This is a genomic window from Modestobacter sp. SYSU DS0875 (assembly GCF_054050915.1).
Genome location: NZ_JBJHAH010000003.1, coordinates 1 through 115343, shown reverse-complemented (window position 1 = coordinate 115343; position 115343 = coordinate 1). Strand labels below are relative to the sequence as shown.

The 115343-nt window shown below is 74.6% G+C and carries 99 protein-coding genes, 4 tRNA genes and 1 pseudogene (1 of these 104 running past the window's edge); 72 read left to right on the top strand and 32 right to left on the bottom strand.

Going from position 1 to position 115343, the window contains the following annotated elements; all coding sequences use genetic code 11:
• Both ACI79Y_RS02520 and ACI79Y_RS02515 read left to right on the top strand, forming a co-directional pair.
• A protein-coding gene (locus ACI79Y_RS02520) for a TrmH family RNA methyltransferase (RefSeq protein ID WP_457156978.1) crosses the window boundary here: on the top strand, positions 1 to 209 show its end. It extends 601 nt beyond the left edge of the window; 209 of the gene's 810 nt are visible here — the last part of the coding sequence; the start codon falls outside the window, past its left edge; the stop codon is at positions 207 to 209.
• 52 nt (positions 210 to 261) lie between these two features.
• Positions 262 to 471, top strand: coding sequence for a hypothetical protein (locus tag ACI79Y_RS02515; protein WP_457156977.1), 210 nt, complete (start codon positions 262 to 264; stop codon positions 469 to 471).
• A gap of 71 nt (positions 472 to 542) precedes the next feature.
• On the opposite strand, the gene ACI79Y_RS02510 is transcribed toward ACI79Y_RS02515, so the two are convergent.
• The 4 genes from ACI79Y_RS02510 to sepH form a co-directional block, all read right to left on the bottom strand.
• Positions 543 to 1016 (bottom strand): general stress protein, encoded by a 474-nt coding sequence (locus tag ACI79Y_RS02510; protein WP_457156976.1) that lies wholly within the window; start codon positions 1014 to 1016, stop codon positions 543 to 545.
• Between the two features lie 122 nt (positions 1017 to 1138).
• On the bottom strand, positions 1139 to 3007 hold the full coding sequence (locus tag ACI79Y_RS02505) for an ABC transporter ATP-binding protein (protein ID WP_457156975.1): 1869 nt from the start codon (positions 3005 to 3007) through the stop codon (positions 1139 to 1141).
• Positions 3004 to 4797 carry an ABC transporter ATP-binding protein gene (locus tag ACI79Y_RS02500; protein WP_457156974.1) on the bottom strand — a complete coding sequence of 598 codons (1794 nt, stop codon included), beginning with the start codon at positions 4795 to 4797 and terminating at the stop codon, positions 3004 to 3006. The genes ACI79Y_RS02505 and ACI79Y_RS02500 overlap by 4 nt, the downstream gene beginning before the upstream one ends.
• Positions 4798 to 4958: 161 nt before the next feature.
• Complete coding sequence (sepH, locus tag ACI79Y_RS02495) at positions 4959 to 5927, bottom strand: septation protein SepH (RefSeq protein ID WP_457156973.1); 969 nt, start codon at positions 5925 to 5927, stop codon at positions 4959 to 4961.
• Between the two features lie 304 nt (positions 5928 to 6231).
• On the opposite strand from sepH, the gene ACI79Y_RS02490 reads away from it, so the two are divergent.
• The 3 genes from ACI79Y_RS02490 (at position 6232) to ACI79Y_RS02480 (ending at position 11529) form a co-directional block, all read left to right on the top strand.
• Positions 6232 to 8016 carry an N-acetylglutaminylglutamine amidotransferase gene (locus ACI79Y_RS02490; protein ID WP_457156972.1) on the top strand — a complete coding sequence of 595 codons (1785 nt, stop codon included), beginning with the start codon at positions 6232 to 6234 and terminating at the stop codon, positions 8014 to 8016.
• A gap of 119 nt (positions 8017 to 8135) precedes the next feature.
• The gene (locus ACI79Y_RS02485) at positions 8136 to 10001 is read left to right on the top strand and encodes a S9 family peptidase (protein ID WP_457156971.1); all 1866 of its coding nucleotides are present in this window, start codon (positions 8136 to 8138) and stop codon (positions 9999 to 10001) included.
• Positions 10002 to 10050: 49 nt separating this feature from the next.
• Positions 10051 to 11529: a circularly permuted type 2 ATP-grasp protein gene (locus tag ACI79Y_RS02480; protein ID WP_457156970.1), complete on the top strand. Its 1479-nt coding sequence runs from the start codon at positions 10051 to 10053 to the stop codon at positions 11527 to 11529.
• Between the two features lie 55 nt (positions 11530 to 11584).
• Here ACI79Y_RS02480 and serC read toward each other — a convergent pair whose 3' ends face one another.
• Complete coding sequence (gene serC, locus ACI79Y_RS02475; RefSeq protein WP_457156969.1) at positions 11585 to 12700, bottom strand: phosphoserine transaminase; 1116 nt, start codon at positions 12698 to 12700, stop codon at positions 11585 to 11587.
• A gap of 67 nt (positions 12701 to 12767) precedes the next feature.
• A complete protein-coding gene (locus tag ACI79Y_RS02470) occupies positions 12768 to 13886 on the bottom strand; it encodes a citrate synthase 2 (RefSeq protein WP_457156968.1) in 1119 nt (372 codons plus the stop codon).
• Positions 13887 to 14027: 141 nt separating this feature from the next.
• Between ACI79Y_RS02470 and pdxH the strand changes: the two genes are divergently transcribed.
• From pdxH to ACI79Y_RS02455, 3 genes are all read left to right on the top strand, one after another.
• Positions 14028 to 14675 carry a pyridoxamine 5'-phosphate oxidase gene (gene pdxH, locus ACI79Y_RS02465; RefSeq protein ID WP_457156967.1) on the top strand — a complete coding sequence of 216 codons (648 nt, stop codon included), beginning with the start codon at positions 14028 to 14030 and terminating at the stop codon, positions 14673 to 14675.
• A 131-nt stretch (positions 14676 to 14806) separates the two neighbouring features.
• Positions 14807 to 16105 carry an MFS transporter gene (locus ACI79Y_RS02460; RefSeq protein ID WP_457156966.1) on the top strand — a complete coding sequence of 433 codons (1299 nt, stop codon included), beginning with the start codon at positions 14807 to 14809 and terminating at the stop codon, positions 16103 to 16105.
• 46 nt (positions 16106 to 16151) lie between these two features.
• On the top strand, positions 16152 to 17333 hold the full coding sequence (locus ACI79Y_RS02455; protein ID WP_457156965.1) for a glucose-1-phosphate adenylyltransferase family protein: 1182 nt from the start codon (positions 16152 to 16154) through the stop codon (positions 17331 to 17333).
• A gap of 55 nt (positions 17334 to 17388) precedes the next feature.
• Here the strand turns inward: ACI79Y_RS02455 and ACI79Y_RS02450 are convergent, their stop codons facing one another.
• On the bottom strand, positions 17389 to 18135 hold the full coding sequence (locus tag ACI79Y_RS02450) for a UdgX family uracil-DNA binding protein (RefSeq protein ID WP_457156964.1): 747 nt from the start codon (positions 18133 to 18135) through the stop codon (positions 17389 to 17391).
• Between the two features lie 106 nt (positions 18136 to 18241).
• On the opposite strand from ACI79Y_RS02450, the gene ACI79Y_RS02445 reads away from it, so the two are divergent.
• Together ACI79Y_RS02445 and ACI79Y_RS02440 are read left to right on the top strand one after the other, a co-directional pair.
• The gene (locus ACI79Y_RS02445; protein WP_457156963.1) at positions 18242 to 19159 is read left to right on the top strand and encodes an ABC transporter ATP-binding protein; all 918 of its coding nucleotides are present in this window, start codon (positions 18242 to 18244) and stop codon (positions 19157 to 19159) included.
• Positions 19156 to 20358 (top strand): ABC transporter permease, encoded by a 1203-nt coding sequence (locus tag ACI79Y_RS02440; RefSeq protein ID WP_457156962.1) that lies wholly within the window; start codon positions 19156 to 19158, stop codon positions 20356 to 20358. Before ACI79Y_RS02445 ends, ACI79Y_RS02440 begins: the two co-directional genes overlap by 4 nt.
• A 105-nt stretch (positions 20359 to 20463) precedes the next feature.
• Here the strand turns inward: ACI79Y_RS02440 and ACI79Y_RS02435 are convergent, their stop codons facing one another.
• On the bottom strand, positions 20464 to 21387 hold the full coding sequence (locus ACI79Y_RS02435; protein WP_457156961.1) for an SMP-30/gluconolactonase/LRE family protein: 924 nt from the start codon (positions 21385 to 21387) through the stop codon (positions 20464 to 20466).
• A gap of 54 nt (positions 21388 to 21441) precedes the next feature.
• Here ACI79Y_RS02435 and ppc point away from each other — a divergent pair, with 54 nt between their 5' ends.
• A complete protein-coding gene (gene ppc / locus ACI79Y_RS02430) occupies positions 21442 to 24261 on the top strand; it encodes a phosphoenolpyruvate carboxylase (RefSeq protein ID WP_457156960.1) in 2820 nt (939 codons plus the stop codon).
• A 76-nt stretch (positions 24262 to 24337) separates the two neighbouring features.
• Here the strand turns inward: ppc and ACI79Y_RS02425 are convergent, their stop codons facing one another.
• The 5 genes from ACI79Y_RS02425 to ACI79Y_RS02405 all read right to left on the bottom strand — a co-directional run bounded on the left by ACI79Y_RS02425 (position 24338) and on the right by ACI79Y_RS02405 (position 29916).
• Positions 24338 to 25402, bottom strand: coding sequence for an MBL fold metallo-hydrolase (locus ACI79Y_RS02425; protein ID WP_457156959.1), 1065 nt, complete (start codon positions 25400 to 25402; stop codon positions 24338 to 24340).
• A 531-nt stretch (positions 25403 to 25933) separates the two neighbouring features.
• Entirely contained in the window at positions 25934 to 26596 is a 663-nt protein-coding gene (locus tag ACI79Y_RS02420) for a hypothetical protein (protein ID WP_457156958.1), read from the bottom strand.
• Between the two features lie 259 nt (positions 26597 to 26855).
• Positions 26856 to 28013, bottom strand: a complete 1158-nt coding sequence (locus tag ACI79Y_RS02415; RefSeq protein ID WP_457156957.1) for an aminotransferase-like domain-containing protein — start codon at positions 28011 to 28013, stop codon at positions 26856 to 26858.
• A 24-nt stretch (positions 28014 to 28037) separates the two neighbouring features.
• Positions 28038 to 28529: a DUF1648 domain-containing protein gene (locus ACI79Y_RS02410; protein ID WP_457156956.1), complete on the bottom strand. Its 492-nt coding sequence runs from the start codon at positions 28527 to 28529 to the stop codon at positions 28038 to 28040.
• A gap of 4 nt (positions 28530 to 28533) precedes the next feature.
• Entirely contained in the window at positions 28534 to 29916 is a 1383-nt protein-coding gene (locus tag ACI79Y_RS02405) for an FAD-dependent oxidoreductase (RefSeq protein WP_457156955.1), read from the bottom strand.
• 78 nt (positions 29917 to 29994) lie between these two features.
• On the opposite strand from ACI79Y_RS02405, the gene ACI79Y_RS02400 reads away from it, so the two are divergent.
• Both ACI79Y_RS02400 and ACI79Y_RS02395 read left to right on the top strand, forming a co-directional pair.
• The gene (locus tag ACI79Y_RS02400) at positions 29995 to 30303 is read left to right on the top strand and encodes a putative quinol monooxygenase (protein ID WP_457081478.1); all 309 of its coding nucleotides are present in this window, start codon (positions 29995 to 29997) and stop codon (positions 30301 to 30303) included.
• Between the two features lie 215 nt (positions 30304 to 30518).
• A complete protein-coding gene (locus ACI79Y_RS02395; protein WP_457156954.1) occupies positions 30519 to 30608 on the top strand; it encodes a hypothetical protein in 90 nt (29 codons plus the stop codon).
• Positions 30609 to 30611: 3 nt separating this feature from the next.
• Here ACI79Y_RS02395 and ACI79Y_RS02390 read toward each other — a convergent pair whose 3' ends face one another.
• From ACI79Y_RS02390 to ACI79Y_RS02380, 3 genes are all read right to left on the bottom strand, one after another.
• On the bottom strand, positions 30612 to 31421 hold the full coding sequence (locus ACI79Y_RS02390) for an Fpg/Nei family DNA glycosylase (RefSeq protein ID WP_457156953.1): 810 nt from the start codon (positions 31419 to 31421) through the stop codon (positions 30612 to 30614).
• A gap of 83 nt (positions 31422 to 31504) precedes the next feature.
• Entirely contained in the window at positions 31505 to 32881 is a 1377-nt protein-coding gene (locus tag ACI79Y_RS02385) for a cryptochrome/photolyase family protein (protein WP_457156952.1), read from the bottom strand.
• A 56-nt stretch (positions 32882 to 32937) separates the two neighbouring features.
• Positions 32938 to 33258, bottom strand: coding sequence for a GNAT family N-acetyltransferase (locus ACI79Y_RS02380; protein WP_457156951.1), 321 nt, complete (start codon positions 33256 to 33258; stop codon positions 32938 to 32940).
• A 745-nt stretch (positions 33259 to 34003) separates the two neighbouring features.
• Between ACI79Y_RS02380 and ACI79Y_RS02375 the strand changes: the two genes are divergently transcribed.
• The 13 genes from ACI79Y_RS02375 (at position 34004) to ACI79Y_RS02315 (ending at position 45849) form a co-directional block, all read left to right on the top strand.
• A complete protein-coding gene (locus tag ACI79Y_RS02375) occupies positions 34004 to 35275 on the top strand; it encodes a quaternary amine ABC transporter ATP-binding protein (protein WP_457156950.1) in 1272 nt (423 codons plus the stop codon).
• Positions 35268 to 36266, top strand: a complete 999-nt coding sequence (locus ACI79Y_RS02370) for an ABC transporter permease (protein WP_457156949.1) — start codon at positions 35268 to 35270, stop codon at positions 36264 to 36266. The genes ACI79Y_RS02375 and ACI79Y_RS02370 overlap by 8 nt, the downstream gene beginning before the upstream one ends.
• 103 nt (positions 36267 to 36369) lie before the next feature.
• Complete coding sequence (locus ACI79Y_RS02365; RefSeq protein ID WP_457156948.1) at positions 36370 to 37296, top strand: glycine betaine ABC transporter substrate-binding protein; 927 nt, start codon at positions 36370 to 36372, stop codon at positions 37294 to 37296.
• 124 nt (positions 37297 to 37420) lie between these two features.
• A tRNA-Arg gene (locus ACI79Y_RS02360) sits at positions 37421 to 37493 on the top strand.
• An 85-nt stretch (positions 37494 to 37578) separates the two neighbouring features.
• Complete coding sequence (locus tag ACI79Y_RS02355) at positions 37579 to 38394, top strand: sulfotransferase family protein (RefSeq protein ID WP_457156947.1); 816 nt, start codon at positions 37579 to 37581, stop codon at positions 38392 to 38394.
• A 39-nt stretch (positions 38395 to 38433) separates the two neighbouring features.
• The gene (locus ACI79Y_RS02350; RefSeq protein WP_457156946.1) at positions 38434 to 38802 is read left to right on the top strand and encodes a hypothetical protein; all 369 of its coding nucleotides are present in this window, start codon (positions 38434 to 38436) and stop codon (positions 38800 to 38802) included.
• A 24-nt stretch (positions 38803 to 38826) separates the two neighbouring features.
• The gene (locus ACI79Y_RS02345) at positions 38827 to 39273 is read left to right on the top strand and encodes an SRPBCC family protein (protein ID WP_457156945.1); all 447 of its coding nucleotides are present in this window, start codon (positions 38827 to 38829) and stop codon (positions 39271 to 39273) included.
• Positions 39274 to 39337: 64 nt separating this feature from the next.
• The gene (locus tag ACI79Y_RS02340) at positions 39338 to 40501 is read left to right on the top strand and encodes an FIST signal transduction protein (protein ID WP_457156944.1); all 1164 of its coding nucleotides are present in this window, start codon (positions 39338 to 39340) and stop codon (positions 40499 to 40501) included.
• On the top strand, positions 40498 to 43236 hold the full coding sequence (locus ACI79Y_RS02335) for a putative bifunctional diguanylate cyclase/phosphodiesterase (RefSeq protein WP_457156943.1): 2739 nt from the start codon (positions 40498 to 40500) through the stop codon (positions 43234 to 43236). The genes ACI79Y_RS02340 and ACI79Y_RS02335 overlap by 4 nt, the downstream gene beginning before the upstream one ends.
• A 94-nt stretch (positions 43237 to 43330) precedes the next feature.
• Positions 43331 to 44176 (top strand): NAD-dependent protein deacetylase, encoded by an 846-nt coding sequence (locus ACI79Y_RS02330; protein WP_457156942.1) that lies wholly within the window; start codon positions 43331 to 43333, stop codon positions 44174 to 44176.
• Between the two features lie 39 nt (positions 44177 to 44215).
• On the top strand, positions 44216 to 45142 hold the full coding sequence (locus ACI79Y_RS02325) for an MSMEG_6728 family protein (RefSeq protein WP_457156941.1): 927 nt from the start codon (positions 44216 to 44218) through the stop codon (positions 45140 to 45142).
• 33 nt (positions 45143 to 45175) lie between these two features.
• Positions 45176 to 45463: an ArsR/SmtB family transcription factor gene (locus tag ACI79Y_RS02320; RefSeq protein WP_457156940.1), complete on the top strand. Its 288-nt coding sequence runs from the start codon at positions 45176 to 45178 to the stop codon at positions 45461 to 45463.
• Positions 45460 to 45849, top strand: a complete 390-nt coding sequence (locus ACI79Y_RS02315; protein WP_457156939.1) for a VOC family protein — start codon at positions 45460 to 45462, stop codon at positions 45847 to 45849. Before ACI79Y_RS02320 ends, ACI79Y_RS02315 begins: the two co-directional genes overlap by 4 nt.
• Before the next feature lie 9 nt (positions 45850 to 45858).
• On the opposite strand, the gene ACI79Y_RS02310 is transcribed toward ACI79Y_RS02315, so the two are convergent.
• Entirely contained in the window at positions 45859 to 46731 is an 873-nt protein-coding gene (locus ACI79Y_RS02310) for a phosphotransferase (protein WP_457156938.1), read from the bottom strand.
• A gap of 79 nt (positions 46732 to 46810) precedes the next feature.
• Positions 46811 to 47170, bottom strand: coding sequence for a VOC family protein (locus ACI79Y_RS02305; RefSeq protein ID WP_457156937.1), 360 nt, complete (start codon positions 47168 to 47170; stop codon positions 46811 to 46813).
• 149 nt (positions 47171 to 47319) lie between these two features.
• On the opposite strand from ACI79Y_RS02305, the gene ACI79Y_RS02300 reads away from it, so the two are divergent.
• The 3 genes from ACI79Y_RS02300 to ACI79Y_RS02290 all read left to right on the top strand — a co-directional run bounded on the left by ACI79Y_RS02300 (position 47320) and on the right by ACI79Y_RS02290 (position 49782).
• Positions 47320 to 48918, top strand: coding sequence for a methyl-accepting chemotaxis protein (locus tag ACI79Y_RS02300; RefSeq protein ID WP_457156936.1), 1599 nt, complete (start codon positions 47320 to 47322; stop codon positions 48916 to 48918).
• Between the two features lie 109 nt (positions 48919 to 49027).
• Positions 49028 to 49579: a YbaK/EbsC family protein gene (locus ACI79Y_RS02295; protein WP_457156935.1), complete on the top strand. Its 552-nt coding sequence runs from the start codon at positions 49028 to 49030 to the stop codon at positions 49577 to 49579.
• 23 nt (positions 49580 to 49602) lie between these two features.
• Complete coding sequence (locus ACI79Y_RS02290) at positions 49603 to 49782, top strand: hypothetical protein (protein WP_457156934.1); 180 nt, start codon at positions 49603 to 49605, stop codon at positions 49780 to 49782.
• Here ACI79Y_RS02290 and ACI79Y_RS02285 read toward each other — a convergent pair.
• From ACI79Y_RS02285 to ACI79Y_RS02255, 7 genes and pseudogenes are all read right to left on the bottom strand, one after another.
• Positions 49743 to 49904: pseudogene (locus ACI79Y_RS02285) on the bottom strand (MscL family protein); the annotation flags it as partial. The gene ACI79Y_RS02290 and the pseudogene ACI79Y_RS02285 overlap by 40 nt on opposite strands.
• A 66-nt stretch (positions 49905 to 49970) precedes the next feature.
• On the bottom strand, positions 49971 to 50603 hold the full coding sequence (gene cpaB / locus ACI79Y_RS02280) for a Flp pilus assembly protein CpaB (RefSeq protein ID WP_457156933.1): 633 nt from the start codon (positions 50601 to 50603) through the stop codon (positions 49971 to 49973).
• A 105-nt stretch (positions 50604 to 50708) separates the two neighbouring features.
• Entirely contained in the window at positions 50709 to 51068 is a 360-nt protein-coding gene (locus ACI79Y_RS02275; RefSeq protein ID WP_457156932.1) for an FmdB family zinc ribbon protein, read from the bottom strand.
• Between the two features lie 143 nt (positions 51069 to 51211).
• Positions 51212 to 51925 (bottom strand): AAA family ATPase, encoded by a 714-nt coding sequence (locus tag ACI79Y_RS02270; RefSeq protein WP_457156931.1) that lies wholly within the window; start codon positions 51923 to 51925, stop codon positions 51212 to 51214.
• A gap of 128 nt (positions 51926 to 52053) precedes the next feature.
• Positions 52054 to 53568 (bottom strand): carboxyl transferase domain-containing protein, encoded by a 1515-nt coding sequence (locus tag ACI79Y_RS02265; RefSeq protein WP_457156930.1) that lies wholly within the window; start codon positions 53566 to 53568, stop codon positions 52054 to 52056.
• Complete coding sequence (locus tag ACI79Y_RS02260) at positions 53565 to 54746, bottom strand: CaiB/BaiF CoA transferase family protein (RefSeq protein ID WP_457156929.1); 1182 nt, start codon at positions 54744 to 54746, stop codon at positions 53565 to 53567. The genes ACI79Y_RS02265 and ACI79Y_RS02260 overlap by 4 nt, the downstream gene beginning before the upstream one ends.
• 95 nt (positions 54747 to 54841) lie before the next feature.
• Complete coding sequence (locus ACI79Y_RS02255; RefSeq protein WP_457156928.1) at positions 54842 to 56179, bottom strand: SLC13 family permease; 1338 nt, start codon at positions 56177 to 56179, stop codon at positions 54842 to 54844.
• A 243-nt stretch (positions 56180 to 56422) separates the two neighbouring features.
• On the opposite strand from ACI79Y_RS02255, the gene ACI79Y_RS02250 reads away from it, so the two are divergent.
• The 5 genes from ACI79Y_RS02250 (at position 56423) to ACI79Y_RS02230 (ending at position 60672) form a co-directional block, all read left to right on the top strand.
• A complete protein-coding gene (locus ACI79Y_RS02250; RefSeq protein WP_457156927.1) occupies positions 56423 to 57364 on the top strand; it encodes a UTP--glucose-1-phosphate uridylyltransferase in 942 nt (313 codons plus the stop codon).
• 76 nt (positions 57365 to 57440) lie between these two features.
• Positions 57441 to 58964 carry a molybdotransferase-like divisome protein Glp gene (gene glp / locus ACI79Y_RS02245; protein ID WP_457156926.1) on the top strand — a complete coding sequence of 508 codons (1524 nt, stop codon included), beginning with the start codon at positions 57441 to 57443 and terminating at the stop codon, positions 58962 to 58964.
• A gap of 58 nt (positions 58965 to 59022) precedes the next feature.
• Positions 59023 to 59592, top strand: coding sequence for a GNAT family N-acetyltransferase (locus ACI79Y_RS02240; RefSeq protein WP_457156925.1), 570 nt, complete (start codon positions 59023 to 59025; stop codon positions 59590 to 59592).
• 209 nt (positions 59593 to 59801) lie between these two features.
• Positions 59802 to 60524, top strand: a complete 723-nt coding sequence (sepX, locus tag ACI79Y_RS02235; RefSeq protein ID WP_457156924.1) for a divisome protein SepX/GlpR — start codon at positions 59802 to 59804, stop codon at positions 60522 to 60524.
• A gap of 71 nt (positions 60525 to 60595) precedes the next feature.
• Positions 60596 to 60672: transfer RNA gene (locus tag ACI79Y_RS02230), tRNA-Ala, on the top strand.
• A 268-nt stretch (positions 60673 to 60940) separates the two neighbouring features.
• Here the strand turns inward: ACI79Y_RS02230 and ACI79Y_RS02225 are convergent.
• Positions 60941 to 62467 carry a dolichyl-phosphate-mannose--protein mannosyltransferase gene (locus tag ACI79Y_RS02225; protein ID WP_457156923.1) on the bottom strand — a complete coding sequence of 509 codons (1527 nt, stop codon included), beginning with the start codon at positions 62465 to 62467 and terminating at the stop codon, positions 60941 to 60943.
• A 54-nt stretch (positions 62468 to 62521) separates the two neighbouring features.
• Between ACI79Y_RS02225 and rsmI the strand changes: the two genes are divergently transcribed.
• Positions 62522 to 63361, top strand: a complete 840-nt coding sequence (gene rsmI / locus ACI79Y_RS02220) for a 16S rRNA (cytidine(1402)-2'-O)-methyltransferase (protein ID WP_457156922.1) — start codon at positions 62522 to 62524, stop codon at positions 63359 to 63361.
• A 52-nt stretch (positions 63362 to 63413) separates the two neighbouring features.
• On the opposite strand, the gene ACI79Y_RS02215 is transcribed toward rsmI, so the two are convergent.
• Both ACI79Y_RS02215 and corA read right to left on the bottom strand, forming a co-directional pair.
• Complete coding sequence (locus ACI79Y_RS02215) at positions 63414 to 64331, bottom strand: endonuclease domain-containing protein (RefSeq protein ID WP_457156921.1); 918 nt, start codon at positions 64329 to 64331, stop codon at positions 63414 to 63416.
• Positions 64332 to 64420: 89 nt separating this feature from the next.
• On the bottom strand, positions 64421 to 65536 hold the full coding sequence (gene corA / locus ACI79Y_RS02210) for a magnesium/cobalt transporter CorA (protein ID WP_457156920.1): 1116 nt from the start codon (positions 65534 to 65536) through the stop codon (positions 64421 to 64423).
• A 203-nt stretch (positions 65537 to 65739) separates the two neighbouring features.
• Between corA and ACI79Y_RS02205 the strand changes: the two genes are divergently transcribed.
• The 7 genes from ACI79Y_RS02205 (at position 65740) to ACI79Y_RS02175 (ending at position 73564) form a co-directional block, all read left to right on the top strand.
• On the top strand, positions 65740 to 66384 hold the full coding sequence (locus ACI79Y_RS02205) for a hypothetical protein (RefSeq protein WP_457156919.1): 645 nt from the start codon (positions 65740 to 65742) through the stop codon (positions 66382 to 66384).
• 20 nt (positions 66385 to 66404) lie between these two features.
• Complete coding sequence (metG, locus tag ACI79Y_RS02200; RefSeq protein WP_457156918.1) at positions 66405 to 68228, top strand: methionine--tRNA ligase; 1824 nt, start codon at positions 66405 to 66407, stop codon at positions 68226 to 68228.
• Positions 68225 to 69097, top strand: a complete 873-nt coding sequence (locus ACI79Y_RS02195; RefSeq protein ID WP_457156917.1) for a TatD family hydrolase — start codon at positions 68225 to 68227, stop codon at positions 69095 to 69097. The genes metG and ACI79Y_RS02195 overlap by 4 nt, the downstream gene beginning before the upstream one ends.
• Positions 69098 to 69299: 202 nt before the next feature.
• Positions 69300 to 70142 (top strand): hypothetical protein, encoded by an 843-nt coding sequence (locus ACI79Y_RS02190; RefSeq protein ID WP_457156916.1) that lies wholly within the window; start codon positions 69300 to 69302, stop codon positions 70140 to 70142.
• Positions 70143 to 70483: 341 nt separating this feature from the next.
• Positions 70484 to 71581 carry a ubiquitin-like domain-containing protein gene (locus ACI79Y_RS02185; protein WP_457156915.1) on the top strand — a complete coding sequence of 366 codons (1098 nt, stop codon included), beginning with the start codon at positions 70484 to 70486 and terminating at the stop codon, positions 71579 to 71581.
• Between the two features lie 115 nt (positions 71582 to 71696).
• On the top strand, positions 71697 to 72563 hold the full coding sequence (gene rsmA, locus ACI79Y_RS02180) for a 16S rRNA (adenine(1518)-N(6)/adenine(1519)-N(6))-dimethyltransferase RsmA (RefSeq protein ID WP_457157047.1): 867 nt from the start codon (positions 71697 to 71699) through the stop codon (positions 72561 to 72563).
• Positions 72564 to 72595: 32 nt separating this feature from the next.
• Positions 72596 to 73564 carry a 4-(cytidine 5'-diphospho)-2-C-methyl-D-erythritol kinase gene (locus tag ACI79Y_RS02175; RefSeq protein WP_457156914.1) on the top strand — a complete coding sequence of 323 codons (969 nt, stop codon included), beginning with the start codon at positions 72596 to 72598 and terminating at the stop codon, positions 73562 to 73564.
• A 58-nt stretch (positions 73565 to 73622) separates the two neighbouring features.
• On the opposite strand, the gene ACI79Y_RS02170 is transcribed toward ACI79Y_RS02175, so the two are convergent.
• A complete protein-coding gene (locus ACI79Y_RS02170; protein ID WP_457156913.1) occupies positions 73623 to 74291 on the bottom strand; it encodes a TetR/AcrR family transcriptional regulator in 669 nt (222 codons plus the stop codon).
• Between the two features lie 155 nt (positions 74292 to 74446).
• Here ACI79Y_RS02170 and ACI79Y_RS02165 point away from each other — a divergent pair.
• The 13 genes from ACI79Y_RS02165 (at position 74447) to ACI79Y_RS02105 (ending at position 92987) form a co-directional block, all read left to right on the top strand.
• Positions 74447 to 74522: transfer RNA gene (locus ACI79Y_RS02165), tRNA-Gln, on the top strand.
• Positions 74523 to 74555: 33 nt separating this feature from the next.
• The gene (glmU, locus tag ACI79Y_RS02160) at positions 74556 to 76085 is read left to right on the top strand and encodes a bifunctional UDP-N-acetylglucosamine diphosphorylase/glucosamine-1-phosphate N-acetyltransferase GlmU (protein WP_457156912.1); all 1530 of its coding nucleotides are present in this window, start codon (positions 74556 to 74558) and stop codon (positions 76083 to 76085) included.
• 10 nt (positions 76086 to 76095) lie between these two features.
• The gene (locus ACI79Y_RS02155; protein ID WP_457156911.1) at positions 76096 to 77076 is read left to right on the top strand and encodes a ribose-phosphate diphosphokinase; all 981 of its coding nucleotides are present in this window, start codon (positions 76096 to 76098) and stop codon (positions 77074 to 77076) included.
• 390 nt (positions 77077 to 77466) lie between these two features.
• Complete coding sequence (locus tag ACI79Y_RS02150) at positions 77467 to 78138, top strand: 50S ribosomal protein L25/general stress protein Ctc (RefSeq protein ID WP_457156910.1); 672 nt, start codon at positions 77467 to 77469, stop codon at positions 78136 to 78138.
• 93 nt (positions 78139 to 78231) lie between these two features.
• Positions 78232 to 78795: an aminoacyl-tRNA hydrolase gene (gene pth, locus ACI79Y_RS02145; protein ID WP_457156909.1), complete on the top strand. Its 564-nt coding sequence runs from the start codon at positions 78232 to 78234 to the stop codon at positions 78793 to 78795.
• Between the two features lie 183 nt (positions 78796 to 78978).
• A complete protein-coding gene (locus tag ACI79Y_RS02140; RefSeq protein WP_457156908.1) occupies positions 78979 to 80514 on the top strand; it encodes a sugar transferase in 1536 nt (511 codons plus the stop codon).
• A 233-nt stretch (positions 80515 to 80747) separates the two neighbouring features.
• On the top strand, positions 80748 to 82055 hold the full coding sequence (locus tag ACI79Y_RS02135; protein WP_457156907.1) for a DUF1972 domain-containing protein: 1308 nt from the start codon (positions 80748 to 80750) through the stop codon (positions 82053 to 82055).
• Entirely contained in the window at positions 82052 to 82834 is a 783-nt protein-coding gene (locus ACI79Y_RS02130) for a CDP-alcohol phosphatidyltransferase family protein (protein WP_457156906.1), read from the top strand. Before ACI79Y_RS02135 ends, ACI79Y_RS02130 begins: the two co-directional genes overlap by 4 nt.
• Positions 82831 to 83526 carry a hypothetical protein gene (locus ACI79Y_RS02125; protein WP_457156905.1) on the top strand — a complete coding sequence of 232 codons (696 nt, stop codon included), beginning with the start codon at positions 82831 to 82833 and terminating at the stop codon, positions 83524 to 83526. The genes ACI79Y_RS02130 and ACI79Y_RS02125 overlap by 4 nt, the downstream gene beginning before the upstream one ends.
• Positions 83527 to 83789: 263 nt before the next feature.
• Complete coding sequence (locus ACI79Y_RS02120) at positions 83790 to 88349, top strand: PKD domain-containing protein (protein WP_457156904.1); 4560 nt, start codon at positions 83790 to 83792, stop codon at positions 88347 to 88349.
• 258 nt (positions 88350 to 88607) lie between these two features.
• Positions 88608 to 89861, top strand: a complete 1254-nt coding sequence (locus ACI79Y_RS02115) for a Coenzyme F420 hydrogenase/dehydrogenase, beta subunit C-terminal domain (RefSeq protein WP_457156903.1) — start codon at positions 88608 to 88610, stop codon at positions 89859 to 89861.
• Entirely contained in the window at positions 89848 to 91938 is a 2091-nt protein-coding gene (locus tag ACI79Y_RS02110; protein ID WP_457156902.1) for a glycosyltransferase, read from the top strand. The genes ACI79Y_RS02115 and ACI79Y_RS02110 overlap by 14 nt, the downstream gene beginning before the upstream one ends.
• Positions 91935 to 92987: a glycosyltransferase family 2 protein gene (locus tag ACI79Y_RS02105; RefSeq protein ID WP_457156901.1), complete on the top strand. Its 1053-nt coding sequence runs from the start codon at positions 91935 to 91937 to the stop codon at positions 92985 to 92987. Before ACI79Y_RS02110 ends, ACI79Y_RS02105 begins: the two co-directional genes overlap by 4 nt.
• Here ACI79Y_RS02105 and ACI79Y_RS02100 read toward each other — a convergent pair.
• Entirely contained in the window at positions 92954 to 93988 is a 1035-nt protein-coding gene (locus tag ACI79Y_RS02100; protein ID WP_457156900.1) for a glycosyltransferase, read from the bottom strand. The two genes, ACI79Y_RS02105 and ACI79Y_RS02100, sit on opposite strands and share 34 nt — an antisense overlap.
• Before the next feature lie 260 nt (positions 93989 to 94248).
• On the opposite strand from ACI79Y_RS02100, the gene ACI79Y_RS02095 reads away from it, so the two are divergent.
• The 10 genes from ACI79Y_RS02095 to ACI79Y_RS02050 all read left to right on the top strand — a co-directional run bounded on the left by ACI79Y_RS02095 (position 94249) and on the right by ACI79Y_RS02050 (position 108334).
• Positions 94249 to 95325 carry a polysaccharide pyruvyl transferase family protein gene (locus ACI79Y_RS02095; RefSeq protein WP_457156899.1) on the top strand — a complete coding sequence of 359 codons (1077 nt, stop codon included), beginning with the start codon at positions 94249 to 94251 and terminating at the stop codon, positions 95323 to 95325.
• On the top strand, positions 95322 to 96959 hold the full coding sequence (locus ACI79Y_RS02090) for a lipopolysaccharide biosynthesis protein (RefSeq protein WP_457156898.1): 1638 nt from the start codon (positions 95322 to 95324) through the stop codon (positions 96957 to 96959). Before ACI79Y_RS02095 ends, ACI79Y_RS02090 begins: the two co-directional genes overlap by 4 nt.
• Entirely contained in the window at positions 96956 to 98359 is a 1404-nt protein-coding gene (locus tag ACI79Y_RS02085; protein ID WP_457156897.1) for a hypothetical protein, read from the top strand. Before ACI79Y_RS02090 ends, ACI79Y_RS02085 begins: the two co-directional genes overlap by 4 nt.
• Positions 98359 to 99954, top strand: a complete 1596-nt coding sequence (locus ACI79Y_RS02080) for a polysaccharide biosynthesis tyrosine autokinase (protein ID WP_457156896.1) — start codon at positions 98359 to 98361, stop codon at positions 99952 to 99954. Before ACI79Y_RS02085 ends, ACI79Y_RS02080 begins: the two co-directional genes overlap by 1 nt.
• A 37-nt stretch (positions 99955 to 99991) precedes the next feature.
• On the top strand, positions 99992 to 100582 hold the full coding sequence (locus ACI79Y_RS02075; RefSeq protein WP_457156895.1) for an arsenate reductase/protein-tyrosine-phosphatase family protein: 591 nt from the start codon (positions 99992 to 99994) through the stop codon (positions 100580 to 100582).
• A 151-nt stretch (positions 100583 to 100733) separates the two neighbouring features.
• Positions 100734 to 101192 (top strand): adenylyltransferase/cytidyltransferase family protein, encoded by a 459-nt coding sequence (locus ACI79Y_RS02070; protein WP_457156894.1) that lies wholly within the window; start codon positions 100734 to 100736, stop codon positions 101190 to 101192.
• Positions 101193 to 101282: 90 nt separating this feature from the next.
• Entirely contained in the window at positions 101283 to 104840 is a 3558-nt protein-coding gene (mfd, locus tag ACI79Y_RS02065) for a transcription-repair coupling factor (RefSeq protein WP_457156893.1), read from the top strand.
• A 159-nt stretch (positions 104841 to 104999) separates the two neighbouring features.
• The gene (locus ACI79Y_RS02060; RefSeq protein ID WP_457156892.1) at positions 105000 to 105983 is read left to right on the top strand and encodes a SurA N-terminal domain-containing protein; all 984 of its coding nucleotides are present in this window, start codon (positions 105000 to 105002) and stop codon (positions 105981 to 105983) included.
• A gap of 4 nt (positions 105984 to 105987) precedes the next feature.
• The gene (locus tag ACI79Y_RS02055; protein WP_457156891.1) at positions 105988 to 106929 is read left to right on the top strand and encodes a MazG family protein; all 942 of its coding nucleotides are present in this window, start codon (positions 105988 to 105990) and stop codon (positions 106927 to 106929) included.
• Positions 106930 to 107008: 79 nt separating this feature from the next.
• A complete protein-coding gene (locus ACI79Y_RS02050) occupies positions 107009 to 108334 on the top strand; it encodes a mechanosensitive ion channel family protein (RefSeq protein ID WP_457156890.1) in 1326 nt (441 codons plus the stop codon).
• Positions 108335 to 108359: 25 nt separating this feature from the next.
• Here ACI79Y_RS02050 and ACI79Y_RS02045 read toward each other — a convergent pair whose 3' ends face one another.
• The gene (locus ACI79Y_RS02045) at positions 108360 to 109325 is read right to left on the bottom strand and encodes a hypothetical protein (protein WP_457156889.1); all 966 of its coding nucleotides are present in this window, start codon (positions 109323 to 109325) and stop codon (positions 108360 to 108362) included.
• A gap of 113 nt (positions 109326 to 109438) precedes the next feature.
• Between ACI79Y_RS02045 and eno the strand changes: the two genes are divergently transcribed.
• The 4 genes from eno to ACI79Y_RS02025 all read left to right on the top strand — a co-directional run bounded on the left by eno (position 109439) and on the right by ACI79Y_RS02025 (position 112870).
• Positions 109439 to 110719 carry a phosphopyruvate hydratase gene (eno, locus tag ACI79Y_RS02040; RefSeq protein ID WP_457156888.1) on the top strand — a complete coding sequence of 427 codons (1281 nt, stop codon included), beginning with the start codon at positions 109439 to 109441 and terminating at the stop codon, positions 110717 to 110719.
• Between the two features lie 73 nt (positions 110720 to 110792).
• Positions 110793 to 111275: an FtsB family cell division protein gene (locus ACI79Y_RS02035; RefSeq protein WP_457156887.1), complete on the top strand. Its 483-nt coding sequence runs from the start codon at positions 110793 to 110795 to the stop codon at positions 111273 to 111275.
• A 108-nt stretch (positions 111276 to 111383) separates the two neighbouring features.
• Positions 111384 to 111923, top strand: coding sequence for a DUF501 domain-containing protein (locus tag ACI79Y_RS02030; protein ID WP_457156886.1), 540 nt, complete (start codon positions 111384 to 111386; stop codon positions 111921 to 111923).
• Complete coding sequence (locus tag ACI79Y_RS02025; protein WP_457156885.1) at positions 111920 to 112870, top strand: Ppx/GppA phosphatase family protein; 951 nt, start codon at positions 111920 to 111922, stop codon at positions 112868 to 112870. The genes ACI79Y_RS02030 and ACI79Y_RS02025 overlap by 4 nt, the downstream gene beginning before the upstream one ends.
• Before the next feature lie 87 nt (positions 112871 to 112957).
• Here the strand turns inward: ACI79Y_RS02025 and ACI79Y_RS02020 are convergent, their stop codons facing one another.
• The gene (locus ACI79Y_RS02020; RefSeq protein ID WP_457156884.1) at positions 112958 to 113272 is read right to left on the bottom strand and encodes a DUF4235 domain-containing protein; all 315 of its coding nucleotides are present in this window, start codon (positions 113270 to 113272) and stop codon (positions 112958 to 112960) included.
• 63 nt (positions 113273 to 113335) lie between these two features.
• Here ACI79Y_RS02020 and ACI79Y_RS02015 point away from each other — a divergent pair, with 63 nt between their 5' ends.
• The 3 genes from ACI79Y_RS02015 (at position 113336) to ACI79Y_RS02005 (ending at position 115136) form a co-directional block, all read left to right on the top strand.
• Positions 113336 to 114097, top strand: a complete 762-nt coding sequence (locus ACI79Y_RS02015) for a uracil-DNA glycosylase (RefSeq protein ID WP_457156883.1) — start codon at positions 113336 to 113338, stop codon at positions 114095 to 114097.
• A 45-nt stretch (positions 114098 to 114142) separates the two neighbouring features.
• A tRNA-Leu gene (locus ACI79Y_RS02010) sits at positions 114143 to 114216 on the top strand.
• A 107-nt stretch (positions 114217 to 114323) separates the two neighbouring features.
• Positions 114324 to 115136, top strand: coding sequence for a Bax inhibitor-1/YccA family protein (locus tag ACI79Y_RS02005; RefSeq protein ID WP_457156882.1), 813 nt, complete (start codon positions 114324 to 114326; stop codon positions 115134 to 115136).
• Positions 115137 to 115343: the final 207 nt, after the last annotated feature.

Here is a 115343-nt window from a genome sequence, read left to right as displayed (position 1 = left end):
TCACGCCCGCGCCGGATGCGGTGGACCTGGCCGAGGTCGACCCGGTCGCGCACCCGCGCACCGCGGTGCTGCTCGGCGCGGAGGGGCCCGGCCTCACCGCGGAGGCCCAGGCGGCGGCGCAGGTGCGCGCCCGGATCCCGATGCGCAGCGGCGTGGACTCCCTGGGCGTGGCCGCCGCAGCGGCGATCGCCTTCGCCACGCTGCGCTGATCCGTCGGCTGGGGCACTGGCGCTCGGCGTTCCGGGCCCCTACCGTTCCGCCATGACGTTCTGGGTGGTCGCCGGGCTGGTGCTCGTCGTGCTGCTGGGTGGCGCGTGGTGGATGGACCGGCGCGCCCGGGCCCGCGGCGCCCAGGTGAACGGCGACATCTCCGGCCGCGTGGGCCGCAGCGCAGTCCGCGGGAACGTCGACGCCCACCGCGGTGCCGACGCCCAGGGCCAGCGCGGCGGCATCGGCCTGGGCGGGAGCTGAGCCACCGCCGAGGTGGGCCCCCTGCCGGGTCCTGCCGCGAGCGTGCGGCGGTGGGGGCAGGGGGTCCTCCCTCAGCCGCGCAGGGACAGCCGCGCCAGCTCGGCGCGGGCCTCCTCGGCGAACTGCGGGTGGCACATCACGTCGTAGCGGGCGGCGACCGTCTGGCTGGTGCTGGTGAAGTCGCGCCGGCCGCCGGTGGCCGCGTAGCCCACCGCGGCGAACACCGCGCCGAACACCAGACCGATCAGCAGGCCGGTGAGCACCGAGCCGATCCAGCTGCTGCCGTCGGGCGCGAAGATGCCCAGCAGCAGGCCGACGAACAGACCGAACCAGGCACCGCTGGCCGCGCCCGCGCCGATCGCCCGCCCCCAGGTGAGCCGGCCGGTCACCTTCTCCACCAGTCGCAGGTCGCTGCCGATGATCGTCACGTTCTCCACCGGGAACTTCTGGTCGGAGAGGTGGTCCACCGCACGCTGGGCCTGCTGGTAGTCGTCGTAGGACCCCACCTGCACACCGCCGAGGGGCATCGAGACCGAAGCTGACACGTCTTCCTCCGTTCCGGTCGGTCCAGTGGCGGCGGCGACCGGAGGATCCGGCCACCCGTGCGTCCACCGCGGACGACGAACCGTTCAGTACCCGAACGATCTTCGCCGGACACGCGTGTTCCTCAGGCGAGGCTGTCGGCCCAGGCGCGGTGCAGCCCGGCGAACCGGCCGGTGCCGCCGATCAGCTCGGCCGGCCTGCCGTCCTCGACCACCCGGCCGGCCTCCATCACCAGCACCCGGTCGGCGATCTCCACGGTGGACAGCCGGTGGGCGATGATCAGCGCGGTCCGGTCGGCCAGCAGCGTCTGCAGAGCGCGCTGCACCAGCCGCTCGCTGGGCACGTCGAGGGAGCTGGTGGCCTCGTCGAGCACCAGCACCGCCGGGTCGGCGAGGAAGGCGCGGGCGAAGCTGACCAGCTGCCGCTGCCCGGCCGACAGCCGGCCGCCGCGCTTGCGCACGTCGGTGTCGTACCCCTCCGGCAGCGACCGGATGAAGGAGTCGGCGCCGATGGCCCGGGCGGCCTCCTCGACCTCGGCGCGGGTGGCGTCGGGGCGGCCGAACGCGATGTTGTCGGCGATCGAGCCGGAGAACAGGAAGCTCTCCTGGGTCACCATGACCACCGCACGGCGCAGGTCGGCGTCGGACAGCCGGTCCAGCGGCACCCCGTCCAGCCGCACCTGCCCGGCCAGCGGGTCGTAGAACCGGGCGGCCAGCCGGGCCAGCGTCGACTTCCCCGCGCCGGTGGCGCCGACCAGGGCCACCGTCTGCCCGGCCGGGATGGTCAGGTCCAGCTCCGGGAGCACCGTGGCCGCGCCGTAGCCGAAGCGGACCCCGTCGAACACCAGCTCGCCGGCGGGGTGCGGCAGCGGGGTGGGGTCGGCCGGATCGGGCACCGTGGAGCGCTCCTCCAGCACCCCGGAGAGCTTCTCCAGCGCGGCGCTGGCCGACTGGTAGCTGTTGTAGAACATCGCGATGTCCTGCAGCGGGTCGAAGAACCGGCGCAGGTAGAGCAGGAAGGACAGCAGCACGCCGACCGCGAGGTCGCCGTCCATCACCCGGAGCGCGCCGAAACCGAGCACGGCGACGGTGACCAGGTTGGCCACCGTGGTGACCGCCGGGACGAAGACGGCGATCAGCCAGAAGGCGTGGTGGTGGGCCCGCCGGTTGGCCTCGTTCAGCTCGGAGTGCAGCTCGTCGTTGCGGGGCTCGCGGCGGAACGCCTGGACCGCGCGGATGCCACCGAAGGTCTCGGTGAACTGCACGATCAGCGCGGCGACGGTCTCCCGTGTGCGCCGGTAGGCGATGGTCGAGTTGCGCTGGAACCAGCGGCCGATGAGGAACAGCGCGGGGAAGCCGAGCAGCGCGACCAGCCCGAGGGGCAGGTCGAGCACCAGCAGGACGACGCCGATGCCGACGATGCTGAACAGCGCGGTGAGCAGCCCGTCCAGGCCCTCGTCGAGCAGCTCCGCCAGCGCCTCCACGTCGCTGGTCAGCCGGCTGATCGTCTTGCCCGAGGTGTAGCGCTCGTGGAACGACAGCGGCAGCTGCTGTACGTGGGTGAACACCCGACGGCGCAGGGTGAGCAGCACCTCCTGGCCGACCCGGCCGGAACCGGTGAGGAACAGGTAGCGCAGCCCGGCGTCGGCGCCGGCCGCGCCGACCATCGCGGCGGTGGTCCAGACCAGCGGCCAGGGATCCCCGTCCTGCAGCGCCGGTACCGCGACGTCGATGCCGATGCCGATGAGCAGCGGCCCGGCCAGCCAGGCGAGGTTCTGCGCCACGATGACCACCAGCAGTGCCCACAGCGCCCGCCGGTGCGGCCGCAGCAGCTCACCCAGCAGCCGCCGGGAACGGCCGCGCAGGAAGGTGCTGGCCGTGCTGCTCAGCTCGCCGGCGTCCTCGGCGGCGACGCCGCGCCAGTCGGCGTGCGCGTCGGCCGGCGCCCCGCCGGGGGAGGTCGCGGCGGCCGCGCCCGTGCCCGGGGTGGTCACCGCGCACCTCCCTCGCCGGCCCCGGCCAGCTCCGGCGCCGAGGAGAGCAGGTCGCGGTAGGCCGGCACCGTGGCCAGCAGCTCGCCGTGCCGGCCCACCGCGGTGATCCGCCCGTCCTGCAGCAGCGCCACCCGGTCGGCCAGCAGCACGGTGGAGGCCCGGTGGGCGACCACCAGCGCCGTCGTCTCGGCGAGCACCTCGCGCAGCGCCCGCTCGACCAGCGCCTCGGTGTGCACGTCGAGCGCGGACAGCGGGTCGTCGAGCACCAGCACCGGCGGCCGGCCGAGCACCGCGCGAGCCAGCGCCAGCCGCTGGCGCTGCCCGCCGGACAGCGACAGGCCCTGCTCGCCGATCCGGGTGTCCAGCCCCCACGGCAGGTCGTGCACGAACCCGGCCTGCGCGACCCGCAGCGCCTCCTCGACCGCGGCGTCCCCGGCGCCGGGCCGGCCGAGCGTGACGTTCTCCCGCACGCTCATCGAGAAGAGCGTCGCCTCCTCGAACGCGGTCGCCACCACGCTGCGCAGCTGGTCCAGCGGCAGGTCGCGGACGTCGTGGCCGTCGAGGGTCACCCGGCCGCCGGTGACGTCGTACAGCCGGGCGACGAGCGCGGTCGCCGTCGTCTTGCCCGACCCGGTGGCGCCCACCAGCGCGACCGTCTCCCCGGGGGCGACGTCGAGGTCGACGTCGCGCAGCACCGGGTCGTCGCTGCCGGGGAAGCGGAAGGAGACGTGCTCGAAGCGCAGCCGGGCCGGCGTGCCCACCGGCTGGGGGCGCACCCCGGGGCGGTCGGTGACCGTGAGCGGCGCGTCGAGCAGCTCGCCGATGCGGTCGCAGGCGCTGGCCGTCTCCTGGGCCTGGGCCAGCAGGAAGCCGAGGGAGAGGATCGGCCACAGCAGCACGGTGAACAGGGCGACGAAGCCGATCAGCGCGCCGGCGGTCATCGCACCGCTGCTCACCGCCAGGGCGCCGCCGACCAGGATCAGCGCGAGCGTCACCTGGGGGTGGAACTCGAACAGGCACCAGATCAGGGCGAGCGTGCGGACCTTGCCCAGCTGCAGGTCGCGCAGCCGGACCGCCTTGCGGTCGTAGCGCCCGAAGACCAGCCCGCTGCGCCCCAGCGACCGGACCACCCGGATGCCCTGCACCGCCTCCTCGACGTCGGTGGCCAGCTCGCCCTGCTCGTCCTGCACCAGGCGCGACTGGGTGTTGTAGCGCTTCTCCCAGCGCATCCCGAGCACGACCAGCGGTGCGCTGGTGGCCAGCACGGCCAGGCCCAGCGGCCAGTGGATGGCCACCAGGACGCCGCCGACCACGACGCACGTGATCAGGTTGACCAGCAGGAAGACCGCGCCGAACCCGACGAACCGCCGGATGGTGGCGACGTCGGAGGTGGCGCGGGAGAGCAGCTGCCCGGAGGACCAGCCCTCGTGGAAGGCGACCGGCAGCCGCTGCAACCGCCGGTACAGCGTGTCGCGCAGGTCGCGCTCGATCTGCAGGCTGCTGACGTTCATCGCCCAGCGGCGGAGGAAGAACAGCGCGGCCTCGGCCAGCCCGAACAGCAGCGCCAGCGCCAGCAGCGGCACCAGCGCCCCGCGGTCGCCGTCGGCGATGGGGCCCTCGACGATGCCGCGGACGACCAGCGGGACCACCAGCTGGGTCAGGCTGGCCAGCAGCGCCGCCACGAAGGTCAGCGCGATCAGGCGTCGGTAGGGGCGCGCGAAGGGCCACAGCCGGGTGAGCGCGGTGAGGCGCCCCCGGTCGGGCTCGGTGGGGGCGGCGGTCTCGGTCATGGCCAGCGCAGGCTATGCCCGGAGACGGACAGTTCCGACTGGTTTACGGCCTCCCTGCAGGGGCCCACCGCGAGCATGCGAGTGGTGGGGGGCAGGTGGCCCCGTCCAGAGGCTCGCCCCGAGCGTGCGAGGGGTGAGGAGGACGGGGTCCTTCGACTTCTTCAGCGGCGTCGGCGGACCCCGAAGACGATGTCCTCCCAGGCGGGGATCCGGGCCCGGGGGTCGTCCTCGTCCTCGAACTCGAAGCCGTGGTCGCCGCCGTCCGGCTCGGCGAGGCGGCCGAGCACCACCGTGTCCTGGGTGTCGGGGTCGGTCTCGTCGACCGGGGCCGCCGGGGCGGCCGCGGGCACGGGGGCCGCGGTGGCGGGCTCGGCGTCCAGCGACGCCTGGTCGGGGTCGGCCTCGTCGACGTCAGCAGCGGGCTCGTCGCCGGCCGCATCGTCGGCGCCCTCGGGACGCACCACGGAGATGCCGCGGCGGCCGGCCGGCGCGGCCGGCAAGCCGGCGGGGACGTCCGGGACGACCCGGACCAGCCGGGTGCCCTCGGCGAAGTCCGTGGTGGCGGCGTCGACCGGTGTCACCGACTTGGCGGGGATCTCGTAGCGCCAGCGGGTGCTGCCGGACTTCTCGCCGGCGTCCCAGTCGGCGCGCACCTGCCAGGCGCCGTCCTCGGTGCGGTGGGCGTCCCAGCGGATCGCGTCGACGTCGGTGCCCAGCAGTCGCAGCCGCTCGGACATGAACTCCTCGAGCGGGATGCCGGGCGTGCCGTCGGACAGCCGGACGCGCGCCTCCCGGGCCTGCTCGGCGACCCGCGCCCGCTCCTGGAGCACCGGGTACGCGAACCGCATGATCCGCTCGACCCGGGTGCCGGAGGCGTGCGCGACCTCCTCCGGGGACTCCCCGGCCCGGATGCGGGCCTGGATCACCCGCGGCGGCAGCTGGTCGCCGGAGGTCTGCCCGGGGCGCCGGGAGTGCTCGGCCAGCGCGTCCCGCAGGCGGTCGTCGACGGGCAGCTGGAACTGTTCGCCGTCCTCGGACGGGGCCGACCCGTCGGCGGCGGGCACCGCGTCGGCGGCGAGCACCAGGTGCTTGCCGTCGTCGGAGAGAGCCACGAGGCGCAGGGCGCGCATGAGGGGCGACCTCCAGCAGGATCCGGTGCGAGCCCGGGGGAACGGACCGGGGCAACGCTATCGGCCGCCCGGGCGACGCGCGCCACGGACACGCCCGGTCCGGCGCGTCGGCTCGACAACGGAGCCGGCCGTACCCCCGCCCCTGGGCGACGGTGCGGTCGCAGGCTGCCCACGGCTCGACCAGAATGGGACCTTCGGCGTGCGCCGAGCCCCGCCCGGGTCATGTGCTGGAAACACCCGCGGGGGATGGTGGTCAGACGGACGGCGCAGCGCGGCGCCTCCGCGACGAGCGGAAGGGGAGCACGTGTGCGGCATCTCCGGTGAGGTCCGGTTCGACGGCGGCGTGGCCGACATGGCGGCGGTGGCCGCGATGTGCGACCAGCTGCAGCGGCGGGGGCCGGACGGCTCCGGCGGCTGGCAGGCCGGGCCGGTCGCGCTGGGCCACCGGCGGCTGAAGATCATCGACCTGACCGACGCCGGGGCGCAGCCGATGGTGGACGCCGAGCTCGGGCTGACGATGGTCTTCAACGGGATCATCTACAACTACAAGGAGCTGCGCGCCGAGCTGCAGGCCGCCGGCTACCGCTTCTTCTCCACCTCCGACACCGAGGTGGTGCTCAAGGCCTACCACCGCTGGGGCCGCAGCTGCGTCGAGCGCTTCCTGGGCATGTTCGCCTTCGTCGTCGTCGAGCGGGACACCGGGCGCGTGGTCATGGCCCGCGACCGCTTCGGCATCAAGCCGCTCTACCTGAGCCGCGGGCCGGGTCGGCTGCGGTTCGCCTCCTCGCTGCCCGCGCTGGTCCGCGCCGGCGGGGTCGACACCACCATCGACCCGGTGGCGCTGCACCACTACATGTCCTTCCACGCCGTCGTCCCCGCGCCGCGGACGATCCTGGCCGGGGTCGGGAAGCTGCCGCCGGCGACCGTGCGCACCTACGAGCCCGACGGCACCGAGACCGACTGGGAGTACTGGCGCCCGGTGCACCAGCGGCGTCCGGAGCTCGCCGGCCTGCACCCGGCCGAGTGGCAGGAGCGGGTGCTCGAGTCGCTGCGGGTCGCCGTCCGCCGGCGGATGGTCGCCGACGTCCCGGTCGGGGTGCTGCTGTCCGGCGGCATCGACTCCAGCCTGGTCGTCGGCCTGCTCGCCGAGGAGGGGCAGAAGGGGCTGGCCACCTTCTCCATCGGCTTCGAGGCGGTGGGCGAGCGCTCGGGCGACGAGTTCGTCTACTCCGACGTCGTCGCGAAGACCTTCGAGACCGACCACCACCGGCTGATGATCCCCAGCGCCGACGTGCACGCCGGGCTCGACGGGGCGATCGGGGCGATGGCCGAGCCGCAGGTCAGCCACGACGCCGTCGCCTTCTACCTGCTCTCGCAGCAGGTGAGCCAGCACGTGAAGGTGGTGCAGAGCGGCCAGGGCGCCGACGAGGTGATGGCCGGCTACGACTGGTACCCGCCGCTGGCCGGCGTCCCGGCGGACCAGGCTGTCGACGCCTACACCCGGCACTTCGTCGACCAGCCGCACAGCCGGCTGGCCCAGGCGCTCTCCCCGCAGTGGCTGACCGCGGACGACGTCAGCCGGCAGCTGGTCGCCGAGCACTTCGCCCGGCCGGGTGCGGAGACGACGCTGGACAAGGCGCTGCGCCTGGACTCCACGGTCATGCTGGTCGACGACCCGGTGAAGCGCGTGGACAACATGACGATGGCCTGGGGCCTGGAGGCCCGGGTGCCGTTCCTGGACCACGAGTTCGCCGAGCTCGCCGCCGCCGTCCCGCCCGAGCTGAAGCTCGCCCACGGTGGCAAGGGCGTGCTCAAGGACGCCGCCCGGAAGGTGATCCCGGCCGACGTCATCGACCGGCCCAAGGGCTACTTCCCGGTGCCGGCGATCATCGACCTGCACGGTGACTACCTGGAGACGGTGCGCGCGGCGCTGCACGCGCCGGAGGCGCGGGAGCGGGGCCTGTTCCGCCCCGAGCACGTCGACCGGCTGCTGGCCGACCCGAACGCCCACCGCACCACGCTGGGCGCCAACCAGCTGTGGCAGGTGGGGCTGCTGGAGCTGTGGCTGCAGCGGCACGGGATCCGCTGACCGGCGTGTGACGGACCTCGCGGCGTGGTGCGGAAGGGTGCGCCGCCGGCGTCTGCTCCACTCTGCCGGTGCCCTCCGACCGGCACCGGACCCCCGAACGACGCTGACGAGGAGATGCCATGACCGACGTGCTGCGCCGGGCTGGCCTCTCCACCGCCGTGCGGCTGGCGATCGCCGAGATCGCCGGCGCCTCCGGCGCCTGGACCCCTGCGCTCGCGCCGACGGGTGACCGGGTCGCCTACGTCAGCGACCGCTCCGGGGTGCCCCGGCTCGAGGTGGCCGCCCTCGACCAGCACACCCCGCCGGCGGTGCTGTCCGGCGCCGCCGAGGAGGTCGTCTCGGTCGCCTGGTCGCCGGACGGCGAGTGGCTGGCCTACCTGGTCAGCCCCGGCGGCTCGATCTGCGCCGAGCTGTGGGCGGTGCGCCCGGACGGCACCGACCGGCACCTCGTCGCCGGGCAGGACCCGCGCGCCACGGTGTTCGCCGGCGGCTGGACGCTGCAGCCGGGCCACTACGTCTGCTCGATCGCCCCGGGCGACGGCCCGGACGCCGACGTGGTGCTGGTCGACGTCGTCAGCGGGGCGCACCGCACGCTGGCCCGCGGCGGGTTCCTCGCGGTCACCGCCGTCGCCGCCGACGAACGCACCGTGCTGGCCCGGCGCGGTCCGCGCGGGCACCGGCACGTGGTCACCGTCGACGTCGCCACCGGCGTGCAGCGGCGGGTCATCCCGCTGGGGGCGCCTGGCGGCGCGGCCAGTGAGGACGGCCGGTTCGCCCTCGACGGCGCGGCGGTCTTCCTGCGCGCCGCGCTGCCGCCCCGGCCGGGGGTGCCCCGCAGCGACCGGACCGCGCTGCTGCGGGTCCCGCTGCACGGCGAGGACCGCGTCCCCGGGGAGGCGGAGGTGCTCGTCTCCCGGCCCGACGCCGACCTGGCCGCCTACGCGGTCCGCCTCGACGGCACGGTGATCTGCGTGTGGAACGTCGACGGCGTCACCCAGCTGGAGATCCGGCGGGTCGCCGACGGCGGGCTGGTGCGGTCGGTGCCGCTGCCGCAGCCGGTCATGCCCGGCTGGTCGCTGTCGGCCGACGGGCGGACCCTGCTGGCCGAGCTGACCGGGCCGACGGCGCCCCGCGCGCTGTACCGGGTCGCCCTGGACGGGGACGGGGACGAGCCGGCCCCGCTGCCCTCCACGCCCCGCCGGCCCGACCCGCGGCTGCTGGTCACCCCGGTGCGCTGCGAGTACCGGTCCGCCGACGGCACCGAGCTCGACGGCTGGCTGTACACCCCGCCGGGTGTGCAGGGCCCCAACCGCACCGTGGTCAGCTTCCACGGCGGCCCGGAGGGGCAGGAGCGCCCGTCGTACTCCCCGCTCGCCCAGTCGCTGGTCGCGGCCGGGCTCACCGTCTTCGCGCCGAACGTGCGCGGCTCGGGCGGTCGCGGGCACGCCTTCATGGCCGCCGACGACCTGTACGCCCGGGAGGCGTCCTTCGCCGACGTCCCCGCCACCGTCGACCACCTGGTCACCAGCGGCATCGCGCTCCCCGGCCACCTCGGCGCCTACGGGTGGTCCTACGGCGGCTTCCTGACCCTGGTGGCGCTGACCCGCTGGCCGGAGCTCTTCGCCACCGGCGTGACGCTGGCCGGGATGAGCGACCTGCGCACCTTCTTCGCCGGCACAGAGCCGTGGATGGCGGCGGCGTCGGTCACCGAGTACGGCGACCCGGTCACCGACCGGGACATGCTCGCCGCGATCTCACCGATGACGATGCTCGACCGGCTCCGCGCCCCGGTGCTGCTCACCCACGGCGACCGGGACACCAACGTGCCGGTGCTGGAGTCGGTGCAGGCGCACCAGGCGCTCGCGGCGCGCGACGCCCCCGCCGAGCTGCTCCTCTTCCGGGGGGAAGGCCACACGATCGTGGGGCGGGAGAACGTGCTGCACCTGTCGGAGCGGGTCACGGAGTGGTTCGATCGCTGGCTGTGAGCCAGCCGTCGGTCAGCCCCCCGGCCGATCCCGCACGAGACGCCCGGCGATGAGCGAGACGGCCGGCGTCTTCGCGCGCTACCCCGGCTCCGCCACCGACGAGGCGGTCGACGCCTCCGGCCGGGTGCGCGCGGACTGGTTCCCGGTGGCGCGCGTGCTGGACGAGCTCGGTGGCGAGGGGATCGCCGCCACCGCTCTCGCGGTCGGCCGGGAACGCGGGATGCGCGGCGTCGTCCTGGGCAGCTGGCTCGACGGGCGGTTCACCGAACGCCCGCTGCCGCTGTGCCCCGTGCCGCGGCTGCTCCCGGCCGCCGACTGGGCGCACCTGGCGCGCGGGGTCGAGCAGCGGGCCCGCGCCCTGAACGCCTACCTCGCCGACGTCTACCGCCCCGCCGGCCGGCGCCGCAGCGACCCGGACGGCGGCCCGGAGGTGGTGCGCGCCGGGGTGGTGCCCGCCCGGCTGGTCACCGCGAGCCCCGGTCACCGCCCCGAGGCCGTGGACCTGGGCACCCCGACCCGGGCCCGGGCCACCGTGGTGGCGTGCGACCTCGTGCAGGGGCCCCACGGCTGGGTGGTGCTCGCCGACGACCTGCGGATGCCGGTCGGCATCGGCTACGCCCTGGCCAACCGGGACAGCGGCCGGGCCGCGCTGCCCGGCCTGTACGCCGATGCCCAGGCGCGTGGGCTGGCCGACCCGGCCGGGGCGGTCACCCTGCTGCGGGCGGCCCTGGCCGAGGCGGCCCCACCGGCGTGCAGCGGCACGCCCCGGCTGGCGGTGCTCAGCGACGGGCCGGGCAGCACCAGCTGGTTCGAGCACCGGCTGCTCGCCGAGGCGATGGGCGTGCCGCTGGCCACCCCGGACACCCTGTGGGCGACGCCGGCCGGCGGGGTCGCCGTCCAGGTGCGTGGGGAGCGGGTGCCAGTCGACGTCCTGTACCGGCGGGTCGACGAGAGCGAGCTGGCCGGCCGCCTCACCGTCGGTGGTCCGCCGCTGGGCGTGTTGACCGGGCAGGCGGTGCGGGCGGGCCGGCTGACCCTGGCCAACGTGCCGGGCAACGGCGTCGCCGACGACCCGGCGCTGCACCGGTACGTGCCCGAGCTCATCCGCTTCTACCTGGCCGAGGAGCCGGTGCTGGCCGGCGTGCCCAGCTGGTCGCTGGCCGAGGACGCGCACCTGGCCGAGGTCCGCGACCGGCTGCACGAGCTGGTCGTCGTGCCGGTCGACGGCTACGCCGGGCAGGGCGTGGTGCACGGGCCGCGGTGCTCGGCCGCCGAGCTGGCCGAGCTGCACGCCGAGGTGGTGGCCGCGCCGCACCGCTTCGTCGTCCGCGAGCCCGTCGAGCCCTCCACGGTGCCCACCGTCGTCGACGGGGTGGTCCGGCCGCGGCGCGCGGGCCTGCGGGTGTTCGCCGTCGCCGGCAGCAGCACCCGGGTGCTGCCCGCCCCGCTCAGCCGGGTCGCGACCGACGAGGACGGCCTGCTCGCCGACGAGGACGCCGGCAGCAAGGACACCTGGCTGCTCGGGTGACGAGAAGGACCTCCCGTCCCCCTCGCAGGCTCGCGGCGAGCCTCCGGACGGGGCCTTACAGCCGGCCGACGACGTGGTCGATGCAGGCGGTCAGCGCGCTGACGTCGTCGGGGTCGACCGCCGGGAACATGCCCACGCGGAGCTGGTTGCGGCCCAGCTTCCGGTAAGGCTCGACGTCGACCACGCCGTGCGCCCGCAGTGTCTTCGCGACCAGCGCCGCGTCGACCGACTCGTCGAAGTCGACCGTGCCGACCACCAGCGAGCGGTGCTCGGGGTCGGTGACGAACGGCGTGGTGTAGGTCGTCTCCTCCGCCCAGCCGTAGAGCCGGCTCGAGGACTCCTGGCTGCGCGCCACCGCGCCGGACAGCCCGCCGAGGCCGAGCATCCAGTCGATCTGGTCGGCCAGCAGGAACAGCGTGGCAACGGCCGGGGTGTTGTAGGTCTGGTCCTTGCCGGAGTTGTCCACCGCGATGGACAGGTCCAGGAAGCCGGGGATCCAGCGGCCCGAGGCCTTGATCTCCGCGACCCGTTCCAGCGCCGCCGCCGACATCAGCGCGATCCACAGCCCGCCGTCGCTGGCGAAGGACTTCTGCGGGGCGAAGTAGTAGACGTCGCACTGCTGGACGTCGACCGGCAGCCCGCCGGCGCCGGAGGTGGCGTCGACGAGCACCAGGGCGTCGTCGTCGGCCCCGGCCGGGCGGAGCACCGGCGCCATCACGCCGGTGGAGGTCTCGTTGTGCGCCCAGCCGTAGACGTCGACGCCGGCCTCGGCGGCGGGCAGCGCCAGCGAGCCCGGTTCGGCCTTGACGATGGTGGGGGCGTCGAGGAAGGGCGCCTCGGCGACCCCGGAGGCGAACTTCGCGGAGAACTCGCCGTAGCTGCCGTGCGCGCTCTTCCGGCGGACCAGCCCGATGGTCGCGGCGTCCCAGAACGCCGTCGTCCCGCCGTTGCCCAGCACCACCTGGTAGCCCTCGGGCAGGTCGAACAGCTGGGTCAGCCCCTCGCGCACCCGCTTGACCAGGCCCTTGACCGGCGCCTGCCGGTGGGAGGTGCCCATCAGCCCGGCGCCGGCGGTCGCCAGCGCCTGCAGCGCCTCTGGCCGGACCTTCGACGGACCGCACCCGAACCGTCCGTCCTTCGGCAGCAGCTCGGTCGGGATGGTGATGCTCATGCTCGTCGTCCTCAACGTCCGGGGGCGGGGTGCACTTTCGGTGCCGAAAGTGGGGCGGTGCAGTCCTTCAGGCGCGGGTGGTGAGGGGCTCGATGGTGTCCCAGCCCTCGACGTCCTGCGGCTTGCGCGGGTCCGGGCCGACGTAGCGGGCCGAGGGGCGCACCAGCCGGCCGGTGTTCTTCTGCTCCAGGATGTGCGCGCACCAGCCCGCGGTGCGCGCGCAGGTGAACATCGAGGTGAACATGGAGCTGGGCACCTCGGCGAAGTCGAGCACGATCGCCGCCCAGAACTCCACGTTGGTCTCGATCGGCCGGTCCGGACGCCGCTCGCGCAGCTCCTTGAGCGCGGCCTGCTCCAGGGCGAGGGCGGCCTCGAAGCGCGGGGCGCCCAGCTGCTCGGCGGTGCGGCGCAGCACCCGGGCCCGCGGGTCCTCGGCCCGGTAGACCCGGTGGCCGAACCCCATCAGCCGTTCCTTGCGGTCGAGCAGGTCCTTGACGTAGGCCTCCGCGTTCCCCGACTGCTCGACCCCGTCGAGCATGTGCAGCACCCGCGAGGGGGCGCCGCCGTGCAGCGGGCCGGACATCGCACCGATCGCGCCGGACAGCGAGGCGGCGACGTCGGCGCCGGTGGAGGCGATGACCCGGGCGGTGAAGGTGGAGGCGTTCATGCCGTGCTCGGCCGCGGAGGTCCAGTACGCGTCGACGGCGGCGACGTGGCGCGGGTCGGGCTCGCCGCGCCAGCGGACCATGAACCGCTCGACGATCGTCGAGGCCTCGTCGACCCGCTTCTGCGGCACGGCGGGAACGCCGATGCCGCGGGCGGACTGGGCGACGTAGGACAGCGCCATGACCGCGGCGCGGGCCAGCTCGTCGCGGGCCTCCTCGGCGGAGATGTCCAGCAACGGGCGGTAGCCCCAGATCGGGGTGAGCATCGCCAGCGCGGCCTGCACGTCGACCCGGACGTCGCCGGTGTGCACCGGGATCGGGAACGGCTCGGCCGGCGGCAGGCCGGGGCCGAACTGGCCGTCGACCAGCAGGGCCCACACGTGGCCGAAGGTGACCTGACCGACCAGGTCCTCGATGTCCACGCCGCGGTAGCGCAGCGCGCCGCCGTCCTTGTCCGGCTCGGCGATCGTGGTCTCGAAGGCGGTGACGCCCTCCAGGCCGGGGACGAAGTCGTCAGCCATCTCGCATGCTCCCTTGCGCGCGGGTGGGGGGTGGACGCCGGTGCAGGTCGGTCCACAACTTAGGCCGTGCTGGGTGCCCGCCGTGCAGCCGGGCACCCGGTCGCCCAGCGGTGCGCGGTGCAACGGTGACAGCATGGCGGCGTGCCCGACCTGATCCGCATGCGCAGGGACTACGACGCCCAGGGCCTCTCCGAGGAGACCGTGGCCCCCACCTGGGTCGAGCAGTTCGACCGCTGGTTCGCCGACGCGGTCGCCGCCGAGCTGCCCGAGCCCAACGCGATGGTGGTCGCCACCGCCGACGCCGACGGCGCGCCCGACGCGCGGATCGTGCTGATGAAGGGCTACGACGCCGGCGGCTTCGTCTTCGGCACCAACTACGCCTCGGCCAAGGGGGCGCAGCTGGCGGTCAACCCGCGCGCCGCCGTCGTCTTCCCGTGGCACGTCCAGCAGCGGCAGGTGCGGGTCACCGGCACCGTGGAGCGCGTCGGGGAGGCCGCCTCCGACGCGCTCTGGGACCCCCGCCCGCGCGGGGCGCAGCTGGCCGCCGTCGCCTCGGTGCAGTCGACCGTCGTCGACTCCCGGGACGAGCTGGTCGAGCGGATGCGCCTGCTGGACGCCGAGACCGCGGACGGGCCGGTGCCGCGGCCGCCGAGCTGGGGGGGCTACCGGGTGGTGCCCACGCGGGTGGAGTTCTGGCAGGGCGGCCACGACCGGCTGCACGACCGGCTGGTCTTCGTGCGGGACGACGAGGAAGGCGGCGGCTGGGTCCTGCAGCGCCTCGCCCCGTGACGGGCCCGCACGACCAGGGCGGAGATGGCCATGAACGCCCCGAAGCCGTGGGCGGAGATGGCCATGAACGCCCCGAACTGACGCCGGTCGACCCGGTCGAGGGTGGGCTGGGGGTCGAGGAGCCGACGCCGGTGCCGCGCCGCCGGGGCTGGGCGATCGACACCACCCCGCTGCGCAACCGCGCCTACCGCCGGGTCTTCGGCGGGGTCGCGGTCACCATGCTCGGCCAGCAGATGACGCTGGTCGCCGTCCCGTACCAGGTCTACAGCCTCACCGGCTCGTCGCTGATGGTCGGGCTGACGTCGGTGGTCGCGCTGGTGCCGCTGGTGGTGTTCGGCCTGCTGGGCGGGGCGATCGCCGACGCGATGGACCGCCGCCGGCTGATGGTGATCAGCTCGGTCGGCGCCGCGGTGACCAGCGCGCTGCTGGCGGTGCAGGCGCTGCTGCCCGGCCGCGGCCACCTGTGGGTGCTGTGGGTGCTCGCCGCCGCGGTGTCGGCGTTCGCCGCGGTCAACCAGCCGGCCCGCAGCGCCGTCATCCCGGCCCTGGTCGGCGCGGACGGCGTCGCCGCGGCCAACGCGCTGGCGATGACGGTCCGGCAGGCCGGGGTGGTCGTCGGCCCGCTGCTGGCCGGGCTGCTGATCGGCCTGGGCGACCTGTCGATCGTCTACACGGTCGACGCGGTGGGCTTCGTCGCCGCCGTCCTCCTGCTGCGCGGGCTGCCACCGCTGCCGCCCGAGGGGGTGTCCGGCCCGCTGCGGCTGGGCGCCGCGGTGCGCGGGGTGGGGGAGGGCTTCGCCTTCCTGCGCACCCAGCCGGTGCTGCTGATGACCTTCGTCGTCGACGTGATCGCGATGCTGTTCGCCTGGCCGCAGGCGGTCTTCCCGGAGCTGTCCGAGACGACCTACGCCGGCGACGCGAACAGCCTGGGCTGGCTGTTCGCCGGGGTGTCGATCGGCTCGCTGCTGATGGGGCTGACGTCGGGCTGGGTGAGCCGGGTCGACCGGCAGGGCGCCGTGGTGCTCGCGGCGATCGCGGTCTGGGGCGTGGCGATCATCGGGTTCGGGCTGGCTTCCACGCTGTGGCTGGCGGTGCTCTGCCTGGCCGTCGCGGGCGCCGGGGACATGGTCAGCGCGGTGCTGCGCTCCTCGATGCTGCAGACGGCGGCGCCGGACGAGATGCGCGGGCGGATGCAGGGCGTGTTCATCGTGGTCGTCGCCGGCGGCCCGCGGCTGGGCGACCTGCGCGCCGGCGTCATGGCCAGCAGCCTCGGGGTGACCGCGGCGATGGTCTCCGGCGGCGTGGTCATCGTCGTCGCGATGGCCGTGGTCGCCGTCGCCGTCCCGTCGTTCTGGTTCTTCCGGGCCTCCCGCGCGGACGAGGTCGCGGCGCGGGCCCGGGCCCGGATGGCCGGGCGCGCCGACCGCTGACACCTCCGGCGGGCTTGCGCGGGGCCGCAGCGGGTACCGACGCCGCATGGCGCTCCCGAAGGTCCTCGTCCTCGTGCTCGCCGGCGGCCAGGGGGGCCGGCTGGAGCTGCTCACCGAGACCCGGGCCAAGCCCGCCGTCCCGTTCGCCGGGGTCTACCGGCTGATCGACTTCCCGCTGTCCAACTGCGAGCACTCGCAGATCCCCGACGTGTGGGTGTCGGTGCAGTACCAGCCGACGTCGCTGTCCAAGCACCTGGCCGGCGGCCGCCCCTGGGACCTGGACCGGACCACCGGCGGGCTGCTGGTGCTGCCGCCGTTCCAGGCCACCAGCGAACGGGCCGGCTTCACCGAGGGCACCGCCGACGGGCTCTGGCGGCAGGCCGAGCTCATCCGCGAGTTCGGCGCCGATGCGCTGGTCGTCGTCAGCTCCGACGCCGTCTACAAGCTCGACTACCGCGCCGTCGCCGACGCGCACCTGGAGTCCGGCGCCGAGGTGACCATGGTGACCACCGAGGTCGCCGCCGACGACGCGGCCCGCTACGGGATCGTGCAGACCGACGGCGACCGGGTGACCGACTACGCCTACAAGCCCGACGAGCCGGCGACGACCACCGCCACCAACGAGGTGTTCGTCTTCAGCCCGAACCCGACGCTGGACCGGCTCGAGGCGCTCGACGACGAGGTCGGCGAGGAGGGGCTGGAGGACCTCGGCACCCACCTGCTGCCCGCGCAGACCCGCGACGGCGCCGCCCGGGCGTACCCGCTGGGCGGCTACTGGCGCGACGTCGGCACGGTGGAGTCCTACTGGCAGGCCCACCGGGACTTCCTGTCCTCGGAGCCGCCCATCGACCTGGACGAGGAGGCGTGGCCGGTGCACACCCGGGGCGGCCGGCACAGCGCCGCCCGGGTGCTCGACGGCGCGGCGGTGGAGGGCAGCCTCGTCTCCGGCGGCACCCGGGTCGCCGGGCAGGTCCGCGGTTCGGTGCTGTCGCCGGGGGTGGTCGTGGAGCCGGGCGCCACCGTCATCGACTCGGTGCTGCTGCCCGGCGCCCGGGTGCGCGCGGGCGCCACCGTGACCCGGGCGGTGCTGGACGACGACGTCGTGGTGGGGCAGGGGGCGACGGTCGGCGGCGACGGCGAGATCGCCCTCGTCGGCCGGCGGGCCCGGGTCGAGGACGGCGCGGAGCTGGCCGCCGGGGCGCGGTTCCCCGAGCCCGAGCGCGGCTGACGGCTCGCGCGCGGGTTCCGCCAGAATGGCCGTTCTGGCGGAACCCGCCGCCGGATCAGGCGAGGGCGGCGGCGACCAGCTCCAGGTCGGCGACGAGCGCGTCGTAGGCGGCCTGGCGGCCCTCGTCCGGGGTGCGCAGCACGGCGGAGGGGTGCGTGGTCGCGATGATCCAGGTCTGGTGCGGGGCGTCCTCGTCCTGGTCGGCCTCGGGCACCGGCTCCGCGCCCGGCGGGGTCCACGGCATCAGGTGCCCGTGCTCGCGGGTGATCCGGAACGACGGGGAGATCAGCGCCTTGGCGGCCACCGCGCCCAGGCAGACGACGACCTCCGGCTGCAGCACGGCGAACTCCGCCTCCAGCCACGGCCGGCACGCGGCGAGGTGCTCGGCGCCCGGTGACTGGTGGATGCGGCGCTTCGGGGTGGGCGTGAACCGGAAGTGCTTGACGCTGTTGGTCACGTAGGCGTCGCGGCGGTCGATGCCCGCCTCGACCAGCGCCTTGTCCAGCAGCCGCCCGGCCGGACCGACGAACGGCTCACCCGTGCGGTCCTCCTGGTCGCCGGGCTGCTCGCCGACGAACACCACGCGGGCGGTCTCCGGCCCCTCGCCGAACACGGTCTGGGTGGCCGGCTCCCACAGCTCGCAGGCGCGGCAGCCCGCCGCGGCCTCCCGCAGCCCGGCCAGCCCGACGCCCTCCGGTGGTCGGGCCGGGGAGTTCTCCGTCGTCATGGCCCGATGACACCGGAAACGGTGCTGTCCCGCAGCATGGGACGCCGCTACCGTCGCGGCCGTTGGGCGACACACCCAGCTGTTCACTTGACGGGACGGAAAGTCGTCCGCCACTCTTTCCGCGACGGAAAGTCAGTCTGGGCGGATCACTGCCCGGCGCCGCGACGACGACGGAGGGTCAGTGCTCGAGATCGACGGCCTGGTCAAGGCCTATGGCGAGAACCAGGTGCTGAAGGGGGTGAGCTTCACCGTCGCACCCGGCCAGATGTTCGGCTTCTGCGGCTCCAACGGCGCCGGCAAGACCACCACCATGCGCATCGCCATGGGCCTGGCCCGCGCCGACGCCGGCGAGGTCCGCTGGAACGGCTCCCCGGTCGACGAGGCGGTGCGCCGCCGGATCGGCTACATGCCCGAGGAGCGCGGCCTCTACCCGAAGATGAAGGTGCGCGAGCAGCTCGCCTACTTCGCCCGGCTGCACGGCATGGACGCCGGCCCGGCCGGCCGCGCTGCCGGCGAGTGGGCCGAGCGCCTCGGTCTGGGGGAGCGGCTGGGTGACCCGGTGGAGAAGCTGTCACTGGGCAACCAGCAGCGGGTGCAGCTGGCCGCCGCGCTGGTCAGCGAGCCGGACGTGCTGATCCTCGACGAGCCGTTCTCCGGCCTGGACCCGGTCGGCGTCGACTCGCTCGCCGAGGCGCTGCTCGACCAGTGCCGCCGCGGCGTGCCCGTCGTCTTCTCCAGCCACCAGCTGGACCTGGTCGAGCGGCTCTGCGACGCCGTCGGCATCCTCGCCCGCGGCTCGATGGTCGCCACCGGCACCGTCGCCGAGCTGCGCGTCTCGGCCCAGGGCCGACAGCTCCGTGTCGTCGTCCCCGACGCCCCGGCCGGCTGGGCCGCCGGCCTGCCCGGCGTGCGCGTCGTCTCGGAGAGCCGCGGTGACACGGTGCTGGAGCTGGCGCCCGGCGCCGACGACCAGCAGGTGCTGCACGCCGCCGTCGCCACCGGGCGGGTGAACCACTTCGCCTGGCGCGAACCCACCCTGGTCGAGCTGTTCCGCGACGCGGTCAGCGCCGCTCCGGCCGCCGAGGCGGTGGCGGCATGAGCGCCCCGGCACGGCACGAGACCCGCCCGCAGAGCCCGGCGACGCTGGTCCGCCTGGTCGCCGCCCGCGAGGTCTCCACCCGGATCCGGGACAAGAACTTCCTCATCGGCTCCGCCGTCCTGATCGTGCTGATCGTCGGCATGCTGGTCTTCCAGGTGCTGATCAACAGCGGCGGCGACGAGTCGCGCATCGGCGTCGTCGGCGGCGACGCCGCGGTGGAGCAGGCGCTCGTCGCCCAGGGTGAGGTGCTGGGCACCGACGTCACCGTCGTCGAGTTCGCCGACGAGGCCGCCGCCCGGGCGGCGGTCGAGAACGAGGACGTCGACGGGGCGCTGCTGAGTCCGTCGGGGTCGCAGCCCGAGCTGCTGGTCGACAGCGGGGGCCAGGACACCAGGAACCTGGTCCAAGGCGCCCTGACCAACCTGGCGATGGCCACCCAGCTCGACCAGGCCGGGGTGCAGCTGCAGCCGGGGCCGGAGGTCGAGCTGGTCGCCCTCGACGCCGACGCCGACGACCGGCTGGCCTCGACGATCGTCGCGCTGGTGGGCGTGGTCGTCCTGTACAGCCTGATCATCCTGTTCGGGCAGTTCGTGGCCCAGGGCGTGGTCGAGGAGAAGTCCAGCCGGGTGGTCGAGCTGCTGCTGGCGACCATGCGCCCCTGGCAGCTGCTCGCCGGGAAGGTGATCGGGCTGGGCCTGCTGGGTCTGGCGCAGATCCTGCTGGTCGCGGTCATCGGCGTCGTCGGGGCGCTGGCCTTCGACGTCGTGGAGCTGCCCGGGGACGTCATCGGGCCGGTGGTCACCGTGATCGCCTGGTTCGTGCTCGGCTACGCCTTCTACGCCTCGGTGTTCGCCGCGGCCGCCTCGCTGGTCAGCCGGCAGGAGGACCTGGGCACGGTGATCACGCCGACCACGATCCTGCTGGTCGCCGGCTTCGTCATCGCCATCCAGGCCGCGCAGGACCCGGCCAGCACGCTGGCCACCGTCACCTCGTTCGTGCCCGGTCTCTCGCCGATGGTGATGCCGGTGCGGATGGCCGCCGGGGAGGCCGCGGTGTGGGAGGTCGCGGTCGCCGTCGTCCTGATGCTGCTGGCGATCGCCGCGGTGGTGCGGATCGGCGGTCGGATCTATTCCGGCGCGCTGCTGCGCACCAGCGGCAAGGTCAGCATGCGCGAGGCGCTCAAGGCCGAGCGCGTCTGAGCCCGGGATCAGGTGACCTGATCGTGCGTGCTCCTGGCTCACCACAGGCGGTGAGCCAGGAGCACGTGGGGTGAGCCAGGACGCCGCGCGGCTGGCCCGGGCCGCTCAGGCCTCGCGTAGACCGGTCAGCGGGCCGCGGTAGGGGTACGCCGCGGGACCGGTCACCCCGGGCCGGGCGGTGAACAGCCGCCCGGCCCCCGGCTGCGCAGTGCGGGCGGCGTAGTCCAGCCCGTGCGCGGAGGTGCTGATCACCAGCAGGTCGCGGTCGGCCCCGGCGAAGCAGCAGCTCGTGGCGTTCTCGGTGGGGACGTCGACCACGGTCAGCAGCTGGCCGTCGGGGGACCAGCGGCGCACCGCGCGCCCGCCCCACATCGCCGTCCACACGCAGCCCTCGTCGTCGACGACCAGCCCGTCGGCGACCCCGGTCGACCCGTCGAACCGCAGGAACTCCCGGCGCCCCGACAGCTCGCCGGTGTCCAGGTCGTAGTCGAAGGCCCACACCACCGAGTCGCCGGAGTCCGACAGGTAGGCGGTGCGGTCGTCGGGCGACCAGCCCAGGCCGTTGGAGATCGTCAGCCCCGGCAGGGCCACGGTGACCGTGCCGTCGAGGTCGACCCGGTAGAGCCGGCCGGCGCCCTTCGACTCGTCGAAGGCCATGGTGCCGGCGAAGAACCGCCCGGCCCGGTCGCAGGCGCCGTCGTTCATCCGGGTGCCGGTCTCCGTGGTGCCACCCTCGCGGCGCAGCTCCAGCAGCACCCGCGCCTCGCCGTCGGGGGAGAGGTGGGTGAAGCCGCCGCCGGCGCCCAGCAGCCACCCGCCGTCGGCGGCCGGGACGACGACGCCGACGGTGTCCCCGCCGCGGTGCGCGGCCAGCTCGGTGACCGTCCCGGCGCCGTCCACCCGGCCGCGGCGGACCAGCCCGGCGGTGATGTCGACCCAGAGCAGCTCCCCGCGTGCGCCGTCCCAGACCGGGCCCTCCCCGTGCTCGGCGGGGGACGGGTCGGTGGGCGCGGCGAGCAGCTCGGACATGCGCTGATCCTGCCCCGTGACCAGCCGGACACACCCGGCCCGGATACTCGTCCCGTGTCCGAAGCCACTGTCGACGTCGCCGACCTCCGCGTTCCCGGGGGCCAGTCCCTGCCCGACGACCGCACAGACGACCTCCAGCTCCGCGAGGACATCCGGCTCCTGGGCCGGGTGCTCGGCGAGGTGATCGCCGAGCAGGCGGGCCCGGAGGTGCTCGAGCTGGTCGAGTCCACCCGCGTCCAGGCGTTCGAGATCCGCCGCGACGAGCGGGACCGGTCCCAGCTCGCCGAGCGCCTCGCCGCCCTCGACCCGCGCAGCGCCAACCACGTCGTCCGGGCGTTCAGCCACTTCTCGTTGCTGGCCAACATCGCCGAGGACGTCCACCACGAGCGGCGCCGCAGGCACCACCGGCGCGAGGGCTCCCCGCCGCAGAAGGGGAGCCTGGCCGCGTCGCTGGAGCTGCTCGACGAGGCCGGGTTGGACGGCGGCACGGTGGCGCGGGAGCTGGCCGGCGCCCTCGTCGTCCCGGTGGTCACCGCGCACCCGACCGAGACCCGGCGGCGCACCATCTCCCAGGTCCAGCGCCAGGTCAGCGAGCTGATCCGGCAGCGCGGCCGGGAGCAGGGGGAGGCCGAGGACCCGGCGTGGTCGGCCCGGCTCTCCCGCGAGGTGCTCACCCTCTGGCAGACGGCGCTGCTGCGGCTGAGCCGGCTCCGGCTGGCCGACGAGATCGACGAGGCGCTGCGCTACTACGAGCTGTCGCTGTTCGACGTGGTCCCGGCGATCAACACCGAGCTGCGCCGCGCGCTGCGGGAGCGGTGGCCGGACGCCGACCTGCTGCGCGAGCCGATGCTGCAGCCGGGTTCCTGGATCGGCGGGGACCGCGACGGCAACCCGTTCGTCACCGCCGACGCCGTCCGCCGGGCCACCACGCGGCAGGCGGCCACCGCGCTGGAGCACCACCTGGCCGAGCTGCTCGCGCTGGGCGCGGAGCTGTCCATGTCCGACCGGCTGGTCCGCCCCACGCCCGAGGTCTACGCGCTGGCCGACGCCGCCCGGGACGACTCCCCGTTCCGCGCCGACGAGCCCTACCGGCGGGCGCTGCGCGGGATGCACGCGCGCCTGGCGGCGACCGCCCGGCGGGTGCTCGGCTCGGTGCCGGGGCAGCAGCCGGAGATCGACCTGCCGCCCTACGGCCTGCCCGAGGAGCTGCTGGCCGACCTGGACACCCTGGACACCTCGCTGCGCAGCCACGGCGCGGGCGCGCTGGCCGACGACCGGCTGGCCCGGCTGCGCGACGCGGTGGAGGTCTTCGGCTTCCACCTGTGCGGGCTGGACATGCGGCAGAACTCCTCGGTGCACGAGGAGGTGCTCGCCGAGCTGCTGGCCTGGGCGGGGGTCTGCGAGGACTACACCGCCCTGGACGAGGAGCAGCGGGTCGAGCTGCTCACCGGGGAGCTGCGGATGCGCCGGCCGCTGGTGCGCCGGGACGCCGAGCTGTCCGAGCTGGCGCGCGGTGAGCTGGACCTGCTGGTCGCGGCTGCCGAGCAGGTCGCGCTGCTGGGCCCACGCACCATCCCGAACTACGTGATCAGCATGTGCGAGTCGGTCAGCGACGTGCTGGAGGTCGCCGTCCTGCTCAAGGAGGTCGGCCTGCTCGACCCCGACGGTGCCGACGGCCCGCGCTGCTCGGTGGGCATCTCGCCGCTGTTCGAGACGATCGACGACCTGCAGGCCGCCGGCGCCACGCTGACCGCGATGCTCGACCAGCCGCTGTACCGGGCGCTGGTCGCCAACCGCGGCGACCAGCAGGAGGTCATGCTCGGCTACTCCGACAGCAACAAGGACGGCGGCTACCTGGCCGCCAACTGGGCGCTGTACCGGGCGGAGCTGGCCCTGGTCGAGGTGGCCCGGGCCAACGGGATCCGGCTGCGGCTGTTCCACGGCCGCGGCGGCACCGTGGGCCGCGGCGGTGGCCCCAGCTACGAGGCGATCAAGGCGCAGCCGCCCGGCTCGGTCGCCGGCCAGCTGCGGATCACCGAGCAGGGTGAGGTGATCGCCGCCAAGTACTCCACCCCGGACCTGGCCCGCCGGAACCTGGAGGCGCTGGTCGCGGCGACGCTGGAGTCGACGCTGCTGGACACCGAGGGCCTGGACGACGACGCCGAGGAGACCTACGCGCTCCTGGACGACCTCGCGGAGCGGGCACGCCGGGCCTACAGCGCGCTGGTGCACGAGACACCCGGCTTCGTCGAGTGGTTCCGCGCGGCCACCCCGATCCGGGAGCTGGCGGAGCTGAACATCGGCAGCCGGCCGCCGTCCCGCAAGGCCGGCGACAAGATCACCGACCTGCGGGCCATCCCGTGGGTGTTCAGCTGGTCGCAGACCCGGATCATGCTGCCCGGCTGGTACGGCACCGGCTCGGCGCTGGAGTCCTGGGTGGACGGCGACGGTCCGGACGGGCGCGAGGCGCGCCTCGCCCGACTGCAGGACCTGCACCGGCGCTGGCCGTTCTTCCGCACCGTGCTGTCCAACATGGGCATGGTGCTGGCCAAGACCGACCTGGAGCTCGCCGCCCGGTACGCCGCGCTGGTGCCCGACGCGGACCTGCGCGACCTGGTGTTCGGGCAGATCACCGCGGAGCACGAGCGGACCGTGCGGATGCTGCTGGCGATCACCGGCGACGACCGGCTGCTGGCCGACAACCCGGCGCTGGCCCGGTCGATCCGCAACCGGTTCCCCTACCTGGAGCCGCTGCACCACCTGCAGGTGGAGATGCTGCGCCGCCGCCGGGCCGGGGACGACGACGAGCTGGTGCGCCGCTGCATCCAGCTGGCCATCAACGGCGTCGCCACCGCGCTGCGCAACTCCGGCTGAGTAGCGGAGGGGCCGCCCCTAACTAGGGGCGGCCCCTCAAGATTTATAGTCACGAGTACGCGAATCTGTGCCGTGCTCACAACTTGCTAGCGGCCCCATCGGCTGTTATCTGCGGCATCGAGCCGCTTCGCCAGCGGACATGGCCAGGCACTAGTGGTTGCTCTGAGAAATAGCGAGTCGACGTCTCGATCGTTCGGAGTGATGTTCTATCGCGCCGCGGGGCTGGTGCGCGTCGCTCGCTGGTCACCCACGCCTCTGCGCTGTGCCGCTTAATGCGTGCCTTATCCTTTGCGGTAGGGATCGTAACCGACCCGTTCTGGTATGGGCTAATGACGGATATTGGTCGCGATCCAGCAAGGTGATCCCACACCTCGTCGCAATGGGCGCCTTCAGAGCCGTGATGGGGAATCTTGAAGAGGTTGAAATCTATTGGCGGCCGGTTGGTGTCGTCAACGATGGCGTGCCAACCGCGTGTGCGGCTACTGGGCCGATGTTCGAGGTCTCCACCCAGGAGAACCGAGCCCGCCGACGTGAGGAGTAGGAGAACGACCGTAGTGTCATTGGGATCTAGTGCAGGAAGCCGCCTTGCTTTGCCGGCTACAGAAGCGAGCATGCCGGCAAGGTGCTGTCGGCCAATGTCGTCGTCCTCGGCCGAGGGCGACAGTGACCAGACCTCCGAAACGACCGCACTGGGAACGTTATAAATCCGCTGTGTTGCGCCTATCAACTTTATATGGTCGCCACGTGCGCGCAGCACTCGCTGGGCGCCAGACAATTCTTGAACACCGCTGGTGAACTTGGATGGAACTGGAGGCAGGTCCATGAGTGCTTGGAATTCTGGAATTCCTACACTACGGCTGGCGAACACTCCTGCCGAGGGGCAGGCCTGCAGGATCTGGCTTAATCCCCGCACGTGGTCGTCGTGCCAATGTGATACGACGACTGCCTGAACGCATTCGGCCGGTTCGTAACCTAGGCGAGTCAGGTAAGATAAGGCAGCCGGGGTAGTACCTCGCGAGGAGCTGCAGGAGTCGACAAGCAACCACTTGTCGTTGCCCAGGTGAATTGCGAGAGCTTCGCCGTAGCCAGGGCCGAAGATGCTGACTTCGACTTGGTCGGCTTCTGGGCGCGTGTACTCCATCGTTCCCCCGTGTTCACAAGCGGTTCTTGCTGAAGTTCTTAGCTGGCGCGCCCTAGTCGGCGGAACGTGATGACTGAGGCCCGTTGCCTTTGCCCGCTGCCTTTTGTTTCGTAGCCGATGGACCAGTAAAAAAGAGCTCCAGGTTCGCACAATGCCCGATCGGCCGACGACAGTTCTCGGAAGTCAAACTCAGCGTGCGCGTCATTGTTTCCGCTCAGGCTGATCAGGTCGGCAGTGAAGTAGGTGCTATAGACCTCTCGGACCGCTCCCTCCCATCGGTCGGTCGCAAGGAAATGCTCGATGCGCGACTTGGTGGGAGGAGCGATGACTGGTCGTGTTATGTGGCGAACAGGTGTTGTCGTGGGAAGAAGATTGGTGGGCCGAGATGTCAGTGTCCGCGCCTCGTTTAGGTCCTCGACCTCGATCACTCGACCGTTGACGAGTACGGGGCTAGGGCCCTCTTCGGAGGGGGAGTAAGAGCTGAGAGACTCGTCGAAGCGATGGGTCCGAGTGCTAGTTGCTGCGCCCATATTAGTCGGCCTTTCGTACGAGGTCCGAGAGTTGAGTGCGAGTTTCGAGCGCGCGAGACATGGAGAGTTCCCAGTCGTTCAGTAGTACTTCGACTGCCCACTGGGCTGACGGAGTGTCGCTATCAGCACGAAACTCGTCGTTACTCTCGACGAAGATGGCCTGATTGAAGCGCCTCGACGGCTCAACCTTCACGTTGAATGATCCTCGGTGCTGATCCGTTCGCTCACTCCGAATAGCAACGGTAAGCATGCCAGGTGATTCGAGGAAGTCCCAGATGCCTTCTTTCGGCGCGAGTGTATGGCCGAACTTGTGCCAGGCCGCTTCACTGGATACTGAAATGTGAGCATGCATGTTGATGCCTACGGCGAAGACTGGTGTATGCGACAAAATCCGCATCGCGCCTGCGAGGAGATCCCGAAGGGACTCGAATGAGGGGGTCGCGCTGGACGTGAGGGTGAGTCGATCACTCAGCACCTCTAGGTCGCACCAACCTAGCGAGAAAATGCTGACCTCGTTGGTTATCAGCTCGATCGAGGCGCCCTCAAGTGCGTCTTCGGAGATGAGATCGTGCATGGCTAGCCAGCTTGGCTGGAAGATCTTCGGGTTAAAGGATCCCAGCAAGATGACCGAAACACCCTCACGCTCTAGCTGCGCCTCCGCCATGACCTCTCTCGCCTTTTCCAGTTGGATGCTTTGCTCGGCCTGTGCTGGTTAGCGAAGCCCAGTTGGATGATCCTTCGCTTGGATCGCCCAACGTGGGCGTTGAAGCGATGTCAACTTAGCAGCGAGGGGCGAGGCATGTGCCTGATCCCGGGAGCTTCCCCCTGACGGGTTGCCTACGGGGAGTCCTAGGTGCCCTGTTGACGAGTGGCTGACTAGACCTTTGTGCATACGGGTGCGTCGGCACCGGGTTAGACCGTATTCAGGCCTTGGCGGCCTCGACGGCCTCGGCGAGGCGTCGGACGCCCTCGTCGACGTCGCCGGGCTGCACCGCGGAGAAGGCCAGCCGGAAGGCGTTCTCCCCGCCCTCGAGCAGGAAGTCGGTGCCCGGCACGATCGCCACCCCGCGCGCCGCGGCCTCGGCCGAGATCCGGGCGACGTCGTGGCCCTCGCCGGCCGGCAGCGACACCCACAGGAAGTAGCCGCCGTCGGGACGCCGGAAGGTGGCCTGCGGCAGGTGCGTGCGCAGCGCCTGGTCCAGCAGCCCGACCCGCTCGGCCAGCGCGCTCTTCACCGTCTCCAGCGCGCCCTCGTAACGCGGCCCGGTGACGAACTGGAACACCGTTCCCTGGGCGACCATGTTCGGCGCGATGTAGGTGTTGGTGGCCCGCACCCGGATCCGGTCGATCAGCGCCGGCGGCCCGACCAGGTAGCCCACCCGGATGCCCGGGCAGACGGTCTTGGAGAACGAGCAGGCGTAGACCACGTGGGTGCTGTCGGCGCCGCCGTCGAGCTCCAGCATCCGCGGCAGCGGCTCGCCGCTGAACCGGATGTCGACGTACGGGTCGTCCTCGAACACCAGGAAGTCGTGCTCGTGCGCCAGGTCGAGCAGCCGGCGCCGCTTCGCCAGCGACAGCGTGTAGCCGGCCGGGTTCTGGAAGTTCGGGATGACGTGCGCGAACGCCGGCCGGACGCCGCCGCGCAGCAGCTCCTCGATCTCGTCGACGGCGACGCCGTCCTCCTCCAGCGTGACCAGGTGCAGGTCGCCGCCCCGGTTCTTCAACCCCAGCAGGGTGCGGTCGTAGGTGGGCCGCTCGGTGACCACCGCCGCGCCCGGGGTGACCAGCTCGTCGAAGAGGAACGCGTCGGCCTGCATCGACCCGTTGGTGACCAGCACGTGGCTCTCGGGCACGCCGTGCTTCTCGGCGATCCACCGGCGCAGCGGCACGTAGCCGATCGCCGTCCCGTAGCCGGTCATCCCGGCCGGGTCGGCGTCGAACGCGGCGACGGCGGCCTGCTTGAGGCCCTCGACGTCGACGATGTCGGTCGACGGCGCGCCACGCGCGAAGGAGATCGTGGCCGCGGCCGGCTTGGTCGCCGGGTCGGTCTCGGGCGTCTGGTCGGTGGTGGGACCGGTCACGCCGTCGAGTGTGCCGTACCCCGGCTACTCGTGACCCGGGGGTCGGTACCGCCGGAGCCACAGCCAGACGCACCAGACGGCCGTGCCGGCGACGAAGAGCGCGAGCAGGAGGGCGGACCAGCCGTCCAACCCGGTGCCGGCGACGGCGGCCCGCCCGACCAGGGTGAACGCCGCGGAGAGGAAGACCATCGTGGCCGCGCCGAACCAGCAGGTGTCGCTCGCGATCCGGCGGCGCAACTCGGGTTCGTGCTCGGGGCTCTTCCAGTACTCGGCGTGCGGCACGTTGACCAGCTCCAGCGGCAGCCGCCGGGTCCACCGGGCGACCCCACCGCAGACCCCGGCGATCAGCGCGCCGACCAGGACGGCGACGACCAGGAGCTCCGCACGCGAACCCGTGCGGTCCACCTGACCGCTCGCGCCGAAGTGCAGCGGCACCACGTCGGGCAGGGTCAGCGCCAGCACGCCGACGACGACGGCGTGGACCAGGCACGAGACGGCGAAGGCGCGGGCGGCCACCCGGTCATGGTGCCGCAGCGGCGGCCCGGACCGCGGCCAGCAGCGCCTCGCGCTCGTGCAGTGTCGTCCGGTCCCGCCCGCGGGTGGCGCCCAGCGCGATCTCGGCGGCGTCGATCGCCCGCCAGTCGGGCAGCAGCACCGGCTCGGCGCCGCGGGTCTGCAGCGTGGAGACCAGGTCGTCGGGGTCGCCGCCGGAGTGCAGCCGGCCGGCCGCGGCGTCGGTGAGCAGGCTCGCCACCGTCTCCCGGGCGTCGTGCTTGTTGGTGCCCACCACCCCGGTGGGCCCGCGCTTGATCCAGCCGGCCACGTACTCGCCGGGGCTGACCGCACCGTCGCGCAGCACCCGGCCGGCCTCGTGCGGGACCGTGCCTCCGTCCAGCGGCAGCCCGGGCAGCGGGTGCCCGCGGTAGCCCACCGAGCGGACCACCAGGTCGGCGGGGACGACGTCCAGCTCGCCGGTGCCGGTGGCCCGTCCGTCGGCGTCCACCGTCGTCCGCTCGACCTCGACCCCGGTGACCCGGTCGGTGCCCAGCAACCGCACCGGGCGGGCGTGGAAGCGCAGCCGGACGGCGGGGCGGCCGGGTCCGGCGGTGTGCCCGGCGTACTCGTGCAGCACCGCGAGGTTGCGGGCCACGTGCCGGTCGACGGCGGCCAGCGCGTCGTCGCCGGGGTCGGTGAGGTCGGCCGGGTCGACGAGCACCGTGGCGGCGGCGAGGTGCCCCAGCTCGCGCAGCTCCTGGGTGGTGAAGGTGGCCTGCGCGGGGCCGCGGCGGCCCAGCACGGTCACCCGTTCGACGGGTGCGGCGGCCAGCGCGTCGAGGACGTGCTGCGGCATCTCGGTCGGGTCGAGCTCGGCGGGCGAGCGGACCAGCACCCGGGCGACGTCGAGCGCCACGTTGCCCACGCCGACCACCACGACGTCGCGGGCGCGGGCCACCGCCTGCTCCACCCGGGCCCGGTCGGCGTCGGGGTGCCCGCAGTACCAGGCGACGACGTCGGTGGCGGCGAGGCTGCCGGGCAGCTCCTCCCCGGGCACGCCCAGCCCCCGGTCGCCGGCTGCGCCGTAGGTGTAGACGACGGCGTCGACGTGCCGGCGCAGCTCGGCGACCGACAGGTCGGCGCCGATCTCCACGTTGCCGACGAAGCGGACCCGTTCGTGGTCGAGGGTGGCGTGCAGCGTCTCGCGCAGCGCGCGCATCTTCCGGTGGTCGGGGGCGATGCCGTGGCGGACCAGCCCGAACGGCGTGGGCAGCCGGTCGATCAGGTCCACGGCGACCGGGACGTCGTCCTGCGCGGCCAGCGCCTCGGCGGCGTAGATGCCCGCGGGGCCGGCGCCGATCACGGCCACCCGCAGCGGGCGCGGTCCGGTCCCGGTCGGCTCCGCCACGTCTGGCATCGTCGTCCTTCCGACGGCCGTGCGCCAGGTCACTCCTGCCGCCGTCCCCGATGACCTCAGGAGGTCTGCGTGTCGTTCGTCATCGTCGCCACCGTGATGCCCAAGCCCGAGAGCCGCGACGCGGTCCGGCAGGCCCTGCTGGCCGCCGTCCCGCAGGTGCACGCCGAGCCCGGTTGCGAGCTGTACTCGGTGCAGGAGGACGAGCAGGGCTTCGTCTTCGTCGAGCGCTGGGCCAGCGAGGAGGCGATGGCCGCGCACGGTCAGGGCGAGGCGCTGCGCACCATGATGGCGACCGTCTCCGAGCACCTGGCCGAGCCGCTGGCCGTGCGGGTGCTGCGCCCGCTGCCGGCCGGTGACCCGGACAAGGGCGCCGTCTGACCTCCCGATCGTCGGCGCCCGGGTGCAGGGTGTCGGCATGACCGACGCCCCGCCCTGGGAGCCACCGCTGGCCGGCACCGAGGCCGAGCACCTGCTCGGCTCGCTGGACCGGCTGCGGACCACGTTCCGCTGGAAGGCCGACGGCCTGGACGCCGCCGGGCTGAGCACCCGGATCGGCGCCTCCGTGCTGACCCTCGGGGGACGGGCGCTGGATCGTGCCGGTCAAGGACGCCGTCCGCCGGGCCGTGCAGGTCGACCTCGGTGACACGCTGACCCTCCGGCTCGGCGTCGTCAGCCGGGGCTGACCCCTATGCCGCCTGGCAGGTCGGGCACCAGTAGAGGTTGCGGCCGACCATCTCCTGCGTGCGGATCTCGGTGTCGTCGATCCGGCAGGGCAGCCCGGTGCGCCGGTAGACGTAGTGGGCGTCGGCGAGCTCGGCCGGGCCGCGCTTGCGCTGCCGGTCCGCGCGCTCGGTGGTGACGATCCGTCCCTCGCGGACGCCGGCCCTCAGCAGCTTCACCAGGTCCGCCCACATCGCCGCCCAGGTGGCCTCGTCGACGTCCTTGCCGAGCCGGAACGGGTTCACCCGGTGCCGGAACAGGATCTCCGCGCGGTAGACGTTGCCGACGCCGGCGAGCACCTCCTGGTCCATCAGCAGCGCGCCGATCGGCGTCTTCGACCGGCTGATCCGGGCGAATGCCTTCCCCGGGTCCGACCGGCGGCGCAGCGGGTCGGGGCCGAGCCGGCCGAGGATCGCGGTGACCTCCGGTTCGGTGATCACCTCGCACACGGTTGCGCCGCGCAGGTCGGTCCACACCCCTGCGCCGTCCGGGCCGTCGCCCTCCCAGCGCATCCGCAGCGCGCCCTTCGCCGGCGGCGGCGTGCCGGTGCCGGTCGTGTACTTCCCGTACAGACCCAGGTGCACGTGCACGGTGTCCGGCCCGAAGCGGGCGAACAGGTGCTTGCCGTAGGAGGTCACCTCGTCGAGCACCCGGCCGTCGAGCAGCTCGGCGCCGGCGGTGAAGCGGCCCTGCGGGCTGGTGACGTGCACCGGGCGGCCGGCGAACAGCTCGTCCTGCTCCTTCGCCAGCCGGAACAGGGTGTGGCCCTCAGGCACGGGCACCTCGCGCGATCACGCCGTCCAGCTTCACCCGAGCCGCAGGTGTCTGCCACGGCGGGTGCCGGCGAGGGAACGGTCGTTCAGCGGCGGGTGGCGCGGGTGTAGCGGTCCAGGGCGACCAGACGTTCGTGGGCGTGGTCGACGACCGGCTCGGGGTAGCCCGCCGGGACGCCGCCGGGCGCCGTCCACGGCTCGTGCACGTGCTTCGCATCCAGACCGCGCAGCTCGGGCACCCAGCGCTGCACGTAGGCGCCGTCGGGGTCGAACTTCCTGCCCTGGGTGGTCGGGTTGAACACCCGGTAGTACGGCGAGGCGTCGGTGCCGGTGCCGGCGACCCACTGCCAGCCGTGCTGGTTGCTGGCCAGGTCGCCGTCGACCAGGTGCTGCATGAACCAGCGGGCGCCGAGCGTCCACTCCTGGTGCAGGTCCTTGACCAGGAAGGAGGCGACGATCATCCGCACCCGGTTGTGCACGTGGGCCTCGCCGAGCAGCTGCCGCATGCCGGCGTCGACGATCGGGAACCCGGTGCGCCCGGTCTGCCAGGCCCGCACCAGCGCCTCGGCGTCCGGACCGGAGTCGTAGCCCATCGCCTGCAGCTCGGGCTTGAGGTACTCCCGGGCCGACTCCGGCCGGTGCCAGAGGACGTCGGCGTAGAAGTCGCGCCAGGCGAGCTCGTTCGCGTAGCTCCGCGCCGACTCGGAGTCCTCGGCGGCAGCGGGACCGGCCAGGTCGGCCAGCAAGGTGCGCGGGTGGATGCAGCCGTACTTCAGGTGGGCCGACAGCCGGCTGGTGCCGTTCGTGCCGGGGGTGTTGCGGCCCTCGGCGTAGCCGGGCAGCCGCTCGTCGCGGAACCGGTGCCAGGCCGCGGTCGCCGCGGCCTCCCCGGCCGGGGGCAGGGTGGCGCCGCCGAGGTCCGGGGGCGGGGGTGGCTCGTCGGACCGGACGCCGCTGGCCCAGCGGACGCCGTCCGGGCGGACGGCGGGGGAGTGCCAGCCGTGCTCCCGCCAGGCACGGGCGAACGGGGAGAAGACCTGGAACGGCGTCCCGTCGCGCTTGACCACCCGACCGGGGGCGACGGCGTACGGAGAGCCGGTGCGCACCAGCGGGACCTCGCCCAGCGCCCGTTCGACGGCGTCGTCGCGGCGGCGGCCGTAGGGGCCGGCGTCGGCGGTGACGTGCACGCTCGACGCCCCGACCTCGGCGGCCAGCGCGGGCAGCACCCGCACCGGGTCACCGGACCGGAACACCAGGGCGCCACCGGTCTGCTCGCGCAGGTCGGCCAGGCAGTCGAGCAGGAACCGCCGCCGCGGTGCTCCCGACGGGCCCCACAGCCGGTCGTCGAAGACGAAGACGGGCGCGACGTCACCGCCCGGCCCGGCCGCGTCGAGCGCCGCGAGCAGTGCCGGGTGGTCGGCCAACCGGAGGTCGCGGCGGAACCAGAGCAGCGCGGTGGGCACCCGGCCGAGCCTAGGGACGCCCCCGGCTCACCGCTGGGTCACGGCGGGGGGTGCGCTCAGTGGTCGGCGGTGGCCAGGCCGAACGTCGGCCTGTCGTCATCGGCGACCAGGTCGAGCTCGTCGGGGTGCTCGACCAGGTACTTGCGGACGAACGAGCAGTAGGGGAGCACGGTCAGCCGGCGGTCGCGGGCGGCGACGAGGACGTCGTGCACCAGGCGGGTGCCCAGGCCGCGGCCGCCCATCGCCGGATCGATCTCGGTGTGCGGCAGGGTCATCGAGCCGCCGTCGACGTGGTAACTGGCCAGGCCGACGACGCGGTCGCCGTCGCGGATCTCGAACCGCCCCTTCTCGGGGACGTCCACCACCGTGATGTCCATCTGCTCTCCACCTCCCGCGCCACCGGCGCCGTTGCCGGGGGCTCGTTGCGCGCTGAGACAAGGTAACGGTCACAACACGTCGTCGCCTGCATCTCGTCCGACGAGTCCGGCTCCATCTCCTCCGACGAGTCCGGCCCCGGTGGCGTTCCCCTCGCCGCGCGCCGGGCGTGGCGGGTCCACGCCGCTCAGGCGCGGGAGGTGCCCGGCCCGGGCATCCCGGTGTCTCACCGGGTCACCCGGAGAAATGGTGACGAGCGCAATTCTTTGCGATCTCATGACATTTGCAAACACATCGCAACCTGTGCGTGAGCGAGAGTGCCGCACAGGTCGATGGCCTGGCGGTCCGCCCATCAGTGCTGGTCGCAGGTCTGCGGTTCGACTGCCAGCGGGTGTCCCGGGGGTCGGCTCGCCCGTCGGTGCCGTGTCGTACGCCACATCGGCCGGGCGTCACGGGCCGATAACAGAATGGCTCGATCGGGCCATTCGTACATTTTCCGACCACCTCCGCTGTTAACGTCCTCCACTGAGATGGCGGGTCCTCCCGCCCCCGGCTCGTCGGCCGGCGTCGCGTGAGGTGGGTGGAAGCGCTCGCGGCGTCCCCCGATGCGCTGGAGCCGCGTCGCCAGGCGCTGCTCGCCCGACCAGGGCGGCGCGCCCGGCGGGATGACAAGGCGTCGACGTCGCTCCCGGAGCGGCGCGCCCAGCTGCGTCCCGCCCGGCGGCCGGGTTCGCCCGACGACGAGAGGTGACCGTGCCCGCGATACATGCCGAGGGGTTGTTCAAGGTCTTCGGTCGGCGTCCCGCAGAAGCGGTGCGCCGGCTCCAGGAGGGCGCCTCCGTCGCCGAGGTCAGGGAGCGGGGCGCGACACCGGCCGTCATCGACGCCGGCTTCACCGTCGAGCCCGGCGAGATCTTCGTCGTCATGGGGCTGTCGGGTTCGGGCAAGTCGACGCTGCTGCGGATGCTCAACGGCCTGCTGGAGGTCACCGCCGGCACCGTGCACATCGGGGGCGCCGAGCTGACCGGGCTGGACGCCACGGCCCTGCGCCGGCTCCGGCAGGAGCAGATGAGCATGGTGTTCCAGCACTTCGCGCTGTTCCCGCACCGCAGCGTGCTGGACAACGCGGCCTACGCCCTCGAGGTGCGCGGGGTCGACCGCGCCACCCGCCGGGCCAAGGCGCGCGAGGCCCTCGCGCTCGTTGGCCTGGACCAGTGGGCCGACCAGAAGCCCGGCCAGCTCTCCGGTGGCATGAAGCAGCGGGTCGGCCTGGCCCGCGCGCTCGCCGCCGAGACCGATCTGCTGCTGATGGACGAGGCGTTCAGTGCGCTGGACCCGCTGATCCGCCGGGAGATGCAGGACCAGTTGCTGGAGCTCCAGGCATCCCTGGGCAAGACGATCGTCTTCATCACCCACGACCTCAACGAGGCCATGCGGCTGGGTGACCGGATCGCCGTCATGCGGGACGGCCGCATCGTGCAGATCGGCACCCCGGAGCAGATCCTCCAGCAGCCGGCCGACGAGTACGTCCGGTCGTTCCTGGCCGACGTCGACCGCGGTCGCGTGTTCACCGCCCGGCACGTCATGGCCGAGCCGCCGACGCCGGTCGACCTGGCGTCCGCACCGGAGCGGGTGCTCGCGCTCATGCGGGAGCAGCGGACCGGCACGGTCCTGGTGGACGACGGTGGCGGCCGGGTCGCGGGCGTGGCGACCGAGGCCGCCGTGCGGGCCGCCGTCGCGGCGGGCGACGCATCCCTGGCCGGGGTGGCGCTGCTGCCCCCGGTCGAGGTGTCGGCGACGACCCTGCTGGCGGACCTGCTCGCCCCGGCCGCGCAGGAGGAGGTGCCGGTGACGGTCGTCGACGACGACCGGCGCCTGCTCGGGGTGGTCCCCCGCAGCGCCGTCCTGGCCGCGCTGGGTGGCGTGTCCCGCCCGGTGGCTGCTGCGGCCCATGAGCCGGACTCCCTGCACCGGGCCGGCGCGACCGCCCTGACCACGAAGGAGGCCGTCCGTGGCTGAGACCGCGATCCGGGCCGCCGAGGACGGCGCCCTGCCGCAGATCCCGGTGGGCGACTGGATCGACACCGGCTTTGACTGGGTGACCGACAACTTCTCCCCGGTCTTCGACGTGATCAGCGATGTGACCGAGGCCGGCGTGGAGGCCCTGCGCGATGCGCTGCTGTTCCCCCCGCCGATCCTGCTGGCCGTGCTGCTGGCCGTGCTCGGCGGCGTGGTGCGGTCGGTGCGTTTCGCCGTCGTCTCGCTGCTGGGCCTGCTGCTGCTGATCAGCATGCGGATGTGGGAGCCAGCCATGGCCACCCTCGCCCTGGTCCTGGTGTCTGCGGTCATCGCAGTGGCGATCGGCATCCCGATCGGGATCGCGGCGGCCAAGAGCGACCGGGTCAGCGGCGCACTCCGGCCGGTGCTCGACTTCATGCAGACGATGCCCGCCTTCGTCTACCTCGTGCCCGCGGTGACGTTCTTCGGGATCGGCCTCGTCCCCGGGGTCGTCACCACGATCATCTTCGCCATGCCGCCCGGCGTCCGGCTCACCGAGCTGGGCATCCGGCAGGTCGACCCGGAGCTGGTGGAGGCCGGGCACGCGTTCGGCAGCCCGCCGGGGAAGATCCTGCGGGGGGTCCAGCTCCCGCTCGCCCTGCCGACGATCATGGCCGGGGTCAACCAGGTGATCATGCTGGCGCTGTCCATGGCGGTCATCGCCGGGCTGATCGGCGCGGCAGGGCTGGGTGGCGTCGTCGTCACCAGCATCTCCCGGCTCGACGTCGGACTGGGCTTCGAGGGCGGCCTCTCGGTGGTCATCCTCGCCATCTACCTGGACCGGTTGACCAGCGCGTTCGGCCAGCGGCGGGGGCGGTTGTCCGGGATCCCCTCCTTCTTGAGCCGCGGCGGCACGGTCGCCAAGGGCGGCCTGGCCGCCAGCAGCCGATCGGCCAGTGCGGTCCTGCCCGTCGAGACCGACCAGAACTCACCGAACCGACCTGCCCGGTAGCCGATCGGGACGGCCCGACCGGGTCGTCCGTCGGCACACCGGAGCACCAACGGTGCGCGGGGCAGTCGCCCGCCACCAGAAGTAGGGAGAGGAACCACAGAAGATGAACAAGAACCTGACCACCCGGGGCGCCCGCCTCGCCGCCGGCCTCGCCGCCGTCGCGCTCACCGCCACCGCCTGCGGGGGCGACAGCGACGAGGACACCACCGCCAGCGGCGGGTCGACGTCCGGCAGTGGCTGCGAGAGCGTCAACCTGGGCTTCATCCCGTCCTGGACCGACGGCCTGAGCATGGCCTGGCTGTGGGACGGCATCCTCAGCGAGCAGGGCATCGAGGTCGAGATGACCGAGATCTCCGACGCCGCGCCGCTGTACGCCGGCCTGGCCGGCGGCGACGTCGACGTCTACCCCTCCGCGTGGTCGGAGGTGACGCACGCGGCCTACATGGAGGAGTACGGCGACCAGGTCGAGGACCTCGGCGCCTGGTACGACGGGGCGGTGCTGACCTTCGCCGTGCCGGAGTACACCGACATCGACTCCATCGCCGACCTGGCCGGCAACGCCGACCGCTTCGACGGCCGGATCGTCGGGATCGAGCCGGGCGCCGGGCTGACGGCCACCACCAAGGACAGCGTCATGCCGACCTACGGCCTGGAGGACGAGTACACGCTGGTCGAGTCCTCGACCACCGCGATGCTCGCCGAGCTGCAGGCGGCGACCGACGCCAACGAGGACATCGTCGTCACGCTGTGGCGGCCGTTCTGGGCCAACAGCGAGTTCCCGGTCAAGGACCTCGAGGACCCCGAGGGTGCGCTGGGTGAGGCCGAGGGGCTGCACACGCTGGCCCGTGAGGGCTTCTCCGAGGACTGCGCCGACGTCGCGTCGATGATGGAGAACCTGACGCTGACCGACGAGCAGTACGGCTCGCTGGAGAACATGGTCGTCAACGAGTACGGCGAGGGTCGGTACGACGAGGCCGTCCAGGCCTGGCTCGAGGAGAACCCGGACTTCGTGGACTCCCTGCAGAGCTGATCGTCCGCCGCGCTCGGCGCGGCAGCAGCGAGGGGCCCGACGGTGACGCCGTCGGGCCCCTCGCCCGTCCGGGCCCCGCTCCTCGCCGGCCGCCGCGGGGCCGCATGCCAGGATGGACGGCGCCGCCCCCGTAGCTCAGGGGATAGAGCATCGGTTTCCTAAACCGTGTGCCGCAGGTTCGAATCCTGCCGGGGGCACTCCCGTGGTCGGCCGCTGTCCACTGCCGAGGGCGGGCTCCCTTCGCGTGGCGGCGTGGGCAGCGGGCCGGGAGCATCACCGTCCGTGTCCACCGTGCGTCCGGAACCCCTGCCGCGGCTGTTCGTCGTCGGCTGCCCGCGCTCGGGGACGACGCTGCTGCAGTCCTTCCTCGCCGCACACCCGGACGTGCAGGCGTTCCCGGAGACGCACTTCTTCTACCGGCTGCCGACCGATCTCGACGCACCGATCGCACCGGACCTGGTGCGGGACCTGCCGGGGATCGCCGGTTTCCTCAGCCGGCCGGCGATGCGCTGGCCGGAGCCCGCGACCGGGCGGTCGGTGGCGGCGGCGTTCCTGGCCACGGCGGAGGAGGTCACCCGCGCACACGGCCGGCGCACCTGGGTGGAGAAGACCCCGGCCAACCTCTACGCGATCGAGCGGGTCGAGCGGCTGGTGCCCGGGGCGCGTTTCCTGCACATCCTGCGCGACGGCGCGGACGTCGTGGCGAGCCTGCACTCGGTCTCCGCGGGCTGGGGGAGCAGCTACACCCCCGACCAGGCGGTGGACCTGTGGGCCGAGTGCGTGGCGATCACCGCGGAGCACCGCGGTCGGCCCGGGCACACGGTGCTGTCCTACGCGCAGCTGGCCCAGCACCCCGAGTGGGTGCTCCGGGCGGTCTGCGCGGCCGTCGGGCTGCCCTACGACCCGGCGATGGTGGCCGGGCGGGCCGGCGCGGCCCAGGCGCTGATCAAGGACTTCGAGGCCTGGAAGGGCGACAACACCGGTCCGCTGGTGCACCGCCCCCGGGAGAAGTTCGCCCGGGTCTTCGACGCCGAGACCCAGCGCCATGTGGAGAAGCGGGTCGGCGAGGTCGTCGTTCCCGAGCTCACCGCCGACTGAGCAGGAGCACGGGCCGCCGGGGCTGGCTACCGTGCAGGGATGGGTGCGGTGATCGCGGTCGTCGTGGTGCTGGCCCTGCTCGGCGTCATCGCGGCGTGGGGCTGGGCGGTGGCGCGCGGCCCGGCCGGACCGCCGGCGCTCTCCGAACGTGACCGGGCGCTGCGCGCCCAGGCGATCGCCACGGCCCGCTGGACCACCGCCCACGACGAGGTCGACGGGGTCACCCGGGTGCTGCTCCGCCGCGCCTGCACCGGTCCGGACGGGCGACCCGAGGTGCTGGAGGAACGGGTCTTCGAGACCTTCCCGGCCCGCGACCCGCTGTGGGAGGCGCGGTTCACCGAGGCGATGGCCGGTGCCCGGTTCCGCTGCCAGTACCTCAACACCGAGGAGGGGCTCGGCGGGACCTGACCCGGGCAGGGGAGGATGGCCGGCATGGGTCAGGTCGTCGCCACCACCGAACGGATCGTCCGCGCGCCCGCCGAGCAGGTGCGCGCTGCGCTCGCGGACTATGCCGTCACCCGCCCGCGGATCCTCCCCGAGCAGTACAGCGAGTACCGGGTGGACGCCGGGGGGAACGGCGCCGGCACCCGCGCGCACTGGCGGCTGCAGGCCACGTCCAAGCGGGTGCGGGTGCAGGACGTCACCGTCAGCGAGGCGCCCGACGGCTCACTCGTGGAGACCGACGCCAACTCGAGCATGATCACCACCTGGAGCGTCCGGCCCGCCGACGAGGGCGTGAGCACGGTGCGGGTGAGCAGCACCTGGACCGGCGCCGGTGGCATCGGTGGCTTCTTCGAGCGCACCTTCGCGCCGAAGGGGCTCGGCCGCATCCACACCGCGGTGCTCGACCGGCTGGAGCAGACCGTCACCACCGGCTGAGCCGCCTCCCTCCTGGGGATGAGGTGCCGTCAGGGAGCCGCCGCGAGCTGTCGACAACACTCCGGTGAGCGATCTCCAGCACGGCACCGGGCTCAGCTCGGACCCGAGCGCGGCCGTGGCCGGCCGCAGCGCCGCCGCCGCGGCGGTCGCCGGCCTGCCGTCGGGCAGTCCCGCGCTCGTGCTGGTGTACGCCTCGGTCCGCTACGACCTCACCGAGCTGCTCTCCGGGATCCGCTCGGTGACCGGTGACGCGCCGCTCGTCGGCGCCACCAGCTGCGGCCACTTCGCCGGCGCGCAGGTCGCGGGCCCGGGCACCGGCGTCGCCGTCCTGGTCCTCGCCGGCGGCGACTACCGCTTCGGTGTCGGCTGGGCCGAGGGCATGAGCACCCGGCCCACCGAGGTCGGCGCCGAGGTGGTGCGCGCCGCGCGCGCCGCCACCGGCGACCACGACCTGCCGCACGCGGCACTGTTGCTGCTCACCGACGGGCTGGTCGGCGGCCAGCAGTCCGTCGTCGCCGGGGCGCACCGGGCGGCCGGGGCCAGCGTGCCGATCGTCGGCGGGGTCGCCGGGGACGACTGGCAACTGACCAGCACCAGCGTGCTGATCGGCGACACCGCCCGCACCGACGTCGCCGTCGGTGTGTGGATCGCCTCCCCGCGCCCGCTGCGCGTGGCCACCGCGCACGGCTGGACACCGGTCGGGCCGCCGCAGCTGGTCACCCACGCCGAGCGGGCCGTCATCCACGAGATCGGCGGTCGCCCGGGCGCCACCGTCTACGCCGAGGCGATCGACCTCGACGAGGCGCGGCAGCAGGGACGGTCCGAGGCGGTCGTGCAGAGCTCCTACGCCCTCGGCGTGCTCGAGCCCGACGGGTCGCACCTGGTGCGGGCGGTCTTCCTCGCCGACTCCGGTGACCTCAGCTGCTTGGAGCCGGTGCCCACCTTCGCCGCCGTCCAGGTGATGAGCGCCGAGCAGCCCACCCTGCTCTCGGTCGTGGACGACGTCGCCGCCGGCGCGCTGGGCACCGGGGGAGAGCAGGTGCTGCTCACCTTCGACTGCGCGGCACGGCAGACGATCCTCGGGGACGCCATCGGCGAGGAGATCTCCCGGCTGCAGCGCGCAGCGGGCGAGGCCACCGCGTTCGGGCTCTACACCTACGGCGAGTTCTCCCGTTCCCGCGGCGCCGGTGGCGTGCACAACGCCACCCTGACCGCGCTGGCGTTGTGACCGCCGACCCCGCTGCGCTGCCCCGGCTGCGGTGGCGCGGCAGCTCGGGAGCGGCGGAGCCGGGCACCGGCGAGCTGTGGGCGATGGTCGCCCAGGCGCAGTCCGCCGCCCAGGACGCCTACCGGCACTCCGCCGGGCTGGTCCGCATGCTCGACGTCATCGGGCAGGGCGGGCCCCCCGAGCAGCTGGCCGCCCGTGCGGTCGAGGCCCTGTCGGAGGTGTTCTCCGCCGACCTCGTGCTGTGGGGGCGCACCGGGCCCGACGGGATGGACGTCGCCGCCGCCTGCGGCTTCGGCGACCAGCACGCCGTCGCCCTGCCGGAGCTGCCCGGCGCCGCCGACCTGTTCACCGCCCGCACCCCGGCGGCGTGGTCCGTCCCGGCCGGCACCCGCCCGCCGGTCGTCGCCGGGGTGGCCGTGCAGCAGGTGGTGCACGTCCCGGTGGCGACCGGTGACCAGCCCGGCCCTGCCCTGCTCCTGCTCTTCTCCACCCCGTCGGGCCTCGGCCCGGCCGACCTGCTCATGCTGCGCGCGGTCGCCCAGCGGCTGTGCTCCTCCCTGGAGGACGCCGACCGGCGGCGCACCGTGGAGCGGCTGGCCACCACCGGCTCACGGCTGACCCGTCAGCTCCAGCGCCAGCCGCTGCTGGAGGAGGCAGCCCGGATCCTGGCGGCCATCAGCGGCGCCCCCTGGACCAGTGCGGTCACCGTCGAGGACGGCATGGCGGCGATGACCGCCAAGGCCGAGTGGGTCGAGGACGACCCCACGCAGTGGCCCCGCCCGGTGCAGGAGCTGCGGGCCTGGCCCGCGGCCTGCCGCGGCGAGCCGCACGTCATCCACGACATGGCCACCGGCCCCGGTGCCCTGCCCGGGCACCTGCGCGGTGACGGCCGGGCGCTGCTGTGCATCCCGGTGATCGTCGACGCCGAGCCGGTGGCGCTGCTGTACGCGGTCGACCCCCGGCCCGGGGCGTTCACCTCCGCCGCGGTCGACGCCGCCTGCCTGCTGGCCGGCTACGTCGCCGCCGCGCTGGTCAACGCCCGGCTGTACTCCGCGTTGGCCGAGAGCGAGTCCCGGCTGCGGGTGCTCACCGACGCGATCAGCGACCTCGTGGCCGTCGTCGAGCGGGCCGGCACGGTGCGCTGGGCGTCCCCGTCCTACGCCCGCGGGCTGGGTGCCGGGCCGTCGGAGCTGGTCGGCACCGACTGGCTGGACCGGGTGCACCCCGACGACCGCACCGCCGTCCGGGAGGCGCTGGCCGCCTGCCCGGACGTGAACAGCGTCGAGCACCGGCTGCGCCAGGGCACCGACGGCTGGGCCTGGGTGGAGACCCGGCTGGCGGTCGCCCCCGGCGACGCCGGCGACACCGTGCTCTCCTCCCGGTTCGTCGGGGAACGCCGCCGGCTGGAGGACGAGCTGCGGCTGCAGGCCACCTCCGACCCGCTCACCGGGCTGGCCAACCGGGCGCTGGTGCGCCAGGTCCTGGCCGACCGGCTGACCGGCCCGCGGACGGGGCCGGTGGGCGTGCTCTTCTGCGACCTCGACGAGTTCAAGGCGGTCAACGACCGACTCGGCCACGAGGCCGGCGACGACCTGCTGTGCCAGGTCGCCGACCGGCTGCGCGAGTGCCTCCGCCCCGGCGACCTGCTGGCCCGCCTCGGCGGTGACGAGTTCGTCGTGGTGCTGGACGACGACGCCGACCGGACCGCGCTGGCCACCGTCGGCGACCGCATGCTGAGCGTGCTGCGCCGCCCGTTCTCCCTCGACGACGAGCTGGTCCGGATCGGCGCCAGCATCGGCGGCGCGCTCGGCGACCGGGCCGGGGCGGCGGCCGTCAGCGACCTGCTGCGCGACGCCGACGCCGCGATGTACGAGGCCAAGCGCGCCGGGCGCGGGCGGGTGCAGGTGTTCGACGCCGCCGCTGCCGAGCGGTCGGTGCAGCGGCTCTCGCTGCGCCAGGAGGTGCAGGGCGCGCTGGCCCGCGCCGAGCTGCGGGTGGTCTTCCAGCCGATGGTCGCCCTGGCCAACGGGCGGCTCGAGGGTGTCGAGGCGCTGCTGCGCTGGCGGCACCCCGGCTTCGGCGACGTCCCCCCGGACGTCTTCGTGCCCCTGGCCGAGGAGACCGGGGCCATCGGCCCGATCGGCGACTGGGTGGTGGAGCAGACCTGCCGCGAGCTGGCCCGCTGGCGCGGCCTGCCCGACGCCGACCACGTGCGGGCGTCGGTGAACCTCTCGGCGGTCCAGCTGGAGGACCCGTCGTTCGTGGACCGGGTGCTGACCACCGTGCAGCGGCACGGCGTGCCCGCCGGCTCGCTGCGGCTGGAGGTGACCGAGAGCCTGGAGAAGACCGCCGGGCAGCTCGCCCAGCTGCATCGGCTGCGCGCCGCGGGTGTGGGCCTGGTCCTCGACGACTTCGGTGTCTCCTACTCCAACCTGGCGCACCTGCGCGACCTGCCGGTCGACACCCTGAAGATCGACCGGTCCTTCGTCGCCGGGCTCGGCACCGACGGGGACGACGCCCGGCTGAGCACCGGGATCGTCCGCGCGGTGCTGGCGCTGTCGGAGGCCGCCGGCATGGCGGTGATCGCGGAGGGCGTGGAGACCGAGCAGCAGCGCGACGCACTGCTGCGGCTGGGCTGCCGCACCGCGCAGGGCTGGCTGTTCGCCCCGGCGGTCGACGCCGCCGCCGTCACCGCACTGCTGGTCGACGGTGGCGTGCTGGCCACCACGGGCTGAACGGCACGGGCGCGCGGCACGGGCTGGACGGCACGGGCTGGACGGCACGGGCGCGGCACGGGCGCGCGGGCCGTCCGCCGGGGACGATGGTGCGGTGACCGCTGCACCTCCCGCCGTCGACGGCCTCGACGAGCTCACCGGCCTGCTCACCGACGGCGGTGCGCTGGTGCTCTCCGGCGCCGGGCTGTCCACCGACTCCGGCATCCCCGACTACCGCGGCGTCACCGGCTCGCTGCGGCGGCACACGCCGATGACCTGGCAGACCTTCACCGGCGACCCACGGGGCCGGCACCGCTACTGGGCGCGCAGCTACGTCGGCTGGCGGCAGATCGCCGGGGCGCGGCCGAACGCGGGGCACGTCGCCGTCGCCGGTCTGCAGACCGCCGGTGCGCTGGGCCCGGTGATCACCCAGAACGTCGACGGGCTGCACCAGGCCGGCGGCGCCCGGGACGTCGTGGAACTGCACGGCGGGCTGGACCGCACCGTCTGCCTGGCCTGCCGGGACGTCGCCGACCGGGCGGCCCTCGACGCCCGGTTGCGGGCGGTGAACCCCGGGTTCCGGCCCGAGGTGACCGATGAGGTGAACCCCGACGGCGACGTCGAGCTGCCCGAGGAGGCGCTGGACGGGTTCGTGATGGTCGACTGCCTGGCCTGCGGCGGTGGCCCCCTCAAGCCCGACGTCGTCTTCTTCGGCGAGACCGTGCCGCGCGACCGGGTGGACACCTGCTTCGCGCTGGTCGAGGAGGCCAGCTCGCTGCTGGTGCTCGGCTCGTCGTTGACCGTGATGAGCGGCTACCGGTTCGTCATCGCCGCGGCCAAACGCGGCATCCCCGTCGCGATCGTCAACTCCGGCCCGACCCGCGGCGACGCCAAGGCCACCGTCCGGGTCGACGCGCGCCTCGGCGCGGTCCTCCCCGAGCTGGCCCGCCGGCTGCGCTGAACCGGCGGGGCGCGGCCGGCTGGCCGAGGATGGACGGCGATGCAGACCTTCCTGCCGGTCGCCGACTTCACCGAGTCCGCCCGGCTCCTGGACAACCCCCGGCTCGGCAAGCAGCGGGTGGAGTGCCTGCAGGTGCTGCGCGCCCTGGAGCTGCCCGACTACGGCTGGGCCAACCACCCGGTGGTCACCATGTGGCGGGGGCACACGGCGGGGTTGGTCGTCTACGCGCTGGCGATGGTGCGGGTCTGGCGCGAGCGCGGTTTCGCCGACAGCACCGAGGCACTGATCAGCGAGTTCGCGCCGGACGCGGCGCAGATGAGCCAGGACGAGGCGGCCGCGGCCGGGCTGCTGCCCAGCTGGGTGGGCGACGAGGAGCTGCACCTGTCGCACCGGTCGAACCTGCTGGCCAAGGACCCGGGTTTCTACCGCGCGCGCTTCCCCGCCGACCCCGACGACCTCCCCTACAAGTGGCCCGGCGCGGACGACGTGCCGCCGGCCCCCGCACCCGAGGGCGTGCCGGTGTGGGTGGTGCGACCGCGGGCGCACAACGAGCTGGGCGCCGCGCTGGCCACCGGCGTGGTCGGGCTGGGCACCCAGTCCGGCATCGACGTCGACGCGACCGGGATGTCACCGGCCGAGCTGCGGGCGCTGTCCAAGGAGCTGTCCGGCCGGCGCCCCGCGAAGGACCTGCGGCAGCTGTCGGCGTTCCTCGACGAGGTGCGCCCCGGTGACCTGGTCGGGCTGCCCGTCGAGCACGGCGCCGGCCTGCTGCTGGGGGAGGTGGTCGGCGGCTACGCCTTCGCCGGCCGGGAGCTGCTGCCGCACCGGCGGGCGGCCCGGTTCGACCGGGTGGTGCCGCGCGCGGCGGCCCGGCCGCCGGCGACCCTGCAGGACCCGCGGGCGCTGTTCCAGGTGGTGCTCGACCCGGACGCCGTCCCCACGGGGCTCCGGACTGCGACCCGTTGACAGGCAAGCGGATGCTTGCCTAATGTTCGCCCCGTGGGTGACGTGTTCAAGGCGCTCGCCGATCCCACGCGCAGGACGATCCTCGACGAGCTCACGGACCGGGACGGGCAGACGCTGTTCGAGCTCTGCGCCCGCCTCGCCACGAAGCACGGCCTGGGGTCGAGCAGGCAGGCGATCTCCCAGCACCTCGACGTCCTCGAGTCCGCCGGTCTCGTCCGGACCCGCCGGGAGGGTCGCTACAAGTTCCACCACCTCGACACCGCGCCACTGGGTGAGATCGCGCGCCGGTGGTCGGTCCCTGACCCGGAGGAGCAGCCATGAGGATCAACGTGACGAGCGTGCTGGTCGACGACCAGGCGAAGGCACTGCGCTTCTACACCGAGGTGCTGGGCTTCGTGAGGAAGCGGGAGATCCCGCTGGGGGAGCACTCCTGGCTCACCGTCGTCTCGCCCGAGGACCCCGACGGCACCGAGCTCTCGATCGAACCCGACGAGCACCCGGCGGCGCGGCCGTTCAAGGAGGCGCTCGTCGCCGACGGCATCCCGTTCACGTCCTTCCTCGTCGCCGACGTGGCCGCGGAGCACGACCGGCTGACCGCGCTGGGCGTGCGGTTCACCCAGCCGCCCACCGACATGGGCGTCGTCACGACGGCGGTGCTCGACGACACCTGCGGCAACCTGATCCAGATCGCGGCGACGAAGGACTGACCCCGGGCGTCACCGCAGGCCGGCGCCGACCTCCGTGACCGCGGCGGCCAGTCGCTGCCGCGCCTCGGGCAGGTCGGCCGGTTCGCGCGCCGCGTGCACGAACCACCAGGCGGCCGAGTACAGCTGGCGCAGCCAGAGGAACGGCACCAGCTCGGCGTCGCTCACCGGGTCGGGCATGGCGTCCAGTGCTGCGCGGCCGTCGAGTCGGGCGGTGTTGCGCAGGCTGGCCAGGTCCCAGGCGCGGGGGCCGCGGGAGGTGTCCTCCAGGTCGGTCCAGCGCAGCCCCTCCGCAGTGACCAGCAGGTTCCCGGGGTGGGTGTCGCCGTGCAGGGTCATCTCCTCGCCGCTCAGCCGCGGCCGCAGCTCGGCCAGCAGGTCGCCGGCCTGCCGCAACGCCGCGGGGTCGGCGCCCAGCTCGGCACCGCGGTCGAGGAAGACCGCGAGGTCGGCCAGCGGCCGGTCCGGCGGCGAGCCGGTCCACAACGGCGGCAGGCCGGCCAGCACCTCGTGCAGCTCGGCCAGTGACCGGCCGGCCTGCTCGGCGGTGGGTCGCTCCGGCGACACGTCGACATGTCGCCAGAACGACACGGTGAGCCCGTCGTGCTCGTGCGGACCCGGCGACAGCAGGTCCGACGGCGGGACCACCGCCGCCCCCGCCCCGGCCAGCGCCGTCGCGAGCGCCACCTCCCGGGCGAAGGGCTCGCGGATCCGGGGGCGCAGCAGTGGGGTGTACACCGCCACCCGGGCCACCAGCGGCGCCGGCGGCAGGTGCACCACCGCGTTGACGCCCCAGGACAGCAGCCTGGGGTCCTCGACCCGGAAGCCGTGCCGCTGGGCGACGGCGACCGCAGTGGCGACCGCCTGGTCCGCGGAGGCGGTCACTCCGTCGGCAGCGGCACGTTCTGCAGCCGCACCTGCCCCCGGGCGACGACGAAGGCGCTCGTGCTCGTCAGGTCCGGCGTCACGGGGCGTCCCAGACCAGGCAGAACGGGTGGCCCACCGGGTCGGCGTAGACGCGGAAGTCCCCGCCACCGCCCGGCAGCCGTCGCGCGCCCAGCTCGAGCACCTGCGGCTCCGCCGCATCGATGTCGGCGACCCGGATGTCGAGGTGGAACTGCTGGGGTCGGGTCGGGTCCGGCCAGTCTGGCGGCACCAGGTCGGGGGCCTGCTGGAAGGAGATGCGGTAACCGGCGCCGGTGATGGTCACCCAGTCGTCGCCGGGGGAGCCGTGCACCTCCATGCCGAGCAGCCCGGCGTAGAAGGTCGCCAGGGCGTGGGCGTCGGGCGCGTCGATGACCACCGAGTGCAGCTGACCGATCATGACCGCATCCTCTCCCGGGCGACCGGGCGAGAACAGCGGTGGTCCGGGGATCCGGGGCCCTAGGTCACTGTTGGGCGGTCGGATGCCGATCAAGACGGTTGTGCGCGGCGGACCAGGAGGGTCCTTCCCCACCCGACCATCGGAGTCCCGTGTCCCTCGCCCGTCTGAGCGTGGCCCACCGCATCGCGGCCGGCTTCGCCATCGTCATCGTCGCGATGATCGCCGTGTCCGGGCTCGGCGTCAGCCGGGTCGAGCAGATCAACGACCGGCTGACCGTCATCAACGACGTCAACAGCGCCAAGCTGCGGTACGCCATCAACTTCCGCGGCAGCGTGCACGACCGGGCGATCAGCCTGCGGGACGTCGTCCTGGCCGACAGCCCGCTCACCGCCCAGGCAGCCGTGGACGACATCACGGCGCTGGCCGCCGCCTACGAGGAGTCCGCGACGGCGATGGCGGGGCTGTTCGCCGACCCGGCGGCGACCAGCGACGAGGAGAAGGCCGACCTGGCCGAGATCCAGCGGGTGGAGGCCGTCGGGCTGCCGCTGATCCAGCAGGTGATCGACCTGCGGCTGTCCGGGCAGGTGGCGCAGGCCCAGGCGCTGCTGATGAGCCAGGCCGCGCCGGTCTTCACCGAGTGGCTCGCGTCGATCAACGCCTTCATCGACCTCGAGGAGTCGATGAACCGGACGGAGGCCGACGCCGCCCGCGACGTGGGCGAGGGGTTCCTCGTGGTGATGCTGACCCTCACCGTGGTGGCCGGCATCCTGGCCGCACTCGTCGCCTGGCGGGTGGCGCGCAGCATCACCCGCCCGATGGCCGAGGCGGTGGCGGTGTTCGCAGCCGTCGCCGACGGCGACCTGACCCGGCGGCTGGACAGCGCGTCGAAGGACGGCCTCGGCGAGATGGGGCCCTACGTCAACCGGGCACTGGAGCGGGTGGGCGGGGTGCTCACCGCGGTCACCGAGGGGGCGGCCGGGCTCGCTGCGGCGAGCCGCCGGATCGACACGGTGTCCGCGGCCGTCGCGGGGCGGGTGGCGGAGTCCACCGCGCAGACCTCCGTGGTGGCCTCGGCGGCCGAGGAGATCTCCCGGAACGTGCAGACCGTCGCCACGGGCACCGAGCAGATGGGGGCCAGCATCCGGGAGATCGCCAGCAACGCCAACGAGGCGGCCGGGGTCGCCACCCAGGCGGTGGGGGCCGCGGGATCGGCGAACGTCAGCATCTCCCGGCTCGGCGACTCCTCCCGGGAGATCGGTGACGTGGTCAAGGTGATCACGTCGATCGCCGAGCAGACGAACCTGCTCGCGCTCAACGCCACCATCGAGGCCGCCCGGGCCGGCGAGGCCGGCAAGGGCTTCGCGGTCGTCGCCAACGAGGTCAAGGAGCTGGCGCAGGAGACCGCCAAGGCGACCGGGGACATCGCCCAGCGGGTGGAGACGATCCAGGCCGACACCGCCGGTGCGGTCGCCGCGATCGAGGAGGTGTCCGCGATCATCACCGCGATCAGCGACTTCCAGACGACGATCGCCTCGGCGGTGGAGGAGCAGACCGCCACCACCGCGGAGATGTCGCGCTCGGTGACCGAGGTGGCCGGGGGGTCGGGTGACATCGCGGCGAACATCAAGGGTGTGGCCGCCTCGGCGCAGGCCATGACCGAGTCGGTGTCGGAGTCCCGGGCGGCTGCCGCGCAGCTGGCCGAGATCTCCGGTCGGCTGGAGCTCCTGACCGGGGAGTTCCGGGTCTGACCGGAGGCGGCGAGGAGCTGCTGCCCCGGTGTGCGCTGCCGGGGCAGCAGCTGCTCGGCCACGCACCCCGGCGGGCGGGGAGGGCGGGCCGTGCCGCACGATCGGGGGCATGGCCGACGCCGCACCGTCCCTGGGCACGCTGAGCTGGCTGCCCGCCGCCGAGCACCCCGAGCTGCTGGCCGCCCCGGTGGCTGCCGCCCTCCCGTCGCTGCGCGGCCCCGTGTGGGTCGCCGCCATCGACGACGGCGCCGCCGACACCGCCGACTTCACCGACACGTACCAGGTGCCGTTGGCCGCCTCGGCCAACTGCGTGGTGGTCGCCGCCCGGCGCGCGGGGGAGACCACGCTGGCCGCCTGCCTGGTGCTGGCCACCACGCGCGCCGACGTCAACGGGCTGGTCCGCCGGCACCTGGGGGCGCGCAAGGTCTCCTTCGCCCCGCAGGACGTCGCCGTCGCCGAGAGCGGGATGGCCTTCGGGGGCATCACGCCGGTGGGGCTGCCGGCCGGGTGGCCGGTGCTGGTCGACGCCGCGGTGGCCGCCAGCGACCTGGTGGTCATCGGCTCGGGCACCCGGGGCAGCAAGCTCGCGGTGGCCGGGTCGGTGCTGGCCGGGCTGCCCGGCGCCGAGGTGCTGGCCGACCTGGGCCGGCCGGTGGGCTGAGCGGGCCGACCTACCCTCGGGGCGTGACCGCCCCCGACGAGCGCGCCGCTGCCCAGCCGCCCCAGCCCGCCCCGCAACCGGCCCGGCGACCCGAACGGGCGCCGGACGACAGCGACGTCGGCTGGGGTGAGCGGCTGACCGACCCCGACGACACCGACCGTCGCTACCTGGAGGACCGGCCGCCGCACTGGGGCAGCGACTGAGCCTCAGCGACCGTCGGTGGGTGTCGCAACGCCCCCGGGCTGAACGAGGTGACGACCGCGGTGAACGCCGCACCGATCACCACCGCGACGGCCAGGTCGACGACGTTCCCGCGCAGCAGGAAGTCCTCGAACCCCCTTCAGCATCGGTGCACCCCTCAGTCGGGGGGGCGCCCGCGGCGGCCCCGCGGTCACGGCCGGCCGAGGGTGACGGTGAGCGTGCCGGTGGCCGCGGCAGCGGCGAGCCGCCCGGCCGCGTCGGGATCGACGGCGAGCACCAGCAGCCCCGCGTCGCTCGGGGGTGGCCCGTCGCCGGCCGGTGCCGGGGTGGTGACGACGAGCGCGTCGGTGGTCACCACGTCGACCGACGGCCCGGCTGCCTCGGCGGCCGTGGCCAGCACGTCGACCCGGTCACCCGGGCGCAGCAGGGTGGCGACCGCGAGGTCGGCCAGCCGCACCGGTGCGGCGACCTGGCCGTCGGGGACGGCCGACCACAGTCCGGGCCCGACCAGCCGGACGTCGGTGACCGGCTCCCCGGCGCGCACCGGGGACGCCAGCACCTGCCCGGCGAGCGCGGCCGGGTCGGCAGCCACCCCCGCGGGTGCGGCGGCGCCGGGCAGCCGGGCGACCGTGAGCGCGTCGGCGGTCAGCGCCGTGCCGGCCGGCAGGTCGGCGGCCGCGACCACGACGGGCACGGTCACTGGCCCGGCCGGGGGCGCCGGTGCCGGCCGGAGGGCCAGTACGAGCGCCAGCCCGGCGAGCGCGGCGGCGGCCGCCTGACGGAGCAGGTGGGCGGGGGGGCGCGGGCGGCGGAGGCGGATCACCGACCCAGCGTCGCCCCGGTACGAGCGGCTGTCGCCGTCCGGCAGGGACCTGGGGACGGAGAGGCCGGCTGTGGACGACGGGCGGCTCGGGCTGGCCCGGTCAGCTCAGCTGGCGGCCTTGCTGCCCGATCCGGAAGTGCTGGTGCTCGGACCCGAGGAGCTGCTGCTCGAGCCGGAGCCGCTCGTGGAGCTGGAGCTGCTGGAGTCGCCGCTCTTCGCCGTGGAGGTGCTCGAGGAGCTGCTGCCGCCGTCCTTGCTGCCGCCGTCCTTGCTGCCGTTGCCGTTGCGGCTGTCGGTGCGGTAGAAGCCCGAGCCCTTGAAGACGACGCCGACCGAGCCGTAGACCTTGCGCACCGGTGCCTCGCACTCCGGGCAGGTGGTGACCGCCGGGTCGCTGAAGGACTGCACGCGCTCGAACTCGTGCTTGACCTCGGGGTTGGTGCAGACGTACTGGTAGGTGGGCACGGTGCTCTGAGCTCCTCGTCTCGTGGCCGGGCTGGCACTCGGCCCCGGCGACTGCCAATGATGCGCTGTGGGAGCCCGCGCCGTCCACGCCGGACACCCGTGCCAGGGCAGTGCCCCGCGTCACATGTCGGGGCGTCGGCGGATCAGCGCAGGTGGCGAAGGAAGGACTCGGGGGCGGCCAGGAACTGCCGCCAGCTCTCGGTGAGCTCCAGTTCCGACCACACCGCCGGCCGCAGGCCCCACTCGCCGACCTCCAGCAGCGTCGCGCCGGGGAGCGCGGCCACGATGGGGGAGTGGGTGGCGACGACCACCTGTGCGCCCCGGTCGACGAGCGCGAGCAGGTGCGAGACGAGGGCGAGGCTGCCGCCGAAGGACAGCGCGGCGTCCGGCTCGTCGAGCAGGTAGGTGCCCTCGCCGCCGGCCCGGCTGGTGAGCACCTCGAGGAAGGCCTCGCCGTGGGAGAGCTCGTGGAAGGCGGGCCCGCCGCCGACCGACTCCAGGTAGCTGTAGAGACCGTGCAGCGTCTCGTCGCGCAGGAAGTAGCCCCAGCGGGAGGCGCCCGGGCTGCGCTCGACCAGCAGCCCCAGCGACTCCGGTTCGCTGGGCCGAGTGCGGTGCCGGACGCTCGCCGAGCCACCCTCCGGGTTGAGCCCCAGCGTGACCGCCAGCAGCTCCATCACCGTCGACTTCCCCGAGCCGTTCTCCCCGACCAGCACCAGCGCCCCGGCGGGCAGCTCCAGCCCCTCGTCGACCAGCTGGGCGACCGCAGGGACGGTCAGTGGCCAATGGGCCCGCTGCTCGACGGTGGGCGGCGCGGTGCGGTCGGGCTTGATCCGGCGGATCGGTCGCTGGTCCACGCGGTGATCGTGCCCGGCAGGTACGACGTCCGGGGCGCCGTCCCCCTGGCCAATGACCGTCCTCCCGCACCAATGCTGGTGCGGGAGGACGGGGTTGGATCAGGTGACCTGATCGAACCTGGGAACGGTCAGCGGCCGAGGTGGCGGTACCGGCGGGTGCGGCTGCGCATCCGCTCCACGTCGTCGCGGCCCAGCAGCCCGGCCAGCTCCTCGGCGAGCACCCGGCCCAGCCGGTGGCAGAACTCCACCGGCTCGTCGGCGGCGTCGGGCCGCTCGGGCACGACCCGGTCCACGATCCCGGCCCGCCACAGGTCGGTGGCCCGCACGCCCTGGGAGGCGGCCAGCTCGTCGGCCCGGTCGACGGTGCGGTGCACGATCGCCGAGGCGCCCTCCGGCGGCAGCGGACCCAGCCAGCCGTTGGCCGTCGCCAGCACCCGGTCAGCCGGTACCAGGGCCAGCGCGCCGCCCCCGGTGCCCTGGCCCAGCAGCACGGTGAGCGTGGGCGCGGAGAGCATCACCAGGTCCTGCAGGCACCGGGCGATCTCCCCGGCCAGCCCGCCCTCCTCGGCTGCGGCCGACAGGGCCGCACCGGGGGTGTCGATCAGGGTGAGCAGCGGCAGGCGCAGCTCGGCGGCCAGCCGCATGCCCCGCCGGGCCTCCCGCAGCGCCGCCGGCCCCAGCGGCGCGGTCAGCGACTGCCCGCGCCGGTCCTGCCCGAGCACCACGCACGGGGCGCCGCCGAAGCGGGCCAGCGCCAGCAGCAGCCCGGGGTCCTTCTCGCCGGCGCCGGTGCCCGACAGGGTGACGACGTCGGTCGCCGCGGTGCGCAGCAGCTGCCGGACGCCGGGCCGGTCGGCGCGCCGGGACGCGGTGACCACCTGCCACGCCGTCCGGCCGTCCTCGGGGTCGTCGGCGTCGGTGCCGTCGCCGTCGACCGGGCCCTCGACCGGTGCGCCCCGGTGCCAGGTCTCCCGGGCGGACAGCACCCGCAGCGCCCGGTCGGCCACCTCGGCGACCTCCGCGTGCGGCACCACGCCGTCGATCACCCCGTGCTCGGCCAGGTTCTCCGAGGTCTGCACGCCCTCGGGGAAGGCCTCGCCGTACAGCGCGGAGAACACCCGCGGGCCGAGGAAGCCGATCGCGGCTCCCGGTTCGGCGATGGTGACGTGCCCGAGCGAGCCCCAGGAGGCGAGGACCCCGCCGAAGGTGGGGTCGCGCAGGTACACCAGGTAGGGCAGACCGGCCTCCTTGTGCCGGGCGATCGCCTGGGTGATGCCGATCATCTGCAGGAAGGCGACCGTGCCCTCCTGCATCCGGGTGCCCCCGGAGACCGGGGCGGCCAGCAGCGGCAGGCCCTCGGCGGTGGCCCGCTCGACGGCGGTCATCAGCCGCTCGGCGGTGGCGACGCCGATGGAGCCGGCCAGGAAGCCGAACTCCCCGGCGACGACGGCCACCCGCCGTCCGCGCAGCAGCCCCTCGCCGGTCACCACCGCCTCGTCCTGCCCGGTGCGCTCCGCGGCGCGGGCCAGGTCGCGGGCGTAGTCGTCGTCGGCCTCCCGCGGTGGTACCGGGGTGTCCCAGCTCCGCCACGACCCGGCGTCCAGCACCAGGTCGCGCAGCGCGCGGGCGTCCAGGCGGGTCACGAGTCGCCGGCCAGCCAGGCGCGGATCGCGTCGCCGTCGGCGCCGAGCACCGGGGGAGCGGTGTGCTCGCGGCGGGTGGTCTCGGTCTCCCCGCCCGGCCCGGGAGCGAAGAACCGGAGCGGCGGGCCGGGCAGCGTGAGCGCACCCGCCGTCGCGTGCTCGACGGTCACCTTCAGCCCCTGCGACTCGACCTGGTCCCAGGCGTAGACCTCGTCCAGGGTGCGCACCTTCCCCGCCGGCACGCCGGCGGCGTCCAGCCGCGCCAGCAGCTCGGCGGCGGGGACGTCGGCGAAGGCATCCTCCAGCAGCTCGATCACCTGGTCCCGGTGCTCGACCCGCTCGCCGTTGGTGGCCATCCCCGGCGCCGCGGGGTCCAGCCCGAACTCAGCGCACAGCCGCCGCCACAGGCCCTCGCTGCCGCAGGACAGCTGCACGCTGCCGCCGGCGCAGCGGAACAGCCCGTACGGGGCGATCGAGGGGTGGTGGTTGCCCTGCGCGCGCGGCACCCGGCCGGCCACCGTGTGCGCCGTGCCCTGGAAGGCGTGCACGCCGACGACCGAGGCCAGCAGCGAGGTGCGCACCACCTGGCCGCGGCCGGTGCGCTCCCGCTCGTACAGCGCGGCGAGCACGCCGTAGCCGCCGTACATCCCGGCGAGCAGGTCGCCGATCGGCACGCCGACCTTCTGCGGCTCGTCCGGGCCCGGGCCGGTCAGCGACATCAGCCCGGCCTCGCCCTGGGCGATCTGGTCGTAGCCGGCCCGCTGCCCCTCCGGCCCGTCGTGCCCGAACCCGCTGATCGACAGCTGCACCAGCCGCGGGTTCAGCTCGGCGAGCACGTCGGTGCCGAAGCCCAGCCGGGCCAGGGTGCCGGGCCGGAAGTTCTCCAGCAGCACGTCGGCGCGGCGCAGCAGCTCGGTGAGCACCGCCTTGTCGCCGTCGTCCTTCAGGTCGAGGGTGATCGACTCCTTGTTCCGGTTCGCGGAGAAGAAGTAGGTGGACTCGCGGCCGTCGGGGGTCTCGACGAACGGCGGGCCCCACCCGCGGCTGTCGTCCCCGCTGCCGGGGTTCTCCACCTTGATCACCCGGGCGCCCAGGTCGCCGAGCATCATCCCGGCGTGCGGCCCGGCCAGTGCCCGGGTCAGGTCGACGACGAGCACGCCGTCCAGGGGGCCAGTCACAGCTCGCGGGTCCTCTCGTCGGTGGGTGGTCGGGTCAGCGTCCCACCGGGACGCGACCGCGTCAGGCCGCCTGCCATCCGTCGGCAGGCCGGCGGTCACAGCCAGCCCGGGACGACGAACACCAGCCAGGCCAGCAGCGGCCCGGCGGCGACGACGAGCCCGGAGTAGCCGAGCATCTGCTTGTAGAACCGGTCGCGGTCGACGTGCTGCGCGTTGGCCAGCACGAGCGCGCCGTTGGTGGAGAACGGGCTGACGTCGACGATCGTCGAGGCCACGGACACGGCGACCACGACGCCCACCGCCCCGATGTCCCCGGCGAGCAGGAACGGCACGGCGAGGGAGATGGCGACGCCGATGATCGCCGTCGACGAGGCGAACGCCGAGACCACGCCGCCGATGTAGGCCAGCAGCAGGGCGATCAGCAGGGGTGCGCCGAGGCCGATGACCGCGTCGCCGACGTAGTCGATGGTGCCCGCCTCCTCCAGCACGAAGACGAACGTCAGCACCCCGGCGATGAGCAGGACGGTCGACCAGCTGATCTGCGCGACGGCGCCCTTGTGCTTCTGCGCGGAGAACAGCGCCAGCACCACGGCGACGGTGATCGAGACGAAGCCGATGTCGAGGTCGAAGACCAGGGCCAGGACGGCGAGCGCCGCCAGGCCGACCAGCGTCAGGATCTGCTCGAACCCGATCGGCTCGGGGCGGTCCGGGTGCACGTGCTCGTCGTCGTCGCCGCCGACGCCGGGTCCGGGGGCGGCCCCGTGCCCGCGGACGACGGTGCCGTGCGCGTGCTCGGTGTGCGGCACCGGCCCGGCGGCGACCTTGCGGCCGAGAAGCTTGCGCCCACCGAGCACGAAGAACAGCACCAGGGCGATCGCGATGTTGAACAGCAGCGCGCCGAGGAACACCACGAGCGGGCTGCCCTCGAGGTCGGACCGGTCGACGATGTCGTTGACGGTGACGCCGTAGACGCTGATGGGCGAGAAGCCGCCGCCCTGCGCCCCGTGGACGACCATCATCCCCATCAGCAGGGGGCTGATGTCGTGCCGCGCGGCGAAGCTCAGCGCGATCGGCGCGATGATCGCCACGGCCGCCGGGGAGAGCGCACCGATGGCGGTGAGCACCGCGGTGACGGCGAACATGACCCAGGGGATGGCTGCCACGTGGCCGCCGACGAGCCGCACCGCGCCGCGCACCAGCAGGTCCACGGTGCCGTTGTTCTGCGCGATGGCGAACAGGTAGGTGACGCCGATCAGCGTCAGCACCAGCTCGCCGGGGAACCCGGCGATGATGTCGTCGGTGGTCATGCCCACCGCGAGGGTGCCGACCCCGAACGCGGCCACGAACGCCAGCGCACCCATGTTGATCGGCAGGACCGTGGCGATCGCGAAGATCACCACCAGGGCGATGATCGAGATGATCTCGGGTGACACGGGACCTCCAGGGCGGTGCTGCAGCGGGCAGGGCGCCCGGAGACGGAGGTCACCTTCTCTCACGCCCCGGAGGCGTGCACGTCCGGGTGCCGGGGCGCCTCCGCCGCTCGCCGGAGGCCGGCCGGCGACCCTGGCCGCGCTGCCCTGCTCCTCCGCGGCCAGCAGGGATGTGCGCGGGGTCGCGTCCTGCTTCACCACCTCGGGTGAGTCGACGGCCTGCGCAGGCTGGCTAGGGTGGCCCGCATGCCGAGCCAGCCTGCCGAGCGCCCGACCACGACGAAGGCCGTCATCCCGGTCGCCGGGATGGGAACGCGGTTCCTGCCCGCGACCAAGTCGGTGCCCAAGGAACTGCTCCCGGTCGTCGACCGCCCGGCCGTGCAGTACATCGTCGAGGAGGCGGCCCGCGCCGGCCTGGGCCAGGTGCTCATGGTCACCGGTCGCAACAAGGGCGCGATCGAGGACCACTTCGACCGGGCCCCGGAACTGGAGACGGCGCTGGAGGCCAAGGGCGACCAGGGTCGGCTGGACGCCGTCGCCGAGTCCACCGACGTCGCCCAGGTGTTCTTCGTCCGCCAGGGCGAGGCGAAGGGGCTGGGGCACGCCGTCCTGCAGGCCGACGGCTTCGTCGGGAACGAGCCGTTCGCCGTGCTGCTGGGCGACGACATCATCGACGCCCGCGACCACCTGCTGGAGCAGATGCTCGCCGTCCAGGCCGAGCACGGCGGCGCGGTGATCGCGCTGCTGGACGTGGGTGCGGAGAACATCTCCAAGTACGGCGCGGTCGCCGTCGAGGACGCGCACGTCTCCGGCGACGCGGCCGGTGACCCGGTGTTCCGGGTGACCGGCATGGTGGAGAAGCCCCCGGCCGACGAGGCGCCCAGCTCGCTGGCGATCATCGGCCGCTACGTTCTCCCGCCGGAGATCTTCCCCGCGATCCGCGACACCCCGCCCGGCCGCGGCGGGGAGATCCAGCTGACCGACGCGCTGCTGAAGCTGGTCGACGACGGCGTGCCGGTGCACAGCGTGGTCTTCTCCGGCCGCCGCTACGACACCGGTGACAAGCTCGACTACCTCAAGGCCGTGGTCCGGCTCGCCTCCGAGCGCGAGGACCTCGGCCCCGCGTTCGGCCCCTGGCTGCGCGAGTTCGTCGCCGACCTGCCCGCCGAGGGCGCGTCGCCGGCCTGACCGGGCCCGGCAGGGGGCACCATCGGAGCCCAGGTCCGTCGAACGGCGGCCCGGCCGGGCAGTCCGGCCGGCGGAGATGACCGACGACGGTCGGACGACGGTGGTGGGGATGAGCGAGGACGACACCCGAGGCTGGCTGGCCACTGGGACCCGGGACGCGAGCGGCCCGGATCCGGCGGCGGTGGGCGTGCCCACCCCGCGGGACACCCAGCTGATCGACCCCGGCAGCGGCCCGCGGCCGCTGGGCCGGGACACCGTGCAGGTCGACCGGTCGGTGTTCGCCTCCGACCGGGTGCCCTCCCCGGCGATCGCCACCGGTGACCGCGCCCCCGACCCGCAGGCCGACACCGGCTCGGTCGACGTCTCCGGCGTGCGGCTGCGCACCGTCGAGCACCACCTGGACGTGATCCTCGGCGCGGTGCCGCAGCCCGACCCGATCGAGCTGGCCGTGCTCGACGCGCAGGGCCTGCTCTGCGCCGAGCTGGTCGCCAGCGAGCTGGCGCTCCCGGCGTTCGACCAGGCCGGCCTCGACGGGTACGCGGTGCGGGCGGTCGACATCGCCGCGGCCACCGTCGAGGATCCGGTCGACCTCGCCGTCGTCGGCGACACCGAGGCCGGGTCGACCGGGGCGCCGGCGATCTCCGCCGGGCTGGCCGTGCGGGTCGCGGTGGGCGCGATGCTGCCCGCCGGGGCCGACGTCGTCGTCCCGGCGGCCTGGACCGACCAGGGCGTCGCCCGGGTCCGGGTGTTCGCCGCGCTGGCGCCGGGCAGCTACGTGCGCCGGGTCGGGGACGACGTCTCCCCGGGCGACGTCGCGGTGCAGGTCGGCACCCCGATCGGCCCGGCGCAGATCAGCCTGCTGGCCGCGGTCGGCCGGGAACGGGTGGCGGTCCGGCCGCGCCCGCGGATCTCGGTGCTCTCCGCCGGCGACGAGCTGGTCGACATCGGCACCCCGCCGGCGCCCGGCCGGGTGGTCGACGTCAACAGCTACGCCCTGGCCGCCGCGGCCCGCGACGCCGGGGCCGAGGCCTACCGGGCCGGCATCCTGCCGCCCGACCGGCGCCGGATGGTCGAGCTCATCGAGGGGCAGACGCTGCGCAGCGACGTCGTGCTGATCGCCGGCACCTTCGCCAACGCCGGCCCCGACCTGCTGCAGGAGGCGCTTGCCGAGCTCGGCGGGCTCACCTTCACCCAGGTCGCGATGCACCCCGGCCCGGTGCACGCCTTCGGCAAGCTCGGGCCCAACGACGTCCCGGTCATCTGCGTGCCGGGGGAGCCGGTCGCCGCGCTGGTGGCCTTCGAGGTGTTCGTGCGCCCCGCGATCCGGCTGATGCTCGGCAAGCGGCAGCTGTTCCGCCGCACCGTGCAGGCCGTCTCCGCGCAGCAGCTGCTCTCGCCGCTGGGGTACCGCCAGTACCTGCACGGCCAGGTGATGCGCCACCCCGACGGCGGCTACGTGGTCGAGCCGATCGGCGACGGCGACCAGGCGATGCTCGCCCGGATGGCCAAGGCCAACTGCCTGATCGTGGTGGACGAGGACGTCACCGAGGTGGCCGCCGGCGGCCTGGTCACCGTCATGCCCATGCTGCTGGGCGGCTGAGCTGGAACCGGTCCCGCACCCGGGCTGGCCGGCGCGGCTGACCTGGGGCGCGGTCGAGGTGCACCCGCTGCGGCGCGCCGACGCCGCCACCTGGTCCCGGCTGCGGCTGGACAACGAGCCGTGGCTGGCGCCGTGGGAGCCGTCGTCGGAGGTGCCGTGGTCGCAGCGGCACACCCCGTCGGCCTACCGCCGGATGCGGCGGATCGCGGGGCGGCGGGCCCGGACGGGCAGCTCGCTGCCGTTCGCGATCCGCTGGCAGGGCCGGTTGGTCGGGCAGGTCACCGTGGACAACATCGTGCGCGGGGCGCTGCGGTCGGGGCACCTGGGCTACTGGGTCGACCGTTCGGTGGCCGGGCAGGGGGTCGCCTCGCTGGCCGTGGCGCTGGTCTGCGACCACGCGTTCGGCCCGGTGGGGCTGCACCGGCTGCAGGCCGACATCCGCCCGGAGAACCGGCCCAGCCGGCGGCTGGTGGAGCGGCTCGGCTTCCGGCAGGAGGGGCTGCTGCGCAGCTACCTGGACATCGACGGGGCCTGGCGGGACCACCTGGCCTACGCGCTGCTGGCCGAGGACGCGCCCGCCGGGGTGTTCGAGCGCTGGCGCTCCCGCGTTCCGGGCGCGGGAGCGTGATCGCGCGACGCCGCAGCGTGCCCGCTCCGAGACCCGCCGGGGACGCCGACACGCCGGTGCGGGCAGGCATCGCGCCGACACACCGGTGAACGTCCCGTCCATCGGCAGACCGCGCCCTTACCTTGACTCCGCGAGTGACTGATGTGACTCGTGTGGCCCCAGGGATGGGGGTCGTGTCGTGGTGCCAGGGATGGATCGGGGTGTTCGTGATGGGATCAGGCGTGCTGCTGGCCGCTCTCGTCGTGTTGTGGTTCGTGGTCCTGGTGCCGATGGTGGTCACCCGGGGCGACGGCTCCAGCAGGACGGCGGCTCCCGACTCGGGTCGCACGCTCCAGCGACGGCGGGCGGTGGACCCGGTGGTCCACGCCGAGACCGAGCGGGTGTCGATCGACCGCGCCCTGCTGCGCGGCAGCGGTGAGCTGCAGGTCGACGTGCACGCGCTGCGCCGGCGCACGCTGGCGGGCCTGGTCGCGCTCGCGCTGCTGGCCCTCGTCGGGGCGCTGGCCTGGCGGAGCTGGATGTGGGCGCCGCAGGTGCTGCTCGACGTCGCCGTCGTCGGCTACCTGATGGTCACCCGCGCCGCCGCCCAGCGGGAGCGCCGCGCGGCGGCTCGACGGGCCGCCCGCGCTGCCCACCGGCCGGTGCGCCGGCCGGCGCCGCGTGCCGAGGCGGCCCACCCGAGCGCCCGCCCCGCCGCCGGCTGGGACGATGCCCGCCCGGCCGCGGCCGTGGTGCCGCCCCAGGCTCCGGCGGCGCACCACCCCAGCCTGCCGCTGGCGCCGGTGCACCCGCTGCGCCCGGGTCGCGTCGTCGCCGCCCGCACCCCCGCGCCCGCCGGCTGGCAGCACAGCGCGGTCGTGGGCCTCGACGACGACGACATCGGCTTCGCCGACGTCGACGTGTACCAGCCGCGCCGGGTCGCCAACGGCTGAGGCGGACCCGCCGGCGCTGCCCCCCGTGACAGCGCCGGCGGGAGCGGGAGGTAACCTCGTTCCCGCACCACGGGGCTGTGGCGCAGACCGGTAGCGCACCTCGTTCGCATCGAGGGGGTCAGGGGTTCAAATCCCCTCAGCTCCACCAGACAGGCCGGGTTCCGTCAGGGACCCGGCCTTCGTCGTCTCCGCGGTCACGCCGGCCGTCGACGTGCTGACCCCGGACGGCAGTGTCGTCCATCTCTGGTCGCCGACCGCGCCGCGAGGCCGGACGAGGCCGGACGAGGCCGGTTGCCTCAGCCCGCCTCGCCGTCCGGAGCAAGGCGCACCGGGCCGGGAGGTCCCGTTGCTGCCCCTGCGCGTGTGACCGGCGGCCGGTCCCGGGGTCCAGCCCACCAGCACTGCGGGCGCGGCGCTCAGAACCAGGAGGGGAACCACATCCGCTGCAGCCACTCGGCGTGCGACAGCGGCGACCCGGTGAGCACCGGGTGGAAGAAGACGAACGTCATCGCCACCACCGCCAGGTACAGGCACACCGTGCCCAGGCCCACCTGCCGGCGGAACGCGCCCGCGTCCGGTCGGCCCAGCACGTCCTGCAGCACCAGCGTGACGGCCAGCACGAAGAACGGCACCGCCGGGGCCATGTAGAAGATGAACATGGTCCGGTCGGTGTTGATGAACCAGGTCAGCCACCCGGCGGCGATGCCGGTCGCGGCGACGGCTGCGGCCCGGTCGCGGCGGGCGACGATCCGCCAGAGCAGCCACAGCGTCGCCGGCAGGAACAGCCACCACAGCGTGGGCGTGCCGAGCATCAGGATGTAGCGGACCACCTGCCCGCCGTCGGCGTCGGTGAGGCCCTGGGGGTTCCACAGCAGGATCGGCCGGCCGTCGACGATCCACGACCACGGCCCGGACTCCCACGGGTGCGGGCTGGACAGCCCGCTGTGGAACGTCAGCCACTCGGCGTGCATGTGCCACAGCGCCCGCAGCGCCCCGGGCACGAACGGCCAGTCGGTGTCCGGGTTCTGCTCGGCCCAGTGCCGGCCCTGCGCGTTCTCGCCGCGGAACCAGCCGGTGAAGGTGGCCAGGTAGGTGAGCACCGGGACGACCGCCAGCGCCCAGGTGGCACCGGGCAGCCCCCTGCGCAGCGCGGCGAGCGTCGGCCGGGCCGCCCCGGCCTCCCGCCAGGTGGCCCGGTCCCACCACAGCGAGAGGACGGCGAAGGCGGCCAGGAACCACACGCCGCTCCACTTCACCCCGCACGCGCAACCGAACAGCACCCCCGCGGCGATCCGCCAGCCGCGTGGCCCCAGCCGGAACCCGGTCGCGGTCACCCGGTCGGCGCCGTCACGGACGCGCTGGGCCACCCGGTCCCGGTCGACGACCAGGCAGGCGACCGCGGACACCACGAAGACCTGCAGGAAGACGTCGAGCAGGCCGATCCGGCCCAGGGTGAAGGAGAACCCGTCCAGCGCCAGCAGCAACCCGGCGGCCAGTCCCAGCAGCGTCGAGCCGGTCAGCCGCCGGGCCAGCCGGGTCAGCACGACGACGGCGATCGTCCCGGCGACCGCGCTGGGGAACCGCCAGCCCAGGGAGTCGTAGCCGAACAGCTGCTCGCCCACCGCGATCAGCCACTTGCCCAGCGGCGGGTGGACGATGAACGTGTAGCCGCGGTTGTACTCGTAGCCGAGCTCCAGCAGTTCGGCGGCCTCCGGCGGGTAGTACGCCTCGTCGAAGACCAGGTCCCGCGGGTAGGTGATGCCCCACAGCCGGGAGACCAGCGTCGCCACGCCCAGCAGCGCGGTGAGCACCGCGGCCAGCCGCCGGTCCTCGGGCAGCCGGGGCACCGGCTGACGGCGTGGGCGCGGGGGGCGGACGCGCCGGCGGTGCGGAGCCGGGTCCTGCGGCGCCGACTCGGTCCGCTCGGGGGCCAGCACCGCCATGCCGGTCAGGGTATGTGGCCCGCCTGTCAGCACGGGCGTGACAGGCTCGGCACCGTGACTGGACGACTCGTGCTCGGCGGTGCGCCGCTGGGCCAGCCCGGCGACGTCGGTCCGCGGCTGCGGCGGGCGATGGCCGAGGCCGACGTCCTGGCGGTCGAGGACACCCGGCGGCTGCACCGGCTGGCCAAGGACCTCGAGGTGACCCTCACCGGGAAGGTGGTGACGTTCCACGAGTCCGTGGAGCGGGCCCGGCTGCCCGGGCTGGTCGCCGCGCTGACCGAGGGCCGCACCGTCCTGCTGATCACCGACGCCGGCATGCCGTCCGTCTCCGACCCCGGCTACACGCTGGTGCGCGCCGCCATCGAGGCCGGCGTCGAGGTGACCTCGGTGCCCGGCCCGTCCGCCGTCGTCACCGCCCTCGCCGTGTCCGGGCTGCCGTGCGACCGGTTCACCTTCGAGGGCTTCCTGCCCCGCAAGGGCGGGGAACGGCGCTCGACGCTGGCCGCGCTGGCCGCCGAGCCGCGCACGATGGTCTTCTACGAGTCCCCGCACCGGCTGGCCGACGCGCTCACCGACGCGGTCGGGGCCTTCGGCGCGGACCGGCCCGCCGCCGTCTGCCGCGAGCTGACCAAGACCCACGAGGAGGTCCGCCGCGGCGGGCTCGCGGAGCTGGCCGCATGGGCCGCCGACGGCGTGCGCGGGGAGATCACCCTGGTGGTGGCCGGCGCGGTCGCGGGCCCGGTGTCGCTGGAGCCGGCGGAGCTGGCGGCCGAGGTCGCCGCCGAGGAGGCCGCCGGCGCCGACCGCAAGGAGGCCATCCGCACCGTCGTGGCGCGCACCGGGTTGCCCCGGCGGGTGGTCTACGACGCCGTCGTCGCCGCCAAGTCCTCCTGACCCCGCGCGCCGTCGTGCGTTGATCGTCGGTTCGTCTCACCTGGACCGACGATCACTGCACACCGGCGAGGGCAGCGGCGATGCGGGCGATCAGCTGCTCGGGGCATCGGAGGTCGCCGCTGGTCACGAAGACCACGCGCCAGCCCGCGGCCGTCAGCCGGTTCAGCCGCTCCCGGTCGCGGCCGAACTGACCGGGTTCGGCGTGCCAGAGCCCGTCGTACTCCAGAGCCAGGCGCTGTGCCGGCCAGGCGAAGTCCACCCGCGCCACGAACCGGCCGTCGTGCCGGACCTCGAACTGGGCCACGGGCACGGGCAGCGAGCTCCGGCCGATCAGCAGCCGCACCCGCGTCTCCTGGGGTGACCCGGCCAGCCCGTCGGCCAGCGCCACCGCCCGCCGCGCACGACGGCAGCCGGGGCCCGTTGCGATGCCGGCCTGCCAGCGCACCTCGTCCAGCTGGGCGCCGGCCACCACCAGCTGGTCGACCGCGGCGACGGCGTCGTCCAGCGGAAGCGCGGCAGCCAGCCGGACGGCGGTCGCTTCGGGCGTCGTCAGGTGGACGCCGCGGTCCCAGACCACGGTCCGGTCCTCGAGCTCCGCGCGCCGTACGTGCATCCCGGGTACCCGTACCGGGTGGCTGCCGCGCCAGCGGGTGACCTCAACGTCGTCGACCGCGTTCGCGAGCGGGACACCCCACAGGACGGCCGCGCTGACGCCGGTGACCACGTCGTCGGGGAACAGCAGGGCGCCGGCCGCGCGAGCCCGCAGCTCGTGGGTGACCTCGACGTCCCGGTGCACGTAGACGTCGGGGAAGAGGCGGAGCCAGCAGCGCCTCCGCAACTGCGCAGGGGTCAGGGCGCCGTCCCGGACGGCCGCGGAGCCGCGGAACGGGACGGAGCGGAGGTGGTCGGGGACGGCCAGCACCCGCAGCACCCTGCCGGTCTGGGCCGGTGTCCCGCCGTCACCGTCCACAGGCCCGTCCGTTGTGCACGAATCGTCGGTCCTGCAGCGGCGGACCGACGATCAGCGCACAACAGCGGAGCGAACGAGGGGAGGAGGGGTCAGATCCAGCCGCTGCGCTTGAAGCCGCGGTACAGGCCGAAGCAGACGCCGACCATCAGCAGGAGCGCCGCCGGATAGCCCCACACCTGGTGCAGCTCGGGCATCACGTCGAAGTTCATCCCGTAGATCCCGGCGATGAGCGTGGGGGTCGCGATGATGCCGGCCCAGGCCGAGATCTTGCGCATGTCCTCGTTCTGCGCGACCGAGATCCGGGCCAGCGCCGCCTGCAGGATGTTCGACAGCAGCTCGTCGAGCCCGCTCACCTGGTCTCGGGTCCGCAGCGCGTTGTCCTGCACGTCGCGGAAGTACGAGCGCATGCCCTCTGGCACGAGCTCCAGTGGCCGGTCGGCCAGCGTGGACAGCGGCAGCTCCAGCGGGCCCACCGCCCGGCGCAGCTGCATCAGCTCGCGCTTGAGCTGGTAGATGCGCGGGGTGTCGTCGGTGCGCGCCGGGCTGAACACCGAGACCTCGAGCTCCTCGACGTCGTCCTCGACCGCCTCGGCCACCTCGACGAAGTCGTCGACGACGTGGTCGGCGATGGCGTAGAGGACGGCGGCCGGGCCGTGGCAGAGCAGGTCCGGCTGCTGCTCCAGCGCCTTGCGCAGCCGGCTGAGCTCGCTGTGGTTGCCGTGCCGGACGGTGATCACGTGGTCGGTGCCGACGAACACCATGATCTCGCCGGTCATCACCACCTCGCTGGTGGCGGTCAGCTCGTCGTGCTCCACGTACCGCGCCGTCTTCAGCACCATGAACAGCGCGTCGTCGTAGCGCTCCAGCTTGGGCCGCTGGTGGGCGTAGACGGCGTCCTCCACGGCCAGCGGGTGCAGGCCGTAGTGCTCGCCGATGGCGGTGAGCTCCTCCTCGGTGGGCTCGAACAGCCCCAGCCACACGTACCCGCCCTGCTCGCGGGCCACTGCCAGCGCCTGGTCGGGAGGCGTGTCGTACCGCTCGCCCGCCACGTAGACGGCGCAGTCGACGACCGGGTCGGGGGTGTCGCGGGTCGACCGCCGTGGCAGTCGCGGCGCCCCGGCCGGCCGCGGGCGCACCGTCTCGGGGAGCGTCGCCGCCGGCGGGGCCCCGGCAGGTCGCTGGGCGCGGGGGTCGGTCTCGCTCACGGTTCTCCTCGAGTGGTCGTGGGGAGCGCGGGTGGGCCCGGGCTCACCCCGCGTCGATGATCACCGCTGCTGGACCGCACCGCCCACCCGGGGCCGCGCCGGGGCCTCACCCCTCCGGGTGAGTGCCCGCCGATGGCGCTCGGGCGCCTGCCCGCAGGGGCCGACGGAACCGGTGACACCCGTCCCCGGCCCGGAGAGCTCCCGTGACCAGCGCAGTCCTCGACGTCCCCCGTGCGGCCGCCCGCCCGTCGGCCCCGGTCGCGGCCCGACCGCTGCGGCTGCCGGCCACCGTGGTCGCCGCGGGGGTGCTGGCCGTGGTGCAGGCGCTCGGTCTGCTCGCGCTCGGCCTGGCCGGGCTGGACGGCCTCTTCGGCACCGGGGTGCGACCCTCCGGGCTCCTGGTGGCGGTCAGCCTGCTGCTGCTGGCCGGCTGGGTGGTGCTCGCCGCCGGTGGCGGGGCCAGCCTGGTCGACGGCGCGGGGCGGGGCCTGCTGGTCGGCGTCAGCTGCGCGGAGATCGCACTGCTGGCGGTGGTCGGCACCGCCGGCCTGCTCGGCGCCGAGCTCACCGTGGCCGGGGGGCTGCCGCTGCCCGGCCTGGCGCTGGTCGCCCTGGGCGTGCCGACCGGGAAGCTGCTGCTGGCCACCAGCCCGTCGGCCGGGGCCTGGGTCGCCGCCGGTGGGCGCCCGCGCCTCGCGCGGCGCACCGTCCCCGTGGTCGAGCACCGCGACCTCCGGCTGGTGACGGTCGCCTGCATCGGCCTGGCGCTCACCGCCGTCGCCCTGCTGGGCGCCCCCGCCACGGAGGCGCCTCCGCCCAGCACCGCCGCCGTGGTCGACGCCCCCTGACCTCCCCGTACCCTCGTGCCGTGACTGATCGGCACATCCTCACCGCCGTCGCGTGGCCCTACGCCAACGGCCCGCGGCACATCGGCCACGTCTCCGGGTTCGGCGTCCCGTCCGACGTGTTCAGCCGGTACCACCGGATGACCGGCGACCAGGTGCTGATGGTCAGCGGCACGGACGAGCACGGGACGCCGATCACCGTCGCCGCCGACGCCGAGGGCCTCACCCCCCGGGAGATCGCCGACCGCAACAACCGGGTGATCGTGAACGACCTGGCGAGCCTCGGGCTGAGCTACGACCTGTTCACCCGGACGACGACGGCCAACCACCGCGCGGTGAGCCAGGAGATCTTCCTCGGCCTGCTGAAGAACGGTTACGTCTTCCCGCAGACGACGCTGGGCGCGATCAGCCCGTCGACCGGGCGCACCCTGCCCGACCGCTACATCGAGGGCACCTGCCCGATCTGCGGCTACGACGGCGCCCGCGGCGACCAGTGCGACAACTGCGGCAACCAGCTCGACCCGACCGACCTGGTCAACCCGGTGAGCCGGATCAACGGCGAGACGCCGAAGTTCGTCGAGAGCGAGCACTACTTCCTCGACCTGCCGGCGTTCAGCCGCGCGCTCGGCGACTGGCTGGCCACCCGCACGAACTGGCGCTCCAACGTGCTCAACTTCAGCGTCAACCTGCTGGAGGACCTCAAGCCGCGCAGCTACACCCGGGACATCGACTGGGGCGTGCCGGTGCCGCTGGACGGCTGGCGCGACCGCAACGACAAGCGGATCTACGTGTGGTTCGACGCCGTGGTCGGCTACCTGTCGGCGTCCATCGAGTGGGCCCGCCGCTCCGGCGACCCGGAGGCGTGGCGGCAGTGGTGGCAGTCGCCGGACGCCGACGCCTACTACTTCATGGGCAAGGACAACATCGTCTTCCACTCCGAGATCTGGCCGGCCCAGCTGCTCGGGTACAACGGCGCCGGCGACAAGGGCGGGACCCCGGGCTCCTACGGTGCGCTGAACCTGCCCACCGAGGTGGTCTCCAGCGAGTTCCTCACCATGGAGGGGCGCAAGTTCTCCTCCTCGCGCAACGTGGTCATCTACGTGCGCGACTTCCTGTCCCGCTACGACGCCGACGCGCTGCGCTACTTCATCGCGGTCGCCGGCCCGGAGAACCAGGACACCGACTTCACCTGGGCGGAGTTCCGGCGCCGCAACAACGACGAGCTGGTCGCCGGCTGGGGCAACCTGGTCAACCGTTCGGTGTCGATGGCCGCCAAGAACGTCGGCGCCATCCCGACCCCGGGCGAGCTGACCGACGCCGACCGGGCGCTGCTGGCCACCACCTCGGGGGCCTTCGCCCCCGTGGGCGAGCTGCTGGGGCGCAACCGGCAGAAGGCGGCGGCCACCGAGGCGATGCGGGTGGTCACCGAGGCCAACCGGTACCTGTCCGACCAGGCACCGTGGAAGCTCAAGGAGGACCCGGCCCGCCGGGACACCGTGCTGCACACCGCGCTGCAGGCGATCAAGGACTGCAACGCGCTGCTGACGCCGTTCCTCCCGCACTCCGCGCAGCAGGTGCACGAGCTGATCGGTGGCACCGGCAGCTGGTCGGTCGCGCCGAGCGTGGTGGAGACCGAGGACCTGGACGACGGATCGCCGTACCCGGTGATCACCGGCGACTACGCGGCCGGGCAGGCGGTCTGGGCCTCCACGCCGCTGCCGCCGCCGGGCACCCCGCTGGCCCCGCCGAAGCCGGTCTTCACCAAGCTCGACGAGTCGATCGTGGAGGAGGAGCTCCGCCGGCTCGAGGAGGGCGGCCAGGGCGGCACGGGGAACGGCGAGGCATGAGCCGGTCGGCCGCGTCCCGGGCCAACCGGCGGGGCGAGCCGCCGCCGTCCCCGGAACCACTGCCGGCGCCGGCGGTCGACAGCCACACCCACTTCGACATCGCCGTGGGCGGGGACGACCGGGCGCCCACCGACGCGGAGGTCGACGAGGCGGTCGCGGCGGCCGTCGCCGTCGGCGTCCCGCGGCTGGTGCAGGTCGGCGTGGACGTCGAGTCCTCGCGCTGGTCGGCCGCGCTCGCCGACCGGCACCCGAACGTGCTGGCCGCCGTCGCGCTGCACCCCAACGACGCCGGCGCGGGTGCGGCCACCGAGGCCGCGCTGGCCGAGATCGACCGGCTGGCCGCGCAGCCGCGGGTCCGGGCGGTGGGGGAGACCGGCCTGGACCGCTACCGCACCGGCGAGGACGGCTGGGCCGCGCAGGAGGCGTCGTTCCGGGCGCACATCGACATCGCCAAGCGGCACGGCACCGCGCTGGTCATCCACGACCGCGACGCGCACGAGCACGTGCTGCGCGTGCTGGCCGAGGAGGGCGCGCCCGAGCACACGGTGCTGCACTGCTTCTCCGGCGACGCCGCGTTCGCCCGGCAGTGCATCGACCGGGGCTACGTGCTCTCCTTCGCCGGCACCCTCACCTTCGGCAGCGCCGGGTACCTGCGGGAGGCCGCCGCGCTGACCCCGCTGGACCAGCTGCTGGTGGAGACCGACGCCCCGTTCCTCACCCCGGCACCGCTGCGTGGCCGGCCCAACGCGGCCCGGCTGGTGCCGCACACGGTGCGGGCGCTGGCCGAGGTCACCGGCACCGACCTCGAGCAGCTGTGCGGCGCGCTCACCGCCACCGCGGAGCGTGTCTTCGGCCCCTGGGAGGAGTAGGCGCCTTCTCCGTCGGGGGCCGCTGAACGGACCAGGAGGAGCCGGGGACGGCAGGGAGCCGGATCAGCGGTGCCGCGGGGGCCGGAGGCCTCCCGGCGCAGCCGAGGGCAGCGGCTCAGCGGCGGTCGGACCGGCACCTGGTCGCGGTGCGGCGCGGAGCGTCGCGACGAGCATGGTGGCGGTGTCGTCCGGAAGGACGACAATGAGAGGCGTGGGTCGCCTCATCGCCGTCGTGCTGTTCATCGCCCTGATGGCACCCGCGGCGCTGCTCGTCCGGGCATGGGCGCATGCTGCCGGCCGACGGGCCGTGGCGGCTGCCGCCGTCGCCTTCGTCCCGGTGAGCGCGGGGACGGCGACGGAGCTGCAGCGGCAGGCCGCGCACGGCCGCCGGCTGCGCCGGCTGGGCCTGGTGCTCGGCATCGCCGGGGTCATCGCCTCGGTGGTGCTGCTCGCCGAGGCCTCGGTGTTCCTCTGGGTGCCGTTGCTGGCGGCCGGGCTGCTGGCCGGCGTGCTGCTGGCCGAGGCCACCCGGCCCCGCCCGCGCTGGTCCGCCGCCACCCCGGCCCGCCGGCCGCGCCGGTCGGACCAGATCTCCCCCTGGCTGCTGTGGACGATGCGCGGCGCCGTCGCCGGGGAGGTGGCGATCGCGCTGCTGCTGCGCGAGGACCTCGCGGAGCCGGTGCTGGTGGCGGCCCTGGTCGCGCCGCTGACCGGCTGGGTGCTGGCCGAGGTCGCGCTGCTGCGGGTGCTGCTGCGGTCGCTGCCCGCCGAGGGCGCCGACGTGCCGGTCGACGAGGCCCAGCGCACCTGGACCGCGCACCTGGTGGTCGCAGCCGCCAGCGTGCTCACGCTCCTCCCGGCAGGGGCGCTGCTCCTGCGGGCGGCCATCGACCTCGACGAGCGGGTCACCTCCGACGCCGGTGGGCTGGTGCCGGTGGCGCTGGTGGCCGGCGGCTTCTCCACCCTGGTGGCCGGGCTGGCGGTGGCCGGCTTCCTGGTCACCTGGCTGCGGCCGGTCCAGCAGCGCTCCCCGGCGCTGACCTGAGGCTCAGCGGCTACGCACCCGTGTGCCGTTGCCCACGCCACTGATCGGTGGACGACGCGCGGACACGCCGTCCAGCCTCACGCCCCGTGTCGGCGTGCCTGCGAAGCGACGTGTCGACACGGTGATCTGCTGTTCCAGCACGGTTGTGTCAGCGAGCCCGTTCGTTATCGTGTCGTGACCGACAGCCGGGGTGGGGAACGCCCAGGTGGTCGTCCACCGTCCCGGGAGAGCCGGGAACACGACGACGACGGGTCCGCATGGTCCGGGGCGCCACCTCTCCGGTGGAGCCCACCGCCTGCTGCCCGGTTCCCCTGCCCGGGTCCTGTGAACCTGGATGTGTTGTGCGCCGATCGCTCCGAGTCAGCCTGTTCGCCCTGGTCCTGCTGGGCCTGGTCGGCGGCTCCGCCGCCTTCTACCTCGCCCAGAAGTCGGTGACCCTCACCATCGACGGCCAGTCGCGGGAGATCAGCACCTACGCCGGCACCGCCGGTGAGGTGCTCGCCGACGAGGGGCTGACGCCGGCCGCCCACGACGTGGTCCTGCCCACCGCCGACTCGGTGGTGCGCGACGGTGACACCGTCGTCCTCAACCGGGCCCGCCCGCTGACGCTGACGGTCGACGGCGTGCGCAGCGAGGTGCTCACCACGGCCCTCTCGGTCGACGGCGCCCTGCAGGAGCTGGGCCTGCGCGGGGACGACCTGGTCCTCTCCGCGTCCCGCAGCGAGCGGGTGCCGCTGGACGGCATGGACCTGGCGATCAGCACCAGCAAGGACGTCACCCTCATCGCCGACGGGCAGCACCGGACGCTCACCACGACCGCTGCCACCGCCGGCGAGCTGCTGGCCGAGCACGGGATCGCCCTGTCGGCGACCGACCGGATCTCGCTCTACCCGGAGCAGCCGCTGCTGGACGCGATGGTGCTGCAGGTGACCCGGGTCCAGGTCGCCGAGGTCGTCGAGGTCCAGCCGGTCGACTTCGCCACCGTGGAGACCCCGGACCCGAACGTCGTCACCGGGCAGAAGACGGTGACCCAGAAGGGCGTCCCCGGGGAGCAGACCGTCACCTGGCGCGTCACCGTCACCGACGGCGTCGAGACCGGCCGCGAGCAGCTGTCCACCGCCGTCACCAAGGCCCCGGTCGACCAGCTGGTCACCGTCGGCACCAAGCCCCGGCCCGCCGGTGCCGTCCCGGCGACCGCCGACGGGCTGAACTGGGCCGCGCTGGCCAAGTGCGAGTCCGGTGGCCGGGCCGACGCCGTCAGCGGCACCGGCAAGTACCGCGGCATGTACCAGTTCTCGACGAGCACCTGGGCCGCCGTCGGTGGCTCCGGTGACCCGGCCGCCGCCTCGGCCGAGGAGCAGACGATGCGGGCCCAGATGCTCTACGCGCGTTCCGGCGCCGGTCAGTGGCCGCACTGCGGGCCCCGCCTGTTCGGCTGATGGAGGACCCCGCCCCCCTGGAGGGACCCCCTTCCCCCCACCCCTCGCACGCTCGGGGCGGTGCCCTGACGGGGGCCGTGGACGCTCGCAGCGGGCCCCTGCAGCGGGGCCGGTCCTGAGCACCACACCGGAGCAGCCCGGCGGGCTGCTGGGCCCGGCCGCGATCCGCGAGCTGGCCCAGCAGCTCGACCTGCGCCCCACCAAGACCCTCGGGCAGAACTTCCTGCACGACGCCAACACGATCCGGCGGATCGTGCGCACGGCCGACCTCGCGCCCGACGACGTCGTCCTGGAGGTCGGCCCCGGCCTCGGCTCGCTGACCCTGGGGCTGCTCGGCGCATGCGCGCACGTCACCGCGGTGGAGATCGACCCCCGGCTGGCCGACCAGCTCCCGCACACGGTGGCCGACCGGCTGCCCGAGCTGGCCGGGCACCTCACCGTGGTCACCGCCGACGCGCTGCGGGTCACCGAGCTGCCCGGCCCCCCGCCGACGGCCCTGGTCGCCAACCTGCCGTACAACGTCGCCGTGCCGGTGCTGCTGCACCTGCTGGAGCTGCTGCCCTCGCTGCGCAGCGCGCTGATCCTGGTGCAGGCCGAGGTCGCCGACCGGCTCGCCGCGGGGCCCGGCAGCCCCGCCTACGGGGTGCCCAGCGTGAAGGCCGCCTGGTACGCCGACGTCCGCCGGGCCGGCAACGTCCCCCGGCCGGTCTTCTGGCCGGTGCCCAACGTCGACTCCGGGCTGGTGGCGCTGACCCGCCGCCCGCACCCGTCCGGCGACCGGGCCGCCACCTTCGCCGTCGTCGACGCCGCGTTCGCCACCCGGCGCAAGGGCCTGCGTGCGGCGCTGGCCCGCTGGGCGGGCAGCCCGGCCCTGGCCGAGCAGCGGCTGCGCGCCGCCGGCATCGACCCCACCACCCGGGGCGAGCAGCTCTCCGTCGAGCAGTTCGCCCGGCTCGCCGCGACCGACCCGGTGGGCGGGTAGCGGATGCCGGCGACGACGGGCAGGGTGCTCCGGTGAGCAACGCGACCGCCGGTGGCCCCGGCCGGCTCGCCGGCAACGGTGCGGTGAGCGCCCGTGCGCCGGCCAAGATCAACGTGCACCTGGGGGTCGGGCCGCTGCGGCCCGACGGCTTCCACGAGCTGGAGACGGTCTTCCTGGCCGTCTCGCTGTTCGACACCGTCACCGTGCGCCCCGGCGACGGGCTGTCGCTGAGCCTGCGCGGGGAGGGCAGCGAGGCCGGCCGCGGAGCCGGCACCGTGCCGACCGACCGGGGCAACCTGGTGTGGCAGGCGGCGGAGCTGCTGGCCCGGCACGCCGGGGTGCGGCCCGACGCCCACCTGGAGATCGACAAGTCGATCCCGGCCGCGGCCGGGCTGGCCGGGGGCAGCGCCGACGCCGCCGCCGCGCTGGTCGCGCTGGACGCGCTGTGGGGCACCCACGCGACCCGCGGGGACCTGACCCGGCTCGCCGCCGAGCTGGGCAGCGACGTCCCCTTCAGCCTGCTCGGCGGCGTCGCGCTGGGCACCGGGCGAGGGGAGCAGCTGTCCCCGGTGCTGGCCCGCCGTCGCTGGGACTGGGTGCTCGGCATCGCCGGCGACGGCCTGTCCACGCCGACCGTCTACCGCGAGCTCGACGCGCTGCGGGACGCCGGGGCCGTACCGGGGAGCGGGGCCGAGGCCGGCACCGAGCCGGTGATCGCCGCCCTCCGCAGCGGGCCGCCGTCAGCGCTGGCCGCGGTGCTCGGCAACGACCTGCAGGCGCCGGCGCTGCGGCTGCGCCCCGAGCTCGGCCGGGCGCTGCGCGCGGCCTCCGAGGCCGGTGCCCGCGCCGCGCTGGTCAGCGGGTCCGGCCCGACCGTCGCCGCGCTCGCGGAGGACGAGGACGCCGCCGTCGCGCTGGCGGCGGAGCTGGCCGGGGCCGGGGTGTTCCGGACGGTCCGCGCGGTGCACGGGCCGGTCCCCGGCGCCCGCCTCGTCGGATGAAGGACCCCCTCCTCCTCGTCCCGCGCACGCCCGGGACGAGCCTCTGGAGGGGGCCGGCTCAGCGGCGGTCGCGGAGCCGGGGTTCCGGATCCAGGTGGGACAACCCGTTGTAGGCGAGGTTGACCAGGTGGGTGGCCACCTCCCGCTTGTCCGGTGACCGGGTGTCCAGCCACCACTGCCCGGTGAGCGCGACCATCCCGACCAGCGCCTGGCTGTAGAGCTCGGCCAGCCCCGGGTCGTAGCCGCGCAGCGCGAAGTTCTCGCCCAGGATGTGCTCCACCTTGCTGGCGACCTCGCTGATCAGCGAGGAGAAGCCGCCCTGGGTGCCGGCCACCGGGGAGTCGCGGACCAGCACCCGGAAGCCGTCGGTCTCCTCCTCGATGTAGTCCAGCAGCACTAGCGCGGCCCGCTCGGTCAGCTCCCGCGGGTGCCCGCCGCTCGACAGGGCGGAGGCGAAGCGGTCCAGCAGCTGCTGCATCTCCCGGTCGACGACGACCGCGTAGAGGCCCTCCTTGCCGCCGAAGTGCTCGTAGACGACGGGCTTGGAGACGTCGGCGCGCGCTGCGATCTCCTCGATCGAGGTGGCCTCGTAGCCGCGCTCGGCGAACAGCTCACGGCCCACGTCCAGCAGCTGCCTGCGCCGCTGGGCGCCGGTCATCCGCACCCGGGGACGGCCCGTGCCGCCGCCGGAGGGTGCGCTGCCGGCCGCCGGCCCCGGGGTGCTCATCGCCCCATGGTGCCCCGGGAGGCGCCGGCCGGGGCGGTCACCCGGTCCGCGCCGGGCGGTGGTGGATGCCCCGATCGGGGCGCGGCCCTACGCTCAGGACGGCCCCGGTCGCTCGCGACCGCCGGCCGCGCCACCCGCGCGGGGCCCCGCGCGGATGGGGGATGGGGTAATCGGCAGCCCGCCGGCCTTTGGAGCCGGGAAGTCTCGGTTCGAGTCCGAGTCCCCCAGCCAGCGCACACCCCCGCACCCCTGCCGAGGAGACCCGTGAGCCCGTCCGACCCCCGTGCCGCCGTCGGCGCCGTCATCGTCCTCGCCGCCGGGCAGGGCACCCGGATGCGCTCGCGCACGCCCAAGGTGCTGCACGAGATCGGCGGCCGCAGCCTGCTCGGGCACGTCCTGGCCGCGGCCGAGCCGCTGGGCGCCACGCAGACGGTCGTCGTCGTCGGCTCCGGGCGCGAGGCCGTCGAGGAACACCTGGCGCGGACCGCACCGCTCGCCCGGCCGGTCGTGCAGGAGGAGCAGCGGGGCTCCGGCCACGCCGCCGCCGTCGCCCTCGACGCGCTGCCCGAGCTCACCGGCTCGGTGGTCATCCTCAACGGCGACGCCCCGCTGGTGCGCTCGGAGACGCTCAGCGGGCTGGTCGCCGCGCACTCGGCCGCGGGCGCCGTCCTCACCGTGCTCACCGCCGAGGTCGACGACCCGACCGGCCTCGGGCGGATCGTCCGGGACGACGACGGCGCGGTGCGGGCCATCGTCGAGGAGAAGGACGCAGACGCCGCGCAGCGGGCCATCGCCGAGGTCAACGCCGGGGTCTACGTCGGTGACGCCGCCGCCGTCCGGGAGGCGCTGACCCGGGTCGGCTCGGCCAACCAGCAGGGCGAGCAGTACCTCACCGATGTGCTCGGCCTGCTCGTCGCCGACGGGCGGCCGGTCGGCGGGCACCGGGCCGACGACCCGGACGACACCCTGGGCTGCAACGACCAGCGGGAGCTGGCCGCCCGCCGCCGCACGCTCAACGACCGGGTGCTCGACCGGTTGATGCGGGCCGGTGTCGTCGTCGTCGACCCGCTGACCACGTGGGTCGACGTCACCGTGGAGGTCGCCGCCGAGGCCGTGCTGCACCCCGGCACCCAGCTGCTGGGGGCCACCACCGTCGCCGCCGGTGCGGTCGTCGGCCCGGACACCACCCTCGTCGACACCGAGGTGGGGGAGGGCGCCTCCGTGGTCCGGTCGCACGTCCACCTGGCCGAGATCGGCCCGGAGGCCTCCGTCGGGCCGTTCAGCTACCTCCGCCCCGGCTCGCGGCTGGCCCGCAAGGCGAAGGTGGGGGCCTACGTCGAGACGAAGAACGTCCAGCTCGGCGCGGGATCGAAGGTGCCGCACCTGTCCTACGTGGGCGACGCGACGATCGGCGAGGGCACCAACATCGGCGCCGCCACCGTGTTCGTCAACTACGACGGCGTGGCCAAGCACCACACCACCGTGGGCGACCACGTCCGGATCGGCTCGGACACCATGCTCGTGGCGCCGGTCACCGTCGGGGACGGCGCCTACACCGCCGCCGGCTCCGTGATCACCGGCGACGTCCCCCCGGGTGCCATGGGCGTGGCCCGGGCCACTCAGCGGAATGTGGCAGGCTGGGTGAGTCGCAGGCGTCCGGGATCCCCCGCGGCGCAGGCCGCGGAAGCGGCGCAGCGATCAGCAGCACCGGCCGCGGACGCGGCGGGCGCAGGACCGATCCCGATCACGGACGAGGGCACCACCCCGTCCGCTGGCTCGGGGGCCGACCAGTAGGGGCGGGGCAATGAGCGCCATCCGGCAGACCACCAACAAGAGCCTGATGCTCTTCTCCGGGCGTGCGTACCCGGAGCTGACCGACGAGATCGCCGGGCACCTGGGCGTCACCCCGACCCCGACCGCGGCCTACGAGTTCGCCAACGGCGAGCTGTTCGTGCGCTTCGAGGAGTCGGTGCGCGGGTGCGACGCCTTCGTGGTGCAGAGCCACACGGCGCCGATCAACACCTGGCTCATGGAGCAGCTGATCATGGTCGACGCGCTCAAGCGCGCCTCGGCCAAGCGGATCACCGTCGTCGCGCCGTTCTTCCCCTACGCCCGGCAGGACAAGAAGCACCGCGGTCGCGAGCCCATCTCCGCCCGGCTGGTCGCCGACATGTTCAAGACCGCCGGCGCCGACCGGCTGATGACCGTCGACCTGCACACCGCGCAGATCCAGGGCTTCTTCGACGGGCCGGTCGACCACCTGTTCGCCATGGACCTCCTCATCGAGGAGGTCAAGCGCAAGTGGGGGCACTGCGACCTCACCGTCGTCTCCCCGGACTCCGGGCGGGTCCGCGTCTCCGAGCGGTGGAGCGACAAGCTCGGCGGCACCCCGCTCGCCTTCATCCACAAGACCCGCGACGTCACGCGGCCCAACGAGGTCGTCGCCAACCGCGTCGTCGGTGAGGTCGAGGGCCGGGTCTGCATCCTGGTCGACGACATGATCGACACCGGCGGCACCATCGCCAAGGCCGCCGAGACGCTCTTCGAGGCCGGCGCCGCCGACGTGATCATCGCCGCGACCCACGGTGTGCTCTCCGGCCCGGCCGTCGACCGGCTCAAGAACAGCCGGGTCAGCGAGGTCATCGTCACGAACACGCTGCCGATCGAGCCGGCCCGCCAGTTCGACAAGCTCACCGTGCTCTCCATCGCCCCGCTGCTCGGCCGGGCGATCAAGGAGGTCTTCGAGGACGGCTCGGTGACCAGCCTCTTCGGGGGAGCTTCGTAGGACTGCGATCCTCCGGATCGCACCGCGGCCAACGGCCGTCCCCGACGGTCGTTGAGCCGTTGTCCGCGGCGGTGGCAGGGACCCTCCGGGCCCCGTGCCGGCGCCGCGGACGGCCTCCGGCCGTGGCCCGGACTGCGGTCCTCGGCGGGAGCCTCCGGCCCCGCGCCGCTGACCGCAGACGCCCCTCCGGGGCGGGCGGTCCGGATGCTCTCGGCTGGTCACTCCACTCGTCCCCGACCCGCCGGCTCGTGGCGGGGCTCGTGTAACCTCGCTCCCGTTGCCCGGCGAGGGAGCGGTTCGTCCGACTCCGTGATCGACGTGCGTGTGCTCCTCACGGTGTGCTGCGCGCCGAGCGCCGGCCCCCGACCACTGATCTAGGAGCACACCACCGTGGCTGACTTCCGCCTCGTCGCCGAGCCCCGCACCGAGTTCGGCAAGGGCAGCGCCCGCCGCACCCGCCGGGCCGGCCGCGTCCCCGCCGTCATGTACGGACACGGCCAGGACGTCGTCCACCTGTCCGTGCCGGCGCTCGAGTTCGCCGCGGTGCTGCGCAACGGTGGCGCCAACGCGCTGGTCACCGTCACCCTGGACGGCAAGGACCAGCTCGTGCTCATCAAGGCCGTGCAGCGCGACCCGCTGACCCGCGTGCACGAGCACGCCGACCTCGTGGTCGTCCGCCGGGGCGAGAAGGTCACCGTCGACGTGCCGGTCCTCATCACCGGCCAGGCGGCCCCCGACGCGATCAGCAACCACCAGCTGAACGCCGTCTCCCTCGAGGCCGACGCGACGAACCTGCCCGAGTCGATCGAGGTGGACGTCACCGGCCGGGGCGCGGGGGAGAACATCACCGCCGCCGACCTGACCTTGCCGGCCGGCGCGACGCTGATCACCGACCCGGAGGCGCTGGTCATCGGCTTCCTGGGCGCGCCGTCGGCGGCCGAGCTCGAGGCCGACCTGGGCACCGACGCGACCGACGCCCCCGAGGGCGACGTCGTCCCCGAGCCGCTGGACCAGGGCAGCGGTGAGTCGATGGACTCCGCCGAGAAGTCCAGCGACGACTGAGGCGATCCGCTGACCGAGAGCACGACCCGCAGGGGCGCCGGCGCTGCCGGCGCCCCTGCGGCGTCTCCCGTCTCCGAGGGGCCCTTCCTCGTCGTGGGCCTGGGCAACCCCGGCCCCGGCTACGCGGGCAACCGGCACAACGTGGGTGCCATGGTGCTCGCCGAGCTGGCCGCCCGGGCCGGGGTGAAGCTCTCGGCCGGCAAGGGCCCGCGCGCCCGGGCGCTGTCCGGTGAGGGGCGCCTGGCCGGCCGCCGGGTCGTCGTCGCCCAGCCGCTCACCTACATGAACGAGTCCGGCGGCCCCGTGCGTGGGCTGCTGGACTACCACCACCTCCCGGCGACCGACCTCGTCGTCGTGCACGACGAGCTGGACCTCGACTTCGAGGTGGTGCGGCTCAAGCGCGGCGGGGGAGAGGGCGGCCACAACGGTCTGCGCTCCATCACCCGCTCCACCGGCACGAAGGACTACCTGCGGGTCCGCGTCGGGATCGGCCGTCCCCCCGGGCGCCAGGACCCCGCCGACTACGTGCTCAAGGACTTCTCCGCCACCGAGCGCAAGACGCTGGACCTGCTGATCGCGGAGGCCGCCGACGCCACCGAGCTGCTCCTGGAACGCGGCCTGGAGGCCGCGCAGAACGTGGTGCACCCCCGCAGCTGAACGACCGGTCACCTCCACCCGGTGCAGACGGGTGACTCCGGCGTCCCAACGGGTGAACGTCCCCCCGCCCGATTGCTGACGGCTGTGACTTCCTGTGATCGTCACTGTGCGTTGCTGCGGAGGCCGCTCCTGGGTCAATCACACCCGTTCGAGCCGGTCCCGCCCGCAGCGACCGCACGCTGAGTGACTGAGATCGATCGTCTGGGGGGAACGTTGCTGCTGCTGCGCACCGAGTCCACGGAGGCCGTCTCCACCCTCGTGCCGTCCCCGCGCGCGGACGGTGACGCGCTCGTCCCCCAGCTGACCGCCGCCCCGCGGGCGGACCGCCACCGGGCGTCCTGGGTCCGCTGGCACCGGCTCCGCCTGATCGGCGTCGAGGCCGGCCTGGCGGCCACCGCCGGCACCGCCGTGCTGGTCGCCCGGGACGGCGCCGCCGGCGGCGCGCTGTGGTGGGCCTGCCTGTCGCTGGTGGTCGTCTGGCCGCTGCTGCTGGGCGCCACCGGGGCGCACCAGGAGCGGTTCTTCGGCGTGGGCAGCGACGAGTTCCGGCGCATCGGCCGCGCCGGCCTGCTGCTGCTCGCCGGCCTCGGCTTCGTCAGCTACGCCGCCGCGCTCGAGCTCAGCCGGGCCCTGGTCGTCCTCGCCGTCCCGTTGCTCACGCTGGCGACCCTCGTCGCCCGGTACGCCGCCCGCCGCAGGCTGCACCGGCGCCGCCTGCGCGGCGAGTGCGGCAAGCGGGTCGTGGTGGTCGGCCGCGGCGGCGCCGCCCTGGAACTGGTCGACCGGCTGCGCAGCACCGGTCACGCCGGGCTGGACGTCGTCGCCCTGTGCGTCACCCCAGGTGACCGCGACCGGGTGGTCCGGGCCACCGACCTGCCGGTCGCCGGGCTGGACGACGTCGTCGCGACCGCCGCACGGACCGGTGCCGACACCGTCGCGGTGACGTCGGCCTCGGAGACCGCCGCCCAGTACCTGCGCTCGCTGTCCTGGCAGCTGGAGGGCACCGGGCTGGAGCTGCTCGTCGCCCCGGGCCTGGTCGAGGTGGCCGGTCCGCGGCTGCACATCCGCCCGTTCGAGGGGCTGCCGCTGCTCGCGGTGGAGCAGCCCCGGTTCGAGGGGTGGCGGCGGGTGGTCAAGGGCGCCCTGGACCGCTCGGTCGCGCTGACCGCGCTGATCGCGCTGGCCCCGGTGTTCGCCGTCCTCGCGGTCGCCGTGCGGCTCTCCGGGCCCGGCCCGGTGTTCTTCCGCCAGCAGCGGGTGGGCGTCGGCGGCGCGGAGTTCACCATGCTCAAGTTCCGCAGCATGGTCGACGGAGCGCACCGCCAGGTCGCCGGGCTCTCCGACGGCAACGACGCCGACGGCCTGCTGTTCAAGATGCGCTCGGACCCCCGGGTCACACCGGTCGGCCGGTGGCTGCGCCGGCTCTCGCTGGACGAGCTCCCGCAGCTGGTCAACGTGCTCACCGGGTCGATGTCGCTGGTCGGGCCGCGTCCACCGCTGCCGGAGGAGGTCGCCCGCTACGACTCCTCGGTGAGCCGGCGCCTGCTCGTCCGCCCCGGGCTCACCGGGCTGTGGCAGATCTCCGGCCGCAGCGACCTCGCCTGGGACGAGGCGGTCCGGCTGGACCTGCGCTACGTGGAGAACTGGTCGCTGGCGCTGGACGCCCAGATCCTCTTGAAGACCGCCCGCGCGGTGGTCACCGCCAGCGGGGCCTACTGACCGCCGCGGCGACGGACCCGGCCGGGTGACGGGACGCCCCGCGGGCCTTCCTCCCTCCGGGTGACGGCGGGCTCGGAGACGGCGCCGCCGGCGTCCGGCCGGGGGATGGTCGGACCCGGAGCGGCCGGTCCCAGGCACCGGCCCGCCGTGTCCGGGCCCGGCCCGGACCGGGAACGAGGCGCCCCCGCCGAGAGGGCGCCCCCCTCAGCACGGGAGAAACGGAGCCGCAGACCATGCCATCCAGGAGGTCGGACCCGCTCCGCATCGCGCTCGTCGGGACCCGCGGGGTCCCGGCCCGGTACGGCGGTTTCGAGACCGCCGTCGAGGAGGTCGGTCGCCGGCTGGCCGACGCCGGCCACGACGTCGTCGTCTACTGCCGGACGGCGGCCGACCAGCCGCGCCCGGCCACCCACCTGGGCATGCGTCTGGTGCACCTGCCGGCGCTGCGCCGCCGTTCGCTGGAGACGCTGAGCCACACCGGGCTGTCCGTGGCCCACCTGCTCGCCCACCGGGTCGACGCCGCCGTGGTGTTCAACGCGGCCAACGCCCCCTGGCTGCCGCTGCTGCGTGCCGCCCGGATCCCCGTCGCCACCCACGTGGACGGCCTGGAGTGGCAGCGCGCCAAGTGGGGCGGGGTCGGCAAGCGCTACTACCGCGTGGTCGAGGCGCTCTCGGTCCGGTGGTCCGACGCGCTCATCGCCGATGCGCAGGGCATCGCCGACTACTACCGCGACGAGTTCTCCGCGCCCACCGAGCAGATCGCCTACGGCGCCCCGAAGCTCGACGACCCGGCCGACGACGAGCTCGCCGCGGCCGGCCTCACCGCCGGCGGGTTCCACCTGGTCGTGGCCCGCTTCGAACCGGAGAACCACGTCGACGTCATCGTCGACGGGTACCGGCGCAGCGACGCACGGCTCCCGCTGGTCGTGGTGGGCTCGGCCCCCTACGCCGACGACTACACCCGCCGGGTGCACGCGCTCGCCGACGACCGGGTGCGGTTCCTGGGCGGGGTCTGGGACCAGGAGCTGCTCGACCAGCTCTACCGGCACTGCGCCACCTACCTGCACGGGCACTCGGTGGGCGGGACCAACCCCTCCCTGCTGCGCGCCATCGGCGCCGGTGCGGCCACCATCGCCTACGACGTCTCCTTCAACCGCGAGGTGCTGGAGACCAGCGGCCGGTACTTCCGCACCGCCGGCGACGTCGCCGCCGCCCTGGCCGAGTCCGAGGCCGACGTGGCCGGCACCCGGCGGCGGGGCAAGCGTGCCCGGCTGCTGTCGGCCCGCTACGACTGGGACCACGTGGCCGCGGCCTACGAGGCGCTGTGCCAGCGGCTCGCGGCCCGGGACTTCCCGCGGTCGCGGCCCAGCGGCCGCCGGCTGCGGCTCGGCCCGGCCGCTGCCCCCGGCGAGCACGCACCCGCCGCCGTCCGGCCACGTCCGGTGCCGGCTCCGGCCTTCCGCGCGTCCGGACGGTCCACCCAGCCGCCCGCGCCGAGTGCGGCCGGCGACGCCCCGACCGTGCGATCGGCCGGAGCATGAGCGACATCCTGGACCGGCCGACGCCGGTCCCGGCCGCCCGGCCCCGTCCGGGCGAGGAGACGCTGCGGGAGACGGTGCGCCGGCTGGGCAGCGCGCAGAAGGGCGCGAAGGGTGCACCCGCCTACTCCCGGTTCGTCAACCGCAGGCTCGGCCGGCTGCTGGCCGCGCTGGCCTTCCACGCCCGGCTCACGCCGAACGCGGTCACCGGCATCAGCGCGCTGTTCACCTTCTCGGGCATCGCGGTGCTGGCGCTGGTCCCGCCGTCGGGCTGGGCGGGCCTGCTGGTGGCCGGCTGCCTGGTGGCGGGCTACGCCTTCGACTCGGCGGACGGGCAGCTGGCGCGGCTGCGCGGGGGTGGCTCACCGGCCGGGGAGTGGCTGGACCACATGGTCGACGCGCTGAAGATCGCCAGCCTGCACCTGGCCCTGCTGATCGGGCTGTACCGCTTCGAGCCGGTCGAGCGTGGGCCGTGGCTGCTGATGCCGCTGGGCTTCTCGGTGGTCTCGGTGGTGCTCTTCTTCGGCACGTTGCTCAACGAGGCGATGCGCGCCCAGCACGGCGCGCGCACCCGGGCGGCGCACACCGACGGGCGCCCCAGCGTGCTCCGGTCGCTGCTGGTGATGCCGACCGACTACGGGCTGCTGTGCCTGGTGTTCCTGCTGTGGGGTGCGCCCGTGGTCTTCCTGTCGGCCTACGGCCTGCTCCTGCTGGCCACGGCGGCGTACCTGGGCCTGGCCAGCGTCAAGTGGTTCGGCGAGATGGGGAGGCTGGCGGCATGAGCAGCGGGGCGGACGATCGACCGTCGAGCGGAGGGGGGCGGCGCCGGTGGGCGCTGGCGTCGATCGTGGCCGCGCTGGTGGTCGCGGCTGCCGTCCTGGTCCTGCTGCTGACCGGCGGCGGCGACGGCGACGGGCGGGCTGCAGCCGAGCCTGCCGCGACGTCGGCCGCCGGCCCGGCGTCCCACGGCCCGGCGAGCCCGACCGCTTCGTCGACCCCGAGCGGGACGGCGGCCTCGGTGTCGACCGGGGCGCCCACGGAGCCGGCTGTCCCCGGGCCGGCCACGGGCATCCCGGCGATGCTCGCACCGGTCGCCCTGGACGAGCCGGCGGTGGCCGCGGACGGGGTCACGGTCACGCTCCCGGCCATCGCGGCGATCGACGCGGTGGGCACCGGCCCGGGCAACGTGAGCGGTCCGGCCCTGGCGATCACGGTCCGGGTCACGAACGGCACGGCCGAGCCGATCTCGCTGGACGGGCTGCAGGTCAACGTCGCCTACTCCGAGCAGGAGACGGCGGCCTCGCCGGTCAACGACCCGGCGGCCGCCCCGGCCCAAGGCTCCCTCGCCGCGGGTGCCGCGGCGGAAGGGCACTACGTCTTCTCCGTGCCCGCAGGCGAGCGCGACCTGGTCACGGTGACCGTCGGGTACGCCGCCGCCGCACCGCTGCTGGTCTTCCAGGGCCCGGTGGGCTGAACCGGCCGCGTCCGAGCACCTGCCCGCTCGTCGAGCCCGCACCCCGCGTCCCGGGGGGCGGGCTCGACGGCGTCCGGGCTGTCTCGGCAGCGTCCGTACACAGAGTGACAGGGCAGCCTTACCGAGTGTCATCGGCATTCACTCGTCTGGCTTCTGAACTGCTCGGATGTACCCGTTCAGGGGGTGACTTGTCCGCGATCGTCACGCTTAGTCTCCGATAGCCCGGTTGGGCAACTACTCGGCGTGAGCGGGGACGACGGAAGATGAACGCATTGAGGACGACCAGTCGGGCGGCGGTCGCCGGGCTGATGAGCATGGCGCTCTTCGCCGGGTCGCTGGCGCTCCTGCCGGCCGCCGCGCGCGCCGACTCGGCGCCGGTGGACCCCGCGAACCCGCTCTCGCCCACCACGGTGACCGCCGACGCGCTGCCGACCGTGCAGATCGACGGCGTCGCGTGGTCGCAGGCCGTCGTCGGCAACACCGTCTACGTGGCCGGCAAGTTCACCTCTGCCCGTCCGGCCGGGGCGCCCGCCGGCACGCAGGAGACCAGGCGCAACAACCTCCTCGCCTACGACATCCGCACCGGCAACCTGATCACCTCCTTCGCCCCGGACCTCAACGGCCAGGCACTGGTGGTGACCGCCTCGCCGGACGGCTCCCGGATCTACGTCGGCGGCGACTTCACCACCGCCGACGGCCAGGCCCGCTACCGGGTCGCCGCCTACAGCACCGCCACCGGGCAGCTGGTGCCGGAGTTCCGGCCGATCGCCGGCTACCAGGTGCAGGCGATCGCGGTCAGCGGCTCCACCGTCTACCTCGGCGGCGGCTTCTCCTCCATGAACGGCTCCCCGCGCAGCCGGCTCGCGGCGGTCAGCGCCACCGACGGCAGCCTGCTGCCCTGGGCACCGCAGGCCGGTGCCGGGGTCAACGCCAACGGCAGCACCGCCGCCAACTACTCCGTGATGGGGATGGTGGTGACCGACGGCGGTTCCAAGGTGGTCGTCGGCGGCCGGTTCGGCACGCTGAACGGCGTGGCGACCAGCGGCATCGGGGCGGTGGACGCCGTCACCGGTGAGACCCTGCCCTTCGCGGTGGGCCAGCTGGTCACCAACCAGGGCGACAACGCCGCGATCTACAGCCTCTCCACCGATGGCACCAACGTGTACGCCACCGGCTACGACTACTACGGGCCGGGCAACGTCGAGGGCGCGCTGGCGGCGAACGCCTCCACCGGCGAGCTGGTCTGGATGGGCGACTGCCACGGGGACACCTACTCCAGCGTGCCGATCGGCGGGGCCGTCTACATCGCCGGGCACCCGCACGTCTGCAGCAACATCGGCGGCTTCCCCGAGTCCAGCCCGCGCGTCTCGGAGTACGCCATCGCCTACAGCGCCGCACCCAGCGACGCCACCGTCGGCTCGGCGACCGTCGGCAACAAGCGGTTCGTCGGCAAGGCCGCGCCGGCCGTCCTCGACTGGTACCCGACCTTCCTCTCCGGGTCCGTCACCGGGCAGGGCCAGGCCGGCTGGTCGGTCACCGGCAACAGCCAGTACATCGCCTACGCCGGTGAGTTCCCGGGCGTGAACAACAAGGCCCAGGCCGGGCTCGTCCGGTTCGCCGTCCCGAGCCTGGCACCGAACGAGATCGGGCCGGTGAGCAGCGCTGCGCTGACCCCGGACGTCAGCTCGTTCGCCGCCGGCACGGCCCGGGTCAGCTGGTCGACCACGACCGACCGGGACAACGGCACGCTCACCTACTCGGTGTACCGCGACGGGGGCAGCGCACCGGTGTACCAGACCGCCGTGCGGTCGGAGCACCGCAAGACCGCCAGCCGGATCGGCTTCCTGGACACCGGGCTCGAGCCCGGGACGCAGCACAGCTACCGGGTGGTCGTCTCCGACCCCTTCGGCAACGCCGTGACCAGCGGATCGACCTCGGTCACCGTCGCTGCCACCGGCCCCTCCGCAGGTGGCGCGTACGCCGCGACCGTGCGCGCCGACGGCGCCGTCGACCAGTGGCGGCTGGGGGAGACCGGCGGCTCGACCGGCTACGACTTCGGCCCCGCAGGGTTGGACCTCGCCGTCGCCAGCGGGGTCAGCAGGGGACGCGAGGGTGCCCTGGCCGGTGACGAGGACACGGCTGCGCAGTTCAGCGGCACCTCCCGCGGACTGGCGGCCACCCAGACCGCGATCGCCGGCCCGCAGACGTTCTCCATCGAGACGTTCGTGCGGACGACCTCGCGCAACGGCGGGAAGCTGATCGGCTTCGGGTCGTCCCGGACCAGCACGACCAGCGGCAGCTACGACCGGCACCTGTACCTGGACGGTTCGGGGTACCTGCACTTCGGCGTCTACCCGAACGTGGAGCGGGTCCTCAAGACCCCCGGCCGGGTCAACGACGGTCAGTGGCACCACGTCGTGGCGACCCTCTCGTCGGCGGGGATGGCCCTCTACGTCGATGGTGAGCTCGTGGCCGAGCGCGCCGACACCACCTCGGCGCAGGTCTACAACGGCTACTGGCGGCTCGGTGGGGACTCCACCTGGGGCGGCAACGGCACGTGGTTCAGCGGGCAGCTCGACGAGGTGGCCGTCTACCCGACCGCGCTGACCGCGGACCAGGTCGCCAGCCACTACTCGGTGGCGACGACCGGTGAGGCGGTCAACGTCCCGCCGACGGCGTCCTTCACGGTGACCGCCGCCGATCTCGACGTGCAGTTCGACGCCACCGGGTCGGCGGACTCCGACGGCAGCGTCGTCTCCTCCGCCTGGGACTTCGGTGACGGCACGACCGGGACCGGGGTGACGGCGTCGCACACCTATGCGGCGGCCGGCACGTACAGCGTGACGCTGACGGTGACCGACGACGACGGCGCGACCGGCACCGCCACCCGCCAGGTCACGGTCCTCGCACCGCCGGTCAACGCGGCGCCGACGGCGGCGTTCGAGGCCACGACCGACGCGCTGTCCGCGGCCTTCGACGCCTCCGGGTCGGTGGACTCCGACGGGACGGTGACCGGGCACGCGTGGGACTTCGGTGACGGCGCGACCGGGACCGGGGCGACGGCGTCGCACACCTACGCGGCGGCCGGCACGTACAGCGTGACGCTGACGGTGACCGACGACGACGGCGCGACCGGCACGGTCACCCGCGAGGTGACCGTGGCCGCGGAGCCCGCCGCCATCGCGACCGACGTGTTCGGTCGGGAGGTCGCAGGTGGCTGGGGTGCGGCTGACGTCGGAGGGGTCTGGACGATCGCTGGCGGGGTGGCCAACGCCGGGGTGAGCGGTGGGGTGGGCACGTTGACGGTGTCGCCGGCCCGGACGGTGGGTGCGTTGCTGCCGATCTCGGCGCGGGACGTGGCGGCGCAGGTGGACGTGTCGTTGCCGAGTGCCCCGACCGGTGGTGGGACGTTCGTGAGCATGGGGGTCCGGCGGATCGGGAGCAGTGACTACCGGGTCAAGGCGTGGTTCTCGGCCAAGGGCGTGGTGCAGCTGTCGCTGGTCCGGGTGCTGTCGGGTGCGGAGACGTCGTTGAAGACGGTGACGCTGCCGGGCACCTACGCCGTTGGTGAGGTGCTGCGGGTCCGGCTGGAGGCGGTCGGGTCGGGGACGACGACGCTGCAGGCCAAGGCGTGGGCGCCCACCGGCACGGAGCCGGCGGACTGGCAGGTGAGCGCGAGCGACGACACCCCGGTGCTGCAGGAGGCCGGTGGGCTGTACGTGCTGGACTACACCTCCGGCTCGGCCACCAGCCCCCAGCCCGTCACCCTCGACGGTCTGCACGTCGGGGTCCCGGGCAGCCGGCCGTCCACTGCGCCGGTCAACGCAGCCCCCTCCGCGGCGTTCACCTCGGCCGTGTCGGACCTGACCGTCTCCGTCGACGCCACCGGGTCGGTGGACTCCGACGGGACGGTGACCGGGCACGCGTGGGACTTCGGTGACGGCGCGACCGGGACCGGGGCGACGGCGTCGCACACCTACGCGGCGGCCGGCACGTACAGCGTGACGCTGACGGTGACCGACGACGACGGCGCAACCGGCACCGTGACCCGGGAGGTGACCGTGGCTGCGCCGACCGGGCCCACGGACCCGACCGGGCCCACGGACCCGACGGACCCGACGGACCCGACGGACCCGACGGAGCCGACGGACCCGACGGAGCCGGCCGACCCGACGGTGGAGCAGCTCGCGACCGATGGGTTCGGTCGGGAGGTGGCCGGTGGCTGGGGTGCGGCTGACCTGGGTGGGGTCTGGGCGATCGCCGGTGGGGTGACCAACGCCGCGGTGAGCGGCGGGGTGGGCACGTTGACGGTGTCGCCGGCGCGGAGTGTGGGTGCGTCCCTGCCGGTGTCGGTGCAGGACGTGTCGGCGCAGCTGGACGTGGCGTTGCAGAGCGCTCCGACCGGTGGTGGGTCGTTCGTGAACCTGGGGGTGCGCCGGGTCGGGAGCAGTGACTACCGGGCGAAGCTGTGGTTCTCGCCCACGGGTGTGGTGCAGCTGTCGGTGGTGCGGGTGGTCTCGGGTGCGGAGACGGCGCTGCGGACGGTCACGTTGCCGGGGAGGTACGCCACCGGTGACGTGCTGCGGGTCCGGGTCGAGGCGGTCGGCTCGGGGACGACGACGGTGCAGGCGAAGGCCTGGGCGGTGAGCGGGACCGAGCCGGGCGACTGGCAGGTGAGCGCGACCGATGACGCCGCGGGGCTGCAGGGGGCCGGGTCGCTGTACCTGATGGGCTACACCTCGGGCTCGGCCGCTGGTCCGCAGACCCTGTCCGTCGACGGGCTGAGCGTGACCGCCGCCGGCTCGGTCCCCGCCGCGGACTGACGTGCCGGAGGGTGCACCGGACCTCCGGTGCACCCTCCGGCTCCGGCCGGGTCACCAGCACGGGGGATGTGGTGCGGCACCCGGCTGGGGTGGGATGGGTCGTCACCCCGACAGCCGGCCACCAGCGGTGACGGACGCCGGGATCAACGACCGGGAGAGCTGCATGTCCGCTTCGACCAGCCCGGGGGCCACGGCCGTCCGGCCCGACTCCGGAGGCCACGCGCCGGCCACCGTGCTGCTGCACCCGGGTACGCCGCTGTGACGGGGACCGCCGAGCTGGGGGCGGACCGGGTGGCGCCGGCACTGGCCGCCGAGGTCGCCCGCGTGGTGGCCGCCGGGAACTGCTCCGGGTGCGGCGCCTGCGTCCAGCTCGATCGAGCACTGGAGATGCGGCTCGACCCGGCCGGCCGCAGCCGGCCGGTCCCGGTCGAGCTCTCCACGCGGCGTCCGCCCGCCGGGGACGTCGCAGCGGCGTTCGCCCGCAGCTGCCCGGGCCGGCGGGTCGAGGCCCGTGCTCCGGAGGGCTCCGTCCGGCACGACCTCCTGGGCCCGGTCGTCGCGGCGTGGGAGGCATGGGCGACCGATCCGGGTGTGCGGCACGCCGGCAGCAGCGGCGGTGTCCTGACCGCGCTGACCGCGTGGCTGGTCTCCACCGGGGAGGTCGCCCAGGTCGTGGGTGCGCAGGCCGACCCCGCCGACCCCGCCCGGACCGTGGCGGTCGCCGTGACCGATCGCACCGGCGCGCTGGCCGCCGCCGGCTCGCGCTACGCCCCGGTCGCGAACGCCGCGCACCCCGCCGCGCTGGACCCGCGCGGGGCCGTGGTCGGCAAGCCCTGCGAGGTGTCGGCGCTGCGCGCCCTGACCGGGGACACCGGCGCGCCCCTGCTGATGTCCTTCTTCTGCGCCGGGGTCCCCGCCCAGACGGCGACGACGGACCTGGTGCGGAGCCTCGGCGTGGGCGACGGCGAACGGGTGACCGACCTGCGGTACCGGGGGCGCGGGTGGCCGGGGGAGTTCACGGCGGTGACCGATCAGCAGACCGTCCGGGCCTCCTACGACGAGTCGTGGGGCCGGTACCTCGGCCCGACCACGCAGTGGCGGTGCAAGCTGTGCCCCGACGGGACCGGGGAGAGCGCCGACCTGGTGGCCGGCGACTTCTGGCACGCCGACGACCGCGGGTACCCGGTCTTCGCCGACGACGCCGGGCGCAGCGTGCTCATCGCGCGCACCCGGCGGGGGCGTGAGCTGGTCGACCGTGCGGTGGCCGCGGGGGTGCTCACCGTCGGCCCGGTGGACCTCGACACCGTGGTCGCCGTGCAGCCGCTGCAGGCGGACCGGCGCCGCACCCTCGCCGGCCGGCTGCTGGGCAACGCACTGGCCGGCCGGCCCGTCCCGCGCTACCGGGGGTTCGGCCTCCTCGGGCACGCACTCCGCTCTCCCCGGGACACCGTCCGGGCCGCCCGTGGCACCCGGTCCCGGGTACGACGGGAGGTGGCCCGTGCGCGGGGCTGAGACGCCGACGCCGGCCCCGGGACCGATCGGCGTCGTGGTGGTGAACTACGGCTCGCACGCGCTGCTGGCCGAGAACCTGGAGGCCGCGCCGGCGCTGGGACCCGACGTGCGGGTGGTCGTCGTCGACAACTTCTCCACCACGGTGGAGCGCCGTTCCCTGGTCGAGCTGGGCCGGGACCGGGGCTGGGACGTGGTCGGGCTGCCGGACAACCGCGGTTTCGGGGCGGCGACCAACGTGGGGGTGGCGCGCGCCCGTGAGCTGGGCTGCGTCACCTTCCTCTGCCTCAACCCCGACGCCCGCGCCACCCCGGCCGTCGTCGCCGAGCTGCGGGCGCACAGCCTGCGCGAACCGCTGACCGTGATCAGCCCGCTGATCACCTCCTCGTCCGGCGAGGTGGTGTTCAGCGGGTCGACGCTGTCGCTGCGGGACGGCCGCATCCGCGGGGCCCGCTCGCCCCACCCGCCGCTGCCTGCGTCGGAACCGTGGTTGACCGGGGCGTGCCTGGTGGTCCACGCCCAGCTGTGGGACCGGCTGGGCGGTTTCGACGAGACGTACTTCCTCTACTGGGAGGACGTCGACCTCAGCCACCGCGCCCTCGCGGCCGGTGGCCGCCTGGAGGTCCGCCCGGACCTGGAGGTCGTGCACGACGAAGGCGGTACGCACGGCACCGGCCGGGCCCGGGGCAAGTCCGCCCTCTACTACCGCTACAACTGCCGCAACCGGCTGGTCTTCGCCGCCCGGAACCTGTCCCGCCCCGACCTGCTGCGGTGGCTCGCCGCAACACCCCGGGTCAGCTGGGAGATCCTGCTGCGCGGCGGCCGCCGGCAGCTGGTCGAGTCCCCGCGGCCGGCGTGGGCCGCGCTGCGCGGCTCGGTCGAGGGCGCGCTGCTCGGGCTCGCCGCCCTCGCCCGGCCGGTCCGTCGCCGGCCGACCGGCGAGCCCCGGCGGGTGCTGCTCGCCCACCCGGGGTCGGAGCTCTACGGCTCCGACCGGGTGTTCCTGGAGTCGGTCGCGGCGCTCGCCGCGGAGGACCAGGTGGTCGTCGCGCTGCCCGGGGTCGGCCCGCTGGCCGACGCGCTGCGGGAGCTCGGCGCCGAGGTCGTCACCTGCCCCATGCCGGTGGTCCGCAAGAGCGCCCTGCGCCCGGCCGGCGCCGTCCGGCTGCTCGGCGACGCCGCCACCGGCCTGTTCCCGGCGGTGCGGCTGGTGCGCACGGCGGGCCGGGACGGCGTCTACGTCAGCACCCTGACCATCCCGCTGTGGGTCCTGCTGGCCCGGCTGCTGGGCCGGCGGGTGGTCTGCCACGTGCACGAGGCCGAGCGCGGCGCCCCGGCGCCGGTCCGCCGGCTGCTCACCCTGCCGGTCACCTGGGCCTCGGCGGTGGTCGTCAACAGCCGGTTCAGCCTGGACGTGCTCGCCGAGTCGGCGCCCCGGGTGGAGCGCCGGGCCACGGTCGTCCGCAACGGCATCCCCTCCCCGGCGACCGTCCCGCCGCCGCGGGCAGAGCTCACCGGTGGCGTCCGGCTGCTGTACATCGGCCGGCTGTCGGCGCGGAAGGGGCCGCAGGTGGCCGTGGCCGCGCTCCAGGAGCTCCGGTCCCGCGGGGCGCCGGCCTGCCTGGACCTGCTCGGCGGGGTGTTCCCGGGCTACGAGTGGTTCGAGGCCGAGCTGCGGGAGGCGGTGTCCGCCGCCGGGTTGGACGGGCAGGTCGCCTTCCGGGGCTTCGAGGCCGACGTCTGGCCCGTCCTGGCCGCCGCCGACGTCGTCCTGGTCCCGTCGGTGGTGGACGAACCGTTCGGGAACACGGCGGTCGAGGCGGTCCTGGCCGCCCGCCCCCTGGTGGTCAGCGACAGCAGCGGGCTCCGGGAGGCGGCCGCGGGATACGCCTCCGCCCGAGCGGTGCCCCCCGGCCGGCCGGCCGCCTGGGCCGATGCGGTCGCGGAACTGGTGGCCGACTGGCCGACGGTGAGCCGGCTGGCGGTCGAGGACGCGCAGCTCGCCCGGGACCGGCACGCGCCGGAGGCCTACCGGGCGGAGATCGCCCGCCTGCTGCACCGCACCTGGGACGCCCGGTGACCGCCGCGGGGACGACGCCGCCGACGGTCACCGTCGCCGTGCTGACGTTCCGGCGGCCGGAGACCCTCGCGGCGCTGCTCCCCGAGCTGGTGGGGCAGGTCGCCGAGGTGGCCGGGGACGGCGGTGGGCGCGTGCTGGTGGTGGACAACGACCCGGCGGGCAGCGGGCGGGCCACCGTCGAGGACGCCACGCGCGCGGGCTCGCCGGGCGTCGGGGTCGACTACGTCCACGAGCCGACCCCGGGGATCGCCGCGGGCCGGAACCGGGCACTGGTGGAGTCCGACGGCAGCGAGTTCCTGGTCTTCATCGACGACGACGAGCTGCCGCACCCCGGCTGGCTGCGCCACCTGCTGGCCACCCAGCGCGGTTCCGGAGCGGCGGCGGTCGCCGGCACGGTCACCTCCCGCTTCCCGGCGCCGCTGCCCGCCTGGGTGGCCGCGGGTGGCTTCTTCGACCGCCGTCGGCTGCCGACCGGCACCCCGATCGGGGTCGCGGCCACCAACAACCTGCTGCTGCACCTGCCCCAGGTCCGGGCGGCGGGTCTCCGGTTCGACCCCGCGTTCGGGCTCAGCGGGGGAGAGGACACCCTGTTCACCCGGCAGCTCGCGGCCGCGGGGGGCGCGCTGGTCTGGTGTGCGGAGGCCGTCGTGACCGACGTCGTCCCCGTGGAGCGGACCCGTCCGGAGTGGGTGCTTCGGCGGGCCTTCAGCTCGGGCAACTCGGTCAGCCGGGTCGCCCTGGTGCTGGCCGGTGGCCGGCGCGGCCGGCTCGCCGCCCGCGGGCGGGGCTGGGTCGCCGGCGGTGGGCGGGTGCTCGGCGGCGCGGCGCGCTGGGTGCTCGGGGTGGTCACCGCCGACGTCGGGCACCGCGCCCGCGGTGCCCGCAGCGCCGCTCGCGGCGCCGGCATGCTGGCCGGGACGGTCGGGCACGTCTACCAGGAGTACGGCTCGCCGGTCCGCGGCCGGACCGGTCAGCTGCGGGCCGGTCAGCTGCGGGCCGGTCAGCTGCGGGCCGGTCAGCTGCGGGCCAGGGCCACCGCGCGACGGTAGGCGGCCAGGTGCGCCCGGCCGGCGACGTCCCAGTCGCGGGCGGACAGGTCGGGCGCGGGGACCTCGCCGCGGGTCCGGACCCCGCGCAGCGCACCGACCAGGTCCGCGGACTCCAGGTCGCCGTCGTAGGTCCACACCCAGCCGGGGCCCACCTCGGCCGCGAGCGCACGGGTGACGTCGTTGGCCGGGACCAGCACCGGGCGGGCCAGGGACAGCGCGGTCAGCGCGCCGCCGGAGTTGTGCATCTCCCGGTAGGGGAGCACCACCAGCTCGGCGGCGGTCACCTCGGCCACCAGGTCGGCGTCGTCGAGGAACTCCAGCCGCAGGTGCACGCGCGGGTCGGTGGCGGCGGTGCGGCGGAGCCTGTCGGCCAGCTCGTCGCTGGAGGGCCGGCCGGCCACGTGCAGCGACAGGTCGCCCTCGACCCGGTCGCCCGGCGTCGCGGTGACCACCTCGATGAGCCGCTCGACACCCTTGTACCGCCGGACCAACCCGAAGAAGGTGATCCGCCCGGGAACCGTCGCGGCCTGGGGGAAGCGGGCGAACCAGTCGCGGTAGTGGCCGTGCACGATCAGCTCCGCGGGCCGGCCGGGAGCGACCTCGGTGCTCTCGTTGAGCCGGATCCGCAGCGTGGTCAGCCGCTCGGCCAGCCGCAGCAGGGCCACTTCGCGCCGGGAGATGCCCTGCGGCAGCTCCAGGTTGTGCACGGTGCGCACCAGCGGCGTGCGGGTCAGCCGCAGCCGGGCCAGCAGCAGCAGGAACAGCAGCTGGCGGACCAGCGCCTTCAGCGGGCTCTGCCCGGCCACCAGGATCTCCGGCCAGTGCACGTGGAAGACGTCGTAGCGGCGCAGCAGTGCCCGGCGCCAGCTGAAGGTGCGCAGCTCGACGTCCTCGAGCGCGGCCAGACTCCGGCCCAGCATGACGATGTAGGGGTTCGTCGTGGGCCGTGGCGTCGGGAAGGACTGCTGGACGACGAACCCAGGAGAGGACGGATCCGGCACGGTGCTCCCAGCCTCGGGAGGCCGACGGTCGCCGGCCCGACTCGAGGAGGGTAGGAGCCCCGGGTCCCGGTGGGCGACCGGTGCTGACCCGGTCGGGGGAGAACGCCGCTCGACCTCCCCCGGACGGGGCATTCGCGGGCCGGGCCGGGCCGTGAGCGTGGCTAACCTCGCCGCAGACCGGGGCCACGAGGCCCGGTTCCCTGACCGGACGACGTCGGCCCAGCACGGCCGTCGGTCGTCCTCCGGCGGAGGTCACGACCATGCGAGCTCTCGTCCTGTGGGCCGATCAGCACTCGCCCAACCTGGGCGTCCGGGCTCTGGCCGAGGGCACCGCCGCGCTGCTCGGGCGGGTGTGGCCGGGGGTGGAGGTCGTGACCCAGAACTACGGCTCGGCCGTGGCCCCGGTCCGGCTCGGGGACCCCCGCGCGCTGGCGGTGGAGCGGGTGACCCGCCGCGCGGGTCTGCGGGAGTGGGTCCGCGACTTCGACGTCGTGGTCGACACCCGCTCCGGTGACAGCTTCGCCGACATCTACGGCCTCCAGCGGCTGTTCGCCATGTCCTCCGCCGCCGAGTACGTGCACTCCACCGGCGTCCCGCTCGTGCTGGGCCCGCAGACCATCGGGCCCTTCGGCGGTCGCCGCGCCCGGTTGCTGGCCCGGCGCAGCCTGGCTGCCGCGACGACGACCATGGCCCGCGACCACCTCAGCGCCGACCACGCCGCGGAGCTGGGCCGCCCGGTCGACGTGCTGACCACCGACGTCGTCTTCGCCCTCGACGTGCCCGCGCGGATGCCCACCCACGACGTGCTGCTCAACGTCTCCGGGCTGCTGTGGCGCTCCGGCGAGCACGTCGACTCCGACCGCTACCGCCAGGCGGTGGGCCGGCTCCACGACGAGCTGGTCCGGCGCGGCCGGCGGGTGGCCCTGCTGGCGCACGTGCTCGACTCGGCGTCCGCGGACAACGACGTCCGCGCCGCCCGCGAGTTCGCGGCCGACCGGGACGACGCCCCGGAGGTGCTGGTCCCGACATCGCTGGACGAGGTGCGGCGGATGGTGGCCGGGGCCGAGCTGGTCATCGGCAGCCGGATGCACGCCTGCCTGAACGCGCTGTCGGTCGGCACCCCGGCGGTGCCGCTGGCCTACTCGCGCAAGTTCGAGCCGCTGCTGGCCGGGGTCGGCTGGCCGCACCTGATCGACCTGCGCACCGAGCCGGACCCGGTGGACGCCACGCTGCGCATCGTCGAGCGGACCGACCTGGCCGCCGCGGCCCGCGGCGTGCGGGACCGGGCGCAGGAGCTGCTGGTCCCGGCAGAGACGGCTCTGCGGCGGCTCCGATGACCTCGGCCGGCCCACCACCCGGGCCGGAGCCCGCCCCCGTCGGCGCCGCCGGGCAGCTGGACACCACCGCCGGGTCGGGTGCGGAGCTCCCCGCCGGTCAGCTCGGGGACCGGGCCGCGCGTGGCGCCGTCGTCACCCTGGCCGGTCAGGGTGTGCGCATCGGCGTCCAGGTCCTGTCCGTCGTCCTGCTGTCCCGGCTGCTCGCGCCCGCCGACTACGGCCTGCTGGCGATGACGACCGTGGTGATCGGCATCGCCGACATCTTCCGCGACCTCGGGTTGTCCACCGCGGCCGTGCAGGCCCGCGTCCTCACCCGGGCGCAGCGGTCGAACCTCTTCTGGATCAACAGCGCCATCGGGCTGGGGCTGGCGCTGCTGGTCTTCGCCGGGGCGCCGCTGCTGGCCGCCGTCTACGGGCGACCCGAGCTGACCGCGCTGACCCAGGTGCTCTGCTGGACCTTCGTGCTGAACGGCATCGCGACCCAGTACCGCGCCGACCTCACCCGCCGGCTGCTCTTCGGCCGGCTGGTCCTGGCCGACACCGTGTCCCCGGTCTGCGGGCTGGCCGCGGCGCTGGTGCTGGCGCTGGCCGGGGCCGGGTTCTGGGCGCTCGTGGTGCAGCAGCTCGTCCAGTACGCGGTGATGATGACGATGGTGCTGGCGGCCGGCCGGTGGCTCCCCGGCCGCCCCGACCGGCGGGAGCCGATGTCGGGCCTGCTCCGGTTCGGCTGGCACATGGTCAGCACCCAGCTCATCGGCTACGCGGGCAACAACGTCGACACCCTGGTCGTCGGGCTGCGCTTCGGTGCGGTGCCCCTGGGCCTGTACAACCGCGCCTTCCAGCTGCTGATGACGCCGCTGAACCAGCTGCGCGGCCCGGCCACCCAGGTCGCCCTCCCGGTGCTGTCCCGGCTGCAGTCCGACCTGCGCGCCTGGACCGCCTTCCTCCTCCGCGGCCAGCTCGCCCTGGGACACACCCTGGTCGTGGGACTGGCGCTGGTCATCGGCACGGCCACGCCGCTGACCGAGGTCTTCCTCGGCGAGCAGTGGTCGTCGGTCTCGCCGCTGCTGCGGCTGCTGGCGGTCGCCGGGGTGTTCCAGACGCTGTCCCTGGTGAGCTACTGGGTCTACCTCTCCCGCGGCCTGACCCGGCACCTGCTGCACTACTCGTTCATCCAGGTCGCGGTGAAGCTGGTCTGCATCGGCATCGGCAGCACCGGCGGGGTCGTCGGTGTGGCGATCGGGTACGCCGCCGCCCCGGCCGTCCTCTGGCCGCTGTCGTTCTGGTGGCTGTCCCGCCGGGCCACCATCCCGGTCGCCGACCTGCTCCGCGGAGCCGGCCGGGTGCTGGCCGTCGCCGGGACGGTCGCGGCCGCGGCCTGGGCGGTGACGGCGGCGACCGTGGCCGCCGGTCCGGTCCTCTCCCTCCTGGCGGGGGTGGTCGGCGGACTGGCCGGCTACGCCGCCGTGGTCGCGCCGGTGCCGCGGCTGCGCCGGGACGCCCTCTCGGTGCTGACCGTGGTGCGCCGTGCGCTCGCCCGGAAGCGCGACCCGCACGGGCCGGCTCGGCCGGAGCCGGCCGTCGCGGGGGAGCCGGGCGATGCGGTCGTCGGGTCCGCCGGGGCCGCACGGTGAGCGGTCTGCTCAGCTCCCCGGACGACGGGCTGCTCGCGGCGGCTGCGCTGGCGGTCGCGCTGCTGGCCCTGCTGGCTGCGCGCACCGCGCCGCGGCTGGCGCTCGCCGGCTGGCTGGCGGTCCTGGTCCTGGTGCCGGTGTGGGCCGGCATCCGGGTCGGGGTGTTCCTGCAGCCGCAGGTGGCCGTCGGGCTCCTCGTGCTGGCCGCCCTGCTGCCGTTCCGCCGGTCGCTGCCGGTCGCCCTGACCCCCGCGGACGCCGTGCTCCTGGCGTTCGTCACGTCCGCCCTCGTGCCGGTGTTCCTCGGCGGGGCGACCCTCACCAGCGTCTTCGACCTCGTCGTGCAGTGGACCGGCGCCTTCCTCGTCGGCCGTCTGGTGCTGCACCGGGTGTCCGCCGAGTGGGTCTACGCCGCCGTCGCGGTCGCCTTCTCGGCCGTCGCGGTGCTCGCCCTGGTCGAGGGCGTCACGGGCTGGAACCCCTTCCTGTCGGCACCGGGCTCCGGCGTCCTGCACTCGACCTGGTCGACGATCCAGTTCCGCGGGGGCCTCCCGCGGGCGGAGGGCGCGTTCGGGCACTCCATCGCCCTGGGCGGGAGCCTGGCGCTGGCGATCCCGCTGACCCTGGCCGCGCCCTTCCGGGCCGGGGTGCGGCTGGTCCTGGTGCTGCTGATGAGCGTGGCCTGCGTGCTCACCTTCAGCCGGATCGGGCTGGGGACGGCGGTCCTCGGTGTGCTGCTGACGGTGCTGGCCGGTCGCACCGGCCTGACCCGCCGGCTCCGGGTGGCCCTGGCCGCCGGGCTGGCCGCGGTCGCCGTCGTGGTGCTGCCGCTGGTGACCGACGTCTTCGGCGCCGCCGGCGACGAGGCCGCGGGGAGCGCGGCCTACCGGGGAGACCTGCTCGGCCTCGTCAGCCGGATGGAACTGCTCGGTCTGTCCGACAGCTTCTACCGGTCGCCGACCGGCGAGGTGTCCTTCGGGTCCTTCCGGTCCATCGACAGCGCCCTCGTCCTGATCGGCCTCACCTACGGGCTGATCCCGCTGGGCTGCCTGCTGGCCGGGCTGGCCCTGGCGGTCGTCGCGGTGCTGCGCCGCCGCGCCACCCCACCGACGCTGGCCCTGGTCGCCCAGCTCCCGGCGTTCGCCACCGTCGCCCTCATCACCCAGTACGCGACCTGGGCCTGGTTCGTCGCCGGGCTCGCCGTGGCCGCCCAGTCGGCCGCCCGGTCCGGTGCCCGTGACGGCCGGACGGGGGCAACCGCCGGGGACGCCGCACCCTGGTCGGCCCGATCGGGCAGTGGCCGATCACTCTTCGTGATGACACACCGAGCAGGCCGAGCAGAACCGCAGCTACCGTTCCTCGCAGTGAGTGACCGGCACATCGATCGAGGGAGGCCCTGATGGGCTTGCGCAGCCATCTGGAACTCCTCCGCAGGCACATCGCCGCACTGGTGGTCAGCCTCGTCGTCTTCCCGGCGCTGGCGCTGGGCCTCAGCCTGCTCGCCACCCCGACCTACACCTCGACGGCCGAGCTGTTCGTGTCACTCGAGAACAGCACCACGGCCAGCGACCTCGCCCAGGGAGCCAACTACACCCGGGAGCAGATGGCCTCCTACGCCACCCTCGTCACCACGCCGGCGGTCCTCCAGCCGGTCGTCGACGAGCTCGGGCTGGCGGAGTCGGCCCGGGCGCTGGGCCGGCGGGTGACGGCGACCGCACCCAACGACACCGTCGTGCTGCAGATCAGCGCCACCGACCCGTCCCCGGCCGAGGCGGCCCGGATCGCGCAGGCCGTGAGCGAGCAGCTGGTCGACGTCATGGACGACGTCGCGCCGACCGACTCCGACGGCCGGGCCACGGTGCGGGTGACCCAGGTGACCCCGGCAGCGGTGCCGCTGTACGCCTCCTCGCCGAACACCAGGCGGAACGTCGCGGTCGGCGTGCTCCTCGGACTCGCGGTCGGGGTCCTCTACGCCGTCCTGCGCGAGGCCCTGGACACCCGGGTGCGGGACGCCGGCCGGCTGGAGTCGCTCACCGACGCGCCGCTGCTCGGGTCGATCGCCGCCGCACCGGCCACCCGGGCCGGCGTGGTCCCGGTCGCCGACGAGCCACGGGGCCCCCAGGCGGAGATGTTCCGGCAGCTCGCCACCAGCGTGGAGTTCCTGCGGGTCGGCGGCGGGCCGACGAGCCTGCTGGTCACCTCCGCCCTGCCGGGGGAGGGCAAGTCGACCGTGGCGGTGAACCTGGCCCTCGCGCTGTCCGAGGTCGGCCACCGGGTGGTGCTGGTGGATGCCGACCTGCGCCGGCCCACCGCCGCCGACCGGCTCGGCCTGGAGGGTGCGGCCGGGCTGTCCACGGTGCTGCTGGGCCGGGCCGGCCTGGACGACGTCCTGCAGGAGTGGGGGGAGCACGGCATGCACGTGCTGACCTCCGGCGCCGTCCCGCCCAACCCGGTGCAGCTGCTCTCCTCGCCCCGGATGTCCGAGCTGATGGCGGAGCTGGGCGCGCACCACGACGTCGTCGTCGTCGACGCGGCGCCGGTGCTGCCGGTGACCGACGCCCTGGTGCTGTCCCGCGCCGTGTCGGGCGTGGTCGTCGTCGCCGACAGCGGCAGCGTGCGCAGGGCGCAGCTCACCGAGACGCTGGAGTCGCTGGTCCGGGTCGATGCCCGGCTGTCCGGGGTCGTGCTCAACAAGCTGCCCGCGCGCAGCCAGCTGGCCAGTCACGGGTACGGCTACGGCGCGCCGCTGCCGGAGCCGTCGCGGTGGGGGAGGGTGGTGGACCGCATCCGCGGTCGCCGCCGCCCGGCTGGTCGGCGGCCGGCCACGTTGCCCGGGGCCCTGGCCGGAGGCACGGCCGAGCCGGGCATCCCGGTCACCGGGAGGGCGTCCGCGCCGGGCGCTCGTGCGCCCGGGCCCCCGGCTGTGGCCGCCGTGGCTCCGGGCGCGGCCCGGCCCGGTGGGGGAGCGCGGCTGCTCGACCGGCCCCGCCGGTGACGCCCCTCGTGTCCTCCGGTGGCGGGGTGGTCGCGCCGTGACCCGGGTCCTCGTCGTGTGCACCGGCAACGTCTGCCGCTCGCCGGCGGCCGAGCGGCTGCTGGCCACGCGGCTCCCGGCCGGGGCGGGGGTGACCGTCACCAGCGCCGGCACCTCCGCCCTGGTCGGGCGGGCGATCGACCCGCCGGTCGCCGAGCTGCTCCGCCTGGCGGGTGCCGACCCCACCGGTTTCGCCGCTCGGCAGCTGCAGGCCGACCAGATCCGCGCCGCCGACGTGGTGCTGGTGATGGAGCGGAGTCACCGTGCCGCGGTGGTCGGCGTCGAGCCGACGGCAGTCCGGCGGACGTTCCTGCTCGCGGAGCTGGGGGCCATCGCGCCCCTGGTGGCCGCCACGGGCTGGCCGGCCGACGTCCCGGCGGACCCGGCTGCGCGGTTGGCCGCCCTGCCGGGCCTGGCCGGCCGGCACCGGCCGCGACTGGCCCGCTCCGGTGGGCCGGAGGTGGCCGATCCCTTCCGGCAGTCGCCGGAGGTCCAGCGCCACACCTTCGCGACCATCGCCGACCGGGTGGACGAGATCGTCGCCGCGGTCACGCAGCACACGGGTGACCGGCGGCTCCCGATCGGGTGAAGCTCGCTGGCATTGCTCACGCTGGGTCAGCGTTCGCCGTTAACGTGCTGGTCAGAAGCTCATGGTGGCGGGACGGAGGTCTCCTTCCCGTCACGGTGGGTGGTCGACCGAGGTGCGCCCGCGCCCGGGCACAGCTGAGGAGGAACCCCTGGTGACCGTCGTCGGATACGCGCCTGGCGCCTACGACCTGTTCCACATCGGCCACCTGAACATCCTCAAGCACGCCGCCGACCACTGCGACCGGCTCGTGGCCGGGGTGGTCTCCGACGAGATGCTGCTGCAGAGCAAGGGGCGGCTGCCCGTCGTCCCGCTGGAGGAGCGGATGGAGATCGTCCGCAACCTGCGCTTCGTCGACGACGTGCACGCCGAGGTGGTGCCGGACAAGGTCGACACCTGGCGCGAGGTCGGCTTCGACGTGATCTTCAAGGGCGACGACTGGCGGGGCACCGCGAAGGGCGACAAGCTCGAGCGCGACTTCGCCGCCGTGGGGGTCCGGGTGCACTACTTCCCCTACACGATGCACACCTCCAGCACGATCCTGCGCAAGGCGCTGGCCGCGATCGACGCCGAGGAGCCGGTGGGCCGCATCGCCCGCGCGCTGACCTCCTGAGCGGGCCCGCAGCCGTCCGCGACCGGGACTAACCTGGACGCCGGCCCTCGCGCGCACCCGCGCGCACCGTCTGGCCACCAGCCTCCAGGAGTGACCCCCGTGAGCTTGCGCGGCGTGCTCGACGTCGTCCTGACCGACGCCGGACTGTCCTCGGTGGTGAGCCGGGCCGGCTCCGCCGAGCTGGCGGTCACCGCTCCGCCGGCGGTGCAGCCGCTGGTCGTCGCCGCACTCGCCGCGGACCGGCCGGGTGCCGGGGTGCCGGTGCTCGTGGTCACCGCGGGGGAGCGCGACGCGGACGCCGTCGCGGCGGTGCTCCGCTGCTTCGTGCCCGACCGCCGGATCGAGGTCTTCCCCGCCTGGGAGACGCTGCCGCACGAGCGGCTCAGCCCCCGCGCGGACACGGTCGGCCGGCGCCTCGCGGTGCTGCGGGACCTGACCCACCCCCGGGAGAACGGCACGATCGACGTGCTCGTCGCCCCGGTGCGCAGCGTGCTGCAGCCGCTGGCCCCCGGCCTGGGTGACCTGGTGCCGGTCGAGCTGGCCCCGGGCCGGAGCGCCGAGCTGGACGACGTCGCCCGGGCGCTGGCCGACGCCGCCTACACCCGGGTCGAGCTGGTGGAGAAGCGCGGCGAGTTCGCCGTCCGCGGTGGCCTGCTCGACGTCTTCCCGCCCACCGAGCCGCACCCCGTGCGGGTGGAGTTCTGGGGCGACGAGGTCGACGAGCTGCGCTACTTCTCCGCCGCCGACCAGCGCTCGCTGGACGAGCGGCCCGACCGGCTGTGGGCCCCGCCGTGCCGCGAGCTGCTGCTCACCGCCGACGTCCGGGCCCGCGCGGCCCAGCTGGCCCTCGACCACCCGGAGCTGGCCGAGGTGGCCGGCAAGCTGGCCGAGGGCATCGCCGTGGAGGGCATGGAGTCGCTCACCCCGGCGCTGATCGGCGGCTCCCGGATGGAGCTGCTCACCGACCTGGTCGCGCCGGGCACGCACGTGCTGGTCCTCGACCCCGAGCGGGTCCGCAGCCGCTCAGCGGACCTGGTGCGCACCGCGGAGGAGTTCCTCGCCGCGTCCTGGCAGACCGCGGCCGAGGCCGGGCAGGCGCCGATCGACCTGGGGGCGTCGTCCTTCCGGGACCTGGAGGACGTCGCCGACGCCGCCCGCGGCCGGGGGCTGCCCTGGTGGACGACGGGCGTGTTCACCCTGCAGCCGGACGACGACGCCGCGCAGGTGACGCTGGACGCCACCGGTGTCGAGCGGTTCCACGGCGACCAGGAGCGGGCCTTCGACCAGTTCCGCCGCTGGGGCCGTGACGGCTGGCGCACCGTGCTCACCTTCGCCGGTCCGGGCCCCGCGCAGCGCGCCGCGGACCAGCTCACCGAGGCCGACCTGGGCGCCCGGCTGGTGCCGGGCATCGAGACCGCCCCCGAGGCGGGCGCGCCCTTCGTCACCCAGGGCAACCTGGAGGCCGGCTTCGCCTTCCCCGGTGTCGGGCTGGCGCTGGTCACCGAGGGCGACCTGACCGGTCAGCGCGGCACGTCGATGAGGGACGCGACCAAGATGCCGGCCCGGCGGCGCAACGCCGTCGACCTGGTGCAGCTGCAGCCCGGCGACCTGGTGGTGCACGAGCAGCACGGCATCGGCCGGTACGTGGAGATGGTCAGCCGCACCGTGCACGGCGGGCAGCGCGACTACCTGATCGTCGAGTACGCGCCGGGCAAGCGGAACCAGCCGCCGGACCGGCTGTTCGTGCCCACCGACTCCCTGGACCAGCTCACCCGCTACGTCGGCGGGGAGGCCCCGGCGCTGTCCAAGCTGGGCGGCGCCGACTGGACCAAGACCAAGAACCAGGCGCGCAAGGCGGTCAAGCAGATCGCCGCGGAGTTGATCCGGCTCTACTCCGCCCGGATGGCGACCAAGGGCCACGCCTACGGCCCGGACACCGTCTGGCAGCGGGAGTTGGAGGACGCCTTCCCGTTCCAGGAGACCCCCGACCAGCTCGCCGCCATCGACGAGGTCAAGTCGGACATGATGAACCCGGTCCCGATGGACCGGATCATCTGCGGTGACGTCGGCTACGGGAAGACCGAGATCGCCGTCCGGGCCGCGTTCAAGGCGGTGCAGGACGGCAAGCAGGTCGCCGTCCTGGTGCCGACCACGCTGCTGGCCAACCAGCACTACAAGACCTTCGCCGAGCGGTTCGCCCAGTTCCCGGTGACCGTCGCCGTCCTCTCCCGGTTCCAGTCGACGGCGGAGTCGAACGAGACGCTGCGCAAGCTGGCCGACGGGGAGATCGACGTGCTGGTCGGCACCCACCGGCTGCTGCAGCCCACCACCCGGTTCAAGGAACTCGGGCTGGTGATCGTCGACGAGGAGCAGCGCTTCGGCGTCGAGCACAAGGAGTACCTGAAGACGATGCGGACGGCGGTCGACGTGCTGTCGATGTCCGCGACGCCGATCCCGCGCACGCTGGAGATGTCGCTGACCGGCATCCGGGAGATGTCGACGATCCTCACCCCGCCGGAGGAGCGGCACCCGGTGCTGACCTACGTGGGCGCCTGGGACGACAAGCAGATGGCCGCGGCGATCCGCCGGGAGCTGCTCCGCGACGGCCAGGTCTTCGTGATCCACAACCGGGTGCAGTCGATCGACAAGGCGGCGGCGAAGATCCGCACGCTGGTGCCCGAGGCCCGGGTGGCGGTCGGCCACGGGCAGATGAAGGAGCACGAGCTCGAGAAGATCATGGTCGGCTTCTGGGAGAAGGAGTACGACGTCCTGGTCGCCACCACGATCGTCGAGTCCGGCCTGGACATCCCCAACGCCAACACCCTGATCGTCGACCGGGCCGACACCTTCGGCCTCTCCCAGCTGCACCAGATCCGCGGCCGGGTGGGTCGGGGCCGGGAGCGGGCCTACGCCTACTTCACCTACGACCCGTCGCGCCCGCTGACCGAGACCTCGGTCGACCGGCTGACCACGATCGCGCACAACACCGATCTCGGCGCCGGCATGGCGGTGGCGATGAAGGACCTGGAGATCCGCGGCTCGGGCAACCTGCTCGGCGGGGAGCAGTCCGGGCACATCGCCGGGGTCGGCTTCGACCTGTACGTCCGGCTGGTCGGCGAGGCGGTCACCGACTACCGGGCGCAGGCGACCGGGGAGGCGCCGCCGGTGGAGCCGGCGGAGGTCCGCGTCGACCTGCCGGTCGACGCCCACCTGCCGCACGACTACGTGCCGGGGGAGCGGCTGCGGATGGAGGCCTACCGCAAGGTCGCGAGCGTGCAGGACGACGACCAGGCGCAGGCCGTGCTCGACGAGCTCACCGACCGGTACGGCGCGGCACCGGCCCCGGTGCTCAACCTGCTCGCGGTGGCCCGGTTCCGCGCCGCCATGCGCCGGCTGGGCGTCACCGAGGTGTCGATGCAGGGCAAGACCGTGCGGGTCGGCCCGGTCGACCTGCGGGAGTCGCAGGTGATGAAGCTGTCCCGCCTCGCCGAGGGGGCCACCTACAAGGAGGCGGTCCGCACCGTGTCGATCAAGGTGCCGGTGGGCCCCGACCGGCGCACCCCGCTGCGCGACGTGGCGCTGCTGGAGAAGCTGCACGCGCTGCTGTCGGCGGTGCTGGAGCAGCCGGTCGCCGTCGCCGCCTCCTGACCCCTCGGCCGTCCCCCCGGGATCAGGTCAGCTGATCGTGCGTGCTCCTGGCTCACCTCCCAGCGTGAGCCAGGAGCACCGCAGCTGAGCTGAGCTGATCGTGGGCCACACCCGCGCGGAGGGCGACGCAGGTCACACCACTGTGGGACGCTGCCGCCCGTGACGCCCCGCAGAGCCCTGGCCGCGCTCGCCGCCGGGCTGGTCGCGGTCGCCCCGCTGGCCGGCTGCCGCACCTCACCCACGGTCGCCGCCTACGTCGGTGAGAGCCGGATCGGCGTCGCCGAGCTGGACGACGCCGTCGACGAGCGGCTGGCCGACCCGGGGGTCGCCGAGTACGCCGCGGGGGAGCGGGCGGACTACGCGCGGCAGGTGTTGTCCCTGCGCATCGACGAGCAGGTGCACGACGAGGCGGCCCGCCGGCTGGGCGTCGAGGTCGCCGACGCCGAGGTGCGCGAGCGGATCGCCGAGCTGCTGGGCCCCGTCCCACCTGAGGCCGTCTACGCGCAGGTCGCCGAGCAGCAGGGCGCGACCCCCGAGGACGTGTTCCAGAGCGTGCGCCAGGAGCTGCTGCGCCCACGGCTGGCGGAGGCCGCGGGGCGGGTCGACCTCTCCGAGGCCGCGCTGCGGGCCCGCTACGAGCAGCTGCGCCCCCAGCTGGAGCAGGTGGCCGTCGGCTTCGTCACCGTGCCCGACCAGGCCACCGCCGACGAGGTGCTCGCGCGGCTGGTCGCCGACCCGGCCGGCTACCCGGCGGTGGCCGCGGAGTTCCCCGGCCAGGCCACGCTGCCGCAGGTCCAGACCACCAGCCCCGACCAGCTGGCCGGGCCACTGGCCGAGGCGTTCGCCGGGACACCGGCCGGGCAGGGCTTCGCGCTGCCGCTCCCGGGGTCCGGCGGGGTGGTCGTCGGGTTCGTCGCCGCCCGCACGGAACCGACCTTCGCCGAGGTCCGCGACCAGCTGGCCGCGCAGGCGGCGCAGGAGGCCGGCGAGGTCGGCGCCGCGCTGGTCGCCGAGGTGCGCGACGACCTGGACCCGGTGGTCAACCCCCGCTACGGCGTGCTCGAGGACGCCCGCGTGGTCACCCTTCCCGACGGCGTCGTCCAGCTCCCGGACGACGGCGCGGCGGTGGCTGCCGGAGACTGAGCGGGTGCCGATCGCCCTGCTGGTCACCGTCAGCCCCCGCCTGCCCGGACTGCTCGCCCCCGCCGGCTGGCGGGCGGTCACCTCCGCACCGCTCGTCCTCGCCCTGCCCGGGGCGGCGGGCACCGCCGCGGCGCTGCGCGCGGAGGGCGCGCCGGTCACCGACGTCGCCGACCCGGCCGAGGCGGCGAGCGCGGCCGCCCCGGTGCCGGACACCGTCCTGCTGGCCACCCCGGAGGAGGCCGCCGGCTGGGAGGTCGTGCCGCGGGTCGCCGGTGCGCCCGAGCCGTCCGGCGCGCGGCTGCTGGACGTCGTCGCCGTGATGGACCGGCTGCGCTCGCCCGGCGGCTGCCCGTGGGACGCCGAGCAGACCCACGCCTCGCTGCGCGGCTACCTGCTGGAGGAGGCGCACGAGGCCTACGACGCGATCGTCGACGAGGACCCGGTCGCCATGCGCGAGGAGCTCGGCGACGTGCTGCTCCAGGTGGCCTTCCACGCCCGGGTGGCCGCCGAGGCACCCGGGGAGCGACGCTTCGACGTCGACGACGTCGCCGCCGAGCTGGTCGACAAGCTGGTGCGCCGGCACCCGCACGTCTTCGCCGACGCGGGCCCCCGGGACGTGGCGCAGGTCGAGGCCGGGTGGGACGAGATCAAGAAGGCCGAGAAGCAGCGGCGCTCACCCACCGAGGGCGTCTCCCGCTCGCAGCCGGCGACCTCCTGGGGCGCGGCGCTGGCCGGGCGGGCCGAGCGGGCCGGGCTGCCCACCCCGCCGGCCGGGGAGCTGGCCGCCCGGGACGCCGAGGAGCTCGGCGCCCTGCTGCTGGGGCTGGTGGTCGCCGCCCGACGGCGTGGCTGGGACGCCGAGGACGCGCTGCGCGCCGCCGTCCGCCGGTACGCCGACGAGCTGGACGCCGCGGCCGTCCGGGCGGCGGAGCACCCAGGGGGGTGAGAACACGGGGCGCGCCGGGGGCGGGACGCCCTAGCGTGGAGGGCCGGCCGAGTCCACTTCCGCGAAGGAGCCGCCCCGCGTGCCCACGACACTGCTCGCCGCCGACGACGGCACGGTGACCGAGGCGCTGCCGACCAGCACCTGGCTGCTGCTCGTCGTCGTCGCCGGCGCCGCCCTGGTCGCCTGGCTGATCGCCCTCGTCGTCGGGGTGGTGATCACGCGCTTCGCCCGCCGCTCGCCGGCGCTGGCCGACCTGTCCCGCCGCGGCCGACGGCCGTTCCGGCTGTTCTGCGTGCTGCTCGCGGTCACCATCGTGCTCGACGCGGCGCCCGGGGTGGGCGACTGGCGGGACGTCGTCGTGCGGGTGCTCGGCCTCGCGCTGATCGGCGTGGCCGCCTGGCTGGTCGCCGCCGGCGCCTTCGTGCTCGAGGACCTGGCGCTCGCCCGCTACGACGTCGACGTCGTGGACAACCGGCACGCCCGCCGGGTGCGCACCCAGGTGACCCTGGTCCGCCGGCTCACCGTCGCGGTGATCGCCGTCCTCGCGGTCGCCGGGATGCTGCTGACCTTCCCCGCGGCCCGGGCGGCCGGGACCAGCATCCTGGCCAGCGCCGGTCTGCTGTCCGTCGTCGCGGGTCTGGCCGCGCAGACCTCGCTGGCCAACGTCTTCGCCGGGATGCAACTGGCCTTCACCGACGCCATCCGGGTCGACGACGTGGTCGTCATCGAGGACGAGTGGGGCCGGATCGAGGAGATCACGCTGACCTACGTCGTGGTGCACATCTGGGACGACCGGCGGCTGGTGCTGCCCTCCACCTACTTCACCACCACCCCGTTCCAGAACTGGACCCGCAAGGAGTCCGCCGTCCTGGGCTCGGTGGAACTCGACGTCGACTGGACCGTGCCGTTCGAGGAGATGCGCACCGAGCTGGTCCGGCTGGTCGAGGGCAACGAGCTGTGGGACGGCCGGGTGCAGGTGCTGCAGGTGACCGACGCCGTCGGGTCGGTCGTGCGGGTGCGGGTGCTGGTCAGCGCCAAGGACGGCCCCACCCTGTTCGACCTGCGCTGCCACGTGCGCGAGGGGCTGGTCGGCTGGCTGCAGCGCGAGCACCCCGACGGCCTGCCCCGGGTGCGCTACGAGGGTGTCGCCGGCCCGCCGACCCCGGCGCCGGCCGCCCGCCCGCCCGCGGCGCCCGGGCAGACCCCGACCCGGCCGACCCCCAGGCCGGTCCCGCTCCCGGTCGACGACGGCGAGCGCCCCCCGCCCGCGCCGGGGCCGCAGACCGGGCTGTTCACCGGCAGCGTCGAGGCCCTCGAGCGCTCCCGGGCGTTCACCGGGCCGAGCGAGGAGGAGCTGGCCGAGCGGGCCCGCGAGGACACCGAGCGGCGGCCGACCGAGGAGTGACCGGGCCCGGGGCCCAGCGGTCGGCTCAGCCGGCCCGGGTGGCGCGCGGGTCCGAGCCGAGCAGCTGGGGGAGCCAGAACAGCACGGCCGCCGAGACCGCCGTCGCCAGCACGAAGCCCTCGACGCCGCTGCCCATCACGTAGGCCCACAGCAGGCCCACGCCGGGGGCCCCGAAGGGCAGCGCGGCGTCGGCCCGCGCCTGCCGGAGCAGGCCGACGTCGCCGGCCGCCGGGTCGACGGGGGCCGGGCGCAGCTCACCGCGCGGCGACCGGCGGCGCAGCCGCCCCGAGGGCCACAGCTCCGTGCCGTCGAGGACCGGCAGCACCAGCCGGTCGCGGGCCGGGTCGCCGCGCACCTCGACGGGGGTGTCGGGGACCAGCCGGTCCAGCTCCGGGGCCCAGTGCACCGGCAGCCAGCGCAGCCCGGCGGCCGTGGACAGCTCCAGCCAGCTGCGCACGAGCAGGCCCTGCCGCAGCACCAGGTGCGCGGCGGTCACCCGGGTGGCCGGGCGGCGGCGCAACCGGGGCCGGCCGAGCAGCCGGCCGGCGGTCAGCACGGTGACGACCAGGACCACGACGGCGACCACGACCAGCCCGAAGACCACGTCGGCCAGCGCGGCGGAGGCGGCGTCGCCGTCGGCGTGCACCGGCACCGGACCGCCGTCCACCAGGGCACCCGCGTCGTACCGGACGGTGACCTGGGCGCCCACCGGCACGTCCTGCGGCTCGGGCAGCTCCAGCCGGCCGGTCAGCTCCGTGCCTCCGGGGCCGGGGAAGCGCAGTACGAGGCCCCGCCCCTCGGGCGGCGCACCGACGCCGGTGACCGTGGCGACCGCCGTCGTGTCGGCGGCAGCCAGCGGCGCCCGCAGCTCGGTCAGCCGCAGCGTCAGCAGCACCAGCGCCGCGGCCCCGACGAGGAGCACCGGCACCAGGCCCAGCAGCAGCTGGCGGCCGGCCCGCCGGTGCGGACGCGGCGTCGGGGGAGCGCTCATCGGCGTCATGCTCCCAGGCGTCGGCGCGCGTCCGGCGCCGATCCCCGGCCCGGCCCCGGTCACTGCGGCGCGGGTGTGCACCTCCGCCGGAGCGGCTGGCTAGGCTGCTGCACGTGGCCAGCATCGACGCAGTAGGCGCGCGGGAGATCCTCGACTCGCGCGGTAACCCGACCGTGGAGGTCGAGGTCGCCCTCGACGACGGCACGATCACCCGTGCCGCGGTCCCGAGCGGCGCCTCCACCGGCGCATTCGAGGCGGTGGAGCTCCGCGACGGGGGCGACCGCTACAACGGCAAGGGCGTGACCAAGGCCGTCGACAACGTGCTCGACGTCATCGGCCCCGAGCTCGTCGGCTACGACGCCGCCGAGCAGCGGCTGGTCGATCAGCGCCTGCTCGACCTCGACGGCACCCCCAACAAGGAGCGGCTGGGCGCCAACGCCATCCTCGGCGTGAGCCTCGCGGTCGCCAAGGCCGCGGCCGAGTCCGCCGGGCTGCCGCTGTTCCGCTACGTCGGCGGCCCCTCGGCGCACCTGCTGCCGGTGCCGATGATGAACATCCTCAACGGTGGCGCCCACGCCGACAGCAACGTCGACGTCCAGGAGTTCATGATCGCACCCGTGGGCGCGGCGACCTTCGCCGAGGCGCTGTCGGTCGGCACCGAGACCTACCACGCGCTGAAGTCCGTGCTGAAGAAGCGCGGCCTGGCCACCGGGCTGGGCGACGAGGGCGGCTTCGCCCCCGACCTGCCGAGCAACCGGGACGCCCTGGACCTGATCGCCGAGGCGGTGGAGAAGGCCGGCTACACCGTCGGCACCGACGTCGCCTTCGCCCTGGACGTGGCCGCGACCGAGTTCCACAGCGACGCCGGGTACGCCTTCGAGGGCAAGACCCTCTCGGCCGACCAACTCGTCGAGTACTACCGCGGCCTGGTCGACGCCTACCCGGTCGTCTCGATCGAGGACCCGCTGTCCGAGGAGGACTGGGCCGGCTGGGTGGCCATGACCGAGGCCCTCGGCGACCGCGTGCAGATCGTCGGTGACGACCTGTTCGTCACCAACCCCGCGCGCCTGGCCGACGGCATCGAGAAGGGCGCGGCGAACGCCCTGCTGGTCAAGGTCAACCAGATCGGCACGCTGACCGAGACCCTCGACGCGGTCAACCTCGCCCACCGCAACGGCTACCGCTCGATGATGAGCCACCGCTCCGGCGAGACCGAGGACACCACGATTGCCGACCTCGCCGTCGCCACCGACTGCGGGCAGATCAAGACCGGTGCCCCGGCCCGCAGCGAGCGCGTGGCCAAGTACAACCAGCTGCTCCGCATCGAGGAGGAGCTGGACGACGCCGCCCGGTACGCCGGCGCCGCCGCCTTCCCGCGGCTGGCCCGCGGCTGACGACGCCGTGAGCACCGCCCGCACCCGCCGCGGTCGGCCCGGTGGCGTTCGCCGCCGGGCCTCTTCGCGGCCGGTGCGGGCGGCTGCGCGCAGCAGCGGCGGCAGCCGGCCCGGACGGCGCACCACGCGCAGCCCGGCCCGCGCCGCCACCTCGCGCCGTGGCCCCCGGGTCACCGGTCGGGCCGTGCTGCTCGGCGCGCTCGTGCTGCTGCTCGCGCTCACCCTGGCCGGGCCGCTGCGCCAGTACGTGGCCGGCCGTCAGGAGCTGGCCGAGCTGGCGGCCGAGCGCGACGCGCTCACCGCCCGCGCCGAGCAGCTGCAGGCCCAGCTCGACCGCCAGGCCGATCCCGCCTACATCGCCCAGCGGGCCCGCGAGCGGCTCACCTACGTGCTCCCCGGCGACCGGCTGGTGATCGTCGGGGACGCCGGCGACCCCGGGGACACCGCCGACGCCCCCGCCCAGGCGCCCCGCTCCGACGACCCGGTGCCCTGGTACGAGGGCCTGCTCGGCTCGGTGGCGGCGGCCGACGGAGACCCCGCGGCAGCCGGCGGGTAGCCCTGCCGCAGCAGAAGGACCCCCTCCTCCCCACCCTTCGCAAGCTCAGGGTGGTGCCCGGGAGGGGGTCGTGACGGGACGGTCGAGGCGTTGCCGCAGACTCGTGGGGTGTCCACACCTGAGCCGGCACCGGTGTCCCCGCCCGTGACGGCCGAGGACCGCGCGGTCGTCGCGCGCCAGCTCGGCCGGCCCCCGCGCGCCCTGGTCGGCGTCGCCCACCGCTGCCCGTGCGGCCAGCCCGACGTGGTGGAGACCTCGCCGCGGCTGGAGGACGGCACGCCGTTCCCCACGCTGTACTACCTGACCTGCCCGCGGGCCAGCGCCGCTGCGAGCCGGCTGGAGTCGGCCGGCCGGATGAAGGAGTGGCAGGCCGAGCTGGGCACCGACCCGGAGCTGGCCGCCGGCTACCAGGCCGCACACGAGTCCTACCTCGCCACCCGCGACGCGCGTGACGTGCTGCCCACCCGGGCCACCGCCGGCGGGATGCCCGACCGGGTCAAGTGCCTGCACGCCCTGGCCGGTCACGCACTGGCCGCCGGGCCGGGGGTGAACCCGATCGGCGACCGTGCGGTGGCCGAGATGGGGGAGTGGTGGGCCGCCGGTCCCTGCGCCCAGCCCAGCCCCAGCGACCCGGAGGACGTCCGATGACCCGCGTCGCGGCGATCGACTGCGGCACCAACTCGATCCGGCTGCTGGTCGCCGACGTGCCGCCCGAGGGCGCGCACACCGATCTGCTGCGGCGGATGGAGGTGGTCCGTCTCGGCCAGGGCGTGGACGCCACGGGCCGGCTGGCGCCGGAGGCGATCGAGCGCACCCGCCGGGTCCTCGCCGAGTACACCGCGCAGGCCCGGGAGCTGGGCGCCGAGCGGGTGCGGATGGTCGCCACCAGCGCCACCCGGGACGCCGCCAACCGGGCGGAGTTCGAGCAGATGGTGCTGGCCACGCTCGGGCAGCTGCCCGACGTCGTCCCCGGGGTCGAGGAGGCGGAGCTCTCCTACCTGGGTGCCACCGCCTCGCTGGCCGCCGCCGCGGCCGCGCACGGGGCGACCCCGCCCCGCCCGCCGTTCCTGGTCGTCGACATCGGCGGCGGGTCGACCGAGTTCGTGCTCGGCGACGCCGCCGGAGTGCGGGCGGCCCGCTCGGTGGACGTGGGCTGCGTCCGGCTCACCGAGCGGCACCTGCACAGTGACCCGCCCCCGCCCGACGAGGTGCAGGGCGCCGAGGCCGACGTCCGGGCGGCGCTGGACCTGGTGCGGGCGTCGGTGCCGGTGCGGGAGGCGGTCACGCTGGTCGGGCTGGCCGGGTCGGTGACCACCGTGGCGGCGCTCGCCCTCGAGCTGCCCGGCTACGACCCGGACGCGATCCACGGGTCCCGCATCCCGGTCGGCGCCGTCCGCTCGGTCACCGCCGGGCTGCTGTCGGCCACCCGGGAACGCCGGGCGGCCTCCCCGGTGATGCACCCCGGCCGCGTGGACGTGATCGGCGCCGGTTCACTGGTGCTGCGGGTGATCATGGACGCGCTGGACTTCGACGAGGTCGTCGTCAGCGAGCACGACATCCTCGACGGCATCGCCCTCCGCCTCGCGCGCTCCTGACGCCGTCTGCGGCGTCAGGAGCGGTGAGGCCCCTCCGCAGGGGCCCGCGCCGAGTTTGCGAGGCGTGGGGGGCAGAGGGGTCCTTCCTCAGGCGCTGCCGGCGTTGATGCCCGGCGGCAGCTCGCCGGTCAGCTTCTGGTAGAGGGCCGTGGCGCCGCGGTTGCCCAGCAGCCGACCGAGGGCGACCATCACCCCGGAGACCGCGGCCCAGCCCAGTGCGTCACCCCAGCTGACGCCCGGTGCGGCCGGGTTCTTCGGCGGCGGGCCGCCCCGGGTCTTGCTCCAGGCCGCGGTGATCAACTTCCGGGACAGGATCCCCGCGGGGATGGCCAGGCTCGCGCCGAGGAGCTTGTACAGCAGCGGCGGCTTGGGCGGCTTCGGGGCATTCTGCTTCTTGGCCATGGGTGGATCATCCCGCCCGGCCCGGTGGTCCGCCCCTCCGGGCGTCGGTGGTGGACTGTCCGGGTGGCACGCGACCTCGACGGCTACCCGGTGACCCGCACCCCCGCGGGGGTGCGGCGCGGCGCGGCGGCCACCCGCGAACTGGCCGTGCTGGACGAGCGGATCTCCGGCTGCCGGGCCTGCCCCCGGCTGGTCGCCTGGCGCGAGGAGGTCGCAGTCACCAAACGGGCGTCGTTCCGGCACGAGGACTACTGGGGCCGGCCGGTCCCCGGTCTCGGCCCGGACGACGCCCGGATCGCCGTCGTCGGCCTGGCCCCGGCCGCGCACGGGGGCAACCGGACCGGCCGGGTCTTCACCGGCGACCGCAGCGGTGACTGGATCTTCGCCGCGCTCTGGCGGGCTGGGCTCGCCAACCAGCCGACCTCGGTCGCCAGGGACGACGGCCTGGAGCTCACCGACGTGCGGGTGGCCGCCGCCGTCCGCTGCGCACCGCCGGCCAACGCCCCGACGCCGGAGGAGCGGGACACCTGCTCCCCGTGGCTGGCCCGCGAGCTGGCGCTGCTGCCCCGGCTGCGGGTGGTCGTGGTGCTCGGCGGCTTCGGCTGGACCGCGCTGTGGCCGGTGCTCGCCGAGGCCGGGTACGCGGTCCCGCGGCCACGCCCGGCCTTCGGGCACGGCGCCGAGGTCACGCTCACCGGCCCGCGCGGTCCGCTCACCCTGCTCGGCAGTTACCACGTCAGCCAGCAGAACACCTTCACCGGCAAGCTCACCGAGCCGATGCTCGACGCCGTCCTCGCCCGGGCCACCGGCCTGGCCGCGGGGTGACGGGGCGGCCGGCGGGCTAGGGTCCGCCCCAGCCGCAGCAGGTGAGCCCCCGTAGCCCAATCGGCAGAGGCAGGCCCCTTAAAAGGGTCCCAGTGTCGGTTCGAACCCGACCGGGGGCACCCCGCGACACGGTGGGAACTAGCCGGCGCCCGATGGCGTTGGAACAGGCAGTGTGGGGTGCGAAGCTGCACCCCACGGCCCGACCAGTCACCTCGAGGAGATGACGATGCCCAGCAGCAACCCGGCCTTCCGGGGATTCCCGGCGGCCGGTACCGGCCAGAACGCCGGCTGGGGTGCAGGCCCGCAGCAGACCTACGGCGGAGCACCCACCCAGCACGACCCCTACTCCGCGCCGTCGCCGTACGCGGCCACCGGCCGCGCCTACATGACGATGGACGACGTCGTCACCAAGACCGGCGTCAGCTTCCTGGTGACGGTGATCTCCGCCGCCATCACGTGGACGATGGTCCCCGACGGGCTGGCCATGGGCCTGGTCCTGCCGGCGGTCCTCATCGCGCTCGTCCTGGGCCTGGTCATCGCGTTCAAGCAGATCGCCAGCCCGGTCGCGACGCTGTCCTACGGTGCGCTCTACGGTGTCGCCCTCGGCGCGATCAGCGAGGTCTTCAACGACCAGTACAGCGGCATCGTGTCGCAGGCCCTCGTCGGCACCTTCGGTGTGTTCGCCGGGATGCTGTTCGCCTACAAGACCGGCGCCATCCGGGTCACCCCGAAGCTGACCCGCTGGATCGTCGGCGCGCTCTTCGGCGTCCTGGCGCTGATCATCGTCAACCTGGTCGCCGGCTTCTTCACCCCCGGCGGCCTGGGCCTGCGCGACGGTGGCCCGGTGGCCATCATCTTCAGCCTGGTCGTGATCGGTGTGGCGGCGTTCTCGCTGCTGCTCGACTTCGACATGGCCGACGAGGCGATCCGCCGCGGCGTGGAGCCGAAGTTCGCCTGGTACATCGCCTTCGGCCTGCTGATCACGGTCATCTGGCTGTACCTGGAGATCCTGCGTCTGCTCAGCTACTTCCGCGAGTGAGCTGACTCCAGCACCGCACAGCACCGTGGCCCGGTCCCCCGCGAGGGGGCCGGGCCACGGTCATGTCCGGGGTGGGGGGGGGGGGGGGGGGGGGGGGGGGGGGGGGGGGGGGGGGGGGGGGGGGGGGGGGGGGGGGGGGGGGGGGGGGGGGGGGGGGGGGGGCGGGGCCCCCGGCCCCCGCCCGGGCGCCCGCGGCCCGCCCCCCCC

What these genes read in the sequence shown, in the direction of transcription:
- ACI79Y_RS02515 (WP_457156977.1), top strand. Translation starts at nt 262, where the DNA reads ATGACGTTCTGGGTGGTCGCCGGGCTGGTGCTCGTCGTGCTGCTGGGT.
- ACI79Y_RS02500 (WP_457156974.1), bottom strand. Translation starts at nt 4,797, where the DNA reads ATGACCGAGACCGCCGCCCCCACCGAGCCCGACCGGGGGCGCCTCACC.
- sepH (WP_457156973.1), bottom strand. Translation starts at nt 5,927, where the DNA reads ATGCGCGCCCTGCGCCTCGTGGCTCTCTCCGACGACGGCAAGCACCTG.
- ACI79Y_RS02485 (WP_457156971.1), top strand. Translation starts at nt 8,136, where the DNA reads ATGACCGACGTGCTGCGCCGGGCTGGCCTCTCCACCGCCGTGCGGCTG.
- ACI79Y_RS02480 (WP_457156970.1), top strand. Translation starts at nt 10,051, where the DNA reads ATGAGCGAGACGGCCGGCGTCTTCGCGCGCTACCCCGGCTCCGCCACC.
- serC (WP_457156969.1), bottom strand. Translation starts at nt 12,700, where the DNA reads ATGAGCATCACCATCCCGACCGAGCTGCTGCCGAAGGACGGACGGTTC.
- ACI79Y_RS02470 (WP_457156968.1), bottom strand. Translation starts at nt 13,886, where the DNA reads ATGGCTGACGACTTCGTCCCCGGCCTGGAGGGCGTCACCGCCTTCGAG.
- ACI79Y_RS02455 (WP_457156965.1), top strand. Translation starts at nt 16,152, where the DNA reads ATGGCGCTCCCGAAGGTCCTCGTCCTCGTGCTCGCCGGCGGCCAGGGG.
- ACI79Y_RS02440 (WP_457156962.1), top strand. Translation starts at nt 19,156, where the DNA reads ATGAGCGCCCCGGCACGGCACGAGACCCGCCCGCAGAGCCCGGCGACG.
- ACI79Y_RS02435 (WP_457156961.1), bottom strand. Translation starts at nt 21,387, where the DNA reads ATGTCCGAGCTGCTCGCCGCGCCCACCGACCCGTCCCCCGCCGAGCAC.
- ACI79Y_RS02425 (WP_457156959.1), bottom strand. Translation starts at nt 25,402, where the DNA reads ATGGAGTACACGCGCCCAGAAGCCGACCAAGTCGAAGTCAGCATCTTC.
- ACI79Y_RS02420 (WP_457156958.1), bottom strand. Translation starts at nt 26,596, where the DNA reads ATGGCGGAGGCGCAGCTAGAGCGTGAGGGTGTTTCGGTCATCTTGCTG.
- ACI79Y_RS02380 (WP_457156951.1), bottom strand. Translation starts at nt 33,258, where the DNA reads ATGGACATCACGGTGGTGGACGTCCCCGAGAAGGGGCGGTTCGAGATC.
- ACI79Y_RS02365 (WP_457156948.1), top strand. Translation starts at nt 36,370, where the DNA reads ATGAACAAGAACCTGACCACCCGGGGCGCCCGCCTCGCCGCCGGCCTC.
- ACI79Y_RS02350 (WP_457156946.1), top strand. Translation starts at nt 38,434, where the DNA reads ATGGGTGCGGTGATCGCGGTCGTCGTGGTGCTGGCCCTGCTCGGCGTC.
- ACI79Y_RS02345 (WP_457156945.1), top strand. Translation starts at nt 38,827, where the DNA reads ATGGGTCAGGTCGTCGCCACCACCGAACGGATCGTCCGCGCGCCCGCC.
- ACI79Y_RS02325 (WP_457156941.1), top strand. Translation starts at nt 44,216, where the DNA reads ATGCAGACCTTCCTGCCGGTCGCCGACTTCACCGAGTCCGCCCGGCTC.
- ACI79Y_RS02315 (WP_457156939.1), top strand. Translation starts at nt 45,460, where the DNA reads ATGAGGATCAACGTGACGAGCGTGCTGGTCGACGACCAGGCGAAGGCA.
- ACI79Y_RS02305 (WP_457156937.1), bottom strand. Translation starts at nt 47,170, where the DNA reads ATGATCGGTCAGCTGCACTCGGTGGTCATCGACGCGCCCGACGCCCAC.
- ACI79Y_RS02295 (WP_457156935.1), top strand. Translation starts at nt 49,028, where the DNA reads ATGGCCGACGCCGCACCGTCCCTGGGCACGCTGAGCTGGCTGCCCGCC.
- ACI79Y_RS02250 (WP_457156927.1), top strand. Translation starts at nt 56,423, where the DNA reads ATGCCGAGCCAGCCTGCCGAGCGCCCGACCACGACGAAGGCCGTCATC.
- glp (WP_457156926.1), top strand. Translation starts at nt 57,441, where the DNA reads ATGACCGACGACGGTCGGACGACGGTGGTGGGGATGAGCGAGGACGAC.
- sepX (WP_457156924.1), top strand. Translation starts at nt 59,802, where the DNA reads ATGGGATCAGGCGTGCTGCTGGCCGCTCTCGTCGTGTTGTGGTTCGTG.
- ACI79Y_RS02225 (WP_457156923.1), bottom strand. Translation starts at nt 62,467, where the DNA reads ATGGCGGTGCTGGCCCCCGAGCGGACCGAGTCGGCGCCGCAGGACCCG.
- ACI79Y_RS02195 (WP_457156917.1), top strand. Translation starts at nt 68,225, where the DNA reads ATGAGCCGGTCGGCCGCGTCCCGGGCCAACCGGCGGGGCGAGCCGCCG.
- ACI79Y_RS02190 (WP_457156916.1), top strand. Translation starts at nt 69,300, where the DNA reads ATGAGAGGCGTGGGTCGCCTCATCGCCGTCGTGCTGTTCATCGCCCTG.
- ACI79Y_RS02170 (WP_457156913.1), bottom strand. Translation starts at nt 74,291, where the DNA reads ATGAGCACCCCGGGGCCGGCGGCCGGCAGCGCACCCTCCGGCGGCGGC.
- ACI79Y_RS02155 (WP_457156911.1), top strand. Translation starts at nt 76,096, where the DNA reads ATGAGCGCCATCCGGCAGACCACCAACAAGAGCCTGATGCTCTTCTCC.
- ACI79Y_RS02135 (WP_457156907.1), top strand. Translation starts at nt 80,748, where the DNA reads ATGCCATCCAGGAGGTCGGACCCGCTCCGCATCGCGCTCGTCGGGACC.
- ACI79Y_RS02130 (WP_457156906.1), top strand. Translation starts at nt 82,052, where the DNA reads ATGAGCGACATCCTGGACCGGCCGACGCCGGTCCCGGCCGCCCGGCCC.
- ACI79Y_RS02125 (WP_457156905.1), top strand. Translation starts at nt 82,831, where the DNA reads ATGAGCAGCGGGGCGGACGATCGACCGTCGAGCGGAGGGGGGCGGCGC.
- ACI79Y_RS02120 (WP_457156904.1), top strand. Translation starts at nt 83,790, where the DNA reads ATGAACGCATTGAGGACGACCAGTCGGGCGGCGGTCGCCGGGCTGATG.
- ACI79Y_RS02095 (WP_457156899.1), top strand. Translation starts at nt 94,249, where the DNA reads ATGCGAGCTCTCGTCCTGTGGGCCGATCAGCACTCGCCCAACCTGGGC.
- ACI79Y_RS02090 (WP_457156898.1), top strand. Translation starts at nt 95,322, where the DNA reads ATGACCTCGGCCGGCCCACCACCCGGGCCGGAGCCCGCCCCCGTCGGC.
- ACI79Y_RS02080 (WP_457156896.1), top strand. Translation starts at nt 98,359, where the DNA reads ATGGGCTTGCGCAGCCATCTGGAACTCCTCCGCAGGCACATCGCCGCA.
- ACI79Y_RS02045 (WP_457156889.1), bottom strand. Translation starts at nt 109,325, where the DNA reads ATGAGCGCTCCCCCGACGCCGCGTCCGCACCGGCGGGCCGGCCGCCAG.
- ACI79Y_RS02025 (WP_457156885.1), top strand. Translation starts at nt 111,920, where the DNA reads ATGACCCGCGTCGCGGCGATCGACTGCGGCACCAACTCGATCCGGCTG.
- ACI79Y_RS02020 (WP_457156884.1), bottom strand. Translation starts at nt 113,272, where the DNA reads ATGGCCAAGAAGCAGAATGCCCCGAAGCCGCCCAAGCCGCCGCTGCTG.
- ACI79Y_RS02005 (WP_457156882.1), top strand. Translation starts at nt 114,324, where the DNA reads ATGCCCAGCAGCAACCCGGCCTTCCGGGGATTCCCGGCGGCCGGTACC.